The organism is Streptomyces sp. NPDC058758 (assembly GCF_042746075.1).
Classification (GTDB): Bacteria; Actinomycetota; Actinomycetes; order Streptomycetales; family Streptomycetaceae; genus Streptomyces.
Genome location: NZ_JBHYPS010000028.1, coordinates 1 through 110,981 on the forward strand (window position 1 = coordinate 1; position 110,981 = coordinate 110,981).

Annotated in this window: 102 protein-coding genes, 1 tRNA gene and 2 pseudogenes (1 of these 105 running past the window's edge); 50 read left to right on the forward strand and 55 right to left on the reverse strand. The window is 74.2% G+C overall.

What is annotated here, in order from left to right; translation table 11 throughout:
* The coding region (locus tag ACFW6A_RS27205; protein WP_386643566.1) for a homocysteine S-methyltransferase family protein at window positions 1-2,018 on the reverse strand (2,018 nt) is incomplete at its 3' end.
* 256 nt (window positions 2,019-2,274) lie between these two features.
* Here ACFW6A_RS27205 and ACFW6A_RS27210 point away from each other — a divergent pair.
* The 5 genes from ACFW6A_RS27210 to ACFW6A_RS27230 all read left to right on the forward strand — a co-directional run bounded on the left by ACFW6A_RS27210 (window position 2,275) and on the right by ACFW6A_RS27230 (window position 8,490).
* Window positions 2,275-3,039: an IclR family transcriptional regulator gene (locus ACFW6A_RS27210; RefSeq protein ID WP_351852751.1), complete on the forward strand. Its 765-nt coding sequence runs from the start codon at window positions 2,275-2,277 to the stop codon at window positions 3,037-3,039.
* A gap of 278 nt (window positions 3,040-3,317) precedes the next feature.
* A complete protein-coding gene (locus tag ACFW6A_RS27215; protein WP_351852696.1) occupies window positions 3,318-4,076 on the forward strand; it encodes an MIP/aquaporin family protein in 759 nt (252 codons plus the stop codon).
* 59 nt (window positions 4,077-4,135) lie between these two features.
* The gene (gene glpK / locus ACFW6A_RS27220) at window positions 4,136-5,662 is read left to right on the forward strand and encodes a glycerol kinase GlpK (protein WP_351852698.1); all 1,527 of its coding nucleotides are present in this window, start codon (window positions 4,136-4,138) and stop codon (window positions 5,660-5,662) included.
* 16 nt (window positions 5,663-5,678) lie between these two features.
* Complete coding sequence (locus ACFW6A_RS27225; RefSeq protein ID WP_351852700.1) at window positions 5,679-7,286, forward strand: glycerol-3-phosphate dehydrogenase/oxidase; 1,608 nt, start codon at window positions 5,679-5,681, stop codon at window positions 7,284-7,286.
* A 196-nt stretch (window positions 7,287-7,482) separates the two neighbouring features.
* Complete coding sequence (locus ACFW6A_RS27230) at window positions 7,483-8,490, forward strand: PAC2 family protein (protein ID WP_386643569.1); 1,008 nt, start codon at window positions 7,483-7,485, stop codon at window positions 8,488-8,490.
* 76 nt (window positions 8,491-8,566) lie between these two features.
* Here ACFW6A_RS27230 and mshC read toward each other — a convergent pair whose 3' ends face one another.
* The 4 genes from mshC to ACFW6A_RS27250 form a co-directional block, all read right to left on the reverse strand.
* Complete coding sequence (gene mshC, locus ACFW6A_RS27235; RefSeq protein WP_351852706.1) at window positions 8,567-9,796, reverse strand: cysteine--1-D-myo-inosityl 2-amino-2-deoxy-alpha-D-glucopyranoside ligase; 1,230 nt, start codon at window positions 9,794-9,796, stop codon at window positions 8,567-8,569.
* A gap of 158 nt (window positions 9,797-9,954) precedes the next feature.
* A complete protein-coding gene (locus ACFW6A_RS27240) occupies window positions 9,955-10,761 on the reverse strand; it encodes an SCO1664 family protein (RefSeq protein ID WP_351852710.1) in 807 nt (268 codons plus the stop codon).
* On the reverse strand, window positions 10,758-11,348 hold the full coding sequence (locus tag ACFW6A_RS27245) for a DUF3090 domain-containing protein (RefSeq protein WP_351852713.1): 591 nt from the start codon (window positions 11,346-11,348) through the stop codon (window positions 10,758-10,760). The genes ACFW6A_RS27240 and ACFW6A_RS27245 overlap by 4 nt, the downstream gene beginning before the upstream one ends.
* Before the next feature lie 67 nt (window positions 11,349-11,415).
* Complete coding sequence (locus ACFW6A_RS27250; RefSeq protein WP_351852715.1) at window positions 11,416-12,105, reverse strand: histidine phosphatase family protein; 690 nt, start codon at window positions 12,103-12,105, stop codon at window positions 11,416-11,418.
* An 87-nt stretch (window positions 12,106-12,192) separates the two neighbouring features.
* On the opposite strand from ACFW6A_RS27250, the gene ACFW6A_RS27255 reads away from it, so the two are divergent.
* A complete protein-coding gene (locus tag ACFW6A_RS27255) occupies window positions 12,193-13,185 on the forward strand; it encodes a magnesium and cobalt transport protein CorA (protein ID WP_351852753.1) in 993 nt (330 codons plus the stop codon).
* A 22-nt stretch (window positions 13,186-13,207) separates the two neighbouring features.
* Here ACFW6A_RS27255 and ACFW6A_RS27260 read toward each other — a convergent pair whose 3' ends face one another.
* Window positions 13,208-13,993, reverse strand: a complete 786-nt coding sequence (locus ACFW6A_RS27260; RefSeq protein WP_351852718.1) for a ferritin-like domain-containing protein — start codon at window positions 13,991-13,993, stop codon at window positions 13,208-13,210.
* 226 nt (window positions 13,994-14,219) lie between these two features.
* Complete coding sequence (locus ACFW6A_RS27265; RefSeq protein ID WP_351852720.1) at window positions 14,220-15,269, reverse strand: LLM class F420-dependent oxidoreductase; 1,050 nt, start codon at window positions 15,267-15,269, stop codon at window positions 14,220-14,222.
* 153 nt (window positions 15,270-15,422) lie between these two features.
* Between ACFW6A_RS27265 and ACFW6A_RS27270 the strand changes: the two genes are divergently transcribed.
* Both ACFW6A_RS27270 and ACFW6A_RS27275 read left to right on the forward strand, forming a co-directional pair.
* Window positions 15,423-16,400: an aldo/keto reductase gene (locus ACFW6A_RS27270; RefSeq protein WP_351852722.1), complete on the forward strand. Its 978-nt coding sequence runs from the start codon at window positions 15,423-15,425 to the stop codon at window positions 16,398-16,400.
* Window positions 16,397-18,634: a helix-hairpin-helix domain-containing protein gene (locus ACFW6A_RS27275; RefSeq protein WP_386643572.1), complete on the forward strand. Its 2,238-nt coding sequence runs from the start codon at window positions 16,397-16,399 to the stop codon at window positions 18,632-18,634. The genes ACFW6A_RS27270 and ACFW6A_RS27275 overlap by 4 nt, the downstream gene beginning before the upstream one ends.
* Window positions 18,635-18,712: 78 nt before the next feature.
* Here the strand turns inward: ACFW6A_RS27275 and ACFW6A_RS27280 are convergent, their stop codons facing one another.
* Window positions 18,713-19,336, reverse strand: a complete 624-nt coding sequence (locus ACFW6A_RS27280; protein WP_351852727.1) for a hypothetical protein — start codon at window positions 19,334-19,336, stop codon at window positions 18,713-18,715.
* 47 nt (window positions 19,337-19,383) lie between these two features.
* Here ACFW6A_RS27280 and ACFW6A_RS27285 point away from each other — a divergent pair, with 47 nt between their 5' ends.
* A complete protein-coding gene (locus tag ACFW6A_RS27285) occupies window positions 19,384-19,572 on the forward strand; it encodes a DUF5703 family protein (RefSeq protein WP_043223908.1) in 189 nt (62 codons plus the stop codon).
* 58 nt (window positions 19,573-19,630) lie between these two features.
* Here the strand turns inward: ACFW6A_RS27285 and ACFW6A_RS27290 are convergent, their stop codons facing one another.
* The 3 genes from ACFW6A_RS27290 to ACFW6A_RS27300 form a co-directional block, all read right to left on the reverse strand.
* Complete coding sequence (locus ACFW6A_RS27290; protein ID WP_351852730.1) at window positions 19,631-20,473, reverse strand: chaplin; 843 nt, start codon at window positions 20,471-20,473, stop codon at window positions 19,631-19,633.
* Between the two features lie 154 nt (window positions 20,474-20,627).
* Window positions 20,628-20,861, reverse strand: coding sequence for a chaplin ChpH (chpH, locus tag ACFW6A_RS27295; protein WP_015032475.1), 234 nt, complete (start codon window positions 20,859-20,861; stop codon window positions 20,628-20,630).
* Window positions 20,862-21,013: 152 nt separating this feature from the next.
* A complete protein-coding gene (locus tag ACFW6A_RS27300) occupies window positions 21,014-22,339 on the reverse strand; it encodes a M20/M25/M40 family metallo-hydrolase (protein ID WP_351852733.1) in 1,326 nt (441 codons plus the stop codon).
* 242 nt (window positions 22,340-22,581) lie between these two features.
* On the opposite strand from ACFW6A_RS27300, the gene ACFW6A_RS27305 reads away from it, so the two are divergent.
* Together ACFW6A_RS27305 and ACFW6A_RS27310 are read left to right on the forward strand one after the other, a co-directional pair.
* A tRNA-Leu gene (locus tag ACFW6A_RS27305) sits at window positions 22,582-22,669 on the forward strand.
* 66 nt (window positions 22,670-22,735) lie between these two features.
* Window positions 22,736-23,662 carry an RluA family pseudouridine synthase gene (locus tag ACFW6A_RS27310; protein WP_386643577.1) on the forward strand — a complete coding sequence of 309 codons (927 nt, stop codon included), beginning with the start codon at window positions 22,736-22,738 and terminating at the stop codon, window positions 23,660-23,662.
* On the opposite strand, the gene ACFW6A_RS27315 is transcribed toward ACFW6A_RS27310, so the two are convergent.
* The 4 genes from ACFW6A_RS27315 to ACFW6A_RS27330 form a co-directional block, all read right to left on the reverse strand.
* Window positions 23,646-24,275, reverse strand: a complete 630-nt coding sequence (locus ACFW6A_RS27315; protein WP_351852738.1) for an MBL fold metallo-hydrolase — start codon at window positions 24,273-24,275, stop codon at window positions 23,646-23,648. The two genes, ACFW6A_RS27310 and ACFW6A_RS27315, sit on opposite strands and share 17 nt — an antisense overlap.
* Window positions 24,275-25,360 carry an S-(hydroxymethyl)mycothiol dehydrogenase gene (locus ACFW6A_RS27320; protein WP_386643580.1) on the reverse strand — a complete coding sequence of 362 codons (1,086 nt, stop codon included), beginning with the start codon at window positions 25,358-25,360 and terminating at the stop codon, window positions 24,275-24,277. Before ACFW6A_RS27320 ends, ACFW6A_RS27315 begins: the two co-directional genes overlap by 1 nt.
* Before the next feature lie 136 nt (window positions 25,361-25,496).
* A complete protein-coding gene (locus ACFW6A_RS27325; RefSeq protein WP_351852742.1) occupies window positions 25,497-26,954 on the reverse strand; it encodes an amino acid permease in 1,458 nt (485 codons plus the stop codon).
* A 203-nt stretch (window positions 26,955-27,157) separates the two neighbouring features.
* Entirely contained in the window at window positions 27,158-27,859 is a 702-nt protein-coding gene (locus ACFW6A_RS27330; RefSeq protein ID WP_351852744.1) for an FCD domain-containing protein, read from the reverse strand.
* A 181-nt stretch (window positions 27,860-28,040) separates the two neighbouring features.
* Between ACFW6A_RS27330 and ACFW6A_RS27335 the strand changes: the two genes are divergently transcribed.
* Complete coding sequence (locus ACFW6A_RS27335; RefSeq protein ID WP_386484685.1) at window positions 28,041-28,583, forward strand: gluconokinase; 543 nt, start codon at window positions 28,041-28,043, stop codon at window positions 28,581-28,583.
* Between the two features lie 85 nt (window positions 28,584-28,668).
* Window positions 28,669-30,066: a gluconate:H+ symporter gene (locus ACFW6A_RS27340; protein ID WP_351852748.1), complete on the forward strand. Its 1,398-nt coding sequence runs from the start codon at window positions 28,669-28,671 to the stop codon at window positions 30,064-30,066.
* A gap of 116 nt (window positions 30,067-30,182) precedes the next feature.
* On the opposite strand, the gene ACFW6A_RS27345 is transcribed toward ACFW6A_RS27340, so the two are convergent.
* Window positions 30,183-31,838 (reverse strand): FAD-binding dehydrogenase, encoded by a 1,656-nt coding sequence (locus tag ACFW6A_RS27345; protein WP_351841809.1) that lies wholly within the window; start codon window positions 31,836-31,838, stop codon window positions 30,183-30,185.
* A gap of 94 nt (window positions 31,839-31,932) precedes the next feature.
* On the opposite strand from ACFW6A_RS27345, the gene ACFW6A_RS27350 reads away from it, so the two are divergent.
* The 5 genes from ACFW6A_RS27350 (at window position 31,933) to ACFW6A_RS27370 (ending at window position 34,927) form a co-directional block, all read left to right on the forward strand.
* Entirely contained in the window at window positions 31,933-32,565 is a 633-nt protein-coding gene (locus tag ACFW6A_RS27350; protein WP_351841811.1) for a TetR family transcriptional regulator, read from the forward strand.
* Window positions 32,566-32,692: 127 nt separating this feature from the next.
* On the forward strand, window positions 32,693-33,457 hold the full coding sequence (locus tag ACFW6A_RS27355) for a glucose 1-dehydrogenase (RefSeq protein WP_351841813.1): 765 nt from the start codon (window positions 32,693-32,695) through the stop codon (window positions 33,455-33,457).
* A 31-nt stretch (window positions 33,458-33,488) separates the two neighbouring features.
* Window positions 33,489-34,016 carry an NUDIX domain-containing protein gene (locus ACFW6A_RS27360; protein ID WP_351841815.1) on the forward strand — a complete coding sequence of 176 codons (528 nt, stop codon included), beginning with the start codon at window positions 33,489-33,491 and terminating at the stop codon, window positions 34,014-34,016.
* 159 nt (window positions 34,017-34,175) lie between these two features.
* A complete protein-coding gene (locus ACFW6A_RS27365; protein WP_351841817.1) occupies window positions 34,176-34,568 on the forward strand; it encodes a DUF202 domain-containing protein in 393 nt (130 codons plus the stop codon).
* Entirely contained in the window at window positions 34,568-34,927 is a 360-nt protein-coding gene (locus tag ACFW6A_RS27370; protein ID WP_351841819.1) for a DUF202 domain-containing protein, read from the forward strand. The genes ACFW6A_RS27365 and ACFW6A_RS27370 overlap by 1 nt, the downstream gene beginning before the upstream one ends.
* A gap of 63 nt (window positions 34,928-34,990) precedes the next feature.
* Here ACFW6A_RS27370 and ACFW6A_RS27375 read toward each other — a convergent pair whose 3' ends face one another.
* Complete coding sequence (locus ACFW6A_RS27375) at window positions 34,991-35,920, reverse strand: NADP-dependent oxidoreductase (RefSeq protein ID WP_386643585.1); 930 nt, start codon at window positions 35,918-35,920, stop codon at window positions 34,991-34,993.
* A gap of 198 nt (window positions 35,921-36,118) precedes the next feature.
* Here ACFW6A_RS27375 and ACFW6A_RS27380 point away from each other — a divergent pair, with 198 nt between their 5' ends.
* From ACFW6A_RS27380 to ACFW6A_RS27390, 3 genes are all read left to right on the forward strand, one after another.
* On the forward strand, window positions 36,119-37,030 hold the full coding sequence (locus tag ACFW6A_RS27380; protein ID WP_351841823.1) for an MBL fold metallo-hydrolase: 912 nt from the start codon (window positions 36,119-36,121) through the stop codon (window positions 37,028-37,030).
* A 130-nt stretch (window positions 37,031-37,160) separates the two neighbouring features.
* Window positions 37,161-38,186, forward strand: a complete 1,026-nt coding sequence (locus ACFW6A_RS27385; RefSeq protein ID WP_386643588.1) for a phosphotransferase family protein — start codon at window positions 37,161-37,163, stop codon at window positions 38,184-38,186.
* A gap of 6 nt (window positions 38,187-38,192) precedes the next feature.
* Entirely contained in the window at window positions 38,193-39,407 is a 1,215-nt protein-coding gene (locus tag ACFW6A_RS27390) for an acyl-CoA dehydrogenase family protein (protein WP_351841827.1), read from the forward strand.
* A gap of 4 nt (window positions 39,408-39,411) precedes the next feature.
* Here the strand turns inward: ACFW6A_RS27390 and ACFW6A_RS27395 are convergent, their stop codons facing one another.
* Complete coding sequence (locus tag ACFW6A_RS27395; RefSeq protein WP_351841829.1) at window positions 39,412-40,005, reverse strand: TetR/AcrR family transcriptional regulator; 594 nt, start codon at window positions 40,003-40,005, stop codon at window positions 39,412-39,414.
* An 84-nt stretch (window positions 40,006-40,089) separates the two neighbouring features.
* Window positions 40,090-40,866, reverse strand: coding sequence for an SDR family oxidoreductase (locus tag ACFW6A_RS27400; RefSeq protein ID WP_351841831.1), 777 nt, complete (start codon window positions 40,864-40,866; stop codon window positions 40,090-40,092).
* Between the two features lie 174 nt (window positions 40,867-41,040).
* Between ACFW6A_RS27400 and ACFW6A_RS27405 the strand changes: the two genes are divergently transcribed.
* From ACFW6A_RS27405 to ACFW6A_RS27420, 4 genes are all read left to right on the forward strand, one after another.
* Complete coding sequence (locus tag ACFW6A_RS27405; protein WP_351842069.1) at window positions 41,041-42,297, forward strand: DUF1343 domain-containing protein; 1,257 nt, start codon at window positions 41,041-41,043, stop codon at window positions 42,295-42,297.
* 150 nt (window positions 42,298-42,447) lie between these two features.
* Window positions 42,448-43,659, forward strand: coding sequence for a serine-threonine protein kinase (locus ACFW6A_RS27410; RefSeq protein WP_386643655.1), 1,212 nt, complete (start codon window positions 42,448-42,450; stop codon window positions 43,657-43,659).
* A gap of 128 nt (window positions 43,660-43,787) precedes the next feature.
* On the forward strand, window positions 43,788-44,411 hold the full coding sequence (locus tag ACFW6A_RS27415; RefSeq protein WP_351841835.1) for a hypothetical protein: 624 nt from the start codon (window positions 43,788-43,790) through the stop codon (window positions 44,409-44,411).
* Window positions 44,412-44,495: 84 nt separating this feature from the next.
* Window positions 44,496-45,206: a 3-keto-5-aminohexanoate cleavage protein gene (locus ACFW6A_RS27420; RefSeq protein WP_386643592.1), complete on the forward strand. Its 711-nt coding sequence runs from the start codon at window positions 44,496-44,498 to the stop codon at window positions 45,204-45,206.
* 16 nt (window positions 45,207-45,222) lie between these two features.
* On the opposite strand, the gene soxR is transcribed toward ACFW6A_RS27420, so the two are convergent.
* On the reverse strand, window positions 45,223-45,762 hold the full coding sequence (gene soxR / locus ACFW6A_RS27425; RefSeq protein WP_386643595.1) for a redox-sensitive transcriptional activator SoxR: 540 nt from the start codon (window positions 45,760-45,762) through the stop codon (window positions 45,223-45,225).
* A 107-nt stretch (window positions 45,763-45,869) separates the two neighbouring features.
* On the opposite strand from soxR, the gene ACFW6A_RS27430 reads away from it, so the two are divergent.
* Complete coding sequence (locus tag ACFW6A_RS27430) at window positions 45,870-46,331, forward strand: MaoC family dehydratase (protein ID WP_030494453.1); 462 nt, start codon at window positions 45,870-45,872, stop codon at window positions 46,329-46,331.
* On the opposite strand, the gene ACFW6A_RS27435 is transcribed toward ACFW6A_RS27430, so the two are convergent.
* From ACFW6A_RS27435 to ACFW6A_RS27445, 3 genes are all read right to left on the reverse strand, one after another.
* On the reverse strand, window positions 46,322-46,954 hold the full coding sequence (locus ACFW6A_RS27435; protein ID WP_351841841.1) for a TetR/AcrR family transcriptional regulator: 633 nt from the start codon (window positions 46,952-46,954) through the stop codon (window positions 46,322-46,324). The two genes, ACFW6A_RS27430 and ACFW6A_RS27435, sit on opposite strands and share 10 nt — an antisense overlap.
* Window positions 46,955-47,039: 85 nt before the next feature.
* Complete coding sequence (locus ACFW6A_RS27440) at window positions 47,040-47,330, reverse strand: YiaA/YiaB family inner membrane protein (protein WP_043223876.1); 291 nt, start codon at window positions 47,328-47,330, stop codon at window positions 47,040-47,042.
* Window positions 47,331-47,402: 72 nt separating this feature from the next.
* Window positions 47,403-48,554 (reverse strand): acyl-CoA dehydrogenase family protein, encoded by a 1,152-nt coding sequence (locus tag ACFW6A_RS27445; RefSeq protein WP_351841844.1) that lies wholly within the window; start codon window positions 48,552-48,554, stop codon window positions 47,403-47,405.
* 72 nt (window positions 48,555-48,626) lie between these two features.
* On the opposite strand from ACFW6A_RS27445, the gene ACFW6A_RS27450 reads away from it, so the two are divergent.
* The 3 genes from ACFW6A_RS27450 (at window position 48,627) to ACFW6A_RS27460 (ending at window position 51,064) form a co-directional block, all read left to right on the forward strand.
* Entirely contained in the window at window positions 48,627-49,289 is a 663-nt protein-coding gene (locus tag ACFW6A_RS27450) for a TetR/AcrR family transcriptional regulator (protein WP_351841846.1), read from the forward strand.
* A gap of 18 nt (window positions 49,290-49,307) precedes the next feature.
* Window positions 49,308-50,003 carry a helix-turn-helix domain-containing protein gene (locus ACFW6A_RS27455; protein ID WP_351841848.1) on the forward strand — a complete coding sequence of 232 codons (696 nt, stop codon included), beginning with the start codon at window positions 49,308-49,310 and terminating at the stop codon, window positions 50,001-50,003.
* A gap of 113 nt (window positions 50,004-50,116) precedes the next feature.
* Complete coding sequence (locus tag ACFW6A_RS27460) at window positions 50,117-51,064, forward strand: DMT family transporter (RefSeq protein WP_351841850.1); 948 nt, start codon at window positions 50,117-50,119, stop codon at window positions 51,062-51,064.
* Here the strand turns inward: ACFW6A_RS27460 and ACFW6A_RS27465 are convergent.
* Window positions 51,014-51,631, reverse strand: a complete 618-nt coding sequence (locus ACFW6A_RS27465) for a helix-turn-helix domain-containing protein (RefSeq protein WP_351842071.1) — start codon at window positions 51,629-51,631, stop codon at window positions 51,014-51,016. The two genes, ACFW6A_RS27460 and ACFW6A_RS27465, sit on opposite strands and share 51 nt — an antisense overlap.
* Before the next feature lie 291 nt (window positions 51,632-51,922).
* Between ACFW6A_RS27465 and ACFW6A_RS27470 the strand changes: the two genes are divergently transcribed.
* Together ACFW6A_RS27470 and ACFW6A_RS27475 are read left to right on the forward strand one after the other, a co-directional pair.
* Window positions 51,923-52,861, forward strand: a complete 939-nt coding sequence (locus ACFW6A_RS27470; protein WP_386643600.1) for a DMT family transporter — start codon at window positions 51,923-51,925, stop codon at window positions 52,859-52,861.
* Between the two features lie 59 nt (window positions 52,862-52,920).
* Window positions 52,921-53,628, forward strand: a complete 708-nt coding sequence (locus ACFW6A_RS27475; RefSeq protein WP_351841854.1) for a DsbA family protein — start codon at window positions 52,921-52,923, stop codon at window positions 53,626-53,628.
* A 15-nt stretch (window positions 53,629-53,643) separates the two neighbouring features.
* On the opposite strand, the gene ACFW6A_RS27480 is transcribed toward ACFW6A_RS27475, so the two are convergent.
* From ACFW6A_RS27480 to ACFW6A_RS27525, 10 genes are all read right to left on the reverse strand, one after another.
* Window positions 53,644-54,723 (reverse strand): Zn-dependent alcohol dehydrogenase, encoded by a 1,080-nt coding sequence (locus ACFW6A_RS27480; RefSeq protein WP_386643603.1) that lies wholly within the window; start codon window positions 54,721-54,723, stop codon window positions 53,644-53,646.
* A gap of 44 nt (window positions 54,724-54,767) precedes the next feature.
* Window positions 54,768-56,159 (reverse strand): aldehyde dehydrogenase family protein, encoded by a 1,392-nt coding sequence (locus ACFW6A_RS27485; RefSeq protein ID WP_351841858.1) that lies wholly within the window; start codon window positions 56,157-56,159, stop codon window positions 54,768-54,770.
* 245 nt (window positions 56,160-56,404) lie between these two features.
* A complete protein-coding gene (locus tag ACFW6A_RS27490) occupies window positions 56,405-57,187 on the reverse strand; it encodes a class F sortase (protein WP_351841860.1) in 783 nt (260 codons plus the stop codon).
* Window positions 57,174-57,833: a hypothetical protein gene (locus ACFW6A_RS27495; protein ID WP_351841862.1), complete on the reverse strand. Its 660-nt coding sequence runs from the start codon at window positions 57,831-57,833 to the stop codon at window positions 57,174-57,176. The genes ACFW6A_RS27490 and ACFW6A_RS27495 overlap by 14 nt, the downstream gene beginning before the upstream one ends.
* Window positions 57,834-57,950: 117 nt before the next feature.
* On the reverse strand, window positions 57,951-59,393 hold the full coding sequence (locus tag ACFW6A_RS27500) for a CitMHS family transporter (protein ID WP_386643607.1): 1,443 nt from the start codon (window positions 59,391-59,393) through the stop codon (window positions 57,951-57,953).
* Between the two features lie 132 nt (window positions 59,394-59,525).
* A complete protein-coding gene (locus tag ACFW6A_RS27505; protein WP_351841866.1) occupies window positions 59,526-61,742 on the reverse strand; it encodes a molybdopterin oxidoreductase family protein in 2,217 nt (738 codons plus the stop codon).
* Between the two features lie 271 nt (window positions 61,743-62,013).
* Window positions 62,014-62,661 (reverse strand): TetR/AcrR family transcriptional regulator, encoded by a 648-nt coding sequence (locus ACFW6A_RS27510; protein ID WP_351841868.1) that lies wholly within the window; start codon window positions 62,659-62,661, stop codon window positions 62,014-62,016.
* Between the two features lie 19 nt (window positions 62,662-62,680).
* Entirely contained in the window at window positions 62,681-64,000 is a 1,320-nt protein-coding gene (locus tag ACFW6A_RS27515; RefSeq protein ID WP_351841870.1) for a hypothetical protein, read from the reverse strand.
* Entirely contained in the window at window positions 63,997-64,836 is an 840-nt protein-coding gene (locus ACFW6A_RS27520) for a hypothetical protein (protein WP_386479780.1), read from the reverse strand. Before ACFW6A_RS27520 ends, ACFW6A_RS27515 begins: the two co-directional genes overlap by 4 nt.
* Window positions 64,837-64,937: 101 nt before the next feature.
* On the reverse strand, window positions 64,938-67,013 hold the full coding sequence (locus ACFW6A_RS27525) for a right-handed parallel beta-helix repeat-containing protein (protein ID WP_351841874.1): 2,076 nt from the start codon (window positions 67,011-67,013) through the stop codon (window positions 64,938-64,940).
* Between the two features lie 144 nt (window positions 67,014-67,157).
* Here ACFW6A_RS27525 and hmgA point away from each other — a divergent pair, with 144 nt between their 5' ends.
* From hmgA to ACFW6A_RS27540, 3 genes are all read left to right on the forward strand, one after another.
* Window positions 67,158-68,471: a homogentisate 1,2-dioxygenase gene (gene hmgA / locus ACFW6A_RS27530; RefSeq protein ID WP_351841876.1), complete on the forward strand. Its 1,314-nt coding sequence runs from the start codon at window positions 67,158-67,160 to the stop codon at window positions 68,469-68,471.
* A gap of 64 nt (window positions 68,472-68,535) precedes the next feature.
* Window positions 68,536-69,285, forward strand: a complete 750-nt coding sequence (locus ACFW6A_RS27535; RefSeq protein ID WP_043223857.1) for a GntR family transcriptional regulator — start codon at window positions 68,536-68,538, stop codon at window positions 69,283-69,285.
* Window positions 69,286-69,527: 242 nt separating this feature from the next.
* The gene (locus ACFW6A_RS27540) at window positions 69,528-70,763 is read left to right on the forward strand and encodes a type ISP restriction/modification enzyme (RefSeq protein ID WP_351841878.1); all 1,236 of its coding nucleotides are present in this window, start codon (window positions 69,528-69,530) and stop codon (window positions 70,761-70,763) included.
* Here ACFW6A_RS27540 and ACFW6A_RS27545 read toward each other — a convergent pair.
* A complete protein-coding gene (locus tag ACFW6A_RS27545) occupies window positions 70,750-71,496 on the reverse strand; it encodes a TetR/AcrR family transcriptional regulator (protein ID WP_351841880.1) in 747 nt (248 codons plus the stop codon). The two genes, ACFW6A_RS27540 and ACFW6A_RS27545, sit on opposite strands and share 14 nt — an antisense overlap.
* Window positions 71,497-71,557: 61 nt before the next feature.
* On the opposite strand from ACFW6A_RS27545, the gene ACFW6A_RS27550 reads away from it, so the two are divergent.
* The 3 genes from ACFW6A_RS27550 (at window position 71,558) to ACFW6A_RS27560 (ending at window position 74,534) form a co-directional block, all read left to right on the forward strand.
* Window positions 71,558-72,496, forward strand: a complete 939-nt coding sequence (locus tag ACFW6A_RS27550; protein ID WP_351841882.1) for an ATP-binding cassette domain-containing protein — start codon at window positions 71,558-71,560, stop codon at window positions 72,494-72,496.
* Window positions 72,493-73,269: an ABC transporter permease gene (locus ACFW6A_RS27555; RefSeq protein WP_351841884.1), complete on the forward strand. Its 777-nt coding sequence runs from the start codon at window positions 72,493-72,495 to the stop codon at window positions 73,267-73,269. The genes ACFW6A_RS27550 and ACFW6A_RS27555 overlap by 4 nt, the downstream gene beginning before the upstream one ends.
* A 68-nt stretch (window positions 73,270-73,337) precedes the next feature.
* Complete coding sequence (locus ACFW6A_RS27560) at window positions 73,338-74,534, forward strand: CaiB/BaiF CoA-transferase family protein (protein WP_351841886.1); 1,197 nt, start codon at window positions 73,338-73,340, stop codon at window positions 74,532-74,534.
* Between the two features lie 148 nt (window positions 74,535-74,682).
* Here the strand turns inward: ACFW6A_RS27560 and ACFW6A_RS27565 are convergent, their stop codons facing one another.
* Window positions 74,683-74,955, reverse strand: coding sequence for a hypothetical protein (locus tag ACFW6A_RS27565; protein WP_386643618.1), 273 nt, complete (start codon window positions 74,953-74,955; stop codon window positions 74,683-74,685).
* 297 nt (window positions 74,956-75,252) lie between these two features.
* On the opposite strand from ACFW6A_RS27565, the gene ACFW6A_RS27570 reads away from it, so the two are divergent.
* Window positions 75,253-76,278, forward strand: coding sequence for a hypothetical protein (locus ACFW6A_RS27570; protein WP_386643621.1), 1,026 nt, complete (start codon window positions 75,253-75,255; stop codon window positions 76,276-76,278).
* Here the strand turns inward: ACFW6A_RS27570 and ACFW6A_RS27575 are convergent.
* Window positions 76,262-77,068 (reverse strand): SGNH/GDSL hydrolase family protein, encoded by an 807-nt coding sequence (locus tag ACFW6A_RS27575; RefSeq protein WP_351841891.1) that lies wholly within the window; start codon window positions 77,066-77,068, stop codon window positions 76,262-76,264. The genes ACFW6A_RS27570 and ACFW6A_RS27575 overlap by 17 nt on opposite strands.
* Window positions 77,069-77,702: 634 nt before the next feature.
* On the opposite strand from ACFW6A_RS27575, the gene ACFW6A_RS27580 reads away from it, so the two are divergent.
* The 4 genes from ACFW6A_RS27580 to ACFW6A_RS27595 all read left to right on the forward strand — a co-directional run bounded on the left by ACFW6A_RS27580 (window position 77,703) and on the right by ACFW6A_RS27595 (window position 81,647).
* On the forward strand, window positions 77,703-78,539 hold the full coding sequence (locus ACFW6A_RS27580) for a glycosyltransferase family 2 protein (protein WP_351841893.1): 837 nt from the start codon (window positions 77,703-77,705) through the stop codon (window positions 78,537-78,539).
* Complete coding sequence (locus tag ACFW6A_RS27585) at window positions 78,536-79,597, forward strand: glycosyltransferase family 2 protein (RefSeq protein WP_386643624.1); 1,062 nt, start codon at window positions 78,536-78,538, stop codon at window positions 79,595-79,597. Before ACFW6A_RS27580 ends, ACFW6A_RS27585 begins: the two co-directional genes overlap by 4 nt.
* 98 nt (window positions 79,598-79,695) lie before the next feature.
* The gene (locus tag ACFW6A_RS27590; protein ID WP_386643659.1) at window positions 79,696-80,460 is read left to right on the forward strand and encodes a polysaccharide deacetylase family protein; all 765 of its coding nucleotides are present in this window, start codon (window positions 79,696-79,698) and stop codon (window positions 80,458-80,460) included.
* Window positions 80,461-80,534: 74 nt separating this feature from the next.
* Window positions 80,535-81,647, forward strand: coding sequence for a DUF5925 domain-containing protein (locus ACFW6A_RS27595; protein WP_351841897.1), 1,113 nt, complete (start codon window positions 80,535-80,537; stop codon window positions 81,645-81,647).
* Window positions 81,648-81,692: 45 nt separating this feature from the next.
* Here ACFW6A_RS27595 and ACFW6A_RS27600 read toward each other — a convergent pair whose 3' ends face one another.
* Window positions 81,693-82,070 carry a GntR family transcriptional regulator gene (locus ACFW6A_RS27600; RefSeq protein WP_030494480.1) on the reverse strand — a complete coding sequence of 126 codons (378 nt, stop codon included), beginning with the start codon at window positions 82,068-82,070 and terminating at the stop codon, window positions 81,693-81,695.
* Window positions 82,071-82,143: 73 nt separating this feature from the next.
* Here ACFW6A_RS27600 and ACFW6A_RS27605 point away from each other — a divergent pair, with 73 nt between their 5' ends.
* Together ACFW6A_RS27605 and ACFW6A_RS27610 are read left to right on the forward strand one after the other, a co-directional pair.
* Complete coding sequence (locus tag ACFW6A_RS27605) at window positions 82,144-83,064, forward strand: GNAT family N-acetyltransferase (RefSeq protein WP_351841899.1); 921 nt, start codon at window positions 82,144-82,146, stop codon at window positions 83,062-83,064.
* The gene (locus tag ACFW6A_RS27610; protein ID WP_351841901.1) at window positions 83,045-83,527 is read left to right on the forward strand and encodes a DUF402 domain-containing protein; all 483 of its coding nucleotides are present in this window, start codon (window positions 83,045-83,047) and stop codon (window positions 83,525-83,527) included. The genes ACFW6A_RS27605 and ACFW6A_RS27610 overlap by 20 nt, the downstream gene beginning before the upstream one ends.
* Here ACFW6A_RS27610 and ACFW6A_RS27615 read toward each other — a convergent pair.
* The 4 genes from ACFW6A_RS27615 to ACFW6A_RS27630 all read right to left on the reverse strand — a co-directional run bounded on the left by ACFW6A_RS27615 (window position 83,524) and on the right by ACFW6A_RS27630 (window position 87,123).
* A complete protein-coding gene (locus ACFW6A_RS27615; RefSeq protein WP_386643629.1) occupies window positions 83,524-83,973 on the reverse strand; it encodes a DUF6299 family protein in 450 nt (149 codons plus the stop codon). The two genes, ACFW6A_RS27610 and ACFW6A_RS27615, sit on opposite strands and share 4 nt — an antisense overlap.
* A 151-nt stretch (window positions 83,974-84,124) precedes the next feature.
* A complete protein-coding gene (locus tag ACFW6A_RS27620) occupies window positions 84,125-85,633 on the reverse strand; it encodes a tripartite tricarboxylate transporter permease (protein WP_351841905.1) in 1,509 nt (502 codons plus the stop codon).
* Window positions 85,634-85,636: 3 nt separating this feature from the next.
* Entirely contained in the window at window positions 85,637-86,143 is a 507-nt protein-coding gene (locus tag ACFW6A_RS27625; protein WP_386643633.1) for a tripartite tricarboxylate transporter TctB family protein, read from the reverse strand.
* Window positions 86,140-87,123: a tripartite tricarboxylate transporter substrate binding protein gene (locus ACFW6A_RS27630; protein ID WP_351841909.1), complete on the reverse strand. Its 984-nt coding sequence runs from the start codon at window positions 87,121-87,123 to the stop codon at window positions 86,140-86,142. Before ACFW6A_RS27630 ends, ACFW6A_RS27625 begins: the two co-directional genes overlap by 4 nt.
* Window positions 87,124-87,252: 129 nt before the next feature.
* On the opposite strand from ACFW6A_RS27630, the gene ACFW6A_RS27635 reads away from it, so the two are divergent.
* Entirely contained in the window at window positions 87,253-87,921 is a 669-nt protein-coding gene (locus ACFW6A_RS27635; protein WP_351841911.1) for a response regulator, read from the forward strand.
* A 6-nt stretch (window positions 87,922-87,927) separates the two neighbouring features.
* Here ACFW6A_RS27635 and ACFW6A_RS27640 read toward each other — a convergent pair whose 3' ends face one another.
* Together ACFW6A_RS27640 and ACFW6A_RS27645 are read right to left on the reverse strand one after the other, a co-directional pair.
* Window positions 87,928-90,093: a tetratricopeptide repeat protein gene (locus ACFW6A_RS27640; RefSeq protein WP_386643636.1), complete on the reverse strand. Its 2,166-nt coding sequence runs from the start codon at window positions 90,091-90,093 to the stop codon at window positions 87,928-87,930.
* Window positions 90,090-90,500: a hypothetical protein gene (locus ACFW6A_RS27645; RefSeq protein WP_351841915.1), complete on the reverse strand. Its 411-nt coding sequence runs from the start codon at window positions 90,498-90,500 to the stop codon at window positions 90,090-90,092. The genes ACFW6A_RS27640 and ACFW6A_RS27645 overlap by 4 nt, the downstream gene beginning before the upstream one ends.
* A gap of 241 nt (window positions 90,501-90,741) precedes the next feature.
* Between ACFW6A_RS27645 and ACFW6A_RS27650 the strand changes: the two genes are divergently transcribed.
* A complete protein-coding gene (locus tag ACFW6A_RS27650) occupies window positions 90,742-91,761 on the forward strand; it encodes a lytic polysaccharide monooxygenase (protein ID WP_351841917.1) in 1,020 nt (339 codons plus the stop codon).
* Here ACFW6A_RS27650 and ACFW6A_RS27655 read toward each other — a convergent pair.
* Entirely contained in the window at window positions 91,758-92,651 is an 894-nt protein-coding gene (locus ACFW6A_RS27655) for an alpha/beta fold hydrolase (protein ID WP_351841918.1), read from the reverse strand. The two genes, ACFW6A_RS27650 and ACFW6A_RS27655, sit on opposite strands and share 4 nt — an antisense overlap.
* A gap of 351 nt (window positions 92,652-93,002) precedes the next feature.
* On the opposite strand from ACFW6A_RS27655, the gene ACFW6A_RS27660 reads away from it, so the two are divergent.
* Window positions 93,003-94,040 carry a DUF3533 domain-containing protein gene (locus ACFW6A_RS27660; RefSeq protein ID WP_351841919.1) on the forward strand — a complete coding sequence of 346 codons (1,038 nt, stop codon included), beginning with the start codon at window positions 93,003-93,005 and terminating at the stop codon, window positions 94,038-94,040.
* Between the two features lie 62 nt (window positions 94,041-94,102).
* On the opposite strand, the gene adhE is transcribed toward ACFW6A_RS27660, so the two are convergent.
* The 5 genes and pseudogenes from adhE to ACFW6A_RS27685 form a co-directional block, all read right to left on the reverse strand.
* Complete coding sequence (adhE, locus tag ACFW6A_RS27665) at window positions 94,103-96,697, reverse strand: bifunctional acetaldehyde-CoA/alcohol dehydrogenase (RefSeq protein WP_351856764.1); 2,595 nt, start codon at window positions 96,695-96,697, stop codon at window positions 94,103-94,105.
* A gap of 216 nt (window positions 96,698-96,913) precedes the next feature.
* Window positions 96,914-97,768 (reverse strand): S1 family peptidase, encoded by an 855-nt coding sequence (locus ACFW6A_RS27670; RefSeq protein WP_386643640.1) that lies wholly within the window; start codon window positions 97,766-97,768, stop codon window positions 96,914-96,916.
* A gap of 204 nt (window positions 97,769-97,972) precedes the next feature.
* The gene (locus ACFW6A_RS27675) at window positions 97,973-98,803 is read right to left on the reverse strand and encodes a DUF1684 domain-containing protein (RefSeq protein ID WP_351856776.1); all 831 of its coding nucleotides are present in this window, start codon (window positions 98,801-98,803) and stop codon (window positions 97,973-97,975) included.
* Between the two features lie 48 nt (window positions 98,804-98,851).
* Window positions 98,852-100,615: pseudogene (locus tag ACFW6A_RS27680) on the reverse strand (FAD/NAD(P)-binding protein); the annotation flags it as partial.
* Between the two features lie 31 nt (window positions 100,616-100,646).
* A complete protein-coding gene (locus tag ACFW6A_RS27685; RefSeq protein ID WP_386479339.1) occupies window positions 100,647-101,942 on the reverse strand; it encodes a DUF5685 family protein in 1,296 nt (431 codons plus the stop codon).
* A gap of 379 nt (window positions 101,943-102,321) precedes the next feature.
* Here ACFW6A_RS27685 and ACFW6A_RS27690 point away from each other — a divergent pair, with 379 nt between their 5' ends.
* Window positions 102,322-102,756 (forward strand): cell division protein SepF, encoded by a 435-nt coding sequence (locus ACFW6A_RS27690; RefSeq protein ID WP_351856770.1) that lies wholly within the window; start codon window positions 102,322-102,324, stop codon window positions 102,754-102,756.
* Between the two features lie 162 nt (window positions 102,757-102,918).
* On the opposite strand, the gene ACFW6A_RS27695 is transcribed toward ACFW6A_RS27690, so the two are convergent.
* On the reverse strand, window positions 102,919-104,724 hold the full coding sequence (locus ACFW6A_RS27695) for an MFS transporter (RefSeq protein WP_386643643.1): 1,806 nt from the start codon (window positions 104,722-104,724) through the stop codon (window positions 102,919-102,921).
* Window positions 104,725-105,133: 409 nt separating this feature from the next.
* Between ACFW6A_RS27695 and ACFW6A_RS27700 the strand changes: the two genes are divergently transcribed.
* Window positions 105,134-106,033, forward strand: a complete 900-nt coding sequence (locus tag ACFW6A_RS27700; protein ID WP_386643646.1) for a phosphatase PAP2 family protein — start codon at window positions 105,134-105,136, stop codon at window positions 106,031-106,033.
* Window positions 106,034-106,098: 65 nt separating this feature from the next.
* On the opposite strand, the gene ACFW6A_RS27705 is transcribed toward ACFW6A_RS27700, so the two are convergent.
* Window positions 106,099-106,314 (reverse strand): I78 family peptidase inhibitor, encoded by a 216-nt coding sequence (locus tag ACFW6A_RS27705; RefSeq protein ID WP_351857135.1) that lies wholly within the window; start codon window positions 106,312-106,314, stop codon window positions 106,099-106,101.
* A 295-nt stretch (window positions 106,315-106,609) separates the two neighbouring features.
* Between ACFW6A_RS27705 and ctaD the strand changes: the two genes are divergently transcribed.
* Window positions 106,610-108,295 (forward strand): cytochrome c oxidase subunit I, encoded by a 1,686-nt coding sequence (gene ctaD / locus ACFW6A_RS27710; protein WP_386643649.1) that lies wholly within the window; start codon window positions 106,610-106,612, stop codon window positions 108,293-108,295.
* Window positions 108,296-108,350: 55 nt separating this feature from the next.
* Here ctaD and ACFW6A_RS27715 read toward each other — a convergent pair whose 3' ends face one another.
* The 3 genes and pseudogenes from ACFW6A_RS27715 to ACFW6A_RS27725 form a co-directional block, all read right to left on the reverse strand.
* Window positions 108,351-109,634 carry a glycosyltransferase gene (locus ACFW6A_RS27715; RefSeq protein ID WP_386643652.1) on the reverse strand — a complete coding sequence of 428 codons (1,284 nt, stop codon included), beginning with the start codon at window positions 109,632-109,634 and terminating at the stop codon, window positions 108,351-108,353.
* A 64-nt stretch (window positions 109,635-109,698) separates the two neighbouring features.
* Window positions 109,699-110,541 (reverse strand): annotated as a pseudogene (locus ACFW6A_RS27720) (ABC transporter substrate-binding protein); the annotation flags it as partial.
* A gap of 99 nt (window positions 110,542-110,640) precedes the next feature.
* Window positions 110,641-110,981 carry the 3' portion of a transglycosylase family protein gene (locus tag ACFW6A_RS27725; protein ID WP_351857137.1) on the reverse strand. The gene runs 181 nt beyond the window's last position, so 341 of the gene's 522 nt are visible here — the last part of the coding sequence; its start codon lies off the right edge, out of view; the stop codon is at window positions 110,641-110,643.

Here is a 110,981-nt window from a genome sequence, read left to right on the forward strand (position 1 = left end):
TCGAGGTCGGCCTCCAGGCCGTTCTTCTCGCCGTCGATGATCCGCCGCTTGAGGCGCTCCTCCAGCGGCAGCGCGGCCAGCTCCTCGGCCTTGCCCGCCTTGAGGGACTTGGCGGTGGCGCCCTCGAAGAGGGCCATCAGCTTCTGGAGCGGGTCGTAGCCCTCGGCGCGCCGGTCGTAGATCAGGTCGAGCGCGGTGGTGACCTGCTCCTCGTCGAAGCGGGCGATGGGGAGGATCTTCGAGGCGTGGACGATGGCCGAGTCCAGGCCGGCCTTCACGCACTCGTCCAGGAAGACCGAGTTGAGCAGGATGCGGGCGGCCGGGTTGAGGCCGAAGGAGATGTTCGACAGACCGAGCGTGGTCTGGACGTCCGGGTGGCGGCGCTTGAGCTCGCGGATCGCCTCGATGGTGGCGATGCCGTCCTTGCGGGACTCCTCCTGACCGGTGCAGATGGTGAAGGTCAGGGTGTCGATGAGGATGTCGGACTCGCGGATCCCCCAGTTGCCGGTGAGGTCCGCGATGATCCGCTCGGCGATGGCGACCTTGTTCTCGACGGTGCGGGCCTGGCCCTCCTCGTCGATGGTGAGGGCGATGAGCGCGGCGCCGTGCTCCTGGGCGAGGCGGGTGACCCTGGCGAAGCGGGACTCGGGGCCGTCGCCGTCCTCGTAGTTGACCGAGTTGATGACCGCGCGGCCGCCGAGCTTCTCCAGGCCGGCCCGGATCACCTCCACCTCGGTGGAGTCCAGCACGATCGGCAGCGTGGAGGCGGTGGCGAAGCGGCCGGCCAGCTCCTCCATGTCCGCCACGCCGTCCCGGCCCACGTAGTCCACGCACAGGTCCAGCATGTGCGCGCCCTCGCGGATCTGGTCCCGCGCCATCTCCACGCAGTCGTCCCAGCGCCCGTCGAGCATGGCCTCGCGGAACTTCTTCGACCCGTTCGCGTTCGTCCGCTCGCCGATCGCCAGGTACGAGGTGTCCTGCCGGAACGGCACGGTCTGGTAGAGGGAGGCGGCCCCCGGCTCGGGGCGCGGGTCGCGGGGCGCGGGCGTGAGGTCGCGGACGCGCTCGACGACCTGGCGCAGGTGCTCGGGGGTCGTGCCGCAGCAGCCGCCCACGAGGGAGAGGCCGTACTCGCGGACGAAGGTCTCCTGGGCGTCGGCGAGCTCGGCCGGGGTCAGCGGGTAGTGGGCGCCGTCGGAGGTGAGGACGGGCAGGCCCGCGTTGGGCATCACCGACAGCGGGATGCGGGAGTGGCGGGCGAGGTAGCGCAGGTGCTCGCTCATCTCGGCCGGGCCCGTGGCGCAGTTGAGGCCGATCATGTCGATGCCCAGCGGTTCGAGCGCCGTCAGGGCGGCGCCGATCTCGGAGCCCAGCAGCATCGTGCCGGTGGTCTCGACGGTGACCGAGACGATGAGGGGCACGTCGGCGCCGAGGGCGTCGAGGGCCTTGCGGGCGCCGATGACGGACGCCTTGGTCTGGAGGAGGTCCTGGGTGGTCTCGACGATGAGCGCGTCGGCGCCGCCGGTGAGGAGGCCCTCGGCGTTCTGCTGGTAGGCGTCGCGCAGGACGGTGTACGGGGCGTGGCCGAGGGTCGGCAGCTTGGTGCCGGGCCCGATGGAGCCGAGGACCCAGCGCTGGCGGCCGTCGGCGGCGGTGAACTCGTCGGCGACCTCGCGGGCGACGCGGGCGCCGGCCTCGGACAGCTCGAGCACGCGGTGGGCGATGTCGTACTCGCCGAGGGCCGCGTGGTTGGCGCCGAAGGTGTTGGTCTCGACGCAGTCGACGCCGGCGGCGAAGTACTCGCGGTGGACCGAGGCGACGATGTCGGGCCGGGTGAGGCTGAGGATCTCGTTGCAGCCTTCGAGGTTCTGGAAGTCCTCGAGGCTCGGATCCTGGGCCTGGAGCATGGTTCCCATGGCACCGTCGGCGACGACGACGCGACTGGCGAGTGCCTCGCGGAGGGCGGCGGCGCGGCTCCGGCTGTCGGCGGAGACGGAAGGGGTCGGCAACGAGGCCATGAAGGGGCTCCCTGGGCTGCGACGGCTGTCGGCTTTGCACCCTGGGCACAGGGTGCACGGGCTCAGCGTAACCGTGGTTCGGCCGGGGCGGACACGGTGTCCCACGTGGCGGACGGCATCCTGTGTGCGAGGACTCCCGGCGAGGCCCCTTCTTCGAGGACACTGTCAGGTGCGAGGCAAGGTCGGCATCGACCGATAGTGTTCAGCATTGTCGAACAGCGTGATCTGTACGGGACGTGAGGAGAAGGGCCGGGCGATGGCGAAGAACATCCAGTCGCTTGAACGGGCGGCGGCCATGCTGCGACTGCTCGCGGGCGGCGAGCGCCGGCTCGGCCTGTCCGACATCGCCTCCTCGCTGGGGCTGGCCAAGGGCACGGCCCACGGCATCCTGCGCACCCTCCAGGCGGAGGGCTTCGTGGAGCAGGACGGCCCCTCGGGCCGCTACCAGCTGGGCGCCGAGCTGCTGCGGCTGGGCAACAGCTACCTCGACGTGCACGAGCTGCGCGCGCGGGCGCTGGTGTGGACGGACGACCTGGCGCGGTCCAGCGGGGAGAGCGTGCACCTGGGGGTGCTGCACCAGCAGGGCGTGCTGATCGTGCACCACGTCTTCCGGCCGGACGACAGCCGGCAGGTGCTGGAGGTGGGGGCGATGCAGCCGCTGCACTCCACGGCGCTGGGCAAGGTGCTGTCGGCGTACGACCCGGTGGCGCACAGCGAGGTGGTGGAGGTGGAGCGGGAGCCCTTCACCCCGCGCACGGTCACGGGCCTGGCGGACTTCGAGGCGCTGCTCGACACGACCCGGGCGCGCGGCTGGGCGGCGGACGTGGAGGAGACCTGGGAGGGCGTGGCCTCGGTGGCGGCGCCGATCCACGACCGGCGCCGGATGCCGGTGGGCGCGGTGGCGGTGACCGGGGCGGTGGAGCGGCTCTGCCCGTCCGGCGAGCTGCGCCCGGAGCTGGTGGCGGCGGTGCGGGACTGCGCCCGGGCGGTCTCCCGGGACCTGGGGGCGGGCCGCTTCTGAGCCCGCGCCCGCGGGGTCGGCGAGCCGGCCCGCACGGAGAGCGAACCCGTCGGTAACGATCGCGTTATCGGCGGGTTTTTCGTTTCCCAGACCCTTGACGCGCTGTTAACCCCGGGGCAAAACTTCCGTGCATCGGTCGGCATTGCCGAACACCTACCGGCAATACGCGCTAGAGTGTGGCAGTGCCAAGGGCCGTGGACGCCCTCACACGAGGGCGCGGACCACCGGGGCGAACCGGGGTTCGCCCATCCCCTGGACGAAGGACAAAGGAGTCGCGGGTGTCCAGCTCCGACATCTTCCTCGGCGAGACCATCGGTACCGCCGTACTCATTCTTCTCGGCGGCGGCGTCTGCGCCGCCGTGACGCTCAAGAGCTCCAAGGCACGCGGCGCCGGCTGGCTCGCGATCACCTTCGGGTGGGGCTTCGCCGTCATGACGGCCGTCTACATGACCGCTTCCCTCTCCGGGGCGCACCTGAACCCCGCCGTCACGGTCGGCATCGCCGTCAAGGACGGCGCCTGGGGCGACGTGCCGGTCTACTTCGCCGGCCAGCTGCTCGGCGCGATGATCGGCGCCGCCCTGGTCTGGGTCGCCTACTACGGCCAGTTCCGGGCCCACCTCACCGACCCGGAGACGGTCGGCGAGAAGCCGGTCGAGGGCCCCGGCCCCGTGCTCGGCATCTTCTCCACCGGCCCCGAGATCCGGAACACCTGGCAGAACCTCGCCACCGAGGTCATCGGCACCGTCGTGCTCGTCCTCGCCGTGCTCACCCAGGGCCTCAACGACAGCGGCAAGGGCCTCGGCGTCCTCGGCGCCCTGATCACGGCCTTCGTCGTGGTCTCGATCGGCCTCTCGCTCGGCGGCCCGACCGGTTACGCGATCAACCCTGCGCGCGACCTCGGCCCCCGCATCGTGCACGCGCTGCTCCCCCTCCCGAACAAGGGCGGCTCCGACTGGAGCTACGCCTGGATCCCGGTCGCCGGTCCGCTGGTCGGCGGAGCCCTCGCCGCGGGTATCTACAACCTCGCGTTCGCCTGAGCCGTAGAACAGCACCAGAGCCCCGAGCCGTCCTTCCCAGACTTCCCATGGAGCACACCGTGACCGACGCCCACACCGCCGGCCCCTTCATCGCCGCCATCGACCAGGGCACCACCTCCTCCCGCTGCATCGTCTTCGACAAGGACGGCCGGATCGTCTCGGTCGACCAGAAGGAGCACGAGCAGATCTTCCCGAAGCCGGGCTGGGTCGAGCACGACGCCACCGAGATCTGGACCAACGTCCAGGAGGTCGTCGCCGGCGCCATCGTCAAGGCCGGCATCACCGCCGCCGACGTCAAGGCCATCGGCATCACCAACCAGCGCGAGACCACGCTGATGTGGGACAAGCACACCGGCGAGCCCGTGCACAACGCGCTCGTCTGGCAGGACACCCGCACCGACGCCCTCTGCAAGGAGCTCGGCCGCAACGTCGGCCAGGACCGCTTCCGCCGCGAGACCGGCCTCCCGCTCGCCTCCTACTTCTCCGGCCCCAAGGTCCGCTGGCTGCTCGACAACGTCGAGGGCCTGCGCGAGCGCGCCGAGCGCGGCGACATCCTCTTCGGCACCATGGACTCCTGGGTCATCTGGAACCTCACCGGCGGCACCGAGGGCGGCGTCCACGTCACCGACGTCACCAACGCCTCCCGCACCCTCCTGATGAACCTCCACGAGATGGCCTGGGACGAGCGCATCCTCCAGTCCATCGACATCCCGGCCGCCGTCCTCCCCGAGATCCGCTCCTCCGCCGAGGTGTACGGCACGGTCAAGGGCGGCATCCTCGACGGCGTCCCGGTCGCCTCCGCGCTCGGCGACCAGCAGGCCGCCCTGTTCGGCCAGACCTGTTTCGCCGAGGGCGAGGCCAAGTCCACGTACGGCACCGGCACCTTCATGCTGATGAACACCGGCGACAAGATCATCAACTCCTACAGCGGCCTGCTGACCACGGTCGGCTACCAGATCGGCGAGCAGAAGCCGGTCTACGCCCTGGAGGGCTCCATCGCCGTCACCGGCTCGCTCGTCCAGTGGATGCGCGACCAGATGGGCCTGATCAAGTCCGCCGCCGAGATCGAGACCCTGGCCTCCTCCGTCGAGGACAACGGCGGCGCCTACTTCGTGCCCGCCTTCTCCGGCCTCTTCGCCCCGTACTGGCGCTCCGACGCCCGCGGGGTGATCGCCGGCCTCACCCGGTACGTCACCAAGGCGCACATCGCCCGTGCCGTCCTGGAGGCCACCGCCTGGCAGACCCGCGAGATCACCGACGCCATGACCAAGGACTCCGGCGTGGAGCTGACCGCGCTCAAGGTCGACGGCGGCATGACCTCCAACAACCTGCTGATGCAGACCCTCTCGGACTTCCTGGACGCCCCCGTGGTGCGCCCCATGGTCGCCGAGACCACCTGCCTCGGCGCCGCCTACGCCGCCGGCCTGGCCGTCGGCTTCTGGCCGGACACCGAGGCGCTGCGCGCCAACTGGCGCCGTGCCGCGGAGTGGACCCCGCGCATGGACGCCGGCAAGCGCGACAGCGAGTACAAGAACTGGCTCAAGGCCGTGGAGCGCTCCATGGGCTGGCTCGAAGAAGAGAAGTGACGAGGAGTAGACCGAGATGACCACCCCGCAGACCGTTCCCGCCCTCGGAACGCACCCGGCCGCCGGCTCGCTTCCGACCCGTGCCGAGACCAGAGAGCAGCTTGCCAAGGCGACGTACGACCTCCTGGTGATCGGCGGCGGCATCCTGGGCATCTCCACCGCCTGGCACGCCGCGCAGTCCGGTCTGCGGGTGGCCCTGGTGGACGCCGGCGACTTCGCCGGCGCCACCTCCTCGGCCTCCTCCAAGCTCCTCCACGGCGGCCTGCGCTACCTGCAGACCGGCGCCGTGAAGCTCGTCGCCGAGAACCACTTCGAGCGGCGCGCCGTCTCCCGGCAGGTCGCCCCCCACCTGTCCAACCCGCTCACCTTCTACCTGCCCGTCTACAAGGGCGGCCCGCACGGCGCCGCCAAGCTGGGCGCCGGCGTCTTCGCGTACTCCGCCCTCTCCGCCTTCGGCGACGGCGTCGGCCACCTCCTCTCCCCCGCCAAGGCGGCGCAGGACGTGCCCGAGCTGCGCACCGACAACCTCAAGGCCGTCGCCGTCTACGGCGACGACCAGATGAACGACGCCCGCATGGCGCTCATGACGGTCCGCGCGGCCGTCGACGCCGGCGCCGTCGTCCTCAACCACGCCGAGGTCACCGGTCTCCGCTTCACGCGGGGCCGGGTCACCGGGGCCGAGCTCCGCGACCGCGTCTCCGGCGAGGAGTTCGGCGTCACCGCGCGGCTCGTCCTCAACGCCACCGGCCCCTGGGTCGACCACCTGCGCCGGATGGAGGACCCCAACGCGGCCCCCTCCATCCGCCTCTCCAAGGGCGCCCACCTGGTCCTCAAGCGGACCTCCCCGTGGAAGGCCGCGCTGGCCACCCCGATCGACAAGTACCGGATCACCTTCGCCCTCCCCTGGGAGGACATGCTCCTGCTCGGCACCACCGACGAGGAGTACGAGGGCGACCCGGGCGAGGTCGCGGTCACCGAGAAGGACACCGCCCAGATCCTGGACGAGGCCGCCTTCTCCATCCGCGACCAGCAGCTCGACCGCTCCCTCATCACCTACGCCTTCGCCGGCCTGCGGGTGCTGCCGGGCGGTCCCGGCGACACCTCCAAGGCCAAGCGCGAGACGGTCGTGACCGAGGGCCGCGGCGGGATGCTGTCGGTCGCCGGCGGCAAGTGGACCACCTTCCGCCACATCGGCCGCACCATCATGAAGAAGCTGGAGGCGCTTCCCGGCCACCCGCTGGGCGAGGACTACGAGTCGGTCTCCACGCTGCCGAAGCGGCTGCCGCTCCCGGGCATCGCCAACCCGAACGCGGTCGCCCACCGGCTGCTCGTCGACGGCCCGGCCCCCGGTCCGCGGATGGCCGCCGACACCGCCAAGCACCTGGCCACGCACTACGGTTCGCTCTCCTTCGACATCGCCCGCATGGCGAACGAGAACCCCGAACTGGCCCGCCGGATCCACCCGGACGCCCCGGAGATCTGGGCGCAGGTCGCCTACGCCCGCGACCACGAGTGGGCCGAGACGGCCGACGACGTGCTGCGCCGCCGGACCACCCTGACCATCCGCGGTCTCGCCACCGACGAGATCCGCGCCGGGGTGGAGGCGATGCTGCGCGCGAAGTAGGCGCCGCGAGCCGAGGGGCGGTCTTCTCCGGGGAGGGAGGGACCGCCCCTCCCGCGTGTCCGTGTGCGGGGCCCCGATCCTGGGTAGTCGATCAAGGCCGCACGGGTTTTCGGGCGTGCCCGAGGGCTGCGGACGGACGAGCCGGAAGCCGTAAGGTTGGTCCGTACGACACGAACTTCGAAGAAGGAGGCGCTGGGTGATCGAGCTCGAGGGGGTACCCGAGCTGATCGACCCGGTCATGGTGGCCGCGTTCGAGGGCTGGAACGACGCCGGCGACGCCGCCTCCACCGCGGTCGCCCATCTGGACCGGGAGTGGAAGGGCGAGGTCTTCGCGGCGCTCGACGCCGAGGACTACTACGACTTCCAGGTCAACCGTCCGACGGTGTTCCTGGAGAACGGCGTCCGGAAGATCACCTGGCCGACGACCCGGCTCTCCGTGGTCCGGATCGGCGGCGACAAGCCGCGCGACCTGGTCCTGGTCCGGGGCATCGAGCCGTCGATGCGCTGGCGCTCCTTCTGCAACGAGCTGCTGGGCTTCGCGCACGAACTGGGCGTGGAGATGGTGGTGATCCTCGGCGCGCTGCTCGGCGACACCCCGCACACCCGCCCGGTGCCGGTCAGCGGCGTCACCTCCGACCCGGACCTGGCGCGGACGATGGACCTGGAGGAGACCCGCTACGAGGGCCCGACGGGCATCGTCGGCATCCTCCAGGAGGCGTGCACCCACGCGGGCGTGCCGGCGGTGAGCCTGTGGGCGGCGGTGCCGCACTACGTGTCGCAGCCGCCGAACCCGAAGGCGACGCTGGCCCTGCTGAACCGGCTGGAGGACCTGATCGGGCTGCGGATCCCGCTGGGCGAGCTGCCCGAGGACGCCCGCGCCTGGCAGCTGGGGGTGGACCAGCTGGCGGCGGAGGACAGCGAAGTCGCCGAGTACGTGCAGACGCTGGAGGAGGCGCGGGACACCGCGGAGCTGCCGGAGGCCTCGGGCGAGGCGATCGCCCGCGAGTTCGAGCGGTACCTGCGGCGGCGCGACCCCGGCCAGGGGCCGGGACCCGGCGGCCCGGGGGTGGCGACGGAGAGCGGGGACACCTCGTACCTGCGCGATCCGGGCAGCGGCCGGACCCGGCCGCCGAAGCCGGACCCGGAGGCGCGGCCGGAGCCGCCCGAGGAGCCCGGGGAGCCCGGGGCGGCCGACGAGGAGTAGGACGCCCTCAGGACGTGGGGAAGGGGAGGGGTGGCCCGGGCCGCCCCTCCCCTTCCGCGTGTCGTGCGGTCCGCCGCTAGAGGGCGACGCCGAGGAGCGCGTCGACCGTGCGGGAGACGAGACCGGGGGCGGCCTCGTCGGTGCCGCCGTCCGCCTCCTGGCGGGCGGCCCAGCGGTCGACCGCGGCGAGCGCGGCCGGGGCGTCGAGGTCGTCGGCGAGCGCCTCGCGGACCTCCTCGACCAGCGCGTCGGCGGACGGGCCGTCGGGCCGGGAGACCGCGGCGCGCCAGCGGCCGAGGCGCTCGACGGCGTCGGCGAGGACCTGGTCGGTCCACTCCCAGTCGGCGCGGTAGTGGTGGGCGAGGAGGGCGAGCCGGACGGCGGCCGGGTCGACGCCCTCGCGGCGGAGCGCGGAGACGAAGACCAGGTTGCCCTTGGACTTCGACATCTTCTCGCCGTGCAGGGCGACCATGCCGGCGTGCACGTACGCCTTGGCCATGGGGAACTCGCCGGTGAGCGTCTGCGCGTGCGAGGCGCCCATCTCGTGGTGCGGGAAGATCAGGTCGGAGCCGCCGCCCTGCACGTCGAAGCCCATGCCGAGGTGGTCGAGGGCGATGGCGACGCACTCGATGTGCCAACCGGGGCGGCCGGGGCCGAGGCTGCCGCCGTCCCAGCTGGGCTCGCCCTCGCGGGCGGCCATCCACAGCATCGGGTCGAGCGGGTTCTTCTTGCCGGGGCGGTCGGGGTCGCCGCCGCGCTCGGCGGAGAGGTGCCGCATGAGCTCGGTGTCGTAGTGCGAGACCTCGCCGAAGTGCGGGTCGGCCTCGACGGAGAAGTAGACGTCGCCGTCGAGCTCGTAGGCGGCACCGGAGTCCCGGAGCCGTTCGACCAGCGGGATGATGGAGGGTATCGACTCGACCGCGCCGACGTAGTGGCGCGGCGGCAGCATCCGCAGGGCGGTCATGTCCTCGCGGAAGAGGGAGGTCTCGCGCTCGGCGAGTTCGGTCCAGTCGAGGTCGTCGCGGAGGGCGCGCTCCAGGAGCGGGTCGTCCACGTCCGTCACGTTCTGGACGTAGTGCACCTGCCGCTTGGTGTCGAGCCACACGCGCTGCACGAGGTCGAACGCGTTGTAGGTCGCCGCGTGACCCATGTGGGTCGCGTCGTAGGGCGTGATGCCGCAGACGTAGATACGGGCGACGGGGCCGGGGGCGAGGGTCACTCGTCCGCCGGTCGCGGTGTCGTGGATCCGGAGGTCGCGGCCCTTGCCGGGAAGGGCGGGGACCTCGGAAGCGGGCCAGGCATGCATGACCCGAGCGTAACCGGACAGCTGTTTCGGATACGAACCGGATCCGGAATCTTGTCCGATCGTGCGCTCTTGCGGGTGAGCGCGGTGTGTGTATACCCCCCAGGGGTCCGGCGGCCTCCCGGACCGCTCAGGCCGGTATGGCCGAAACCCTGCGGTTCCTAGACCGGCGGCCAGGGGATCGCGGGCCACTGCCCGGACGGCTCCGGGTGGCGCCCGGACGCCAGCAGCGCCGCGACCCGCTCCCGTACGGCGGACACCTCGGCGGCCGTGAGCAGTTCCCCCAGCCGGGTGGCGAGGGGGCCGCCGGGCGCCAGGGCGGGGGCGAGCCCCGCGAGGACCTCGGTGGCCTCGGCGGGCAGCTCCTGGCCCGCCCAGCCCCACAGCAGGGTGCGCAGCTTGTCCTCGACGTGGAAGGAGACTCCGTGGTCGATGCCGTAGAGCCGCCCGCCGGGGGCGGGGAGCAGGTGGCCGCCCTTGCGGTCGCCGTTGTTCATCACCGCGTCCAGGACGGCGAGCCGGCGCAGCGCGGGGGTGTCGGCGTGGACGAGGAGCGCGGTGCGCCCCTCCCCCACCTCGGCGGGGCCGATCGCCTTCCACCCCTCGCCCGGCTCCTCGTCCTCGGTGAGGGCGAGCAGCCGGGCCTCCGGGTCGGCCTCGACCCAGAGCTGGACCATGCCCTCGCCGTACGGGCCGTCCCGCAGCACCGTGGGCGGGACCAGGCCCCAGCCGGTGGCCTCGGAGAGTTCGTACGCGGCGACCTCGCGCTCGGCGAGGGTGCCGTCCGGGAAGTCCCACAGCGGGCGCTCCCCCGCGACCGGCTTGTAGACGCAGGCGGCCTCGCGGCCCTCGTGGGCGACCGTGCAGTAGAGCACCGCGTTGGACGCCTCGCGGACCTGCCCCCGCACGGTCAGCTCACCGCGGGCGAGCAGCTCGGTGTCCGGCGGGAAGTCGGGGCTGCTGCTCATGCTCCGCGGCGGTATCCGTTCTGACGGGGGCAGACGTGCCCCTCCGGGTCCAGCGGCAGGCTGCACAGCGGGCACGGCGGGCGGCCGGCGTTGACCACGTCCAGCGCCCGCTTGGCGAAGGCGCGGGCCTGGGCGCCGCTGAGGCGGACGCGGAGCATCGGCGGGCCGTTCTCCTCGTCCTGGAGCAGCCGCTCCTCGGCCGCGGCGAGGTCCTCCTCGGAGTCGGCGTCCAGTTCGACGAGGGCCTGGGCCTCGACGATCATGCGCTGCTCCTCGCCGTCCCAGGCGAGTGCCATGGTGCCGACCCGGAACTCCTCCTCGACGGGCGTGTCGAGGGGGGCGGTGTCGGCGATGTCGGTGGGGGCCACGGCCGGGACCGGGGCGTTGCCCCCGGTGCGGCGCAGCACCTCGTCGAGGAGTTCGTCCATCCGCTCGGCGAGTGCGGCGACCTGGGTCTTCTCCAGGGCGACGCTGGTGACCCGGCCGGCCGCGGACGCCTGGAGGAAGAACGTCCGGCGGCCAGGCAGCCCGACCGTGCCGGCCACGAAACGCTCCGGTGGGTCGTAGAGGAACACCTGACGGGACACTCTCCCGGCTCCCTTGACTGTCGACTGTCGTACGGCAACGGCGAGTCCACCCTACTGCGCGGGAGGATCACGGTGCGCCCGCGCCGCCCCCCACCTCGGCCGTCCCGCTGGTGTCGGGGGTCTCGCGGGGGGCCAGCGCGGCGAGGTCGCCGGTGTCGCCGAGGCGGACCAGGAAGGGGCGCAGCCGGGTGTAGCGGATCACGGTGAGCGAGCAGGGGTCGACGTGGATGCGCTGGAAGAGGTCGAGGTGGAGGCCGAGGGCGTCGGCGACGAGGGACTTGATGATGTCGCCGTGGGAGCACAGGGCGTAGACGGCGTCCTCGCCGTGCTCGGCGTCGATCCGGGCGTTCCAGTCGCGGACCGCCTCGACGGCCCGCACCTGCATGGCGCGCATGGACTCGCCGCCGGGGAAGGCGGCGGCGGAGGCGTGCGCCTGGACGACCTCCATCAGCGGTTCGTCGTTCAGTTCGCTGAGCTTGCGGCCCGACCAGTCGCCGTAGTCGCACTCGTTGACCCGCTCCTCGACGTGGAGCGGGAGGTCCGGGCGGGCGTCCAGGAGCGGCTGGAGGGTCTCGCGGCAGCGCTGGAGGGGGCTGGAGACGGCGGCGGCGAGCGGGATCCCGGCGAGCCGGGCGGGCAGGGCGGCGGCCTGGGCGGCTCCGCGCTCGTCGAGCGCCACGCCCGGCGTGCGCCCGGCGAGCAGTCCGGAGGTGTTGGCGGTGGAGCGTCCGTGCCGGACGAGGATCAGCGTGGCCATGTCGGCCAGCCTACGGCGCGGGCGCGGGGGTGTGGGACGGTCCGCGGCGGGTAGGCGGGCGTGCGGCACCGGCGACGGGAAGGGAGAATACGGCGCGTGATCGTCGACTCCGCCCTCTATCGCGACGGCCGCAGGACCGACTGCGGCGGCGACCTCTCGCACGCCCTGGCCGAGGCGCGGGCCTCCGGCCACGCCTTCCTCTGGGTGGGGCTCCACGAGCCGTCGGAGGCCGAGTTCGACCACGTGGCCTCGGAGTTCGCGCTGCACCCGCTGGCGGTCGAGGACGCCCTGAAGGCCCACCAGCGGCCCAAGCTGGAGATCTACGACGACTCCCTCTTCGTGGTGCTGAAGCCGGTGGACTACGAGCCGGAGAGCGACCGGGTCTCCTCCGGCGAGCTGATGCTGTTCCTGGGCGACTCCTTCGTGGTGACCGTCCGGCACGGCGAGGGGGCGCCCCTGGCGGCCGTGCGCAAGCGCCTGGAGACGCAGCCGGAGGTGCTGCGGCACGGGCCGACGTCGGTGCTCTACGCGGTGAGCGACGCGGTGGTCGACCACTACCTGGACGTGGCGGGCGAGCTCCAGGTGGACCTGGAGGAGCTGGAGGCCGACGTCTTCGCGCCGGGCGGGACCGGCACGGCGAACACCGCGGAGCGGATCTACACGGCGAAGCGGCAGGTGCTGGAGTTCCGGCGGGCGACGGGCCCCCTGGCGGCGCCGATGGCCCGGCTGACAGCGGGCACGGTGCCGTTCGTGAACACGGAGTCGCAGCCCTTCTTCCGCGACGTCAACGACCACCTGCTGCGCGCCAACGAGCAGGTGGAGGGGCTGGACCGGCTGCTGTCGGACGTCCTGTCGGCGCACCTGGCGCAGATGGGGGTGCGGCAGAACGACGACATGCGGAAGATCTCGGCCTGGGCGGCGATGGCCGCGGTGCCGACGATGGTGGCGGGGATCTACGGCATGAACTTCGACCACATGCCGGAGCTGCACTGGGTGTGGTCGTACCCGGCGGTGATCCTGCTGATGGCGGGCGCCGTGACCGGCCTGCACCGGCTGTTCAAGCGGCGCGGCTGGCTGTGAACCGGCCGCGCCGCGGGTCCGGTCAGAAGGCCGGGGCGGGGACGGCCGGGCCGCCGAGCGCGTCGAGCCGGTCGGGCATCCGCAGGCTGATCATTTTGTGCCAGCCGGCGGCCCGCTCGTAGGCGTACATGCCGCGGATGCCCGCGGCGAGCACCGCGCCCTTGGCCTTCGGCCACTTCAGGATGCGGCCCATGTGGCCCATGACGGCGAGGCTGACGTCCCGGTAGACCTGGATCTCGACGAGCGCCGACTCGCGCAGGGTGGTCTGGATGAGCCGGCCGTGGCCGGCCCGGGCGAGCCGGAGCAGCTCCTCGTGGCAGTAGGCGAGGTGGTTGGCCTCGTCGTTGTCGATCATGTGGATGGCCTTGCCCAGCTCCGGGTGGTCACCGAAGTACGTGACGAGCATGTCCATCTGGTCGGCCGCGCGCTGCTCGGTGACCCGGCTGTGGGCGAGGTAGACGATGACGTCCCGCTCGGTCAGCGGCCGGTCGCCCCGGAGCTTCTCGTGGGCCAGGCCGATGCCGCGCCGTTCGAGGAGCATCGTGTAGTCGGTCTCGGGCGGGACGGGGACGGGTTCGAGGCCGCGCTTGCGCAGCAGCGCGTTGAAGATGCGCCCGTGCTTGTCCTCGTCGGCGCCGTGCCGGGTGATCTTGGGGGCGAGCTCCCGCATGCCGGGGGCGACGAGGGCGGCGATCCGGGCGTTCTCCCAGCCGCCCTGCGTCTCGCCGCTGGCGGCGATCGAGCAGAAGAGCCGGAAGGCCTCGTCGTCGTCGATGATTTCCTGGAACAGGCTCTTGGCCGTGAGCATCGCTGCCACCTCCATGCGGACGTCCGCACTCCGCGCGTCCGGGGAAGACCGAGTCAAATGCCGTCCGGGGCGGCGGGCAACAGGAGGGCTCGGCGGTATCGGCCGAAAGAGTGAGAGGCGGGGCCGTAACCGGGAGGCGCGGTGACGCGTTGAAGAGCATGACGGCCGTGGCGGGGAAGACCCCCGAGCCCCCACCACGGCCGCAGGCCTTCCCCGCCGCTCCCCGCTACGCCAGGCCGGCCCGCTCCAGGGCCTCGACGCCCGCGCGCAGGGCGGCGAGGCGCTCGTCGAGGGTGAAGCCGGCGGGGGCGAGGGTCAGCGTGGTGACGCCGGCCTCCGCGTAGGCGGTCATGCGGTCGGCGATCCGCTCGACGGTGCCGAGCAGGGCGGTCCGGTCGATCAGGGAGTGCGGCACGGCGGCCGCGGCGCCCGTCTTGTCGCCGGCCAGGTACTTGTCCTGGATCTCGGCGGCCTCCTTCTCGTAGCCCATGCGCCGGGCGAGCTGGTTGTAGAAGTTCTGCTTGCGGCTGCCCATGCCGCCCACGTAGAGGGCGGTGTACGGGCGGAAGACGTCGGCGAGCGCGTCGACGTCCTCGCCCAGGGCGAGCGGCAGCGTCGGGCAGACGTCGAAGCCCTCCATGGTCAGACCGGCCTTCTCGCGGCCCGCCCGCAGGGGACGCAGGGCGGTCTCCTCCAGGTGCTCGGCCGAGGGGAAGATCAGCAGGGCGCCGTCGGCGATCTCGCCGGTCTGCTCCAGGTTCTTCGGGCCGATCGCGGCGATGTACAGCGGGATGTGCTCGCGCTGCGGGTGGACGGTCAGCTTGATCGGCTTGCCGGGGCCGCCGGGCAGCGGCAGCGTCCAGTGCTCGCCCTCGTGGGTCAGGCGCTCGCGCGACATCGCCTTGCGGACGATCTCCACGTACTCGCGGGTGCGGGCGAGCGGCTTGTCGAACTTCACGCCGTACCAGCCCTCGGAGACCTGCGGGCCGGAGACGCCGAGGCCGAGGCGGAACCGGCCGCCGGAGAGGGAGTCCAGGGTGGCGGCGGTCATCGCCGTCATGGCGGGCTGCCGGGCCGGGATCTGCATGATCGCCGAGCCGACGTCGATCCGCTCCGTCTTCGCGGCGACCCAGGAGAGCACGGTCGGGGCGTCCGATCCGTACGCCTCCGCCGCCCAGCAGACGTCGTAGCCGAGCCGGTCGGCCTCCTGGGCGACGGCCAGGTTGTCGCCGTCCATGCCGGCGCCCCAGTAGCCGAGGTTGATGCCGAGCCGCATTTCCACGCACCCCTTACCCATCGGTAACGTCTCTCGGCCGGACTCTAGCGCGCCCTCCCCGCCTCCGACAGGAGGCGGACGCCACGCCCGTCGTCCACAGGTTCTGTCCACAGGGTCTCTCCGCGTGGTGCCCTGGCCAGTAATGTCGCGGCCATGGAGCAGAGGCATCTCGGACGTACCGGCCTGCGCGTCTCGCGCATCGGGCTCGGCACGCTCACCTGGGGGCGGGACACCGACGAGCACGACGCCGCGGAGCAGCTGAAGGCGTTCTGGGACGCGGGCGGCACGCTCGTGGACACGGCGGACGTGTACGGCGGCGGCGAGGCGGAGTACCTGCTCGGCCGGCTCATGGAGCGGCTCGTGCCCCGGCGCGACCTGATCCTGTCCACCAAGGCGGGCAGCGTCCCCGACCCGGACCGGCGCACCGACGGCTCCCGCGGCCACCTGCTCGCCGCCCTCGACGCCTCCCTGGCCCGGCTCGGCACCGACCACGTGGACCTGTGGCAGCTGCACGCCTACGACCCCCACACGCCGCTGGAGGAGTCCCTCCAGGCCCTGGACATCGCGGTGCGCAGCGGCCGGGCGCGGTACGCGGGCGTGGCGAACTTCTGCGGCTGGCAGCTCGCCAAGGCGGGCACCTGGCAGCTGTCCGGCGACCGCACCCGGCTCGCCGGGGCGCAGCTGGAGTACTCGCTGCTCCAGCGGGGCGTCGAGCGGGAGGTGCTGCCCGCCGCGATCGACCTCGGCATAGGCCTGCTGCCGTCCTCCCCGCTGGGCCGCGGGGTGCTCACCGGCAAGTACCGGAGCGGCACCCCCGCCGACTCCCGGGGCGCGTCCGAGGCGCTGGCGCCGTTCGTGGAGCCCTACCTCGACGAGGCCGCGAGCCGGATCGTGGAGGCGGTCAGCACCGCCGCCGACGGGCTCGCCACCAGCCCGCTGCACGTGGCGCTCGCCTGGGTCAGGGACCGGCCGGGCGTCGCCGCCCCGATCGTCGGCGCGCGGACGGCGCGCCAGCTCACGGCCGCGCTGTCGGTGGAGGGCCTTAGTCTTCCTGACGAGATCTGCCGGGCTTTGGACGATGTGTCCGCGCCCGTGCACCGCTATCCGGATCACGACTGGAGCACCTTGTGACCGAGCCTTCCGGGGAGACCGCGCCCGAGGCACCCGAGGACGTGGACCAGGCCGACGTGGACCAGGCCGACGTGGACCAGGCCGACGTGGAGCAGGACGCCGAGGACCGGGCCGACGTGGACCGCGAGGACGCGGCGCCGTCCGCCGAGGTCACCGAAGCCGCCGCGTCCGGCGAGGCCGCCGCCTCCGGCGAAGCCGCCGCCTCCGGCGAGGCCGCCGAGCCCTCCGAGTCCGCCGATGCGTCGAAGGAGGCGGCTCCGGAGCAGAGCGAGGCGCAGGCGGAGCTGGCGGCGCAGCGGGAGCTGCGGGCCCGGATCGAGGCGCGGAAGGCCGAGAAGTCCGGGCCGGTGGCGAGCGGGAGCAAGCTGAAGGGCGCCGCGGCCGACCTGCTCGCCGCCGTGCGCGCCGTCGAGGGCGGCTCCGCCTCCGGCGGCGCCTTCTACGCCCCCGCGCCCGAGCCGCCGCGTGCTCCCCGCCCGCCCGAGGCCACCGTCCGGCCGGCCGCCCCCGCGGCGCCGCCCGCGCCCACGGCCGGCGCGCTGGCCGGGGTCCGCGAGGTGCTGGCCCGGGGCGGCGCGCCCGAGGCGCTGGCCGGGCAGGTCGCCGCCGCGCTCGGCGAGCAGGCCGCCGAGGCCCTGGCCGGGGACCCGTGGCAGCTGCTGGCCGTCGCCGGGGTGCGGCCCGAGCAGGCCGACGGCTTCGCGCGGGCGCTGCTCGGCGACGCCTGCGGGCCGGACGACCCGCGCCGGGCCGTCGCCCTGACCGTGTGGCTGCTGGACCGGGCCGCCCTCCGGGGCCACACCGCGCTCACCCTCGACGAGGTGGCCGCCGGACTCGCCCGGCACGGGGTCCCCGACCCGGAGGAGGCCGTCGGGACGGCCGTCTCCGAGGGCGCCGTCCTGCTCTTCCAGGAGGAGGACGCCGAGGACGCCGCGCCGGAGGAGGACGAGGAGGGCGCGGAGCCCGGGGCGGGCGCCGGGAGCGACGAGGGCCCTGCGGAGCCCCCGCTCCTCGGGCTCGACCGGTACGCGCTGGCCGAGGAGAGCCTCGCGGACGGGCTGGCCCGGCTGGCCCGCACCGTCACCGCCGAGGAGTGGGACGGCGATGAACTGGAGCGGGCCGTCGGCGGCCACGGCCTGGTGCTGCACACCGGCGGCGAGGCCGCCCGCGCCGAGCCGCTGGCGCTGGCCGCCGCCGCGCGGGAGCGCGGCCTGCGCGTCCTGGTCACCGTGCACGACGCCGGGCGGGTGGGCGAGGAGGAGCGGGCCGCCGGTACGACGGTGCCGCTCGCCGCGCTGCTCTCCGGGACGGCCGGACCGGGCCGGGACGAGGAGGGCGGGCTCGCCCTGGACCTGCTGGTGGTGCTCGACGCGCCGCAGCTGGACGTGGAGGCGGGCGCGATGCTCGTCGAGGCGCTGCCGGACGGCTGCCGGCTGGTCCTCAGCGGCGACCCGGACGTCCTCGGGTCGGCCGGTCCCGGCGCGGTGTTCGCCGACGCGCTCGCGGCCCGCGTCTGCCCCCGGGTAGCCTCCCGCCGCCCGGACCCGGGCCCGCTGGGCGAGCTGGTCTCCGGCATCGGCATCGGTGAGCTGAACCAGGTCGAGGCCCCCGGCAAGGAGGTCGTGATCGTCCCCGTGCGGGACGCGGGCGAGGCCGTGCACCGCACGGTCCAGCTGGTCGCGGACTCGGTGCCGCGCGCCTTCGGGCTGGCCCCCGAGCAGACCCGGGTGATCACGGTCGGCCACGGCGGCTCGGCCGGGACGCGCGCGCTCAACGCCGCCCTGAAGCAGCGGCTGAACCCCGGCCCCGGCCGGTTCGGCGGCTACGACCCGGGCGACCGGGTGGCGTACGCGCCGGCGCCCGGCCGGACGGTGACGGGCACGGTCCTCGGGGCCGACGCCGAGGGCCTGCGGCTGGGCACCGGGGAGGGCGAGCTCGTCGTCCCTAAGGAGCGGGTGGAGTCGGCGCTGCGGCACGGCTGGGCGCTGACCGCGCACCAGGCGGCCGGCGGCCGGTGGCCCGCGGTGGTCGTGGTGCTGCCGGGCGACGCGGCCCCGGGCCTGAGCCGGCCCTGGGTCTACACGGCCTTCGGCCGGGCGGAGCGCCACCTGTCGGTGGTGCACGGGGTGGACCAGGCGCTGCCCCGGTCGGTCGCCGAGGTTCTCGCCCCGGAGCGCACGACCCGCCTCCGGCCGCTCCTGACCGGCCTCCTCGCCGCCCCCGGCGAGGAGTGACGGCAGGCCCCGGCACGCCGGAGGGCCGGAACACCGCTCCTGGATGTTCCGGCCCTCCGGCGTCCTCCCCGGGGCGCGTCAGCGGTCGGCGGCCACTTCACCGGCCTCCTCGTCGTCGAAGACGGAGCTGATGTCGAAGCGGCAGAGGATCCGCTCCGGGTCCGCCTGCTCGAAGGGCGCGGCCAGCCACTCCCCCGGCTCCGGGAGTTCCTCCGCGGCGGTGACCCAGAGCGTGGAGTCGCCCTCCTCCAGGCCGAACTCCTTGTGCCGGGAGGCGATCTCGTCGGGTTCGTACTCCCCGAAGAGGACGCCGAGGGCGGCGGCGGTGGAGCGGGGGCCGTCCTCGTCGTGGTCCAGGTCGGCGACGCGCCGGGCCTGGGCCGCCAGCCGGCGCGGCTCGGCCACGGCGTAGTCGCGGCGGATCAGCACGCTGAGGGCGTGTGGTTCGTCAGGTCCGGCATAGGGGGGCAGACCCTCGTCGGCCCCGGGGATCTCGAAGGGGGTCACCTCGTCGTAGCGGTCGTAGAGGAGCTCGTCATAGGTCTCGGCGGCGGCGGCGAGGGCGTTGAACGCCTCGTACACCGCCGTGTCGTCGTCCCCCGTGCGGCGTTCGACCGCCGCGAGGTGACGGTCCAGTGCGGTCTTGACCGCCTCGGCGGCGGCACGTACCTCGGCAGCGGTCGGCTGCGCAGCATCAGACATGGGACAGACGCTATCCGTACCAGGCCGGTGCCCGCACAATAGATGCGATGCCGGAATACGAATTTGTCGACGTGTACGTGCCGCGTGGGCTCTCCCGCAAGGAGACCGCGCGGCTTCTGACCGACCATGCCGAGTACGGACACTGGGAGTTGGACCGACTCACCCTGCGTCTGGACGGGAGCCGCAGGGTCCGCCTGAAGCGGCGGATCATCCGTCAGATCCGCGCGACCTGGTGACGGACGCGAAAGGGGCCCCGCACGGCGCGGGGCCCCTTCGCGTTCCGGCCGGTGCGGCTCAGGCGCCGCGGCGCGAGCGGCGGTAGACCAGCGAGCCCGCGAGGAGCATCCCCGCGGCGGCCGGCACGATCACGCCGAGCGGCGCGGACGACCCGGTCTCCGCGAGCTCGTCCGGGGCGGCCGGCGGCGGCGTGAGCTGCGGGCCGGGGTGGTTCGAGCCACCGTCCGAGCTGGGCGGTACACCCGGGGTGCCGGGGGTGCCGGGGGTGCCGGGCGTGCCCGGCGTCCCGGGGGTGCCCGGAGTCCCGGGCGTACCGGGGGTGCCCGGAGTGCCGGGAGTCCCCGGCGTACCAGGGGTGCCCGGCGTGCCCGGAGTCCCGGGGGTCCCAGGCGTGCCGGGAGTACCAGGGGTGCCGGGGGTCCCCGGCGGGGTCTCCTCGCCGTAGCCGCCCGGCTCCTCCTCGCCGTAGCCGCCGTCGGAGGGCTCTCCGTTGGCGCAGTCGTTGCCCGTGGCGGCGTTCCCGAGGCCGATGCCCGTGACGCTGTTGCCGCAGACGTTCACCGGCACGTCGACCGGCACCACCACGGTGTTGCCGGAGGCCACTCCGGGGGAGTCGCTCGCGTGCGCGCCGCCGGCCGCGCCGGGCCGGGACTGTGCCGGGACGTTGGCACAGGAGTTGCCCATCGCCGGGTTGAGCACCCCGACGACGTTCACGGTGTTGCCGCAGGCGTTGACCGGCGCGTGGACCGGGACCTGCACGCTGTTGCCGGAAGCGACTCCGGGTGAGTTCGCGGCCGAGCCGCTCGCACCGGAATCCGCCTGCGCGATGCCGCCGCCGAGCGCGAGGACGCCTCCGGCCGCCGCGACGGTGATGATGCTCTTGCGCGTGACCTGTCGCATAGCTTGCTTACCTGCCTTCTCGGCAATTCGCCTGATCGGCGTGGGATGAGGGCCACCGGGCCCGTGCCCGGGGCGGAATCGCCACCGGCCCCGGAGTGCATGGCACGCACTCCGGGGCCGGACGGCTCACGCCCTCAAGGGGCGGGGCACAACGTCAGGCGTTGACGCAGGTGTTGCCGAAGGCGGGGTTCAGCAGGCCGATCACGGAGACCGTGTTGCCGCAGACGTTCACGGGAACGTGAACCGGGACCTGCACGACGTTGCCCGAGAGGACACCGGGGGAACCGATGGCCGCACCCTGGGCACCCGCGTCGGCGACGGCCATGCCCGCGCCCGCGAGAACGAGACCGCCGGTGGCAGCCGCAGCAGCGACGACCTTCTTGATCATTATTCCTCCTAGTTGACAAGTGCGGCCCCAGCCGCGGACCGCAACACCTGTAACGAGGGGGAAGGGAGGGGGCTACGAGCCCCCGGGGTCATTCACTCTTTCCGGGCACGCCCAAACGCGCTGCCGAATTCCGGGGCCGTGCGCCCCTCCGGTCAGCAGGCGTCGAGGAAGCGGTCCAGGACGCGCACGCCGAACTTCAGGCCGTCGACCGGGACGCGCTCGTCCACGCCGTGGAACATGCCGGCGAAGTCCAGCTCCGGCGGCAGCTGGAGCGGGGCGAAGCCGAAGCAGCGGATGCCGAGGTCGTCGAAGGACTTGGCGTCGGTGCCGCCGGAGAGCATGTACGGCACGGCGCGGGCGATCGGGTCCTCGGCGCGCAGGGCGACCTGCATGGCGTCCACGAGGGCGCCGTCGAAGCTGGTCTCCAGGGCCTTGTCGCCGTGCACGTCCTCGCGCTTCACCCGGGGGCCGAGGATCCGGTCGAGGTCGGCGAGGAACTCCTGCTCGTAGCCGGGCAGGAAGCGGCCGTCGACGTGGGCGGTGGCCTGGCCGGGGATGACGTTCACCTTGTAGCCGGCGCCGAGCATGGTGGGGGCGGCGGAGTTGCGCAGGGTGGCGCCGATCATCTTGGCGATGCCGCCCAGCTTGGCGAGGGTGGCGTCCATGTCCTCGGGGTCGAGCGGGGTGCCGAGCGCGTCGGACAGCTCGTCGAGGAAGCTGCGGACGGTCTTGGTGACGCGGACCGGCCACTGGTGGCGGCCGAGCCGGCCGACGGCCTCGCACAGCTCGGTGATGGCGTTGTCGTCGTTGGTCATGGAGCCGTGGCCCGCGGTGCCCTCGACGGTGAGCCGCATCCAGTGCATGCCCTTCTGGGCGGTCTCGACCAGGTAGAGGCGCAGGTTCTCGTTGACGGTGAAGGAGAAGCCGCCGACCTCGCCGATCGCCTCGGTGACGCCGTCGAAGAGGTCCCGGTGCCGGTCGACCAGGTGGCGGGCGCCGTAGGTGCCGCCGGCCTCCTCGTCGGCGAGGAAGGCGAGGACGACGTCGCGCGGGGGCTTGCGGCCGCTGCGCAGCCGGTCGCGGACGACCGCGAGGGTCATCGCGTCCATGTCCTTCATGTCGACGGCGCCGCGGCCCCAGACGCAGCCGTCGGCGACCTCGCCGGAGAAGGGGTGGTGGGTCCAGTCGGCGGCGTCGGCCGGGACCACGTCCGTGTGGCCGTGGATGAGCAGGGCCGGGCGGGAGGGGTCCTCGCCCTCGATGCGGGCCACGGTGGAGGCCCGCCCCTTGTGGGACTCGATGATCTTCGGTTCGAGGCCGACCTCGGCGAGCTTCTCGGCGACGTACTCGGCGGCGGCGCGCTCGCCGGGGCCGGAGTGGTCGCCGTAGTTGCTGGTGTCGATGCGGATGAGGTCCCGGCAGAGGTCGACGACCTCGTCCTCGCCCGAGACGGTACGGCCGGTGTTCGACTCGCTCACGCTGCTTCCTCCCACGTCGTGCCCCGCGTGCTTCCTTGTGATCGCCCCCATCCTCCCGCGCCCCCGCCCCGGCGGCGCAAGGGCGTCCACCGGCCGACACGCCGCCGTCACATGCCGAGACGGGGTGCCGGGCGGGGCGGAGGGGCCGGGCGGGACGGGCGAGGGGGTGGTGATCGACCACCCCGAATGTTTGCTATGGTTTTCCTCGTCGGAACGGCCCAGGGCCGCGAGACACACACCCTGTCCGGGTGGCGGAATGGCAGACGCGCTAGCTTGAGGTGCTAGTGCCCTTTATCGGGCGTGGGGGTTCAAGTCCCCCCTCGGACACCAGTAGAAGTCCCGGTCGAGTTCTCTCGGCCGGGACTTCGGCGTATGCGGACGAGACGAGGCGGAGCCGTGCGAAGGAAGAGGGTGCCGGCCGCGCCGCTGCCGCAGCGACACGGGATCGACGCCGTGCGGCTCCGGCTGCCGGAGGACCCTGAGGGCGCCTGGCCGACCGTGGGGGCGTATCTGCTCGGGCGGTACGGCGCGGCGGTCGGGGCGGAGCGGATCGGCGCGATGCTGGACGCGGGGCGGTTCGTGGGGGCCGACGGGCGGGCGGCCGCGGCCTCGGAGCCGTACGAGCCGGGGCGGTGGCTGTGGTTCCACCGGGACCTCGCGCCCGAGGAGCGGGTGCCGTTCGAGATCGGGGTGGTGTACCGGGACGAGCGGATCCTGGTGGCGGACAAGCCGCACTTCCTCGCCACGACCCCGCGCGGACGGCACGTGACGCAGACGGCGGTGGCGCGGCTGCGGACGGAGCTGGGGCTGCCGGCGCTCCAGCCGGCGCACCGGCTGGACCGGCTGACGGCGGGCCTGGTGCTGTTCGTGGTGCGGCCGGAGGACCGGGGGGCGTACCAGCTGCTGTTCAAGGAGCGGCGGGTGCGCAAGGAGTACGAGGCGGTGGCGGCGTACGACCCCGGGGTGGCGCTGCCGGTGACGGTGCGGAGCCGGATCGAGAAGGAGCGGGGGGTGCCGGCCGCGCGCGAGGTGGCGGGCGAGCCGAACGCGGTGAGCCGGATCGAGCTGGTGGAGCGGATCGGCGCCCACGGGCGGTACCGGCTGCTGCCGGAGACCGGGAAGACGCACCAGCTGCGGGTGCACATGAACCGGCTGGGGCTGCCGATCGTGGACGACCCGCTGTATCCGGTGGTGCGCGAGGACGGGCCGGAGGACTACCGGCGGCCGCTGCGGCTGCTGGCGGCGGCGCTGGAGTTCGCCGACCCGTTCACGGGCGAGGAGAGGCGGTTCACGAGCCGCCTCTCGCTCAGTGTCCCCGGCTGAGCCACTCCTCCAGGTGCGGGGCCTCCGCGCCGATGGTGGTGGAGTCGCCGTGGCCGGTGCGGACCACCGTCTCCGGCGGGAGGGTCAGGAGCTTCTCCCGGATCGAGCCGATGATCGTGGGGAAGTCCGAGAAGGACCGGCCGGTGGCGCCGGGGCCGCCCTGGAAGAGGGTGTCCCCGGTGAAGACCGTGCCCAGGTCGGGGGCGTACAGGCAGACCGCTCCGGGGGCGTGGCCGGGGGTGTGGAGGACCCTCAGGTCGGTGCCGGCGATGGTGAGGACCTGTCCGTCGGCGAGTTCGCCGTCGGGGGTGTGGTCGGGGTGGGTGAGCTTCCACAGCGGCTGGTCGGCGGGGTGGAGCAGGACGCGGGCGCCGGTGGCGGCGGCGAGCGCGGGTGCGGCGCCGACGTGGTCGTCGTGGGCGTGGGTGCAGACGATGGCGCGCAGGGCGCGGCCGTCGAGGGCCGCGAGGACGGCGTCGGCGTCGTGGGCGGCGTCGATGACGATCGCCTCGGTGTCGTCGCCGACGATCCAGACGTTGTTGTCGACGTCCCAGGTGCCGCCGTCGAGGCTGAAGGTGCCGGAGGTGACCAGGTGGTCGACACGGGCGGTCATCACAGCACCACCACCGAGCGCAGCACGTCGCCCTCGTGCATGCGGGCGAAGGCCTTCTCGACCTCGTCGAGGGCGATGGTCTCGGTGACGAAGGCGCCGAGGTCGATGCGGCCCTGCCGGTGCAGGTCGATGAGCATCGGGAAGTCGCGGGACGGCAGGCAGTCGCCGTACCAGGAGGACTTGAGGGAGCCGCCGCGGCCGAAGACGTCGAGGAGGGGCAGTTCGAGCTTCATCTCGGGGGTGGGGACGCCGACGAGGACGACGGTGCCGGCGAGGTCGCGGGCGTAGAAGGCCTGCCGGTAGGTCTCGGGGCGTCCGACGGCCTCGATGACGACGTCGGCGCCGAAGCCGCCGGTGAGTTCCCGGATCGCCTCGACGGGGTCGGTGGTGCGGGAGTCGACGGTGTCGGTGGCTCCCATCTCCTTGGCCTTGGCCAGTTTCCGCTCGTCGACGTCGACGGCGATGATCTTCGAGGCTCCGGCGAGGCGGGAGCCGACGATCGCGGCGTCGCCGACGCCTCCGCAGCCGATGACGGCGACGGTGTCGCCCCGGGAGACGTTCCCGGTGTTGATCGCGGCGCCGATGCCGGCCATCACGCCGCAGCCGAGGAGGCCGGCGATCTCGGGGGCGACGGCCGGGTCGACCTTGGTGCACTGGCCGGCGGCGACGAGGGTCTTCTCGGCGAAGGCACCGATGCCGAGGGCCGGGGACAGCTCCGTGCCGTCGAGCAGGGTCATCCGCTGCTTCGCGTTGTGGGTGTCGAAGCAGTACCAGGGGCGGCCCCGGCGGCAGGCGCGGCACTGGCCGCAGACGGCCCGCCAGTTGAGGATCACGTAGTCGCCGGGGGCGACGTCGGTGACGCCCTCGCCCACCGACTCGACGGTGCCGGCGGCCTCGTGGCCGAGCAGGAAGGGGAAGTCGTCGTTGATCCCGCCCTGCGTGTAGTGCAGGTCGGTGTGGCAGACGCCGCACGCCTGGATCCGTACGACGGCCTCGCCGGGGCCCGGATCGGGGACGACGATGGTCTCGATCCGCACCGGCTCGTCCCGGCCGGGGGCGATGACCCCCCGCACGTGCTGTGGCATCGCTGACTTCCCTTCGGCCCGGAGGATCTTGTGAACCTCCTGGGTACCACTATCTCCCGATAAAAGGCGAGACCCCCGCAGGCCGAGCCCGCGGGGGTCCGCCGCTCCCGTGGGGGGAGTCGGGGGGTGGAGGGGCTCAGTCGGACCGGGCGGCGGTCCTGCGGACCCGGCCGCGGACCAGGAACCAGCCGCCGACGAGGGCCGCGGCGATCAGCGGGAGGCAGTTGACCGTGGTGCGGCTGATGCCGCCGTCCATCCACATGAGGACGAGGACGGAGGCGAGGAAGACCAGGGTCACGATCTGGGTGTAGGGGGCCCAGGGCAGCCGGTAGGCGGGGCGGGCGAGCACGCCCCGCTCGGCGCGGCGGACGAAGAGCAGCGAGCAGACCATGATCATGGCCCAGGTGCCGATGATGCCGATCGAGGCGAAGTTGAGGACCAGCTCGAAGGCGTCCTCGGGCATCCTGGCGTTGAGGATCACGCCGGCGACGCCGAAGCCGGCGGTGAGCAGGATGCCGCCGTAGGGCACGCCGCCCTTGTTCATGACGCCGGTGAACTTCGGCGCGGAGCCGGCCAGCGACATGGAGCGCAGGATGCGGCCGGTGGAGTACAGGCCGGAGTTGAGGCTGGAGAGGGCGGCGGTGAGGACGACGAGGTTCATCACGCCGGCGGCGCCGGGGACGCCCAGCTTGTCGAAGACGGTGACGAAGGGGCTCTGGTCGCCGGTGTAGGCGGTGTACGGGAGGATCAGCGCGAGCAGGACGACCGAGCCGACGTAGAAGAGGCCGACGCGCCACATGATCGAGTTGATCGCCTTCGGCATGATCTTCTCGGGGTTCTCGGTCTCGCCGGCGGCGACGCCGCAGAGCTCGACGGAGGCGTAGGCGAAGACGACGCCCTGGATGAGCAGGAGCATCGGCATCATGCCGTTGGGGAAGATGCCGCCGTTGTCGGTGATGTTGGCGAGGCCCGGGGTGGAGCCCCCGACGTCGTGCGAGGTCACGACGAGGAAGATGCCGACGAGCATGAAGGCGACGAGCGCGGCGACCTTGACGATCGCGAACCAGAACTCCATCTCGCCGAAGTACTTCACCGAGATGAGGTTGGCGGCGAGGACGACCGCGAGGGCGATCAGGGCGAGGATCCACTGCGGGACGTCGCTGAACATCGACCAGAAGTGGGCGTAGGTGGCCGCGGCGGTGATGTCGGCGACGGCGGTGGTCGACCAGTTGAGGAAGTAGAGCCAGCCGGCCGTGTAGGCGCCCTTCTCGCCCATGAACTCGCGGGCGTAGGAGACGAAGGCGCCGGAGGACGGGCGGTAGAGCACCAGCTCGCCGAGGGCCCGGACCACGAAGAAGGCGAAGACGCCGCAGACCGCGTACGCGAGGAAGAGCGAGGGGCCGGCGCTGGCCATCCGGCCGCCGGCGCCGAGGAAGAGCCCGGTGCCGATCGCGCCGCCGATGGCGATCATGTTGATGTGCCGGGACTTGAGGTCCTTGCGGTATCCGGCGTCGCCGGCGTCGACGTGGGGGGAGGCGGCCGGGTCCGCCGGGGCGGCGGACGGCGGCTCGGCCGCGATGACGCGGTCACTCATGGAGTTGTCGCCTTCGTGAGGGGGTGGGGGCTGTGCGGTCCCGCCGTGCCCGGGGTCCCTTCGTGGGGGTCGCCCCTGCACGGCCAGCCGACATCCTCACGGCAAGACGCGTTCACTGACTGTGAGCGAATTCACTGAACGCCCGTATTTGAGCTAGTTCAGAGGTTACGCAGCGCTGTACGGCGTACGACGGACGGGAGCCGTCACGGGGCCAGCACGTCCAGTTCCCTGAGCGCGCCGACGGCGATCTCGCGGGTCAGCGCCTCGGCGCGGGCGGCGTCGCGCTCGCGGACGGCCTCGGCGACCTGGACGTGGAGGGTGACGGCCGCCGGGTCGGGGTCCTCGAACATCACGTGGTGGTGGGTGCGGCCGGTGAGGACCTCGGCGACGACGTCCCCGAGGCGGGCGAACATCTCGTTCCCGGAGGCGTCGAGGACGATCCGGTGGAAGGCGACGTCGTGGACGAGGTACGCCTCCAGCTGCCGGCCGCGCGAGGTGGCGACCATGCCGAGGGCCTGCTCGGTGAGCTCGCGGCACTGGGCCGGGGTGGCGTGCAGGGCGGCGAGGCCGGCGGCGACGGGTTCGACGGCGGAGCGCAGCACGGTGAGGGAGCGGAGCTGGCGGGGGCGGTCGGCGCCGGCCAGCCGCCAGCGGATGACCTGGGGGTCGTAGACGTTCCAGCTCTCGGTGGGCAGGACCGTCACGCCGACCCGGCGGCGGGACTCCACCAGGTGCATCGACTCCAGGACGCGGACGACCTCGCGGACGACGGTGCGGGAGACGTCGAAGCGCTGGGCGAGCTCGTCGGTGCGCAGGACCGTGCCGGGCGGGTGCTCCCCCGCGGTGATGGCGAGGCCCAGGGTGGCGAGCACGTGCGAGTGGAGCCCCTGGGCCGATGTCGTCATGGGGCTCAGCCTATGCGGGGCCGGGCCGGTGATCACACCGGAGAGCGGGACGGGCGGCCGGCGGGGCACACCCGGGAATTAAAAGTACGACTTTTATGTCACAGACTCTTGAATACGTCGTACTCAATGGGTTTCATGAGCGCGACGGATCGATGTCGAAGAAGACAGCGAGGCACCCCCCATGCGCTCCACCCCCCACTCCGCCGCTCCCCCGGTCGTCGTCGTCATGGGCGTCGCCGGGACCGGCAAGACCACGATCGGCCCGCTGGTCGCCGACGCCCTCGGCCTGCGCTACGCGGAGGGCGACGACTTCCACCCGGCCGCCAACGTGGCCAAGATGTCGGCCGGCGTGCCGCTGGACGACGCCGACCGGGAGCCGTGGCTCGACGCCATCGGCGCCTGGGCGCACGACCGGGCCGGGCTAGGCGGGGTGGTCAGCAGCTCCGCGCTGAAGCGGATCTACCGGGACCGGCTGCGCGCGGCCGCCCCCGGGATCGTCTTCCTCCACCTGACCGGCGACCGGGAGCTCATCGAGGGCCGGATGGCGGCGCGCAAGGGGCACTTCATGCCCACCGCGCTCCTCGACTCCCAGTTCGCCACCCTCCAGCCGCTGGAGGAGGACGAGGCCGGCGTCGCCGTCGACGTGTCGGGCACCCCGGAGGAGATCGCCGCCCGGGCGGTGGCCGCCCTGCGCGCCTTCGCCCGGCCCCTCCCCCTCTTCTGAACCGTCCCCACCCCCCGCTCTTCACTTCCCCTCCCGCACCCTCCGCTCTTCCTGCCCCTCCCCTTCGACCCCCAAGGGACCCACCGTGACCAGTCTCAGCGTCGAGATGCTGGCAGCGGACGCCGCCGAACCGATCACCTCGGCGGGCAACGCACAGCTGGGCATCGCCGTGCTCGCCGGCATCGCCGTCATCGTCCTGCTCATCACCAAGTTCAAACTGCACGCGTTCCTGGCGCTGACCATCGGCTCGCTCGCGCTCGGCGCGTTCGCCGGGGCGCCGCTCGCGGACACCATCAAGTCGTTCAGCACCGGGCTCGGCAACACCGTGGCCGGCGTCGGCGTGCTGATCGCGCTCGGCGCGATCCTCGGCAAGCTGCTCGCCGACTCGGGCGGCGCCGACCAGATCGTCGACACGATCCTGGCGAAGGCGAGCAGGCGCTCCATGCCGTGGGCGATGGTCCTGATCGCCTCGGTGATCGGCCTGCCGCTCTTCTTCGAGGTCGGCATCGTGCTGCTGATCCCGGTGGTCCTGATGGTCGCCAAGCGCGGCAACTACTCCCTGATGCGGATCGGCATCCCGGCCCTCGCCGGCCTGTCCGTGATGCACGGGCTCATCCCGCCGCACCCCGGCCCGCTCGTCGCGATCGACGCCGTCGGCGCCAACCTGGGCGTCACCCTCGCCCTGGGCCTGGTCGTCGCGATCCCGACCGTGATCATCGCGGGTCCGCTCTTCTCCCGGTACGCCGCCCGCTGGGTGGACATCCAGGCGCCCGAGCACATGATCCCGACGCGCCCCTCCGAGGACCTGGAGAAGCGCCCCGGCTTCGGCGTGACCGTCGCCACGGTGCTGCTGCCGGTCGTCCTGATGCTGGTGAAGGCGCTCGTCGACATCGTCGTCGACGACCCGGAGAACGGGGTGCAGAAGGTCACCGACGTCATCGGCTCGCCGCTGATCGCGCTGCTCGCCGCCGTCATAGTGGCCCTGTTCACGCTGGGCCGCGCGGCCGGCTTCTCCAAGGAGCGGCTGTCCTCGACGGTCGAGAAGTCCCTGGCCCCGATCGCGGGCGTGCTGCTGATCGTCGGCGCGGGCGGCGGCTTCAAGCAGACCCTGATCGACATCGGCGTCGGCCAGATGATCCTGGAGTTCTCCGAGAACTGGTCGATCCCGGCCCTGCTCCTGGCCTGGCTGATCGCGGTCGCCATCCGTCTCGCGACGGGCTCCGCCACGGTCGCGACGATCTCGGCCGCCGGCCTGGTGGCCCCGCTGGCCGCGGGCATGTCGACCGGTGAGACGGCGCTGCTGGTGCTGGCGATCGGTGCCGGCTCGCTCTTCTTCAGCCACGTCAACGACGCCGGTTTCTGGCTGGTGAAGGAGTACTTCGGCATGAACGTCGGCCAGACGGTCAAGACCTGGTCGGTGATGGAGACCATCATCTCGGTGGTGGCCCTGGTGTTCGTGCTGCTGCTGTCGCTGCTGGTGTAGCGCGGACGGCGGCGCGAAGGGCCCCGGACCTCCTCGTGGAGGTCCGGGGCCCTTCGCCGTGCCCGGCCCCGCGGCGGGCCGCCCGCGGGGATCGCCCCCGCGCGGGCCGCGCGGGCCTACGCCGTCGCCGCGGCCGCCGCCCGGCCCGCCGCCCGGCCGGAGAAGACGCAGCCGCCGAGGAAGGTGCCTTCGAGGGAACGGTAGCCGTGGACGCCGCCGCCGCCGAAGCCGGCCGCCTCGCCCGCCGCGTACAGCCCGGGGAGGGGTTCGCCGGTGTCGGTGAGGACCCGGGAGGAGAGGTCGGTCTGGAGGCCGCCGAGGGACTTGCGGGTGAGGATGTTGAGGCGGACGGCGATCAGCGGGCCGGCCTTGGGGTCGAGGATGCGGTGCGGGGCGGCGGTGCGGATGAGGCGGTCGCCCAGGTAGCTGCGGGCGCCGCGGATCGCGGTGATCTGGAGGTCCTTGGTGAAGGGGTTGGCGATCTCGCGGTCGCGGGCGGTGATCTCGCGGCGGAGCGCGGCCTCGTCGACGAGGTCCTGGCCGGTGATCCGGTTCATGCCGCGGACCAGGGCGGACAGGTCGTCCTCGACGACGAAGTCGGCGCCCTTGTCCATGAACGCCCGGACGGGGCCGGGAACGTCGGCGCGGGCGCGGCCCAGGACGTCGCGGACGGACCTGCCGGTGAGGTCGGGGTTCTGCTCTGAGCCGGAGAGGGCGAACTCCTTGCCGATGATCCGCTTGTCGAGGACGAACCAGGTGTGGTCGTGGCCGGTCCGCATGATGTGTTCGAGCGTCCCGAGGGTGTCGAAGCCGGGGAAGAGCGGGACCGGGAGCCGCTTGCCGGTGGCGTCGAGCCAGAGGGACGAGGGGCCGGGCAGGATGCGGATGCCGTGCTTCGCCCAGATCGGGTTCCAGTTCTCGATGCCCTCGGTGTAGTGCCACATCCGGTCGCGGTTGACCTGCCGGGCGCCGGCCTTCTCCGCGATGCCGAGCATCAGGCCGTCGACGTGGGCGGGCACGCCGGAGAGCAGCTTCCCGGGCGGGGTGCCGAGGCGGGCGGGCCACTGGGCGCGGACCAGGTCGTGGTTGCCGCCGATGCCGCCGGTGGTGACGATCACGGCCTGGGCGCGCAGCTCGAAGGAGCCCGTCGCGGTCCGGCTGCTGGCGGTGCCGCGCTCGGCGTCGGAGGGCTCCAGGATCTCGCCGGAGACCGTGTCGAGCGTGCCTCCGGTGCGGCCGAGCGCGGTGACGCGGTGGCGGAAGCGGAAGGTGACGAGGCCGCGGGCGACGCCCTCGCGGACGGCGCGCTCGAAGGGGGCGACGAGGCCGGGGCCCGTACCCCAGGTGATGTGGAAGCGGGGGACGGAGTTGCCGTGCCCGGTGGCGTCGTAGCCGCCGCGCTCGGCCCAGCCGACGACGGGGAAGAAGCGGACCCCGCGCGCGTGGAGCCAGGAGCGCTTCTCGCCGGCGGCGAAGTCGACGTACGCCTCCGCCCAGCGGCGGGCCCAGTCGTCCTCGGGCCGGTCGAAGCCCGCGGTGCCCATCCAGTCCTGGAGGGCGAGGGCGTGGCTGTCCCTGATGCGCAGCCGGCGCTGCTCGGGCGAGTCGACGAGGAAGAGCCCGCCGAAGGACCAGTGGGCCTGGCCGCCCAGGGACTGTTCGGGCTCCTGGTCCAGGAGGATCACGGACCGGCCGGCGTCGACCAGCTCGGCGGTGGCGACGAGACCGGCGAGGCCGGCCCCGATCACGATCACATCGGCGTCGTAGGACATGGACCGCATCTTGGATACACGGATGTATCGAGTCAACCGTTCGCGCCCGGAGGACCCCCTCCCGTTTTCTAATGTCGGGCATTAATATGGGGGCATGGCAAGGACGTCGGGACCCGAGACCCGGGACAAACTGATCCGCGCGGCCGAGGAGCTGTTCGCCGCCCAGGGGGTCGACGGCGCACAGCTGCGCGACATCACCCGGCTCGCCGGACAGGCCAACCCGTCCGCCGTGCAGTACCACTTCGGCTCCCGCGCCGGACTCCTCGACGCGGTCATGGCCGGCCGGCTGGACCGGACCGAGCGGGTGCTCGTCGCCCTGGCGTATCCGGCCGACGCCGGCGTACGGGAGCTGCTCACGGCGCTCGTCACGGCCGAGGCGGGCGAGCTGGCCACCGAGCGGGGCAGGCGCTGCCTGCGGATCTCCGCGCAGCTCAGCCACGAGAGCGGCATCCGCTCCCGCACCCCGCACCCCACCCTCGCCGGCACCGCCTACTGGACGCTGATCGAGCGCCTCGCCGACCGCCTGGCCGACGACGGGCTGCCCGAGCCGCTGCTCCTGGAGCGCCTCGACCTCGCCCTCACGGTCGTCGGCGCGGCGCTCGCCGACCGGGCCCGGCAGTACCTCGACGGGACGGAGCCGCTCACCGGCGAGCCGCTCTTCCTCGCCGACCTCGTCGAGACCACCACCGCCCTCCTCCGGGCCGCACCGCCCCGGACGGCGACCTGAACCGTCCCGCGCCCCGCCCCCGGGCCGCTCGGCCCCGCGGGACGCCACGGACCACCCCGCGCCTCCGAGCCGCACAGACCCGGAGGTCCACACCGAACCACCCCGCACCACCCCGAAAGGACCTCCCATGAACGACCTCACCGGAAAGACCGTGCTCATCACCGGCGGCGCCCGCGGCCTGGGCGCCGAGGCGGCCCGCCAGGCCGTCGCCGCCGGGGCGAACGTGGTCGTCACCGACGTCCTCGACGAGGACGGCGCGGCGACCGCCGCGAGCCTCGGCGAGCGCGCCCGCTTCTTCCACCACGACGTCACCTCCGAGGAGGAGTGGGCGGCGGCCGTGGCCTACGCCGTCGCCGAGTTCGGCGGTCTGCACGGCCTGGTGAACAACGCCGGCATCTCCACCGGCGCGCTCCTGGAGACCGAGAGCGTCGAGCACTTCCGCAAGGTCCTCGACATCAACCTCACCGGGGTCTTCATCGGCATGAAGGCCGCGATCCCGGCGATGCGGGAGGCCGGCGGCGGCTCCATCGTCAACATCTCCTCCGCGGCCGGCCTGATGGGCCTCGCCCTCACCGCCGGCTACGGCGCCTCCAAGTGGGGCGTGCGCGGCCTCACCAAGATCGGCGCGGTGGAGCTGGGCACCGCGAAGATCCGCGTCAACTCGGTCCACCCGGGCATGACCTACACCCCGATGACCGCCTCGGTCGGCATCCAGCGCGGCGAGGGCATGTACCCGAACACGCCGATGGGCCGGGTCGGCGAGGCCGACGAGATCGCCGGCGCGGTCGTCTTCCTCCTCTCGGACGCCGCCTCGTACGTGACGGGCGCCGAGCTCGCCGTGGACGGCGGCTGGACCACGGGCCCGACGGTCAAGTACGTCATGGGGCAGTGAGTCCTCCCGGTCCGGCTGGTTGGATGGGCGCATGAGCGCCTCCGAGGAAGTACTGGACGTCGTCGACGAGCAGGACCGGGTGGTCGGGCGGGCCCCGCGCGGTGAGGTGTACGCGCGGGGCCTGATCCATCGCTGCACCTTCGTCCGGGTGCGGGACGCCAAGGGCCGGATCTTCGTCCACCGCAGGACCGCGGAGAAGCTGGTCTTCCCCTCGATGTACGACCTGTTCGTCGGCGGGGTCGTCGGCGCCGGCGAGTCCTACGACGACGCGGCGCTGCGCGAGGCCGAGGAGGAGCTGGGCGTCTCCGGGCTGCCGCGCCCCGCGTTCCTCTTCAAGTTCCTGTACGACTCCGGCGGCGTGGCCGGGAAGTGGTGGTCGTCCGTGTACGAGGTCCGCTGCGAGCTGCCGGTGCGGCCGCAGGCCGAGGAGGTGGCCTGGCACGCCTTCCTGACCGAGGACGAACTCCGCGAGCGGCTGCCCGGCGCGCCCGGGGCCTGGGAGTGGGTGCCGGACGGGCTCGCGGCGTACGAACGGCTGGTGGCGGAGCGGGGACGGTAGGCGCGGGGCCCTTCGGCGGGGGGCGGTGGGCGCGGCGTCCTTCGGCGGGGGCGGTGGGCGCGGGGCCGTTCGGCAGGAGCGGTGGGCGCGGCGTCCTTCGGCGGGCGGCGGGGGAAGCCCTGGGGCCGGGCGGTGGGGGCGGGCCGTTAGGGTGCCGGGGTGAGCCGATTCGTACAGAGCCTGCGGCTGTGGTTCGCGCCGCAGCGGATCCGGGACGAGGGCGAGACCCCCGACTACCGCTTCTCCCTCGCCAACGAGCGGACCTTCCTCGCCTGGATCCGGACGGCACTCGCGCTCATCGGCGGCGGTTTCGCCGTCGACCAGTTCCTGCCGGACCTGCGCTGGGCGGTCCGGGTCGGGCTGGCGCTCGCGCTGCTCGCCGCCGGCGTGCTGTGCGCGCTGCGCGCGGTGAACCACTGGATCCGCTGCGAGCGGGCCATGCGCCGCGGCGAGGACCTCCCCGTCTCCCGCTTCCCGGCGGTGCTGAGCCTCACCGTGGCCGTGGTCGCGGTCGCGATGGTGGTGCTCGTGGTCTTCGGCCGGGCCGGGTAGTGGGCGGGGCGGCCGCCGGGGGCGAGGCCCGCGGGGAGGGCGCGGCGCCCGGGGACGAGGCCCGTGATCCGGGGCTCCAGCCCGAGCGGACGCGGCTCGCCTGGCGCCGGACGACGCTGTCGTGGACGGTCGTGGCGGTCCTCGGGATCAAGCTGGCCCTCGTGGACGGCACCACCGCCGCCGGGCTGACCGGACTGGCCCTCTCCGCGCTGCTGTGGATCGGCTTCCTGGCCGTCGCCCACCGGCGGATCCGCGCCCTGGACGCCGCCCGGCCGCGGGTCCTCTCGGCACGGGCCGCGCTGCTGGCCACCGGGTGCACGGTGGCGCTGGCGGTGTGCGGGGCGGCGCTGATCTGGTGAGGGCCGGGGGCGGCCCCGGGCCCGGGTCCGGTGCCGCGCCCGGGGCCGGTGCCTCTTCGGGGACTACGGGACGGTGACGACGACCTTGCCCTGGAGGCCGCCCTCCGCGTGGGCGCGCTGCGCGTCGGCGGCCCGCTCCAGCGGGAAGGTCTTCGCCACCCGGACGTCCAGGACCCCCTCGTCGACGAGGTCGGCGAGGGCGGCCAGGTCGGCGGCGTCCGGGCGGACCCAGTAGTAGCGGCCGCCGAGCGCCAGGACCTCGGCGTCGGCGATGGAGGCGATCCGGCCGCCGGTCGCCAGCAGCCCGGCCGCGCGCGGGAGGAAGGGCCCGCCGAGGGTGTCCAGGACCGCGTCCACGCCCTGCGGGGCGAGCTCCCGGACCTGGGCGGTGAAGGTCCGCTCGTCGAAGAGGACCGGTTCGCCGCCGAGTTCCGCGACGCGCTCCCGGCCCGACTCGCGGACGGCGCCCAGGACCCGGCAGCCGAGGTGCCGGGCGATCTGCACGGCCATCGAGCCGACTCCGCCGGCCGCGGCGAGCACCAGGACCGTCTCCCCCTCCCGTACCGAGAGCGCGGTGCGCAGGGACTGGTAGGCGGTGAGCCCCGCCAGGGGCAGCGCGGCGGCCTCCTCGAAGGAGTGGCTCCGGGGCTTGCGGGCGAGGGTGCGGAGGGGAGCGGCGACGTACTCGGCGAAGGTGCCGTGCGCGAGGAAGTCCTCCCGGACGTACCCCATGACCTCGTCGCCCTCCGCCCACTCGGTGACGGAGACGCCGGGGCGGACGACGACGCCGGAGACGTCCCAGCCGGGGACGACGGGGAAGACGGCGTCGATCATGCCGTCGAGGTGGCCGGCCTGGGCCTTCCAGTCGACCGGGTTGACCGCCGCGGCCCGCACCCTGACCAGGACCTCGTCGGGCCCCACCTTCGGGTCGGGCAGCTCGCCGTACTCCAGGACCTCGGGGCCGCCGTAACGGCGGTAGCTGATCGCCTTCATGGTTCCGACCCTCGGCGGGGTCCGGTCCCGCCGCAAGCCGGACGGGGCGGGCGGGGGCGTCCCCCGGCGGCGGACGGGCGGGGCACGGCGAGGGGCGGGGTGTCCGGTCCTCGGGAACGCGCCCCCGGACGGGCCCGCCGATGGCAGGCTTCCCCCTGATCCACCGATCCTGCCGATCCGTCCTCCCGGGGGAGCCCTGTGCCTGCCACCGACCCGTACGTGGTCACGCTCGCGCCGCACGTCCACGCCTACGTCCAGCCCGACGGCGGCTGGTGTCTGAACAACGCCGGCTTCCTCGGCGACCCGGGCGAGTCGCTGCTCGTCGACACCACCGCCACCGAGCGGCGCGCCCTGCTGCTGCGGGAGGCGGTGCTCGCCGCGGGGCTGCCGCTGCCGCGCACCGTCGTGAACACCCATCACCACGGCGACCACACCTACGGCAACGGGGTGTTCCGGCCGGAGGCCCGGATCGTCGGGCACGAGAACTGCCGGTCCGAGCAGCTCGACGCCGGTCACCAGCTGCACCTGCTGTGGCCGCGGACCGACTTCGGGCGGGTCGAGATCACGCCGCCCGACGTCACCTACCGCGACCGGATGACGGTGTACGCGGGCGGGATCGAGGTGCGGCTGCTGCACCCGGGTCCCGCGCACACCACCGGCGACACGATCGCGCACCTGCCGGAGCAGGGCGTGGTCTTCACCGGGGACCTGGTCTTCCAGGGCGGGACGCCGTTCCTGCCGATGGGCTCGCTGGCCGGCTCGCTGCGCGCGCTCGACCTGCTGCGGTCGCTGGACGCGGAGCGGGTGGTGCCGGGGCACGGGCCGGTGACGGACCCGAGCGCCTACGACGCCACCGAGCGCTATCTGCGGTGGGTGGCGGAGCTGGCCGCCGAGGGGCACGCGAAGGGGGAGCCGCCGCTGGAGACGGCCCGCCGGGCGGACCCGGGCGAGTTCGGCGCGTGGCGGGAGAGCGAACGGCTGGTGGCGAACCTGCACCGGGCCCACGCCGAACTGGAGGGGCTCCCGGAGGGGCACCCGCTCGACCCGGTGGCGGTCTTCGGGGACATGGCGGCGATGAACGGCGGGGTGCCGGTGGCCTGTCACGCGTGACGGCGCGGACGTGGTGAGGGACCCGGGCGGAGCCCGGGTCCCTCAGACGTTTCGGGGAGCCCTCTGGACGACATACCGACTGGTCGGTCATCATGAACGCCGACCGACCGACCCACCGGAGGTACGCCCGATGAGCCACGCCGCCCCACCGCCCGGCCTCGACCCCGAGCGCCTGCGCCACCACCTGGACCGCGAGCGGCCGGGCCTGGTCGCCGGGCCCCTGAGGGCCCGGCTGATCGAGGGCGGCCGCTCCAACCTCACGTACGTCGTCACCGACGGCACCGGCCGCTGGGTGGTGCGCCGCCCGCCGCTCGGCCACGTCCTGGCCACCGCGCACGACATGAAGCGCGAGCACCGGGTCATCAGCGCCCTCGCCGGGACCGCGGTGCCGGTGCCGGGCACCGTGCTGCTGTGCGAGGACGAGGAGGTGCTCGGCGCGCCCTTCTACGTCATGGAGTTCGTGGAGGGGACCCCGTACCGCTCCGCCTCCCAGCTCGCCCCGCTGGGTCCCGAGCGCACCCGCGCCGCCGTCCTCGGGCTCGTCGACACCCTGGTCGACCTGCACGCGGTGGATCCCGAGGCCGTCGGGCTCGGCGACTTCGGCCGGCCGGAGGGCTTCCTCGACCGGCAGCTGCGCCGCTGGGGCAAGCAGCTCGCCGCCTCCCGGGGCCGCGACCTGCCCGGCATCGAGGAGCTGCACGCCGCCCTCGGCCGGGCGCTGCCCGACTCCCCCGCGCCGACCGTGGTGCACGGCGACTACCGGCTCGACAACGCCCTCGTCGGCGCGGACGACCGGATCAGCGCCGTCCTCGACTGGGAGATGTCCACCCTCGGCGACCCGCTGACCGACCTGGGCCTGCTCGTCATGTACAGCACCCCGCTCGACCTGCCCGGCTCGCCGATCTCGACGACCGCGACCGCCGCCGGCCACCCCACCGCCGCCGAGCTGGTCGAGCGGTACGCCGCCCGCTCCGGCCGGGACGTCTCCGCCTTCTCCTGGTACACGGCCTTCGCCTGGTTCAAGCTCGCCGTGATCCTGGAGGGCATCCACTACCGCTACACCCTCGGGCAGACCGTCGGCGCCGGTTTCGACCGGATCGGCGACCTCGTCCCCGTCTTCATCGAGCACGGCCTGACCACCCTTCAGGAGGGCTGAACCGCCATGGACTTCTCCTACGACGCCCGCACCGAGGAGCTGCGCGCCCGGCTGCTCGCCTTCATGGACGAGCACGTGTACCCCGCCGAGGCCGTGGCCGAGGAGCAGCGCGCCGCGCTCGCCTCCCCGTGGGACGAGCCGCCGGTGGTGGCGGAGCTGAAGGCCGAGGCCAAGCGGCAGGGCCTGTGGAACCTGTTCCTGCCGGACGCGGAGTACGGGGCCGGGCTGACGAACCTCCAGTACGCCCCGCTCGCCGAGATCACCGGCCGCAGCCCGCAGCTCGCGCCGACCGCCCTCAACTGCGCGGCGCCGGACACCGGGAACATGGAGCTGCTCGCCCAGTTCGGCGACGAGGCACAGAAGAAGCAGTGGCTGGAGCCGCTGCTCGCGGGCGAGATCCGGTCCGCCTTCGCGATGACCGAGCCCGAGGTGGCCTCCTCCGACGCGACCAACATCGAGACCCGGATCCGGCGGGACGGGGACTCGTACGTGATCGACGGCCGCAAGTGGTACATCTCCGGGGCGATGAACCCCGACTGCAAGGTCTTCATCGTGATGGGCAAGACCGACCCCGACGGCGCCGACCCGCGCCGCCAGCAGTCGATGGTCCTCGTGCCGCGCGACGCGCCGGGCGTCGAGGTGCGCCGGGCGATGCGGGTGTACGGCTACGAGGACCACTACCACGGCGGCCACGCCGAGGTGGTCTTCGAGAACGTGCGGGTCCCGGCCGCGAACCTGATCGGCGAGGAGGGCGGCGGCTTCGCCATCGCCCAGGCCCGGCTCGGCCCCGGCCGCATCCACCACTGCATGCGGCTGATCGGCATGGCCGAGCGGGCCGTGGAGCTGACCTGCCGGCGGGCCGTCTCCCGCACCGCCTTCGGCAAGGCCCTCGCCCAGCAGGGCGTGGTGCAGAACTGGATCGCGGACGCGCGGGTGACCATCGAGCAGCTGCGGCTGCTCGTCCTCAAGACGGCCTGGCTGATGGACACGGTCGGCAACAAGGGGGCCCACACCGAGATCCAGGCCATCAAGATCGCCACCCCGCGCGCGGTGGTGGACATCGTCGACAGGGCGGTGCAGGCGCACGGCGCCGGCGGCGTCTCGCAGGACTTCCCGCTCGCCGAGCTGTGGGCGGCGGCGCGGACCCTGCGGCTCGCGGACGGCCCCGACGAGGTGCACCAGCGGTCGCTGGCCCGCCGGGAGCTGAAGCGCTACCTCTGACGGCTCAGGGACGCAGGGCCCGCAGCAGGAGGTCGGCCAGGTGGTCGGCGACCTGCTGCGGGGCGAGCGGGCCGTCCGGGCGGTACCACGTGGACAGGTGGTGCACGGAGCCGAAGTGGTAGTCCACGACGAGGTCGGCGGGCGTGGCGGAGGAGAAGACGCCCGCCCGCTGGCCTTCCTCCACGAGGGCGCGGAAGCGCTCGTGGTAGCGCCGGCGCTCGGCGCGGACCTGCTTGTTCTTCTCCGGGCTCAGGTGGTGCATGGAGCGGAAGAAGATCGAGGCGTCGTCGAGGTTCTCGATGGTGGTGACCACGACGTCGGCGGCGGCGGAGCGCAGCCGCTCGTCGACGGGCGCGTCGGAGTCCGCGAAGTCGTCGAGCCGCTCCTGCTGGAGGCGGAGCACGCGCGCGTACACCTCCTGGAGGAGGTCCTCCTTGGAGCCGAAGTAGTGGTAGAGCGCGCCCTTGGTGACGCCCGCCGCCTCGACGATCTCCTGGACCGAGGTGCGGTCGTAGCCCCGCTCGGCGAAGAGCCGGGTGGCGGCGGCGAGGAGCCTCTGGGGGACGGGAGCGCCGTCCCCGTCCGTCGTCCTGGCCATGCTCCGCCGCCTTCCGGTCCGCCGCCCCGTCCCTGGTGGCCGGGGCCTGTCGTCGGTAGATCTTCCCATCCGTCGCCGGGTGCGCTACCGCGCGCCCGCCTCCCAGTGCCGCTGGAGCTTGTTCATGCCGCCGATCCAGCGCTCGGGGTCGTCCGCGCGGTGGCGGTAGAAATCGGCGACCTCCGGGTGCGGGAGGACCAGGAAGCGGTCCTCGGCGATGGCGTCGAGGAGGGCGTCGGCGACGGCGTCGGGCTCGATCGCGGTGGGGACGAGGACGAGGTCGCCCGCCGAACCGGTGGCGTCGAGCATGTCGGTGCGGACTCCCTGCGGGCAGATGGAGTGCACCTTGAGGCCGCGGTGGCGGTAGGTGAGGGAGAGCCACTCGGCGAAGGCCTGGGCGCCGTGCTTGGAGACGCTGTACGGGGCCGCGCCGATCATGGTGAGCAGGCCGGCGGCGGAGACGGTGGAGACGAAGCGGCCGCTGCCGCGCTCCAGCCAGTCGGGGAGCAGGGCGCGGGCCGCGCGGACGTGGGCCATGACGTTGACGTCCCAGGCGGCGGCCCAGACGGCCTCGTCGGCGAAGGCGTCGCCCGCGGAGGCGAGTCCGGCGTTGGCGCACCAGACGTCGACGGTGCCGCCGAGGACCTCGCGGGCCTCCTCGACGATCGCGGAGGCGTCGCCGGGGACGGCGAGGGCGCCGATCTCGTCGGCGACGGCCTTGGTGCGGGCCGGGTCGAGGTCGTTGACGACGACGCGGGCGCCCTCGGCGGCGAAGCGCCGGGCGAGGGCGGCGCCGATGCCGCCGCCCGCTCCGGTGACGACGACGGCGGCGCCCCGGACCTCGTGCGTGCCCGCGTTCATGGTCCCCTCCAGAGGGTTCGGCTCTTCGGCTCACGGTGCCGTGACACCGGCAGACTAACCGGTCGGTATGGACGGTGGAAGAGCCCGGAAGGTTCCGCCGCCCGCTTCCGCACGCCTCGTTCCCCCGGGGCGTCAGGAGCGCTAGCCTGCGTGCCCATGTCACGCATGAGGCGGCTGGAGCCGTCACGCCGGGAACTGCTGGCGGCCGGAGGGGCCCTGACCGCCGGAGGGGCGCTGGCCGGGGCGGCCTCCCCCGCCGCGGCCGCCCCCGGGCGGGCGCACGCGCGCGTACGGACCGGTTTCGAGCGGCTGGCGGCCGACGGGTACGCCCTGCTGGCCGGCGAGCGGGTCGGCGTGGTCACCAACCCGACCGGCATCACCCCGGACGCCCGGCACCTGGTGGACGTGATGCACGCCGACGAACGGGTGGACCTGGTGGCCGTGCTCGGCCCCGAGCACGGCTTCCGGGGCACCGCGCAGGCGGGCGGTTCGGAGGGCCGGTACGACGACCCGGCGACCGGACTGCCGGTCTACGACACGTACCTGAAGAGCGGGCAGCCGCTGGCGGACGTCTTCACCGCGTCCGGCGTCGACACCGTCGTCTTCGACATCCAGGACGCGGGCGCCCGCTTCTACACCTACATCTGGACGCTCTACGACTGCATGGTGGCGGCGGAGCTGGCCGGGAAGCGCTTCGTGGTCCTGGACCGGCCGAACCCGGTGAGCGGCCGGGCGGCGCTCGGCCCCGTCCTGGACCGGGCCTTCGCCACCTTCGTCGGCCGCGAGCCGATCGCGCAGGCGCACGGCATGACGGTGGCCGAGCTGGCGCTCCTCTTCAACGCCGAGTTCCTGGCCCGGCCGGTGGAGCTGGAGACGGTGCGGATGACCGGCTGGCGGCGCGCGGACTTCTTCGACGCCACCGGACTGCCGTGGGTGCCGCCGAGCCCGAACATGCCGACCCCGGAAACCGCGCTCGTCTACTCCGGCACCTGCCTCTTCGAGGGCACCAACCTCTCCGAGGGCCGGGGCACCACCCGCCCCTTCGAACTGCTCGGCGCGGAGGGCGTCGACCGCCGCTGGGCGGAGGCGGCGAACGCCCTCGGCCTGCCCGGGGTCCGCTTCCGCGAGGCGTACTTCGCCCCGACCTTCTCCAAGTTCCAGGGCCGCACGGTCGGCGGCGTCCAGCTCCACGTCGACGACCGCGAGGCCTTCGACCCGGTACGGACCGGGATCGGCCTCCTGGTCACCGCCCGCCGCTCCTGGTCCGGCTTCGCCTGGCGGCCGGACCACTGGATCGACAAGCTGACCGGCTCCACCCGCGTCCGCACCCTGATCGACGCGGGCGCGGACACCGACGAGGTCGTCGGCGCGTGGGAACCGGACCTGGCGGCCTTCCGCGCGGTGCGGCGGGAGCACCTGCTGTACCGGTGACGGGCCCGCCCCGGGGAGCGGGCGACCGCGGCGGCCGGACCGCCCGGCGAGGTCTGAGCCCGGCCGGATCCGGGCATGCTGCCCGGGGGTTGCGGGTCACGGGCCCCTGGGCGCTTCCTCGACGCGGAGGGCGGGCGGGTCGTGAGCGGGATGAGTGTGGATCCGTACCGGGAGATCGTCCTCGACAAGGACGGGGACGGTCCGGCGGGACAGGCGGCCGAGCTGGTCGCGCTGGCGCGGCGGGGCGTGACGGACCTGGTGGTGTTCGCGCACGGGTGGAACAACTCCCCGTCCGGCGCGACCCTGCTGTACGCGGACTTCTTCGCACCGTTCCCGGGCCTGCTGGCGCCGGGCGTGGAGGCGGGGTACGCGGGGGTGGTCTGGCCCTCGATGATGTTCGCGGACGAGCCGGTGCCGGACTTCCGGGCGCTGGTGACGACGCTGCCGGAGAAGGAGCGGACGATCGTCCGGCTCACCGAGCTGCTGGCCCTCGCGCCGCCCGAGGAGGCGGCGTTCGCGGAGTTCGGGGCGCTGCTGCGGGAGCTGGCGGACGGCGGCGGCGAGGGGTTCGCCCCCGCGGCCGGAGGGCTGCCGGAGTTCCTGGTGGCGGACCCCCTGGAGACCTGCGCCCTGTTCACCGCGGCCCTGGAGGGGGCCGCGCCCGGGGCGGCGTTCGGGGAAGGCTTCGGGGACGGCCTCGGGCGGCTGTGGAAGGGCGGCCGGGAGGCCCTGCGGCAGGCCGCGTACCACGTGATGAAGCGGCGGGCCGGGCACGTGGGCGAGCGGGGGCTCGGGCCGCTGCTCGCGGAGGTGGCGCGGGCCGCGCCGGGGCTGCGGGTGCACCTGGTGGGGCACGGCATGGGCGCCCGGCTCGTGGCGTACGCGCTGCGCGGGCTGCCGGGGGCGCTGCGGCCGGTCCGTTCGATGACGCTGCTCCAGGGGGCCTTCTCGCACTACGCGTTCGCGGCCCGGCTGCCGCACGACCCGGGCCGGCCGGGGGCGCTGGGGGACATGCAGCTGCGGGTGCGGGGGCCGGTGGTGGCCTGTCACTCGCGGCACGACGCCGCCCTCGGGGTCATGTACCCGCTGGCCTCCCGGGTGGCCGGGGACTCGGCCTCCCTGCTGGAGCCCCCGGGGTGGTCGGCGGCCCGCGACCCCCGGTGGGGGGCGATCGGGTGGGACGGCGTCCAGGGCGTGCCCGGGGCGGCGCGGCGGACGCTGGCGACGGTGCTGCGGGACGGGGTTCCGGCCTCGGGCTGCGTGAGCGTGGACGTGGCGGACGCGGTCCGCTCGCACGGCGACGTGCGGCGGCCCGAGCTGGCCCGGGTGGTGGTCTCGGCGGCCCGGATCGGGCGGCGCTGACCCCCGCCGGGGTGGCGAGTTCCCGCCAGGAAGGTGGCCGTTCCGTGTCCGGGCGGAACGCGGCGGCACCTTCGTTCGTCCCTCTGGTACCGCGGATGCGCGAACGACCAGCACGGAGGTGGCGGGCGATGGCCGGTTTCCGGAGTCTCGCGAGACAGGTGCGCGATCAGCGCTGCGACACGGCGCTGCGCAGGTACGCGCTGCGCAAGTGCCTGGAGCGTTTCGCTCCTTACGGGCACCGGGCGACCTGGGACCACCTGTGCCGCCGGCACGGGTTCGGCCCGGACGACCGGGAGCTCGATCCGGCGCGGCTGGTGGCCGCCCTGGAGGAGCTGGAGGAGGCGCGGGCGGTCTGGCTCGCGTACGAGGAGGAGTTCGCCGCCCGGCGACGGCGGGAGAAGCACGACGGGCTGCGCGCGCTGGGGGCGCTCGACGACTGGCACCGGGACGTGCGGGGCGGCAACGGCGTGGTGCGGTGCGGCGATCCGGCCGTCCATCCGACGGACCCGCTGCCCCGGGTGGTGCGGCGGCTGGTGACGGCGCTGGAGCACCGCCCCGGCGAGGCCTGCCCGGGGTGCGCGGGCCCGCGGATCGCGTGGACCGGCGGCGCCGGGGACGGGGACGGGACCGGGGGCTGGTACGGCCCGGTGTGCGCGGACTGCGGGGTCGAGGTGCCTCGGGCGGCCCTCACCCCGGGGGCCCTGGCCCGCGCCCGGGAGGCGGGCGCCCGCTCGCTGGCCCCGGCGGCGTGACCCGGCCCGGAGCGCGGGCGCGCCGCGGGCCGCCGGCCGGGACAAGAACTCCGCGCGGCCGTCGCGCCGCCGGGGCGGTGTGACGTGACCGGAGCGGGACGGGTGCTCCAGGCGGCGCTGAACGGCGCCCGGGGGGCCCGGGAGTCGGCGGTGGTGCCGCGTGATCCGGCGGGGCTCGCCGGGGCCGCGGTGGACGCGGTGGCGGCGGGCGCGCACGAGGTGCGGATCCGGCCCCGGACGCCCTGCGGCGCGGCTTCGCTGTCGCCCCGGGTGGTGGGGCCCGCGCTGACGGCGGTGCGGGGCGCCGTCCGCGTCCCGGTGGCGGTGCCGGTGGACGCGTGGGCCGAGCCCGATCCGGAGCGGCGGGTCGCGCGGATCCGGTCCTGGGAGGTCCTTCCGGACCTGGCGTGGGTGGCCTGGCACGAGCCGGGCGCCGAGGAGACGGCGGCGGCCCTGCTGGCGCGCGGGGTGGCCGTGGAGGCGGGGCTGCGGGCCGGCACGACGGGCCCCGGCCTCTTCGCCCGCTCCCCGGTGGCGGCCCGGGTGCGGCGGATCGCGGCGGAGGCGCCGGACGGGCGGGCCGGGCCGTGGGCCCTGGCCCTGGCGGCCGCGCACGGCGCGGTTCCCGTCCTGCTCCACGGGACCGGCGCGGCGGCCTGGCCGGTGCTGCGGCTGGCCGGGCGGCTCGGACTGGACGGCCGGATCGGGCTGGAGGACACGCTGTCGCTGCCGGACGGCGCCCGCGCCCGCTCCACGGCGGAGCAGGTGCGGGCCGCGCTGTCGGGCCGCGGTTAGGGGCCTTCGGTCCTGGTCAGGGGCCTTCGGTCCTGGTCGCGGTCGCGGTCTTGGTCGCGCTGTCGGCTCCGGTCCCGCTCTCGGCTCCGGTCCCGGTCTCGCGGCGCAGGGGCAGCAGCCGGGAGCCGGCCATCCGCTCGCCGAAGACGTCGTCGGGGTTGGAGAGGACGCAGGTCTCCAGGGAGAGGCAGCCGCAGCCGATGCAGTCCGTCAGGTGGTCGCGGAGCCGGCCGAGCTGCGTGATGCGGTCGTCGAGCTCGGCCCGCCAGGTGGCGGAGAGCCGGGACCAGTCCTCGCGGGTCGGGGTGCGCTCCTCGGGGAGTTCGGAGAGGGCGTCGCGGATGGTGGCGAGGGGGATGCCGACGCGCTGGGCGGCGCGGATGAAGGCGACCCTGCGCAGCGCGTCGCGCCCGTAACGGCGCTGGTTGCCGGGGGTGCGGCGGCTGCCGATGAGCCCCTTGGCCTCGTAGAAGTGGAGGGCGGAGACGGCGGCGCCGCTGCGGGCGGCGAGCTGGCCGACGGTGAGCTCGTGGATCTTCTCGGGAATCTGCGGCACCCCTCGAACCCTACTGGTCCGTTGACACCGCGACCCCCACCCCACATGCTGAGCAAGCGCTTAGACACAAACCGTTTGGTATGTCGCACCGAGAAGGGACCAGGGACATGGCCGAGCCGAGGATCTTCACCTCCGCCGAGGAGCTGCGCGCGGGGGTCGGCGAGCAGCTGGGGCACAGCGACTGGCTGGAGGTCGACCAGAAGCGGATCGACCTCTTCGCCGAGGCCACCGGCGACCACCAGTGGATCCACGTGGATCCCGAGCGCGCCGCCTCGGGCCCCTTCGGCTCGACGATCGCGCACGGCTATCTGACCCTCTCCCTGCTGCCGCTGTTCGTGCCGCAGGTGCTGCGGGTCGAGGGCATGAAGATGGGCCTCAACTACGGCACGGAGAAGGTGCGCTTCCCCGCCCCGGTGCCGGTCGGCTCGCGGCTGCGCGCCACGGCGGTGCTGACGAAGGTCGAGGAGGCGGGCGGCGGCGTGCAGGTCACCGCCAAGGTGACCGTGGAGCGCGAGGGCGGCGACAAGCCGGTGTGCGTCGCCGAGTCGGTCTCGCGCTACTACTTCTGAGCCCGGTACCCCACCATGCGGAGCACGAGGTCGGCGTAGAGCGCGCCGACCTCGTCGGGCGTCCGGCGGCCCTCCGGGTTGAACCAGCGGGCGACGTCGATGCAGAGTGAGAGCACGGCGACGGTGGTGCCGGCCACGTCCGCCTGGTCGAACTCGCCGGCCGCCACGCCCTCCTCGATGATCCGGCGCACGCTCGCGTCGGTCTCCCGGCGCAGCTCCACGATCTCGGCGCGGTGCTCGGGGCCGAGGGCGTCCAGCTCGTACTGCACGACCCGGGCCGTGGTGTGGTGCTCCGCGTGCCAGCGGACGAAGGAGCGCACGGCGTCGGCGAGCCGCTCGGCGGCGGCGCCGTCGCGGGTCTCGGCGGCCCGGAGGATCTCCAGGGCCTTGTCGTGGCCGATGCGGCTGATCCGGTGGAGCAGCTCTTCCTTGGTCTTGTAGTGGATGTAGAGCGCCGCCGGACTCATGCCGGCGCGGCCGGCGATGTCCCGGGTGGTCGTGGCGTGGTAGCCGCGTTCGGCGAAGGCCTCGACGGCCGCGACCAGCAGCCTCCGGGCGGCCTCGGGCGTGACCTCGCCCCAGGGCACGTCCTCGCCGCCGGGCGTCTGCTCCGCCGCGCTCATCCCACACTCCTCTTCGGACCGGTCAGGACGAACACCATACAACGAAGCTGAGCAAGCGCTTAGAGCCGCCGGGGGCCGAGACCGCTCACAGCTTCTGCTGGAAGGGGTCGTGCTCGGCGAGGAGCTTCTCCAGACGGGCCTGGTCCACCCGGCTGACGATCCGGTCCGACTCCTGCCGGTCGCGGACCACCTTGGCGAGGGTGAAGGCGGAGGTGGTGAGGTAGAGCACGGAGACCGCGAGGAAGGCGCGCACCCAGGCGCTCGCCTCCAGCTGGTAGATCCCGATGCCGACGGCGGCGATGGCGACCGCGAAGGAGATGACGGCCTGCGCGTGGTACGCGTTCGTGTTCTGCTGCTTGACCTGTGACTCGCTCATGGGGACAGCATCGGGCGGATGTGGCACCCGCCACATCCGCCCGGATACTCAGGCCCGACTGGGCCGCGGCACTCAGAAGGCGGAGACCCCGGTGAGCGCCCGGCCGATGATGAGCTTCTGGATCTGGCTGGTGCCCTCGTAGAGGGTCATCACGCGCGCGTCGCGCAGCAGCTTGCCGACGGGGTACTCGTCGATGTAGCCGTAGCCGCCGAAGACCTGGAGGGCGTTGTTGGCGCAGCGGACGGCGGCCTCGGAGGCGTACAGCTTGGCCTTGGAGGCGGCGGTGGCGAAGTCCTCGCCCCGGTCGATCAGATCGGCGACCCGCCAGGTCAGCAGCCGGGCCGCGTCCACGTCGACGGCGATGTCGCTGAGGAGTTCCTGCACCAGCTGGTACGAGGCGATGGGCTTGCCGAACTGCTCGCGCTCCCCCGCGTAGCGCACGGCGGCGTCGAGGGCGGCCTGGGCGATGCCGACGCAGCCGGCGGCCACCGACATCCGGCCCTTGGCCAGGGCGGACATGGCGACGGCGAAGCCCTTCCCCTCGGGGCCGAGCATCGCGGAGGCCGGGACGCGCACCCCCTCCAGGGCGAGTTCGGCGGTGGCCTGGCCGCGCAGGCCGAGCTTGCCGTGGACGGCGCGGCGGGTGAGGCCGGGGGCGTCGGCGGGGACCAGGAAGGCGGAGACGCCCTTGTGGCCGGGGGCGTCGTTCGTCCGCGCGAAGAGCAGGACGACGTCGGCCCAGGTGCCGTTGGTGATGAACATCTTGGCGCCGTCGATGACGTAGTCGCCGCCGTCGCGCACGGCCCGGGTGCTCAGGTTCCCCGCGTCGGAGCCGGTGCCGGGCTCGGTGAGGCCGAAGCAGCCGAGGGCCTCGCCGGAGGCGAGCCGGGGCAGCCAGGCCCGCTTCTGCTCCTCGGTGCCCCAGGAGGCGATGGTCTTGGCCACCAGACCGAGGGAGACGGAGACGATGCCGCGCACGGAGGAGTCGCCGCGCCCCAGCTCCTCGGTGACCAGGCAGTACGCGAGGTGGTCGCCGCCCGAACCGCCGTACTCCTCGGGGATCGTGAGCCCGAGGAAGCCCACGGCGCCGAGCTTCTTCACGATGCCCCGGTCCACCTCCTCGGCGCGGTCCCACGCGACCACGTGCGGGGCGACCTCGCGGGCGACGAAGTCCTCGGCGAGTCGCCGTACGTCCCGCTGCTCCTCGCTCAGCGCCAGATCCACGGTGCCACCCTCTTTCACCCGTCACTTTAATTACCACTGCTAGTTTTATCGGTGCGGCCTACTATGTGCGCCATGGCCCGACCGCGCAAGCCCCTGCTCAGCCGAGACCGCATCGTCGAGACGGCGGGCGCGCTCGTGGACGCGGAGGGCCTGGCCGCCCTCTCGACCCGGCGGCTCGCGGCCGAACTCGGGGTGAGCGGGCCCTCGCTCTACAACCACTTCCGCACCAAGGACGAGATCCTGGACGCGGTCGCCGACGCCGTCAGCGCCAAGATCGACCTGTCGATGTTCGAACCGGACGACCCCCGCGACTGGCGCACCGCGCTGTACGACTGGGCGCTCTCCTACCGGGCCGCCCTCGCCGACCACCCGCAGATCGTCCCCGTGCTCGCCCAGGGCCCCGGCCGCCGCCCGGCGGGCCTCAAGGTCGCCGACGCGGTCTTCGGCGCGATGGTCCGGGCCGGCTGGCCCCCCGCCCAGGCCACCCACATCGGAGCCCTGATGCGGTACTTCATCACCGGCTCCGCCCTCGGGTCCTTCGCGCGCGGCTTCGTCGACGACGAGACGGCGTACGACCCCGCCGACTACCCCCACCTCGGTCAGGCGCACCGCCTCGCGGAGCACCGCGAGAAGGTCGACGAGGGCGCCTTCGCCACCGGCCTGCGGGCCCTGCTCGACGGTCTGGGGGCGCGGTACGAGAAGGACGCGCACGTTTCGGGCGGCGCCGAAGCGTGAGCGGGGGATGCTGGACCCATGGGAGCCAGTGAACTCGCCGCCTTCGCGGCGCTCTTCGCGGAGGAGAGCCGGGCCGCGATGGTGCTCGCGCTGCTCGACGGACGGGCCTGGACGGCCGGGGAGCTGGCCCGGCACGCGCGCGTGGCGCCGTCCACCGCCACCGAACACCTGGGGAAGCTGGTCGCGGGCGGCGTCCTCACCGAGGAGCGGCAGGGCCGGCACCGGTACGTGCGGCTGGCCGGCCCCGGGATCGCGCACCTCGTGGAGGAGCTGGCCGCCCGCGCCGGGCCGGGCGCGGACGAGGCGCCCCGGTCGCTGGCCGCCGTGAACGCCGGGCGGGCGATGGCCAGGGGCCGCACCTGCTACGACCACCTCGCGGGCCGGCTCGGGATCGCCGTCACGGACGCGCTGACCGCGCGCGGGCTGCTGCGCCAGGACACCGGCTTCGCGCTCACGGACCGGGGCCTGGCGTGGTTCGCGGAGCTCGGCGTCCCCCTCGTGCGGAAGGGGCGTCGGCCGCTCGCGCGCGGCTGCCTGGACTGGACCGAGCGCCGCCCGCACCTCGCCGGGGTCGCGGGTGCGGCGCTCTGCGCGCACGCGCTGGACAGCGGCTGGTGCGTACGGATCGGATCCGAGCGGGCGGTGAAGGTCACCCCGGCGGGAGAGCGGGCACTGCACCGGGAACTCGGGATCGAGGCGGACGCGGTGAGGTGAGGCCCGGCGGGGCGGGGGCGTGGAGCCGCGCGGAGGCCGGGCAGGACGGCGGCGGGGCGGGCGGCCGCGATATTGCGGTGTGGGCCGAAGGGTGGGCGGCCTACCGTCGGTCCATGCCGAAATCCGTCTCCTCCGCCCGGCTCGCGCTCGCCGCCGCCGGGGTCACCGTCGTCCTGTGGGCGTCCGCCTTCGTCTCCATCCGCAGCGCCGGGTCCGCGTACTCCCCCGGCGCGCTCGCCCTCGGGCGGCTGCTCGCCGGGGCCCTGGTCCTCGGGGCCGTCCTCCTGATCCGGCGCGAGGGGCTGCCGCCCCGGGCCGCCTGGCCGGGGATCCTCGTCTCCGGGCTGCTCTGGTTCGGGGTGTACATGGTGGTGCTGAACTGGGGCGAGCAGGAGGTCGACGCCGGTACGGCCGCGATGCTCGTCAACATCGGGCCCCTGCTGATCGCCCTGCTCGGCGCCCGCTTCCTGGGCGAGAGGCTGCCGCCGCGCCTGCTGGCCGGCATGGCGGTGTCCTTCGCGGGGGCGGTGGCCGTCGGCCTGTCGATGTCCGGGGAGGACGGCCACGCCTCGGTGCTGGGCGTGGCCCTCTGCCTGATGGCGGCGGTGGCGTACGCGGGCGGGGTGGTGGCGCAGAAGCCCGCGCTGGCGCACGCGAGCGCGCTCCAGGTGACGACCTTCGGCTGCGCGATCGGCGCCGCCGCCTGCCTCCCCTTCGCCGGACAGCTGGTCGCGGAGGCGGCGCGGGCCCCGCTGTCGGCGACCGCGAACATGGTCTACCTCGGGGTGTTCCCGACCGCGCTCGCCTTCACGACCTGGGCGTACGCGCTGGCGCGGACGACCGCCGGGCGGATGGGCGCGACCACGTACGCCGTGCCCGCCCTGGTGGTGCTGATGGCCTGGGCACTGCTCGGCGAGCTGCCCGGGGCGCTCACGCTGGTGGGCGGCGCGCTGTGCCTGGCGGGGGTGGCCGTGTCCCGGTCCCGGCCGAGGGCGGCGGCGCGTCCGGCGTCAGGGGCGGACGCCGGTCTGGAGGAGGCCGCGGGCGAACGCCGCCAGTGAGGTGCCGATCCGCTCGACGGGGAGCCCGAGCTCGCGTCGCTGGAAGGCGAACAGCTCGGGCGCGAGCGGGGCGAGCGCGGTGTCGACGAGGGCGTCGGGGTCCTCGGCGCCGTGGGCGACGAGCAGGGTCCTGACGTGGACCCGCCAGAAGCCGTACGCGCCGGTGCGGAAGCGCTCGGGGCCGGTCTCGGCACCGAGCGCCAGCGGCAGGTGCTTCTCCAGGAGGTCGAGCATCGCGAGGTAGAACGCGGCGAGCCGCTCCCCCGCGGGCGCTCCGGGGCCCAGCGGCGGGGGGCCGTAGACGAGCTGGCCCTGGAGCAGGCGCTCGTGCTCGTCGAGCAGCGCGACCGCGACCGAGGACGGGTCGGGGAAGCTCCGGTAGAGGGTGGCGCGGCCCACGCCGGCGGCCTTGGCGATGCGGTCCATGGTGACCGTCCGGGGGTCCCCTTCGGCGAAGAGCCGTTCGGCCGCGGCGAGGATCTGGGCGCGGTTGCGCTCGGCGTCGGCGCGGCGGCGCGGAACGGCGGCCGGGCGGCCGGCCGGGACCAGGAGGTCGCCCCCGGCCAGGGGGTCGCCGTCCGGCCCGAGCGCCTCGGCCAGGACGCGCTCGGCGGGGGAACCCTGCGCGCCGGAGGGGCGGTTCGCCGGGGGGCGGGCCGCCTCGTTCGTGGTCCGCGGCGGCTCCGCCCCGGGACCGTGCCGCTCGTGATCGCTCATGTGCCGAGCCTACTTCCCTTTCACCCAAACGGACACCTTGTCCGCTTGCGCGCCACCGTGGCACTCTAAGTGGACACGACGTCCGTTTGCGGCGTCGGTTGCCGTGTCCTGCCCGGACGTTCCGCGAGGGAGACCGCTCTCATGCACACCGCACTGCTCGCCACCGCCCTGCTCGTCGGCTGCCTCCTCGCCGTCCAGGCGTCGGCCAACCTCCAGCTCACCTCCGCCGTCGGCACCCCCTACGGCGCCTCGACGCTCCAGCTCGGCGTCGCCACCGCCCTGCTGACCGCCCTCGCGCTCGCCGCCGGGACCCTCGGCGCGCTCGGGAGACTCCCGGACGTGCCGCCCTGGCAGCTCCTCGGCGGACTCGCCAGTCCGCTCTACATCACGAGCGGCATCCTGCTGTTCCCCCGGCTCGGCGCCCTGGCCGGCGTCGGACTCTTCGTCACCGGCCAGATGTTCGCCTCGCTCGCCCTCGACCTCTTCGGGCTGTTCGGTCTGGAGCGGCAGGGGCTCGGCCCCGGAATCGTGCTCGGCGCCACCGCCGTCCTCGCCGGCATCGTCGTGATCATCCGCGGCGGGCGCGGCGCGGCCCCCACGGGCGCCCCCGGCCTCTCGCCGACCGCCCGCACGGGCTGGCTCGCCCTCGGGATCGTCGCGGGCGGGGTGCTGCCGGTGCAGGGCGCCGTCAACGCCCGTCTGCGGGAGCGGCTCGACGCCCCGCTCGCCGTCGCCGTCCTCAGCTTCGCCGTGGCGACCCTCACCATCGCCGTCGTCCTGCTGGTGCTCCGGGCCACCCGGCGCACCCCGGCCCCGCGCGTCGCCCCGCTGAGGAAGATGCCGTGGTGGGGCTGGCTGGGCGGGGCCTGCGCCGCCGCGTACGTCACCGGCACCTTCCTGCTCATACCCGCCATCGGCGCGGCCGTGACCATCGCGCTGACGGTGACGGGTCAGCAGCTGACCTCGGCGCTCATCGACCACCGGGGGCTGTTCCGGCTGCCCCGGCGCCCGCTCACCCGGCCGCGCGCCCTCGGCCTCGCCCTGCTGCTCGCCGGCTCGCTCGCCATCCAGTTGTCCTGAACGCCCCTCCGCGACCGCACGCCTCTCGAAACCCCGACATCCCCGGGAAGGGACACGCCATGATCGTCACCACGACCGCGCCCGCCACCGTCGACACCCCTCCGCCCGGTGTCGTCGTCGTCTACTCCGACCTCTGGTGCTCCTTCGCCCACCTCGCCGTGCACCGGCTGCACGCCACCCGGGCCAGGCTCGGCCTGGAGGACCGGGTCTCCTTCGACCTGCGCGCCTTCCCGCTGGAGTTGCTCAACGACGCGCCGAGCCCGCGCCCCGGCACGGACAGCGAGGTGGCCCGGATGGCATCACTGGAGCCGGACGCGGGCTGGCAGCTGTGGCAGGCCAAGGACTGGCTCTACCCGTCCACGACGCTGCCCGCGCTGGAAGCGGTGCTCGCCGCCAAGGAGCAGTCCCTGCGCGCCTCGGAACTCCTCGACCTCGGGCTGCGCCGGGCCTTCTGGGCCGAGTCGCGGTGCGTGAGCAACCGCCGGGTGATCCTGGACGTGGCGAAGGAGACCGGCGCGGTCGACGTCCCGGCCCTGGAGGAGGCCCTGGACGACGGCCGGGCCCGGCGCGCCCTCGCCGAGCAGACGGCCCTCTCCCGGACGGACGCGATCCGGTGCAGCCCGCACCTGTTCCTGCCGGACGGCACCGATGTGGCCAACCCGGGCGTGGAGGTGGGCTGGGAGGGCGCCTACGGCGTCGGCTGGCCGGTGGTGCACGGCGACGACCCGCGGGTGTACGAGTCCCTCCTGCTGCTGGCCGCCGCCTGAGCCGTCGCCGCCGGGTCAGAAGAGGACGAGGGCGCGGCCGCCCTTGCCCGCGAGCATGGCGTCGAAGGCATCGGGGATGCCGTCCAGGGTGATCCGCTCGGTGACGAGCGCGCCCAGGTCGAAGCGGCCCTCCCGGATGTGCCCGGCGATGACGGGCAGGTCGGCGGCCGGGTTCGAGTTGCCGTAGACGCAGCCGGCGAGGGTGCGGCCCCAGTGGAAGATCTCCAGCGCGTTGAAGGAGACCTGCTGGTCCTTGCCCCCGATGCCGACGACGGTGGTGCGGCCGCCGCGCCGGGTGGACTCCCAGGCGGTCCGGATGGTGACGGCGCGGCCCACGCACTCGACGGCCACGTCGACGCCGTGCCCGCCGGTCAGCTTCCGGATCTCCCGGGCGGTGGTCTCCGAGGCCACGACGTACTCGGTGGCCCCGGCGGCCCTGGCCAGCTCCTCCTTCTCGGGGGAGACGTCCACGGCGACGATCGTGGACGCCCCGGCGATCCGGGCGGCCTGGAGGGTGGCGAGGCCGACGCCGCCGACGCCGAAGACGGCGACGGTCTCGCCCCGGCGGACCCGGGCGGCGTGGTGCACGGCGCCCCAGCCGGTGAGCACGGCGCAGCCGAGCAGGGCGGCGTCGGTGAGCGGTACGCCCTCCGGGACGGGCAGGACGCAGTTCGCGGCGACGACCGTCTCCTCGGCGAAGGCGGCCACGTTGAGGCCCGGATGCAGCTCTCGCCCGTCGGCGGCGCGGGCGTGCACGTTCGCCGCGCCGTTCAGGGCGTTGACGCAGAGCCAGACCTCGCCGAGCGAGCAGGGGTGGCAGGAGCCGCAGGACGGAGCCCAGTTGAGGACCACGCCGTCGCCGGGGGCGACGTGGGCGACGTCCTCGCCGACGGCCACGACGGTGCCGGCGCCCTCGTGGCCGAGGACGGCCGGGACGGGGACGCGCATGGTGCCGTTGGACAGGGACAGGTCGGAGTGGCAGACACCGGCCGCGGCGAGCCGGATCCGGACCTGGCCGGGGCCGGGCTCGGGCAGCTCGATGCCGGTGATCTCCAGCGGGGCACCGACGGCGGGCAGGACGGCGGCACGGATCACGGGACTCCCTTTCTGCGGGGTCGGGGCGGGGCGCGGGCCGGGGCTCAGAACTGGAGGGACTTGGTCTGGAGGTACTCGGCCAGGCCGTGCTCGCCGAGCTCGCGGCCGACGCCGGAGCGCTTCCAGCCGCCGAAGGGGGCGAGCGGGTTGAACCGGCCGCCGTTGATGTCGACCTGGCCGGTCTCCATGCGGCGGGCGAAGGCGACGGCCTCGGCCTCCTCGCCCCAGACGGCGCCGCCGAGGCCGTACTCGGTGCCGTTGGCGATCGCGAGGGCCTCCTCCTCGTCCTCGTACCGGAGGATCGAGAGGACCGGGCCGAAGATCTCCTCCTGGGCGATGGTCATCTCCGGGGTGACGTCGGCGAAGACGGTCGGGGAGACGTAGTAGCCGGTCTCCAGCGGAGCCTCGGGGCCGCCGGTGACGAGCCGGGCGCCCTCCTCGACGCCCTTCGCGATGTAGCCGCGGACGCGGTCGCGCTGACGGGCGCTGACCAGCGGGCCGAGGCGCTCGCCGGGGGTGTACTTCGCGGCGGCCTCGGCGGCGAGGGCGACGGCCTCCTCGTACCGGTCGGCGTGGACCAGCATCCGGGTCCACGCGCTGCACGTCTGGCCGGAGTTGGACATGACGTTGCCGACGCCGACGGCGACGGCCTTGGCGAGGTCGGCGCCGGGCAGGATGACGTTGGCGGACTTGCCGCCGAGTTCGAGGGCGACCCGCTTGACCGCGGCGCCGGCGAGGGCGCCGATCCGGCTGCCCACGGCGGTGGAGCCGGTGAAGGAGACGAGGTCGACGCCGGGGTGCTCGGCGAGGGCCTGCCCCGCGACCGCGCCGAGGCCGGTGACCAGGTTGAAGACGCCCGCCGGGAGGCCCGCCTCGTGGACGGCCTCGGCGAAGAGCTGGGCGGTGAGCGGGGTGTCCTCGGCGGGCTTGAGGACGGTGGTGCAGCCGGCGGCGAGGGCCGGCGCGACCTTGGCGACGATCTGGTGGAGCGGGTAGTTCCAGGGCGTGATGGCGGCGACGACGCCGACCGGCTCCGCGTAGACGGTGGAGTTGCCGACCTTCTCCACGAAGGGGTGGGTGGCGGCGAGTTCGGCGTACGAGCCGGCCACGGCGACCGGCAGCCCGGCGTGCACCGCCGCGGCGAGCTTCGGCGGGGCGCCGAGTTCGGCGGTGACGGTGGCGGCGATCTCCTCGGCACGGGCGGCGAGGGCGTCGCGCAGGGCGGCGATCCGGGCGGCCCGCTCGGCGGGCGGGGTGGCGGACCAGCCGGGCAGCGCGGCGCGGGCGGCACGCACGGCGGCGTCGACGTCCTCGGCGGTGCCGGCGGGGACCCGCGCGATGACCTGCTCGGTGGCGGGATCGACGACGGGGAGGGTGTCGGAGGAGGCCGCGGGGCGCCACTCCCCACCGATGTACATCGCGTCGTGGGCCTTCATCCGCTTCCCCATTCCCTCTGCACTCGACCGTTCGCCTGCGGCGGGCCGATCCGTCGGCCCCGCCGCCCCAAACTAGCGCCGTTAGTTTTAGGGCGCCAGAGTCCGCCGGAGTGGGGCGGATCTCATCGCGCGGGGCTGCCGGAGGAGAGGCCGGGGGCGCGCAGGCCGAACGGCCCCGCGCCGGGGCCGCGCGGCCCGCTGGGGGCGACGGTACCCGACGCGGGGCCGGTGACGGCTCCCGTGCTTCAGATCGTCCGGTCGACACTGGTGAGGTGGGCGAAGACGACGATGTTCGCGTCGTAGCCGGACCCCCGGTCGTAGCTTCCGCCGCAGGTCAGCAGGCGGAGTTCGGGCCGGCCGGTGGAGCCGTACACCTCCTTGTCGGGGAAGGCGGACTTCCGGTACGTGCGCACCTTGTCCACGGTGAAGACGGCGACCCGCCCGTCGGCGCGGGCCACGCGGACGGTGTTGCCGGGGCCGAGCGAGCCGAGGTCGAGGAAGACGGCCGGCCCGGTGAGGGTGTCCCGGTGACCGACCATCACGGCCGTGCCGCGCTCGCCGGGCGCCGGACCGCGCGCGTACCAGCCGGCCTTCTCCGGGTCGTCGACCGGTGGCACGCCCAGCTGCCCCTTCCGGTCGAGCGCGAGGTCCAGGACGGGCGCCTCGATGGTGATCGCGGGCACGGCGAGGAGGGTGGGGCGCGAGCGGGAGAGCGGGGCGGGGGCCGGCGCCGGTTTCGCGGGGCGGGCGGCGGACGCCGGGGCGGGGGTGCGGGCCTCGCCGCCGGCACGGCTCCGGGAGCCGTCCTCCGGCCCGGCGCCGCGCTCGCCGCCGTCGACCGCAGGGGCGCCCGCGCCCGCGGGCGCGGGCTTGGCGTCGGCCCCGGCGACGGGCCGCGGGGCGGCGGGATCGTCGTCCCCGCTCCACCACACGCCTCCGGTCACCAGGACCGCGGCCAGTGCCACGGTCCTGGCGAGCCGGAAGAGCCGCCGCTGCCGGCGCGTGAGGCCGGCCTTACGCCGCGCCATTGCTGCGGCGGCGCGAGCGGCGGATCAGCACCACGCCGGTGAGGCCCGCGAGGCCGGCGGCGGCAGCCGCGCCCACGCCGAAGGCCGAGGAGTCCTGCTCGGCCGCGAGCTGTGCGGCACCGCCGCCGCCGGCGCCGACCGGGCCGTGCGGGGGCTTGTGGTGGCCGTGACCGCCGTTGCCGTTGCCTCCGTTGCCGTTCGGCGGGTTGGTGAAGTGGTCGCAGTCGACCTTGAAGACCTTGCTCTTCTTGGCGCCCATCTGGCCCGTCCAGGTCCACTCGACCTTGTACATGCCGTCGGGGAGCTCGATGTCCGGGGTGTAGCCGTTGCCGGCGGAGTCGACCACGATCGCCCCGCTCTTGACCGTGCCGCCCTTGGGAGGCTGGGGCGCGATCGTCCAGTTGAGCCCCTGCAGCCCGTCGAAGCCGAGGGCCGCGATGTAGAACGTGCAGACCCGGGGCTCGTTGCGCTGGTCGGTCTCCGGGGTCCGCGGCGGCTCGTCGGCGCGACCGGCGTGGTGGATCTTGACGTCACCGTTGTCGCCGGGGGCGGCGTACGCGGCCGGCGCGCCCGCCAGGGCCAGGCTGCCGAGAACGGCGGTGACGGCGGCGGCGCCGGCGAGGGGACGGAAGGCAAGGGCAGTCATGCGGGTTCCTCCGGAAAGAGCGGGGTCGGTCATCTTTGGAGATAATCCGACTATCCGTCACCAATCCGGTACGGAGAGTATTTGCGCGCCGCGCCGCGCCCAAGTCCCCCGTCCGGCTCAGACGATCCCGAAGAGGACCGCCGCCGCGAGCACGACCAGCGAGGTGAGGGCCGCCCACTTCACGGTGAAGCGGGTGTGGTCACCGAACTCCACCTTCGCCATGCCGACCAGCACGTACACCGCCGGGACGAGCGGGCTCGACATGTGCAGGGCCTGGCCGACGAGGGAGGCGCGGGCGATCTCCAGCGGGGAGACGCCGTGCGCGGCACCGGCCTCGGCGAGGACGGGCAGGACGCCGAAGTAGAAGCCGTCGTTCGACATGAAGTAGGTGAGCGGCAGGCTCAGCAGACCGGTCACCAACGCCATGTGCGGGCCCATCGCGTCCGGGATCGCGCCGACCAGCCAGTCGGCCATGTGCTTGACCATGCCCGTGCCGGTGAGGACACCGGTGAAGACGGCGGCGGCGAAGACCATGCCGGAGACGTTGAGGACGTTGTCCGCGTGGGCGGCCAGGCGCTCCTTCTGCTCGGCGGGACGCGGGTAGTTCACGGTGAGGGCGAGCGCGGCGCCGATGAGGAAGAGGACCGGGATCGGCAGCAGTTCGAGGATCATCGCGGCGAGCAGGCCGACGGTGAGGGCGGCGTTGAACCAGTACAGCCGGGGCCGGAGGGTGGCCCGGTGCGGGTCGAGGCCCTGGAAGCCGGGCGCTCCGGCGTCCCCTGCCGCCGCACCGGCGCCCTCCCCGGCCGGGGCGTCGCCGGACGCGCCGGCGGCGCCGCCCGTTCGCCGCGCCGCGCGGTCCTCGCCCTCGCCCTTTCCGCCGCCCGAACCCACGAGGACGGACTCGTCGGCGGTCTCGTGCGCGAGGGCCTGGTCGAGGGTGAGGTAGCCGATCCGCTTCCGCTCGCGGCGGCCGAGGACGTAGGCGAGGGCGATCACGAAGAGCAGGCCGACGGCGAGGGCCGGGATCATCGGGACGAAGATGTCGCCGGCGTCGAGCTTGAGCGCGGTCGCGGCGCGGGCGGTGGGGCCGCCCCAGGGCAGGGTGTTCATCACGCCGTTGGCCGTGGCCGCCACGCCGGTGAGGACGACGAGGCTCATGCCGAGCCGCTTGTAGAGCGGGTACATCGCCGAGACGGTGATCATGAAGGTGGTGGAGCCGTCGCCGTCGAGGGAGACGGTCGCGGCGAGCACCGCCGTACCGACGACCACCCGGACCGGGTCGGCCTTGCAGAAGCGCAGGATGGCCCGGACGATCGGGTCGAAGAGGCCGACGTCGATCATGACGCCGAAGTAGACGATCGCGAACATCAGCATCGCCGCGGTCGGGGCCAGCTTGCCCACGCCGTCGATGACGTAGTCGCCGAGCTGCGCGCCCTGCCCAACCGCGACGCAGAACAGGGCGGGGATCAGGACGAGCGCCGCGATCGGCGACATCTTCTTCATCATGATCAGGACCAGGAAGGTCGCGATCATGGCGAAGCCGAGGACGGTCAGCATGGAGGCACCTCACGTTCACCGTTGAACAGCCGCCGAGCGGCGGTCCGGATGACCGTAGGTGCCCCCGTCTGGCCTCAACAAGGGGTCGACCCGTGAGCAATACGAGCAAAACCCCAGGTCACGGCGGTGGCCTCAGTCCAGCGGGGTCACCTCGACCCGGAAGCCGTTGAGGACGGCGGTGCCGGAGAGCGGGTCGAGCAGGGAGCCGTCGAGGAGCTGGTTGACGTTGACGCCGGGCCGGGCGGCGGCCACGGTCAGCCGGGTGCCGGGGCGGTCGTGGCCCCAGCCGTGCGGCAGGCTGACGACGCCGGGCCGCACCGCGCCGGTGACCTCGACCTCGGCCGTCAGCTCGCCGCCCGCGCCCTTGATCCTGGCGGGGGCGCCGTCGGCGAGCCGCAGCCGGGCGGCGTCGTCCGGGTGCACCTGGAGGGTGCAGCGGTTCGAACCCCCGTTGAGGGCGGGGGTGTTGTGCAGCCAGCTGTTGTTGGACCGCAGGTGGCGGCGGCCGACCAGCCGGAGGGCGCCGGGCTCCGGTGCGGCGGCGAGGGCGGCGCGCAGCCGGGGCAGGTCGGCGGCGATCGGGGCCGGCAGGAGTTCGATCCGGCCGCTGCGGGTCTTCAGCACCTCGTCCAGGCGGGGCTTGAGCGGGCCGAGGTCGATGCCGTGCGGCCGGGCCTTCAGCTCGTCGAGCGTGAGCCCGTACGGACCGAGGCGCAGCATCAGGTCGAGCCGCCGCTCGGCCCCGCTCTCCCCGGTGAGCGCGGCGGCGAACTCCTTGGGGTCGGCGCCGTACGCGGGCGAGTGCGGCTGGACGACGGCCTTGGCGAGGGCCGCGTCGACGGCGAGGTCGTCGACGGCGGAGGGCGGCGCCCCGTGCATGCCGGAGGCGGCGAGGACGAGCCGGGCGTGGATCTCGCACTCGTCCATCCGGCCGGGCTCCAGGGGGACGGCGGCCGGGGTGTAGCGGACCTGGTCACGGACGGCGAACCCGTTGAGGGCGAAGTCGAAGTGGGCGCTCTGGGAGGGCGGCGGAGGCGGCAGCAGGACGTCGGCGTGGCGGGTGGTCTCGTTGAGGTAGGGGTCGACGCAGACCATCAGGTCGAGGGTGCCGAGGGCTGCGTCGAGCCGGAGCCCGTCCGGGGCGGAGAGGACGGGGTTGGCGGCGATGGTGATCAGGGCCCGGATACGGCCCTTTCCCGGGGTGTCCGTCTCCGGCGTGTCGATCTCCTCGGCGAGGGCGGCGAGCGGGAACTCCCCCTTGACCTCGGGGTGTCCGGAGACGCGGCTGTGCCGGCGGCCGAGGAGGAAGCCGCGGCCGGGCCCGGCGGGGCGGGGCGCGGGGGCGGTGGCGGAGCGGGGGAAGAGGACCCCGCCGGGCCGGTCGAGGTTGCCGGTGAGGACGTTGAGGACGTCGACGAGCCAGTTGGCGAGGGTGCCGTGGGCCACGGTGGAGCTGCCCATCCGCCCGTAGACGGCGGCGGCGGGCGCGGCGGCGAGCTCCCGGGCGACGGCGCGGATCGTGCCGGGGTCCAGCTCGCAGGCGGGGGCGACGGCCTCGGGGGTGAACTCCCGTACGGCGTCCCGCACCTGGTCGACGCCCTCGGTCCGGTCGGCGAGCGGGCCGGGGTCGGCGAGGTCCTCGGCGAAGAGGGTGTGGACCAGGGCGGCGAGGAGGAGGGCGTCGGTCCCGGGCCGGGGGGCGAGGTGGCGGTCGGCGAGGCGGGCGGTGCGGGTGCGGCGGGGGTCGACGACGGTGAGGGTGCCGCCGCGGCGGCGCAGCGCGGCGAGGCGTCCGGGGAAGTCGGGGGCGGTGCACAGGCTTCCGTTGGAGTCCAGCGGGTTGGCCCCGACGACCAGGAGGTGGTCGGTGCGGTCCAGGTCGGGCACGGGGATGGCGAAGGGGTCGCCGAAGAGGAGGCCGGCGGCGACGTGCTTGGGCATCTGGTCGAGCGTGGAGGCGGTGAAGAGCCTGCTCGTGCCCGTGGCGCGGAGGAGGAGCGGCGGGTAGAGCGCCCCGGCCATCGTGTGCACGTTGGGGTTGCCGAGGACGATACCCAGGGAGTCGGGGCCGTACTCCTCGATCAGCGGCCGGATTCTCGCGGCGATCGTGTCGAAGGCCTCTTCCCAGCTCGCCTCCCGCAGCCTGCCGTTCTCGCGGACGAGCGGGGCCCGCAGCCGGTCCGGGTCGCCGTCGATCTGGGGGAAGGCGGCGCCCTTCGGGCAGACGAAGCCCCTGCTGAAGACGTCGTCGCGGTCCCCGCGGGCGCCGGTGACCCGGCTGCCGTCGAGGGTCAGGACGAGTCCGCAGGTCGCTTCGCAGAGCGGGCAGATGCGCGGGGCGGTGGACATGGCGACTCCCGTGGGCGGTGGCGGGACGGCGGCTCGCGGCGAGCATACCGACCGGTAGGCACGGCGGGGAGGGGAACGGCGGAGCGGGATGCGGCGAGGCTCGCGCCCCCGCCGGAGGGGAGCCCGCTCACGGCCGGGGCGGAACGCCTGCTCGCGGTCGGGCGTCGGCCTGTTCGCGGCCGGGCGGCGGCCTGTTCGCGCTTGGGCGGGGCGCCCGCGCGTGGCGTCGGCTCGCGGTCGGGCGGGGCGGGCGCCCGGGAGCCGTTCGCGGTCAGGAGGCGAGCGAGGGGGCGAGGTAGGCGTGGAGCAGCAGGCGGGTCTCGGCGATGAGCGCCGGGTCGCCCTCGGGGGCGGCGCGGAAGGCGAGGCGGACCAGGGTGTCGGCGGTCTCGACGCCGACGAGCACCTTGCGCCGCAGGGTCTCGTCGGCGGTGCGGCCGAGGTGGGTGGCGAGGAGGCCGCAGATCCGCTCGGCGACCAGGCCGTTGGGGTCCTCGGCGATGCCTCCCCCGTCCTCCTCGGGCCCGGGGACGCCGAAGTCGACGAGGGCGAAGCCGGGGACGCTCCGCTTCATCGCGAGGAACTCGTCGAGGACGCCGTCGATCGCGGAGTGCGCGTCGAGGACGGGCGTCCGCTCGAAACGGGCGGAGATCCGCTCGGCGTACCGGTCGAGGTTGCGGTGGGCGAGGGCGGCGACCATGGCCCGCTTGTTGCCGAAGAAGCGGTAGACCGAGCCGATCGGGACGCCGGCGCGGACGGCGACGGCCCGGGTGCTCAGCTGCTCGTAGCCGGTCTCGTCGAGGAGGCCCGCGCAGGCGTCGAGGATGCGGGCGAGCCGCTCGGCGCTGCGCTGCTGGACGGGCGTGCGGCGGAGTGCGGGGGGCGCGTCGTGCGGGCTGGTCTGGGGCACGGGGTCCATGATGCCGCTCCGATCCTGTTCAGGCGATGAGCAGTCCGATGCCGCCGAGGGTGTACGCGATCATCAGCGCGAAGAGCGGGAGTTGGCCGGCGACGGCGCGGGCGGGCGGGAAGAGGCGGACGGACCGGTCGTGGGCGGCGACGACGCCGAGGACGTGACCGGTGACGATCGCGGCGACCTGGAGGAGGGCGAGGCCCGCGGGGCCCAGGGGCGGAGCGGGTGAGGGGGCGTTGTCAGTGCCCGCTGCCATCATGACGGTGCGTGGCCCTTCGGTCGCGAGGAGTGAGAAGTAGTGGGCGGTGAGGTAGCCGAGCGCGATGGGCAGCAGCGAGTGGGCGAAGGAGGTGAGGGGGGTGGTGAGTTCGCGGTTCAGCAGCCGGAGGGTGCCGGCGCAGAGTCCGTAGCAGGCGGCGGCGAGGGCGACGGCGGCGAGGAGGCCGAGGGTCGCGGTGGCGGTGGGGCCGAGGGAGGAGGTCTGGAGGACGGTGATCCAGCGGGGGTTGTCGGAGAGGCCGTCGTAGGCGGTGGTGCCGAGGAGGACGCAGACGGTGGCGACGAGTCCGGGGGTCTCGGGGGTGGAGTCGAGGCCATGGAGGGGGGAGCGGAGGACGAGCCGGCCGTCGGCGCGGCGGCCGAGCGGGGAGAGCCGGGCGAGGAGGGAGGAGTAGGCCTCGAAGGGGTCGGCGTGGGCGAGCCAGTCGGCGCCGTGGCGGGCGGCGCCGAGGAGCTGGACGGCGAGGTGGACGGCGAGGGCGGTGAGGAGGACGGGGCGGGAGGTGTTGTCGGGGGCGACGAGTTCGAGCCAGGCGAAGAGGAGGAGTCCGGCGGCGGCGGGGCGGATGCCGACGGCGGCGGGGACGGGCCTCGGCGCGCGGGGCGGCCGTAGGGAGAGGAGGGCGCGCAGGGGGTTGAGGAGGCGCCAGACGGGGCCGAGGAGGAGGGAGGCGGGGACGAGACCGACCCAGAGGAGGACGTAGAGGGCGCCGGGGGCGGGGTTGCGGTCGGGGTCGTCGGGGCCGAGGAGGAGGTGGGCGAGGAAGAACAGGGCGAGCGCGGCGCCGAGGAGGCGGAGGGCGGTGCGGGTGGCGGGGGCGTCGGCGAGGCGCTGGAGGGCGGCGGGCAGGGGGCGGCCGGCCCGGTCGCCGCGGAAGCGGGAGGCGGACCAGAGGAGGGCGAGGCCCAGGAAGGAGACGAGCAGGGCGGTGAAGGCGCCGGCGTACGCGTAGAAGGGAGAGAGCGGCAGGTCGTGCTGGGAGCCGACGCCGTGGGCGAGCGGCCGGAGCGGGGACGGTGACGGGTACAGGGGCAGGGGCGGGGTCGGAGGCGGACCGGCCGTCATCGGACGACCAGCTGGGTGAGCACGAGTCCGGACTCGTGGGTCTCCACCTCGAAGAGGCCGGTGCGGTCGGCGGTCAGGCCGAGGGTGGCCGGGGTGCCGGGAGTGAGGGCCGCCTCGCGGTCGTAGCCGTGGACGTGCACGGTGTCGGCGCGGTCGGAGGTGACCCGGAGGGTGATCCGTTCGCCCTTCCTCAGCTCGACGCGGGAGGGGGCCGGGGTGACGGTCGAGCCGGTGACGCGGATGTCGAGGGTGCGACCGGCGGGGATGGGGTCGGAGGCGGGTGGGGACGCGGGCGGAGGGGACGGGGGTGTGGAAGGGGAGGTGGGGGCCGGGGTGGAGGTGGAGGAGGGGACGAGGGGGAGGGTGGTCTGGACGGGGGTGCCGGCGACGGACCAGGCCGTGTGGTCGTCGGCGTAGAGGCGGACGGTGAGGGTGCGGGCGCCGGGCGGGACGTGGAACCAGGGTCCGTACGCGCGGGCGGTCTCGCGGCCGTCGACGAGGAGGCGGGCGTGGCCGCGGCCGGCGAGGGCGGCGCCGCCGGTGGACTCCGGGGTGAAGCGGAACCTCTCCACGGTGAGGTGGACGTTCCAGCCGCCCTCGGTGTCCGGGCTCGCCTCCGCGCGGACGGTGGGCGCGTCGGCGGCCGGGAGGTCGCGGAGGCGGTGGCCGGAGTCGTCGCGGGCGGCGAGCAGGGTACCGCCGGCGCCGGTGGCCTGCTCGTGGCCGGTGCCGGGCTTGTGGTGGGTGGTGGGCCGGCCGCCGCAGCCTGCGGCAAGGAGGAGGACGGCCGCGAGGGCGGCCGCCGCGAGCGGGGCCGTACGGCGACGGCGGGACAGGGCCGTGCGGCTGGGCGCGGCCGTGCGGCGGTGGGGCCCGGCCGTGCGGCTGGGCACGGGACGGCTCGTGCGGTCGGGCGCGGGGCTGGGCTCGGGGCGGCTCATGCGGTGGCCGCCTCGGGGTGGTCCTCCGACGGGCGGCCGGGGGCGTTCGCGGGGGCGGCGGGTGCCGGTGCCGGGCGGGTGCCGGCGGCGATGACGGCCCAGAGGACCCAGACGACGCCGAGGAGGAGACGGGGCCAGGCGGGGCCGAGGGGGATGCCGGGGATCATCAGGACCGCCTTGTCGAAGGCGTCGAGGAGGGTGAGGAGGCCGAGGGTCACCGTGGTCCAGGCGAAGACCGGGCGGGTGGGGCGCAGGAGGAGGCCGGTGGCGGTCCACCAGGCTCCGGTGAGGAGGAGGGCGAGGGCGGGGACGTGGGTCGGGGCGAGGGCGAGGGTGGAGCCGGCGACGTCGAGGGCGAGGCCGGCGAGGCCGGTGACGAGGGCCGCGGCGGCGAGGCGGCGGCCGCGCAGCCGGCGCCACCACAGGACGGTGCCGACGAGGGCGAGGAGGAGGGAGGCCGCGAGGGCGATCTGGACCTCGACGCGCTCCAGGCCCCGGGCGCCGTACCAGTCGCAGCCGGCGGGCAGGCGGCGGGCCTGGACGCTGTAGTCGGCGCAGACGAGGAGCTGGGCGAGTTTGACGGGTTCGCCGACGAGCCGGGCGGTGGCTCCGGAGACCTCGCCGCGGGCGGTGCCGCAGACGGGCAGGGCGCGGGGGCTGGAGGCTCCGGTGTCGTCCTGCCAGCAGTTCGCGCGGCCCTGGCCGTCCCACCAGACGTCGGTGCGGTTGGGGCGGGGGTTGCCGGCCTTGTCGGTGCCGAGGCGGTTGTTCGCGTAGCGGTTGTGGTGGGAGGTGTCGGTCTGCTTGGCCCAGGCGGACTCGCCGCGGATGAAGGCGGGGACGGCGTTGAGGTAGAAGCCGGTCCGTTCGTGGCCGTAGATCCAGTTGTCCTCGTAGAGGTTCCAGTTGCCGCCGGCGGTGATGATGCCGGTGCCGGGCGGCATGGAGATCTGGGGGCAGACGACGCCGTTCTCGTAGCCGCGCTCGACGGGCGGCTTCGCGCAGGTGCCGTCGGCGACGTACGGGTAGTAGTCCTCGTTGTTGTCGTGGATCAGGTTGCGCTCGAAGCGGGCGTGGTTCTGCGGGAGCCCAGGGTGGCCGGGGAAGGCGGAGTCCATGGAGGCGCCGCCCATGTTGTGGTCGAACTCGTTGTCGTGGACCCAGACGGAGTCCCCGGCGGTACCGGAGTAGCCGACCATGTTGTGGTGGCTGCGGCAGCCGGTGATCTCGATGGAGTAGCGGGGGACGTCGTAGCCGCGGCCGTCGTTGATGTTCGAGGCCGAGCCGGGGTAGATGCCGGAGTCGCCGTTGCCGTAGGACTCGCAGTTCTTGTAGAGGCCGTGGTCGGAGGCGAAGGTGAGGAAGCCGTACTCGTCGTTCCAGCGGGTCAGGACGTCGTCGATGACGAAGCCGTCGGCGGCGAGGACGTACAGCGAGTTGAAGGTGGTGCGCTGGGCGGTGAAGTTGCGGAAGTAGATCCCGTCGGACTTGTCGGCGCGGATCGCGTTGAGCTTGGCGTACTTGGCGTCGACGACGACGTCGAGGCGGGAGGCGCCGGTGCCCTCGATCTGGAGGTCCTTCTTGCCGAGGATCGCGACGAGGTTCTGGTTGTGCGGGCACCGGGCCTGCTGCTCGTAGCTGAGGATCTGGTAGCCGAAGGAGGACTTCGGGGCCTCCAGGGAGGCGCAGGCGCCGGTGGGGGCCGGGAGCGAGGGCTCCTCCTCGTACAGGCCGGGGAGGATCGCGATGTTCATGCCGGGCCGGTCGACGGCGTCGACGGCCTGCTGGAGGTGGCGGTAGCCGGAGCGGGCGCAGCGGGCGAACAGTTCCTCGTTGCGGGCCTTGAGGCCGGCGGGGAAGGCGGCGATCCGGCGCCGGAAGTCGGCCCGGTCCGTCTTGCAGACGAGGAGGTCGGGCTCGCCCGTACGGTGCCGCGGCACGCTGCCGGAGCCGTCGGGGAAGGTGACGGGCCGCTCCTCGTGCGCCTGGGCGCCGGGGGCGGTGAGCAGGGCCGCGGCGAGTACCGCGAGCACGACCGAGAGCACGGAGACGAACCTTCGGGTCCACGACATGGCCGCGAGAGTAGAGCATTGTTCATCTTTTTGACCCCGCCGTGCGGGACCGGATCGCGGGGACCGGTCCGTCCGCCCCGTTGACGGGAGCGGCGAGGAATCCTACGGTCATCCATAGGATTTCTTTCAGGACAGGAGCGGGCGATGACGACCGAGCAGGCCAGGAAGACGGCCGAGGCGATCGGCTACAGCACCGGGTTCGGCAACGAGCACGGTTCGGAGGCGCTCCCCGGCGCCCTGCCGGAGGGCCGCAACTCGCCGCAGCGCGCCCCGCTCGGGCTCTACGCCGAGCAGCTCAGCGGCAGTGCGTTCACCGAGCCGCGGGCGCACAACCGCCGCTCGTGGCTCTACCGGATCCGCCCCTCGGCGGCCCACCCGCCGTTCGTCCGGACCGACAACGGCGCCGTGCGCACCGCGCCCTTCACCGAGACCGTCGCCGACCCCAACCGGCTGCGCTGGAACCCGCTGCCGGACCCGGCTCCGGGCACCGACTGGCTGGCCGGCCTGTGGACCCTCGGCGGCAACGGCGACGCGACCCAGCGCACCGGCATGGCCGTGCACCTCTACCACGCCAACGCCTCCATGGAGCGGGTCTTCGGCGACTCCGACGGCGAGCTGCTGATCGTCCCCGAGCGCGGCGGCCTCCTCCTGCGCACCGAGCTGGGCCTGCTGGCCGCCCGCCCCGGCGAGGTGGCGCTGATCCCGCGCGGGGTCCGCTTCCGCGTCGAGCTGCTCGACGACACCGCCCGGGGCTACGTGTGCGAGAACTACGGCGCCCCCTTCCAGCTCCCCGACCTCGGCCCGATCGGCGCCAACGGCCTCGCCAACGCCCGGGACTTCCGCGCCCCGCTCGCCGCCTACGAGGACGTCGAGGGCCCGGTCGAGGTGGTCAACAAGTTCTGCGGCAACCTCTGGACGGCGACGTACGGCCACTCCCCGCTCGACGTCGTCGCCTGGCACGGCAACCACACCCCGTACGTCTACGACCTGCGCCGCTTCAACGTCATCGGGACGATCTCCTACGACCACCCCGACCCGTCGATCTTCACCGTCCTCACCTCGCCGTCCGACACCCCCGGCCTGGCCGGCGTCGACTTCGTGGTCTTCGCCCCGCGCTGGCTGGTCGGCGAGGACACCTTCCGGCCGCCGTACTTCCACCGGAACGTGATGAGCGAGTACATGGGCCTGATCGAGGGCGCGTACGACGCCAAGGCCGAGGGCTTCGTCCCCGGCGGCGGCTCGCTGCACAACATGATGTCCGCGCACGGTCCCGACCGGGAGACCTTCGACAGGGCCAGCGCGGCCGAGCTGAAGCCGCAGAAGATCGACGACGGCCTGGCCTTCATGTTCGAGACCCGCTGGCCGGTGACGGCGACCGCGCAGGCCGCCGGCGCCGACCACCTCCAGCGGGGCTACGACGACGTGTGGCAGGGTCTGGAGCGCCACTTCCGGCCGTAGGACACCGCCCGCCGGCCGTAGAGTCCGCTCAGCCGTCCCACCGCGCCGCCGTACGGAGAACGCCGTGACCGCCTTCGCCCCCGACTCGCTGGTCCTCAACCGCAAGCTCCCGCTGTGGTACCAGGTCTCGCAGTCCCTGCGCGCCTCCATACTGGGCCGCACGCCCGACGCCTCGCTGCGGCTGCCCACCGAGGAGCAGCTCGCCGCGCACTACGGCGTCAGCGTGCTGACCATGCGCCAGGCGCTCAAGGAGCTGGAGGAGGAGGGGCTGATCAGCCGGCACCGGCGGCGCGGCACCTTCATCGAGCCGGGCGCCCGGCGGTCCACCCCGCGCCGGCTGCTCGGCTCGATCGACGCGATCGTGGCCCAGCAGTCCGGCGAGCGGACCACCGTCCTCGGCCACGGCCCGGAACCGGTGCCCGGCGAGCTGGCCGAGTACTTCCCGGACGTGGCCGAGGTCGCGACCTACCGCCGGCTGCGCTCCGACGGGGAGAGCGACGAGCCCACGAACTGGGCGGAGAACGCGGTCCGGCCCGAGTTCGCCGCCGCGATCGACCCGGCGGACCTGGAGCGGTGGCCGATGACGAAGGTGCTGCGGGACGTCGTCGGGGTGCGGATCAGCCGGATCACCGACACGGTCGAGGCCCGGCTCGCCGACCCGGAGACGGCCGAACTCCTCAGGGTCCCGCTGCTCTCCCCGATCCTCCACTACACCGGCGTCACCTACGCCGAGGACGGCCGGGTCGTCGACGTCGCCCGCATCCGCTACCGCGGCGACCGCTTCTCCTTCACGGTGACGGTCGAGGCGCACTGACGCCGGGCGGGGCGCCGTCCCTGCCGGGGCCGGGCAGGGACGGCGAGCGGGCCGTTCTCGCGGCCGGAGTGGACTCCGAGCGGGAACCCGAGGCGTACCGCCGCCTGTTCGAGGGGCTGGTGCCGCGCGAGCCGGTGGCTCCGCCGCCGTCCCGCCGGTGGCGCCGTGTCCGCCGACCGGGCCGCCCGCCGCCGGGTGCGCACGGACGGCGCTCGTGTGCCTGCGCGGGGTGACGGATTAGCATGCGGGGCGTGACAGAGGCTTCCCGGCCGCAGGCCCCTCCACCGGACGACGACGTGCCCCTGCTCGACGAGTTGATGCCGTGGTCGGTGGCGCCGCTGCGGTTCGGCCGGGCGTGGGTCGTCGCGCCGGACCTCCGGACGCTGCGCGGGCGGTGGGACCGGCTGGTCGCGGCGGAGGGCGGGGAGCGGGAGGCGCTGTTCCGGCCGAGCCGGGCGCGGACGACGGGGACGGCGGTGGCGGCGCTGCCCGGGCAACGGACCGGGACCGGGCGGTTCGCCCACGAGGCCGGGCCCTGCCCCGAGGCCGTGCGGGTGCTGACCGGGCCCTTCGACGAGCAGTGGCTGCTGCCCGACCACCGGCTGCTCGACACCGCCCGGCCCGAGCTGTGGCGGGTGGCGGGCGGGCCGCAGGTCTTCGCCGTGGAGCAGGGGTACGTGCCGGGGGCGGCCGGGCCTCCGCTGCTGGTGACCGGCGCGCTGCCCGAGGGGCGTTCCCCCGCGGGCCGGCCGGGCCGGATCCGGCCGCTCTTCCGGCGGCCCGGCGGCCGGGAACCGAACCTCGCGCCGGGGCTGCTCGGCTTCCTCCGGGAGCACTGCGGGCGCGGGCGGCCGGTCGATCCGGGCCAGTGGCTCGCCTGGGCCGCCGCGGCCGCGGTCCCCTCCCCCGCCGGCTGCCGGGTGCCGCTGCCGGCCGGGCCGGAGGCGTGGGAGGCGGGCGTGGCGCTCGGCCGGGAGCTGGTGGACGTCCAGCTGCGGGGCGCGCTGACCGGGGCCCGGCCGCGGCTGCCGGGCGGGCGGCGGCCCTATGTGCGGGCGGCGTTCCCGGCGCGCCCGGACTCGCTCACGTACGACCCCGGGGGCGAGGTGCTGAGCGTCGGCGGGGGCCTGGTCTCGCCGGTCCCCGAGGCGGCCTGGGAGTACCGGGTCGGCGGGGTGCGGGTACTGGAGCAGTGGTTCGCCCGCCGGACCGCACCGGCCGAGCCGGGCTCGCTGGAGGCGATCGGCCCGGCGGCCTGGCCGCAGGAGTGGACCTCCGAACTCCTCGGCCTGGTCACGGTGCTGGCCCTGCTCGGCGCGCGCGAGCCGGACCGCGCCCCCTTCACCGCCGGCGGCGGTCCGGGGCGGTCGGCGCTGCGCGCGGCCGGGGTGCTGCCGGTGCCGGACGGGGCGCGTCGTCCCGCCTCGGTGCTCGACCACCGGGAGGAGGGCCCGGGGGGCCAGTTCACTCTGGTGTGACGGGCTCTGCGGCCGGTCCCGCGGCGGCGGCGAAGGAGTCGAGCAGCCGCGCGAGGGTGAGCGCGAAGATCTCCTCCGGGTCGGCGGGGGCGGCGGACTCGGCGAGCAGCGCGGCGAGGTGGGGGTACCGTCCGCTCGCCACCTGGCCCATGAGGTAGGCGCCGCGCACGGCCTGCTCCTCCGCCTCTGACCAGGGCAGTCCGCGGGCGCGTTCGGCGATGGCCTGCTCGTTGCGGACGGTGGCCATGACCGTGCCGTTGATCATGGCGATGAGCTGCATCTTGAGCCCGGCGGGCAGGTCGAGCGGGGTGAGGCAGCCGAGGCTCCACTCCAGGTAGCGCAGGGCGTTCGGGCTGAAGCCGTAGGCGGTGGTCATGACCCGGGAGAGCCACGGGTGCCGGTACATGATCGCGCGGGTCTGGTACGCGAGGTCGGTCATGTCGGCCCGCCAGTCGCCGCTGGGGCGGTCGGGGAAGACGTACTCGGCGCTCGCGGCGTCGACCATCAGCTCGTACAGGTCCTCCTTGCGGGGGACGTAGTTGTAGAGCGACATGGTGCCGCAGCCGAGTTCGGCGGCGACGCGGCGCATGGAGACCGCGTCGATGCCGTCGGCGTCCGCGAGGCGGACGGCGGCGTCGACCACGTCCTGCCTGCTGAAGGCCGGCCGGGGGCCACGGCCCGCGCGCTCGGGGCGCGCCCAGATCACTTCGGGTTCGGCCGCTCGGCCCGCCATCTCATCACCTCGCTCCCCATCGTAGTTACGTACACCGTACGTAGTGCGGTACGGTGCCGCCATGGAAACTACGTACGCTGTACTGAGTGAGGGTCTGGAGAAGCGGTACGGCGAGGTCCACGCCCTGCGCGGACTCGACCTCGCGGTCCCCGAGGGGACCGTCTGCGGCCTCCTCGGCCCCAACGGCGCCGGGAAGACCACCGCCGTCCGGATCCTCACCACCCTCCTCGCGCCCGACGCCGGCAGCGCCCGGATCGCCGGCCACGACCTGGTCCGCGACCCGGCCGCCGTACGCCGCCGGATCGCCGTCACGGGCCAGTACGCCTCCGTCGACGGCGACCTCACCGGCGCCGAGAACCTCCGCCTCTTCGCCCGGCTGCTCCGCCTCCCGCGCGCCCGGGCCGACGAGCTCCTGGAGGAATTCGGCCTCGCCGGGGCCGCGGACCGGCTCGCCCGCACCTACTCCGGCGGGATGCTCCGCCGCCTCGACCTCGCCGCGGGACTGCTCGCCCGGCCTTCGGTCCTCTTCCTCGACGAGCCGACCACCGGCCTCGACCCGCGCAGCCGGAACACGATCTGGGACGCCGTGCGCGGGCTCGCGGACCGGGGCACCACCGTGGTGCTCACCACCCAGTACCTGGAGGAGGCCGACCGGCTCGCCGACGACATCGTGCTCGTCGAGGACGGCCGGGCCGCCCACCGCGGCACCCCCGCCCAACTGAAGGCGCTCGTCGGCAGCCGCGCCGAGGTCGTCCTCGCCGGAACCGGGCCCCTGGAGCCCGCCGCGGCGGTCCTGGACCGGCTGACCGGCTCGGCGCCGGTCCTGGACGCCGAGCGCCGCACGGTCGGCGCGGTCACCACCGATCCCGCCCTCACCCTGCCCCGGCTGGTCCGCGAGATCGACGCCGCCGGGATCCGCATCGTCGACGCCTCGCTGCGTCCGCCCACCCTCGACGAGGTGTTCCTGCGCCTCACCGGACGGAAGGAGACCGCCGCGTGAACGCCCTCGCCCTCGAAGGCACCGCCCTGGTCGGCCGCAACCTGCGGCGGATCCGGCACGCCCCCGCGATCACCGTCATGACCCAAACGATGCCGATCGTCTTCCTGCTCTTCTTCGGGTACGTCCTCGGCGGCGCGCTCGCCGTGCCCGGCGCCGAGTACCGCTCCTTCCTGGTACCGGGCCTGCTCGTCGCCACCGCCGCCGGCGGGCTGATGACCGGCATGTTCCAGGCCGCCCAGGACACCCACCGGGGCGTCATGGACCGCTTCCTCACCCTTCCGGTGAGCCGCGCCGCCGTGCCGCTCGGGCAGGCCGTCGCCGATCTCCTCGTCTGCGCGGTCGGCACCGTCCCGATGGTGCTGGTGGGGCTCGCCATGGGCTGGCGGATCGAGGGCACCGCGCTGGAGGCCCTGGGCGCCTTCGGCCTGCTGCTGCTCTTCCGCTCCGCCGCCACCTGGGCGGGGATCCTGCTCGGCCGGGTGTCCGAGAGCGAGGAGGCGGCGGGCCAGCTCGGCAGCGCCACCTTCATGCTGCCGCTGCTCTCGAACGCGTACCTCCCCACCGACGGCATGCCGGGCTGGCTGCGGACGCTCGCGGAGTGGAACCCGATCTCCGCCGTCGCCACCGCCGTCCGGGCGCTCTTCGGCAACGCGCCCGTGCCCACCGGCGCCGCCTGGCCGGTGGCCCACCCGGTGGCGGGCTCGCTGCTCTGGTCCCTCGGACTCCTCGCGGTCGTCGTCCCGCTCGCCGTCCACCGGTACGCGCGCCGCTGACCCGCCCCGCGGCGGAGTGATCCAGGCCCTGATGACAGCGGCCGCACCGGCGCGGTAGGCAGACGGGCATGAGCACTCAGCCACTCCCCCTGGACGGGATCACCGTCGTCTCCGTCGAGCAGGCCGTCGCCGCGCCCTTCGCCACCCGCCAGCTCGCCGACCTCGGCGCCCGGGTCGTCAAGATCGAGCGGCCCGACGGCGGCGACTTCGCCCGCGGCTACGACACGGCGGCCCGGGGGCTGGCCTCGCACTTCGTCTGGTGCAACCGCGGCAAGGAGTCGGTCGCCCTCGACCTCAAGGACCCGCGCGGACTCGCGCTGGCGCGGCGGCTGGTGGCGGGCGCCGACGTCTTCGTGCAGAACCTGGCGCACGGCGCCGCGGCCCGGCTCGGCCTCGACGCGGCCACGCTCTGCGCCGCGCACCCCCGGCTGGTCGCCGTGGACGTCTCCGGCTACGGCCCGGACGGCCCGTACGCCCACCGGAGGGCGTACGACATGCTCGTCCAGTGCGAGACCGGCCTCGTCTCGGTCACCGGCACCCCCGAGGAGCCCGTCAAGTCCGGCATCCCGGCCGCCGACATCGCGGCCGGGATGTACGCGTACGCGGGCGTCCTCGCCGCCCTCGTCCGGCGCGGCACGACGGGCCGGGGCGGGCCCGTGGAGGTGTCGCTGTTCGACGCGCTCGCGGAGTGGATGGGCCACCCCCTGCACCACGGGGCGCACGGGGGCACGGCCCCGGCGCGCACGGGGCTCGCGCATGCGGTGATCGCGCCCTACGACGCCTATCCGACGGCCGACGGCGGCCTGGTGCTGCTCTCGGTGCAGAACGACCGGGAGTGGCGGCGGCTCGCCGAGCGGGTCCTGGAGCGGCCGGAACTCGCCGACGACCCGGACTTCGCGACCAACCCGGCACGGGTGGCGCGCCGGGCGGCGACCGACGCGGCGGTCGGCACGGCCCTCGCCGCGCTGCCGGCGGCCGAGGCGGTGGCCCGGCTGGACGCGGCGGGGATCGCCTGCGCGCGGCTCAACTCGGTGGCGGAGCTGGTGCGGCACCCGCAGCTGGCTGCGCGGGACCGCTGGCGCCCGGTGGACTCCCCCGCGGGCCCGCTCCCGTCGCTGCTCCCGCCGGTCGTCTTCCCGGACGGCCCGGAGGCGCCGATGGGGCGGATCCCGGCGCTGGGCGAGTCCACCGACGGCGTCCTCGCGGAGCTGGGCGTGCCGGCGGCGGAGGTGGAGGAGCTGCGGGCGGCCGGCGTGATCGCCTGAGCGGGGCCCCGGGGGCGGGTACGACGAAGCGCCGGACTGGCGGGGACGCGTCCGGCGCTCTCGGCGTGCGGGTGGGGACGGGCGGCGCACCGGGGCGGCCGGGTCGCGTCGGGGACGCGGCTCCGCTGCCCTGGCGCGCGGCGGGGCGCTAGTGGCGCGAGCCGAAGAGGGTGCGGCGCAGACGGCGGAGCGGGGCGAAGAGCGAGACGCGCGCACGGTCGCCGTGCGGGCTCTGGACCGGCGCCTCGTGCCGACGCGTCGTCAGTTCCCGCATGAGCAGCGTCGCCTCCGCCGCCTCGCGCTGGGGCACGGCGGGACCGCCGAGCACCGCGAGATGGCGGTCGAGGCGCGAACTGGTCGCGCTGCTCCCGCAGGTGATGGCAGGCACACGCGGCCTGCTGCGCATCGTTATCTGTTCCATGTCACTCCCCACCCGTACGAGGGCACCCGGCCCGGGCAGGTTAACCCTATCGCCCCACGGTGACACGCGTGTATCCCGCCGACGGGATTCACAGCACTCGTACGGGGGTTGACGGTCACTCTGCGAATACGGCCGATTCCAGGGCGACTTGGACAGGGTTCGAACACCTGCCGAACCGTCATGAACCATCCTGCACCCCGGCCCCCGACCTGCGGCCCCGGAGACCGGTGTGATCTGCGCCACCGGACTCCGTACGGGCGGGTCGCCACCCGCCCGTGCCGCGGCTACCGTGGCTGCATGACGCTGATCGCGGGCCGTTACCGGCTGCTCGACGCCCTCGCGGAGGGCGCGGCGGGGATCGTCTGGCGCGCCCGGGACGAGGCGCTCGGCCGCGAGGTGGCCGTCAAGGAGGTGCACGCCCCGCCGGGCACGCCCGAGACGGAGGAGCGGCCGCTGTACGCGCGGGTCGAGCGCGAGGCGCGGGCCGCGGCGGCGATCACCGGCCCCGGGGTGGCCGAGGTGTACGACGTGGTCGTGGAGCACGGCCGGCCGTGGATCGTGATGGAGCTGGTCCGCGGGCTGACGCTGGCGGAGACCCTGGAGGCGGGCGGGCCGCTGCCCGACCGGGAGGCGGCGCGGGTCGCGCTCGGCGTGCTGGCGGCACTGCGGGCGGCCCGGGAGGCCGGCGTCCCCTACCGCGATCCCGGTCCCGACCGGGTGCTGCTGGCGAACGACGGGCGGGTGGTGGTGACCGGGGTGGCCACCGGGACCTCGGCGCGGGGCGAGGCGCCGGACGCGCCGCCGCCGGGCCCGGAGGAGGACCTGCGGGCGCTGGGCGCGCTGCTCGGCGGGATGGTCGCCGATCCGCGGACCGGGCCGCTGGCGCCGGTGGTGGAGGGCCTGGCCGACCGGGACGCGGGCGTGCGCGCCGGGGCCGTACGGGAACTGGAGGAGGCGGCCGGAGCCGGGGAGCGGCCCCGGGGGGACGTCACGGCCGGCGGGGCGGCGGAGCGCGCGCCGGGGCGCCCGGAGGCCCGGGAGGACGATCGGGAGCACGGCGGCCCCGGTGGCGTGCGCGGGGCGCGTACGGAGGAGCGCGCGGGCGCGGAGGGCCGGCGGGGGCCCCGGCGGGGCGCGGTGATCGCGGCCGGCGTCGCCGGGCTGCTGGTGATCGCGGGTGCGCTGGTCTGGCAGGCCGTCAGGGACGAGGGTCCGGGCGCCGGTCCGGGCGGGGGCGGGGCGTCGAGCACCGCTCCGGCCGTTCCCGGCGCCACGGGTACGGGTGCGGAGGTGGGGGGACCCGCCGCTACGCCGCGCTCCTGAAGCTCGGGAGGTAGCCGCCCGACTGACCGGCGGCCGTCGGGTGGTAGGACTCGCCGATGTTGAGCCAGTTGACGCTGTGCAGCCAGGCCGAACCGGAGCAGATCTCGTGGCCGGTGAAGGCGGGGACGACGCTGGCGAAGGCGAAGCCGTGATCGGCCGCGCGCTTGGCGACGGCGGCGTTGAGGTGGTCGGAGGCGCCGTTGATGGCCGCCCGCTCGGTCTCGCTGAGGCCGGCGATGCAGCTGCCGCTCAGCTGGTAGAAGCGCGGGTAGCCGAGGACGACGACGCGGGCGGCCGGGGCCTTGGCGCGAATCGCGTCGTACACGGCGTCGAGCCGGGCCGGGAGGGTGGAGTCGACGTACGCCTTCGCCTGGTTCACCCGGTTGACGCAGGTGGACTCCGACTGGAGCACACAGGTCGTCATGACGTCGGCGAAGCCCGCGTCGTTGCCGCCGATGGTGATCGAGACGAGGTCGGTGGCGGAGGAGAGCGGGCCGAGCTGCTTGCCGGTGACGTCGGTGGTGACGGCGCCGGAGCAGGCCGTGAAGGCGAAGGACGAGGGCGCGTTGGCGTTGGCCCAGAGGCGCGGGTAGGCCTTGGTGGAGCGCTTGCAGTCGCCGCTGGCGCTGTCGTAGCTGCCGGCGCCGACGCCGGAGGAGTAGGAGTCGCCGAGGGCGACGTAGTCGAGGGCGGCGGACTCGGCGGCCTGGGCGGCCCCCGCCCCGGTCAGGGCGAGGACGGAACCGAGCAGGAGCGAGGACGCGAAGGCCGCGAATCGCGACAGTTTCATGGAACCTCCCTGTAGCAGGATCTCTGCGCTACCAGGAAGTAGCATCGGATCCGCCCGCGCGGAAGTGTTCATGTCAAAACTGACCCTGGAGAGTGAGTGAACATCCCTCAGGAGCCATGCGTTTTCGGCCACCTGAGGAACCGGAAGCTCCCCTCCCGGATTCCGGTCGAACGTGATCACGACTCGGTCGCCCGGCTCCGCACAGGAGCGCGACCGGGCCCCACCCCTCCCACCCCGGAAACGGATTGATCGAATCCGATCACCGGGAGAGCGCTTACGAGCGGCTTTCGCTCGCCAAAGTGACAGAAACCGGGTCGCTCCAGCGGGACTTGCCATACAGTCCCATTCATCAATACCGTCGTACATCTCACCCGCATCGGCCCATCGGCAAGCGACTCAGGGGAAGGCGCCGGCATCGCGATGGGTCCCGGAGCGGGGCGCGGTAGGGGGGTGCCGTGCTCGGCGTGTCCATGTGCGCCGGGTCGCGGGTACCGCGCGGCCAGTCATGCCAACTCGCCGGTCTCGCAAGGAGATCGCTTCCGCGCGGGGATGGCGAGAACCCCCCTTTCGAACCGGACATTCGATCGGGCCGCCCAGGGGTGGGCCGCCCACCGGACGAGAGGGAGACCGACCGATGAGCTCGTTCCTGCGCCCGGCCACCACGGGCCGTGAATTCACCGAGCCGAGTCGAATAGACGCCCGATACCGGGCCATCACGAACCATCTGGCGATCACTCCCCCGGTGAGTGTCGTCATTCCCGCGATGAATGAAGCGGAAAATCTTCCGTACGTGTTCAAGACACTGCCGGAATGGATTCACGAAGTCGTCCTCGTCGACGGAAATTCGACGGACAACACCATCGAGGTGGCCCGGGAACTCCGGCCCGACGTCAAGGTCGTCAAGCAGGTCGGCAAGGGCAAGGGCGACGCCCTGATCAGCGGCTTCGCCGCCTGCACCGGCGACATCATCGTGATGGTCGACGCCGACGGCTCCGCCGACGGACAGGAGATCGTCTCCTACGTCTCCGCCCTGGTCGGGGGCGCGGACTTCGCCAAGGGCTCGCGCTTCGCGAACGGCGGCGGCACCGACGACATGACCGGCATCCGCCGGCTCGGCAACTGGGTGCTCTGCTCGCTCGTCAACCGCAAGTTCGGCGCCCGCTACACCGATCTCTGCTACGGATACAACGCCTTCTGGAAGCACTGCCTCGACAAGATCGCCCTCGACTGCACCGGTTTCGAGATCGAGACCCTCATCAACATCCGGGTCGTCAAGGCCGGCCTGAAGGTGCAGGAGGTCCCGAGCCACGAGTACCTGCGGATCCACGGCGTCAGCAACCTCAACGCGGTGCGCGACGGCATCCGGGTCCTGAAGGTGATCCTCCGGGAGAAGCGCGTCCCGAAGGCCGCCCGGGCGCTCCGCCGCCCCGCCGCCTTCTCGGTCAACGTCCCCCGGGGAGAGGTCTCTTGAGCGACCGTCCGGCCCCGCCCCGCTTCTCGGTGGTGATCTGCGTCTACACGGAGGAGCGGTGGGGGGACATCCTCGCCGCCGTCGAATCCGTCCGGAAGCAGTCGCTGCCGCCGCTGGAGACCCTGCTCGTCGTCGACCACAACGAGCGGCTCCTCCACCGGCTCACCGAGGAGTTCGCGGACGCACGCGACCGCGCGGAGGTCCGGGTCCTCGCCAACGCGGGCCCCCGCGGCCTCTCCTCCGGCCGCAACACCGGCATCGCCGCCGCCCGCGGCGCCTTCGTCGCCTTCCTCGACGACGACGCGGTGGCCGAGCACGACTGGCTCCACCACTTCGCGGCCGGGTACGAGGACCCCGAGGTCGTCGCCGTCGGCGGACGCACGCTGCCCGTCTGGGCCTCCGGCCGCCGGCCCGCGTGGTTCCCCGAGGAGTTCGACTGGGTCGTCGGCTGCACGTACCGGGGGCTCCCCCCGGGCCGGGTGCGGGTCCGCAACGTCCTCGGCGGCAACGCCTCCTTCCGGCGCACCGCCTTCGACGCCGCCGGCGGCTTCGCCACCGGCATCGGCCGGGACGGCGACCGGCGCCCGCTCGGCTGCGAGGAGACCGAGCTGTGCATCCGGCTGGCCGGCGCGGTGCCGGGCGCGGTGCTCCTCATCGACGACCGGGCGGTCATCCACCACAAGGTGCCCGCCGCCCGCGAGCGCTTCGCCTACTTCCGCACCCGGGTCTACGCGGAGGGCCTGTCGAAGGCCCTCGTCGCCCAGAGCGTCGGGGCCGGCAAGGGCCTGGAGTCCGAGCGGCGCTACACCAGCCGGGTGCTGCCCGCCGGAGTGCTGCGCGGGGTGCGGGACGCCCTGCTCGGCCGCGCGGGCGGCGCGGGCCGGGCCGGGTCCATCGTCACGGGCGTGGCGCTCGCCGCCGGCGGCTACGCGCTCGGCACCCTCCGCGCCCGCCGCGGCGGCTCCCCCACCTTCTCGTGGGGCCCGATCGCGCCGGAGACCGCGCCCCCGCCGGAGGTCCGGGAGCCGGCGGCCAGCACCGAGGGGGCGGCCGCGTGAACGGCACCCCCGCCGGGGCCCCCGGGCGCCGGAGAACGGACCGCGGCGGGTCCGGGGCCGCCGGGCCCGGGACCGCCCCCGCCCCGGTGCCGATCCTCATGTACCACGCGGTCGCCCCCGATCCGGCGCCCGCGACGCTCGGGCTCTCCGTGACGCCCGAAGCCTTCGCCGCGCAGATGGACGCGGTGGCCGGACGGGGCTTCACCCCGGTCACCACCGCCGCGCTCGCGGCCGCCTGGCGGGACGGGGCGGCTCTGCCGCCGCGGCCGGTGCTCGTCACCTTCGACGACGGCTACGAGGGCGTGCACCGGTACGCCCTGCCGGTGCTCGCCCGGCACTCCTTCCCGAGCACCGTCTTCGTCACCAGCGGCTGGCTGCCCGGCCGGCACGCCACCGGAGGCGCCCTCGACACCATGCTCTCCTGGGAGCAGGTGCGCGAACTGGCCGCCGCGGGCACCGAGATCGGCGGGCACAGCCACAGCCATCCCCAGCTGGACCAGCTCGACGCGCGGCGGCTGCGGTTCGAGGCGCTGCGCTGCCGGGAGCTGGTCGCCGAGGAGACCGGCACCGCGCCGGACTCCTTCGCCTACCCGTACGGCTACTCCAGCCGCCGGGTGCGCACCACCGTCCGGGAGGCCGGCTTCGCCCAGGCGCTCGCGGTCGGCAACGCGCTCGCCCGCCGCCGCCAGGGACCGTACGCGCTGGAACGGGTGACCGTGCGCCGCTCCACCACCACCGAGGAGTTCGTCCGCCTCGTCGAGGGCCGGGCCGTCGGACGGAACTTCGCCGCCGACCGGGCGCTGACGAAGGGGTACGCCCTCGTCCGCAGGGCGCGCGGCGCGCTGCGCGGGCACTGGATCTGAGGGCGGCGGCGGGCGGCGCGTCCCGCCCGGCAAAACCCGGTGCGCCGCCCGGGCGGTTGGCGGATCATGGCGGCATGCCAGACACCCCCGCCGTACCGTCCGGGCCGCGCCGGTCGCTGCCGGTCGCGGTCAGCCTCGACGACAGCGACTCGCCGGGCGACGTCATGGACGCGCTCTTCCTCGACCGGTTCACCACCGGGGACCAGCCGCACGCGCACGGCCTCACCCTGGACCGGGCCAAGCCCGACGCGACGCTGCTGCCGCCGGGTGCCCGGGTGCTGTGGGGGTCGAAGGAGGAGGACCGCAGCTCCGTCCTCGCCGAGGGCGAGGGCTGGACGATCCTCTCCTCCCGCTGGAAGCACCGCGCCGACGTCACCGTGACCGCGACCGACCCCGAGCTGGCCGCGCGGATCCTCGCCGAGGCCACGGACGGCGCCAAGGACGAGCCGGAACCGGAGCCCGAGGACGTCACCATGGGCTTCTGGTACCTCGCCCCGCAGCGCGGGCCGCGCCGGATGACCCGCCGGATCAGCGCGGACACCTGGGACGAGGCCCGGCCGAACTACACGGCGCCGGTGGCCGGCGCGATGGACCGGCTGATGAAGCTGACCCCCGAGGACGTCACCGGCCGGCTCCTGCTGCTGCACGGCCCGCCCGGCACCGGCAAGACCTCCGCGCTGCGCACCCTCGCCAGGTCCTGGCAGGACTGGTGCCAGGTCGACTGCGTGCTCGACCCCGAGCGGCTCTTCAACGACATCGGCTACCTGATGGACATCGCCATCGGCGAGGACGGCGACGGCACGGAGAAGGAGCGGTGGCGGCTGCTGCTCCTGGAGGACTGCGACGAGCTGATCCGGGGCGGGGCCAAGGAGGCCACCGGCCAGGCGCTGTCCCGGCTGCTGAACCTCACCGACGGCCTGCTCGGGCAGGGCCGGAACGTGCTGGTGGGGCTCACCACCAACGAGGACCTGGAGCGGCTGCACCCGGCGATCGTGCGCCCGGGCCGCTGCCTGGCGCGGATCGAGGTCGGGCCGCTCACCCGGGCCGAGTCGGCGGCGTGGCTGGGGCGGGACGAGGGCGTGCCGGCCGAGGGCGCCACGCTGGCGGAGCTGTTCGCGCTGCGGCGCGGGACCTCCCCCACCGAACTCCCGGAGCAGCGCGCCCCCGCCCCCGGTCTCTACCTGTGAGCGGGGACCGGGCCCGCCGGGGGCCTTCCCGGCGGGCCCGGTCCGTCACTCGGAGTCGTACGCGGCCCTCAGCGCGTCCCGCACGGCGGCCTCGGCCTCGTCCCGGGTGAGGCCCAGGCGGTAGGCCTCCTCCGCGTACTGCGCGGCGGCGGAGGCGGCCCGGCGGCTGGCGGCGTCGCCCGCCGCCGCGACGAAGGTGCCGTGCCGGCCCCGGGTCTCGATGACCCCGTCGGACTCCAGGGCCTTGTACGCCTTGGCGACCGTGTTCGCGGCGAGCCCCAGCTGCTCCGCGAGTCCCCGGACCGTCGGCAGCTTGTAGCCGACCGGGAGTCTGCCCGACCGGGCCCGCTCCGAGATCTGGGCGCGCAGCTGTTCGTAGGGGGCGGTGGTGGACTGGTGGTCCACGGCGAGTGTCAGTGTCACCCGCCCGATTCTGCCCCCACCCCACCGGAAAATGGGAGGCGGCGGTGCGGCCCCGGCCGTAGCGTGCGGCCCCATGACTGTCATCGTCCGTGACGTACGGCCCGAGGACGCCGAGGGTTTCGCCCGCGTCCGGCGGGCCGCCCTCCCCTACATGCTGGCCACCGCGGAGCAGCTGGCCTTCGACTGGGCGCACGCCCATCCCGACTCCCACGCCCGGCCGCTGGTGGCGGTGACCGAGGACGGCGAGGTCATCGGGACCGCGCAGGTCTCGGTCGCCCACGACTCCCCGGAGCCCGGTGTCGGTCGCCTCAACGTGTACGTGGACCCGGCCCGTCAGGGGCTCGGCGCGGGCACGCTGCTGGTGCGCACGGCCGAGGAGCACCTGTCCGAGCGGGGGGCGACGACCCTCTACAGCTGGGTCCTGGACGAGCCGGCGAACCGGGTCTACGCGGAGCGGCGGGGCTACGCGCCGAGCCGTTCGGCGCACTTCCTGCGGCTGGACCTGACGGCGGGGCTGCCGCCGCTCCAGGCACCGCCCGCCGGGGTCGAGCTGGTGCCGGCCGAGGAGTTCGCCGCGGACCCGCGGCCGGTCTTCGAGCTGGACGCGGCGACCACCGCCGACGAACCGGGTGACGTGGCGGCCGAGTTGGACGACTATCCGCACTGGCTGGAGACCACCTGGAACCACCCGCTGCACGACCGGGCGCTGACGACGGTGGCCGTGGTGGACGGGGTGCCGGCCGCGTTCAGCGCCGCGCAGACCGACGGGCTCGGGCGGTACTCGTCGGGAATGACGGGGACGGCCCCGGCCTTCCGCGGGCGCGGCCTGGCCAAGCTCGCGAAGAACGCGTCGCTGCACCGGGCGCGGGCGGCGGGCTGCACGGAGGCTTTCACCGGGAACGACGCGGGGAACGGGCCGATGCTGGCGATCAACGAGTGGTTCGGGTACGCGATCGGCGCGACGGAGGTGCGGTATGTCAGGGCGCTCGGTTGAGGTGGCGCTGTGGAAGGCGGGGCGGCTGAAGATCCGCTACCCCGCCGAGGTGGTGGCGGAGTCGGCGACCCGGCTGTCGGTGCGGGCGCCGTGGGCGGCGCCGGGGGTGCGGGACTTCGGTTTCGTCCGCTTCGAGCCGGGTGACGTCTTCGTGGAGCACTACTGGAACGACCGCTGGTACACCGTCAAGGAGGTGTGGTCGGCGGACGGCGGGCTCAAGGGCTGGTACTGCGACATCACCCGGCCGGCCGAGTTCGGGGCGGCCGGGGTGACGGTCGAGGACCTGGACCTGGACCTGTGGGTGTCGGCGGACGGCAGCGAGGTGCTCCGGCTCGACGAGGACGAGTTCGCGGCGAGCGGCCTGGGCCTCTCCGACCCGGAGGCCGCCGAGCGGGCCGTGGCCGCCCTCGACGAGCTGGAACGACTGGGCCGCCGGGGCCTCGTGGCGTTGCTCGACGGCTAGTTCAGGGTCACGGGGGCGGTTTCGGTGGCGCGGAAGCCGGGGGCGGGGAGGCCGAGGTCGCCCTCGGGGACGAGCTGCATCAGGGTGGCCTCGACGCGGGCCTCGCCGGGCTGGTAGGCGGGGTCCTTCACCACGGCGGTGTTGGTCCAGGTGCGGACGAGGCCGTCGCAGACGGCCCGGGTGCCGCCGATGCCGGCGGAACGGTCCTGCTGACGGAGAGTGGAGCTGACGAAGACCGGGCCCGCGCTGTCGTCGAGGCAGCGGTAGGTGCCGGAGAGGGTGACGGTGGCGTCGGCGCCGAGGAGACCGGCCGGGTCGACCGTGAGGAAGTCCGCGAGCCGTCCGGCCGGGTCGGCCGTGGGGCCGTCGGCCCCTCCCGCGTGGGCGAGAGGGGCGGTGGTCGCGGCGAGGAGCGCGGTGGCGGCGAGGGCGAGTCGGACGCGCATGGCAGGGGTCCCTTCAGGGGGTGGGGGGAGTTGTCGCCCGCCAGGGATACCGGATCCGGCCGCCCGTTGTCCGAAACTCACTCCTTCATCGGCGCGTTGGCCGGGCGGCGGCCCGATCGTCGTACCGTCGTACGCTCCGCCCGGCCCTCGCTCAGGCCCCGGTACGGCTCCGCTCCGCCGTCTTCCGTCCCACCGCCTTCCGCAGCAGCGGCCACAGCAGGAGCAGCAGCACGACCGCGTACACGGTCACCGAGAACGGGGTGTTCACCAGGCCGGTGACGGAGCCGTCACTGAGCTGGAGGGCGCGGCGGAGCTGCTGCTCGGCGGCCGGGCCGAGGATCACGCCGATGACCGCGGGCAGCACCGGCAGGCCGTACCGGCGCATGCCGAGGCCGAGCAGGCCGACCACCAGGAGGACCACCAGGTCCAGGGCCTCGCCGCCGACCGCGTACGCGCCGACGGCGGCGAAGAACAGGATGCCGGCGTAGAGGTACGGGCGCGGGATCCGCAGCAGCTTCGCCCAGACGGGCGCGAGCGGCAGGTTGAGCGCGAGCAGCAGGACCATGCCGACGAAGAGCGAGGCGATCAGGCCCCACACCAGCTCCGGCTCCCGCTCGAACAGCAGCGGGCCGGGCTGGATGCCGTACTGCTGGAAGGCGGCGAGCATCACCGCGGCGACGGCGGTCGTCGGCAGGCCGAGCGTCAGCATGGAGACGAGGGTGCCGGCGGCCGAGGCCGAGGCGGCCGACTCGGGTCCGGCCACGCCCTCGATGGCGCCCTTGCCGAACTGGTCCCGGTGCTTGGAGAGCCGCTTCTCCGTCACGTACGACAGGAAGGTCGGGATCTCGGCGCCGCCGGCCGGGATCGCGCCGAACGGGAAGCCCAGGAACGGGCCGCGCAGCCACGGCTTCCAGGTGCGCCGCAGGTCCTCGCGGCCCAGCCACGGACGCCCGACGGGCACCGGCCGGCCGGCGGTGCGGCGCAGGTGGGCGGCGACCCACAGGGCCTCGCCGATGGCGAAGAGGCCGACCGCGACGATGACGACGTCGATGCCGTCGGCGAGCTGGAGCGAACCGAAGGTGAGCCGCTGCTGGCCGGTGAGCTGGTCGAGGCCGACCAGGCCGAGGGTGAGGCCGATGAGCAGCGAGGCGACGCCGCGGATCCGGGAGGAACCGAGGACCGAGGTCACCGCGATGAAGGCGAGGACCATCAGCGCGAAGTAGTCGGGGGCGCCGATGTCCACCGCGAGGGCCGCGACGGTGGGGGCGAGGACGACCAGCAGCATCGTGCCGATCATGCCGCCGGCGAAGTGGCCGATGGCGGCGGCGGCGAGCGCCTGCGCGCCCCGCCCGGCCCTGGCCATCGGATGGCCCTCCATGGCGGCGACCACGGCCGCGCTCTCGCCGGGGGTGTTGAGCAGGATCGAGGTGGTGGAGCCGCCGAACATGGCGCCGTAGTAGATGCCCGCGAACATGATGAACGCGCCGGTCGGTTCGAGGCCGTACGTCACCGGGAGCAGCAGGGCGACGGCCATCGCGGGGCCGATGCCGGGCAGCACGCCGATCGCGGTGCCGAGGAGCACGCCGACGGCGGCCCACAGCAGGTTGACCGGGGTGAGGGCGGTCCCGAAGCCCTCCATCAGGGAGTTCAGGGATTCCATGGGTCAGAGCACTCCCATCAGCGGGCCGCCGGGCAGCGGAACGCCCAGCAGGCGGTCGAAGACGCCGTAGGTGAGGAGGGAGAGGACGGCCGCGATCAGCGGGTCGCGGGCGGGGTGGCGGCTGCCGAGGGCGTAGGCCGCGCCCCAGAAGAGCAGGGCGCCGGCGACCGGGAAGCCCAGCGGGCCGATGAGGACGGCGAAGCCGAGGAAGACGCCGACGAGGAGGAGGACGGTGCGCCAGTCGGCGGGGGCCGCGAGGTCGATGTCCTCGCCGCCCTCGGCCTCGCCCCGGCCGCCGTGGAGCACGTCGAGGGCGAGGAGGACGGCGACGACCAGGAGGCCGCAGCCGACGAGGAGGGGGACGGTGGCGGGGCCGACGGGGCCGCGCGCGGAGACGTCGACGTCGAGGGTGAGGGCGTCGGTGAGGACGAGGACGCCGAGCAGGAACAGCAGGGCGCAGACGCCCAGTTCGGAACGGGAGCCGGGCCGCTCTCCGGGGTTCGTGGTCACAGTCCCAGCTCCTTCAGCACCGTGTCGACGCGGGCGTTCTGTTCGGTGAGGAAGGCGCCGAACTCCTCGCCGGGCAGGAAGGCGTCGGTCCAGCCGTGGGTCTTCAGGGACTCGCGCCACTGCGGCGAGCCGTGCAGCTCGGTGACGAGGGTGACGAGCCGGTCCCGCTCGGCGTCGGTGAGGCCGGGCGGGGCCACGATGCCGCGCCAGTTGGTGAACTCGGTGTCGAGCCCGGCCTCGCGGAGGGTGGGGGCGTCGAGGCCGGGGACGCGCTCGGCGCCGGTGACGGCGAGGAGGCGCAGCTCGCCGGCCTCGATCTGGTCGAGGTACTCGCCGACGCCGGAGACGCCGAAGGCGACCTTGGAGCCGAGGATGGAGGCGAGGAGTTCGCCGCCCCCGTCGAAGGGGACGTAGTTGACGTCCTTCGGCGGGATGCCGGCGGCCCGGGCCATCAGCATCGGCGCGAGGTGGTCGGGGCCGCCGGGCGAGGAGCCGCCGCCGACGGGCAGCTTCCCGGGGTCCTCCTTCCAGGCCGCGAGCAGCTCCTGGATCGTCCGGTACGGGGAGTCCTTGGAGACGACGACGATGTCCTGCTCCTCGGTGAGCCGGGCGATCGGGGTGGTGTCGGCGAGGGTCCTGGGGGTCTTGTTGGTGTGGACGGCTCCGACGACGCCGAGCCCCATCGACATGGCGACGCGGCCGTCGCCGCGCTCGCCGACGAGCCGGGTGAGGCCGACGGTGCCGCCCGCGCCGGGCAGGTTGAAGACCTCGATGTCGCCGGTGAGACCGGCCTCCTCGGCGTTCTTCGCCGCGGTGCGGGCGGTGATGTCGTAGCCGCCGCCGGGAGTGTTGGGGACCATGATGCGCAGGCCGGGGATGTCGGTGCCGGTGTCGGGCCCGCTGCCGGGGGTGAGCAGCGGCGGTCCCACGAGCACCAGCAGCGCCGCCCCGAGCAGGGCGAAGGGGGTGCGAAGACGCAACGGGGCAGCCTCTCGGTGGATGAGCGGTGGTGGGGGGTGCCCACATGTTGCCCGCGCGTGAGGAAGCTGTCGCCCTTCCGCAACCAACGGACGTTGTGGTCCTTGCGGTCGCGACCTACCGTGTCCGGCGTGACGAAGGTGCTGGTGGTCGACGACGACTTCATGGTGGCCAAGCTGCACAGCCGCTACGTGTCGGCCGTGCCGGGCTTCTCCGTCGTCGGTGTCGCGCACACCGGCGCGGAGGCGCTGCGCGCCGCGCACCGGCTCCGCCCCGACCTGGTCCTCCTGGACGTCTTCCTGCCGGACATGGACGGCATCGGGGTGCTGCGCGAGCTGCGCGGGGCGGGCCTCGCGGTGGACGCGCTCTTCATCACGGCGGCGCGGGACGCGGGTGTGGTCCGGGCGGCGCTGCGGGCCGGTGCCCTGCACTACCTGATCAAGCCCTTCCACCAGGCGGCCCTGCACGAGCAGCTGCGCCACGCCGCGTCCCTGCGCAGCCGCCTCGACGGCCTGGACGAGGCGCGCCAGGAGGACGTGGACCAGATCTTCGGCGCCCGCCCGCCAGGCTCCCGCGAACTCCCCAAGGGCCTGGCCCCCCACACCGCCGACCTCGTCGAGGGCATCCTCCGCGCCCACCCCGAGGGCCTCTCGGCCACGGAGTGCGCCGAAGCCGGAGCCCTCTCCCGCGTCAGCGCCCGCCGCTACCTCGAACACTTCGCGGCGACGGGCCGCGCCGAGGTGACGCTGCGGTACGGGGGGACGGGACGGCCGGAGCGGCGGTACCGGCCGGCGGGGTGAAGGGGGTTAGGGGGTGCGCGCGGCGTTCCGGTACTGCTGGAGGAGTGCCTCGGCGCTCACCGTCCAGGGGTGGGCAGGACCCAGTAGGCGGATCCGACCCTCCACCACCGTCTCCAGCTGCTCGACCGCTTCCTCGTATCGCTCCAGAGCGGCGAGCACGGTGCCGAGCAGCTCGCGCGCGCTGAGTACCGCGGGATGGCCCGGAACGACGCGCTCGTGCCCGGCCACGGCCTCACGGGCGTGAGGCAGCGCCTCCGTCCACCTGCCCGCGGTGGAGAGCGCGAGCGCGTAGTTCTGCTCGGTCCCGAATCTCATGAGGTGGTCGTCCCCCATGATTCTGCGCCAGTCCTCGATGACGGTGGGACCTGTCGCAATGATCTCGTCCCTCTCGGGCAGGGCGGCCACGTAGGGGTTGCCGGGGTGGCCGACCGCTCCCAGGAGGTACGTGCGAGCGAGGAGCGTGAGCGGGTGGGTTCGTCCGAGGATGGTCTCCCGGCCTTGAGCCCCTCGCACCTTCAAGCTCCACGACTCCTCGAACCGGCCGAGGTTGCTGAGCGAGAACGAGAGGTGCAGGCCTGCGTTCAGGGTGTCGAGAGCGTCGGGTCCGAGGGTGCGCTCACACGCGTCGAGCACCTCCCGGTACACGCTTTCGGACTCCTCGAACCGCCCGAGCCGGAGAAGGGCTCGCCCCACTCGCATGCGCATCCTGAGAACGGACACGTTGTCGGCCGACAGGGCGGAGGTGAGGACGTCGAGGGCTTCCCGTGCCAGGGTGAGCGCGGAGCCGTAGTCCCCCGACCGGTGCGTGGCGATGACGAGCCGGAGGGCGCAGTCGGCGGCATCCTCGACGGCGGCCGCGCCGACCTCCCAGCCGACCAGTCGCCGCAGGAACGCGATGACGTGCGGAGCGAGCAGGATCACCGCGGGATCCTGCTCCCCCCGCTCCGGCACCTCCGGCAGAACGGCCTTGAGGAGGCGGACGGCGGTGGCGGCGAGCCGCTCGCGCTGGTCCTCGGGGGTCGCCCGGGCCACGCTGTCGAGGACGATGCCGTGGACCCGCAGGCAGCGCACCCGGCCCGGGACGAGTTCGGCCAGCGAGTGGTCGAGGAGGCCCCGGAGGGCGGATTCGACGCGGGTCGGGTGCAGTTCCGCGCCGAGGCCGGCGCCGGCGAGGAGCGCGAGCGGGAGGGGGTCGCCGGCCCAGCAGGCCAGCAGGCGCAGCAGGGCGGTGGCCTCGGGGAGGCCCTGGGCGGCGAGGGCGTCCAGGGACAGTTGCCAGGTGCGGCTGAGCAACTGGCGTGATTCCGCACCGGTTTCGGCACCCTGGTCGAGGAGTTCGATGGGGTGGTGGCCGGCCGCGCCGTCGAGTCCGCGCCGGTAGGCGGCGAGGTCCCACGGGTCGAGGATCTGGTGGGCGAGGAACCCGCCGGCGAGGGTGAGCGCCAGGGGGAGCCGCCCGAGGCGGTCGGCGACCTCCGCCGCCTCCTCCGCGCTTCCCGCGTGGGGAGCGAGGTCCTGGAGGACGAGCGCGGCGTCCTGGCGCGGGAGGACGCCGAACTGGAGGAGTTCGGCCCCCGGCCACCAGTGGGCCGCCGCCTGGCGGGTGGTGACGACGACGGTGCCGGCGGGGCTGGTGCGCAGCCATCCCCCGTCGCGGAGGACGGCGGGGGTGTCGGCGTTGTCCAGGACGAGCAGCCAGGGCTGGTCGGAGGCGTCGAGGTGGTGCCAGACGAGGTCGGCGGCGGGGCGCAGCCCGCTGCGCGCGCCGGTGAGTTCGGCGTCGGTGGCGCCCCGGTCGGCGGCGACGGCGAGCATGCCGGCCCGCAGGGAGGCCGGATCGGAGGCGTTGACCCAGAAGCCGATCCGGCCCGCGCGGTCGACGGCGTGGCGGAAGAGGGTGTGGGCGACGGCGGTCTTGCCGCAGCCGCCCATGCCGTGGAGGACGTGGACGCTGTTGCCGGCGCCGGGCTCGACGGCGGCCCGCAGGCGGTCCATCTCGCCGACGCGGTCGCGGAGCACGACGGGGGGACGCCCGACGGCCGGGTGGCGGACCGAGTCGGGGCCTTCCGCCCATGCGGGGGCGTGGTGGTGGTGCTCGACGATGTGCTGGTCGCCCGTGGCCTGGTACACCCGCCCGTATCCGTCGGCCCGGCCCTCGTTGGCGCCGGTCATGAGCGGCCGATGTGCTGGTCGCGGCCCGCCTGGTAGACCCGGGCGTGTCCGGAGGCGGTGGCGTGCTGGGTCACCGCGGGGGCGTCGGGGGTGACGGGGCGGAGGTCGTCGAGGAGTGCGCGGAGCACCGCGGCCTCCTCGGGGTGGGCGACGAGGAGCCGGCGGATGCGGCCCTGCCATTCCGCGCCCAGTTCGCCGTCGGTGTCCGGGTCCCCGGCGGCCCGTGCGGCCAGCAGGTCCGTGCGGGTGGCCTCCAGTTCGGCGGAGATCGCCTCGGCCCGCTGCGGCTCGGCCCGGCGCCACAGCGAGGTGATGCCGTCGCTGACGCGCTGCCAGGCCTCGGTCGTCAGCAACGTGACCAAGGTCGTCCCCGCCGTGCCCGCGAGCACCGCCAACTCCGCGTCCATGAAGCGTTCCTCCCCGTCGATTCCGCTCGCCGGCCAGGCTATCCGGGCGGCCCCGGACTCCACAGCGGATTCACGCCCCTCGCGGCCGGCGGCGCCGGGGCTGTCTGAGCCGGTTCTTAGCGGTGCCTTAAAGCGGTCCTAAGGATCGTGGTCCGCCGGTCCGTGCGGGCCTTTTCGCGGTTCCGGAGGGCTAGCTTGCTGGTCAACCCCCCGCTCGCCCTCGTGAAGGAGTCGTTCCCCCATGACCTCACGCCGTATGCTCACGGCCTCCGCCGCCGTTCTGGTCCTGTCCGGTCTCTCGGCCGGGCCCGCCTTCGCGCACGGGTCGATGACCGATCCGGTGAGCCGGGTCGCGGCCTGTTACGCGGAGGGGCCCGAGTCGCCGTCGTCGGAGGCGTGCAGGGCGGCGGTGGCGGCGAGCGGGGCGCAGGCGTTCTACGACTGGAACGCGGTGAACATCGCGAACGCGGCGGGGCAGCACCGGCGGCTGATCCCGGACGGGAAGCTGTGCAGCGCGGGGAACGAGAAGTACCGGGGGCTCGACCTCGCGCGGGCGGACTGGCCGGCGTCGAAGCTGACGGCCGGGAAGCACACCTTCCGGTACAAGGGGACGGCGCCGCACAAGGGGTCGTTCGCGCTGTACGTGACGAAGGACGGGTACGACCCGACCCGGCCGCTGACGTGGTCGGACCTGGAGGCGGAGCCGTTCGTGACGGTGACCGACCCGGGGATGCAGGGCGGCGACTACGTCTTCGAGGGGACGGTGCCGGAGAAGTCGGGCCGTCACCTGATCTACTCGATCTGGCAGCGGTCCGACTCCCCCGAGGCGTTCTACACCTGCTCCGACGTGGTGTTCGGGGCGGAGCAGCAGGGTGGCGGCGGTACGGCTCCGACGGCGCCGGCCACCGCGTCGGGCGCCCCCTCGGGCGCTCCGTCGGAGGCCCCCTCCGCCACCGGGGCGCCGTCCGCTCCCGCGCCGGCCGCCTCCGCGCCCTCCGAGGAGCAGATCGAGGCGGGCCGGGAGCGGTCCACGGTCGAGCACGGCGGTCACGGGGACGCCGACGCGTCGACGGGTCCGGACGCGGGGGCGTCGCCGTCGGTGGCCGCGTCCCACGCCCCGGCGGCCGCCGGGGAGGCGGTGGAGCTGGCCGAGACCGGCGGCGACGCCGTCACGCCGTACCTCGCGCTGGGAGGTGCCGGGGTGCTGGCGGCCGGCGCGGCCGTGCTGTTCGCGGCCGGCCGGCGGACCCGGCGCGGCTAGCCGACCGCGGACAGGCAGGTGGTCGGGGTGGCGTGGGCCGGGTCGAGGGCGTTGGCGACCTCGTGGAAGGCGACCCGGTCCACCGTGCCGATGGCCACGTGCTCGGAGAGGTCGAGGGCGCACTTGTCCTGGATGAGGACGTTGGTGACGTCCGGTCCCGAGAGGAACTGCGTGCGGTACGGGGTGACCACCTCGTCGTACCGGGTGGCGATGACGTGGTAGCGGACGCCGGGCACGGTGTCGCCGCCCTCGTTGAGCTTCGTGAGGAAGGCCGAGCCGGCGATCTGGTCGGCGAGGCCCGGGGTGGACTCCTTGAGCAGGTCCTCGGCGCCGGGGAAGTGCGGCAGCAGCTTGGTGAGGCCGAGCAGGGTGGTGCCGTGGTTGTCGGGGGCGATGCCGACGAGCGCGTTCACCTTCTCGGCCCCGCCGAGGAACTTGAGGTACCAGCGGGGCATCATGCCGCCCTGGGAGTGTCCGACGAGGTCGGCCTCGGGGGCGCCGGTGGCGGCGAGGACCCGGTCGACGAAGGCGTCGAGCTGCCCGGCGGACTGCTCGATGGGGCCGAGGCCGTGGAAGAAGGGCACGTTCGGCAGCCGGCCGTAGTCGAGCGAGTAGACGCAGTAGCCGCGGTTCACCAGGTAGGGGGCGAGGGCAAGCCAGTTGTCGACGGAGTTCCCGAAGGTTCCGTGGACGAGGACGACCGGGCGCGGGTGGGCGGCGGAGGGCTTGCAGGTCCAGTCGTTCCAGCCCCGGCTCGGGGCGGCGGCCTGGGCGGTGGCGGTGGGGGCGAGGACGGCGGCGACGGCCAGGAGCAGGACGGTCAGCGCTCTGGCGAGGCGCTTGCCGAGGGTCCGGGGACCCTGGGGGCTCTGGGGGTTCCGGGGCAGCATCGGGCGATCTCCTTGCGGCTCAAGGGGATGGTGGGGGTGCTGTGCCCTGCGGTCCGGACCACAAGTGGGGATGCTCTCCGGCCAAGTTACGCACGGGTGTTACCGACTGGGAAGTTACGCGTCGGTAAAAACTGGTGTGTCGTCAGCACCCCGCCGTACGCAGGGCGTTCGGCCCCGCCCCACGGCCCGGCCGACGGACTGGTCGACGGGCCGGACGGCGAGAGCCCGGGCTTCGGCGGTCCGGTGCGCCGGGTGCGCCGGACGCGCCGGACTCGCCCGGCGGGCCTCCCCGTCAGCCGTTCGGCCCCTCCCCACCTGCGGGAACGCCGTCTCCGCCGGAACCTGGGGGACATGAGTCTCGTCGACGAACTGAAAAGCGCCGTCACCCCCCGAGCCGCCCTGCTCGTCGTCGGGGTCTTCGCCCTCCAGCTCCTCTTCATCACCTCGTACGTCGGGGCCCTGCACAACCCGAAGCCGACGGACGTGCCCTTCGGCGTGGTCGCGCCCCAGCAGGTCTCCGCCGGTCTGCTGAAGCAGCTGGAGGCGCTGCCCGGCGATCCGCTCGACCCGCGGACGGTCGCCGGCGCGGACGAGGCCCGGGACAAGATCATGAACCGGGAGATCGACGGGGCCCTGATCGTGAACCCGGCGAGCCGCACCGACACCCTGCTCGTCGCCTCCGGCGGCGGCACCGTGCTCTCCTCCGCCCTGGAGAAGATCTTCACACAGGTGGAGGAGGCCCAGCGGCGGGAGCTGCGGACGGTCGACGTGGCCCCCGCCTCGCCGCAGGACTTCGACGGGCTGTCGGCCTTCTACCTGGTGGTCGGCTGGTGCGTCGGCGGCTACATCTGCGCCGCGATCCTCGCCATCAGCGCCGGCTCGCGGCCGGCCAACCGGGAGCGGGCGATCATCCGGCTCGGTGTCCTCGCGCTCTACTCCGTCCTCGGCGGTCTCGGCGGCGCGGTGATCGTCGGCCCGATCCTGAACGCCCTGCCCGGCTCGGTCGCCGCCCTGTGGGGGCTGGGCACCCTGGTCGTCTTCGCGGTCGGCGCGGCGACCCTCGCGCTCCAGTCGGTCTTCGGGATCGTCGGCATCGGCCTGGCGATCCTGCTCGTCGTGGTGCTGGGCAACCCCAGCGCGGGCGGCGCCTTCCCCGCGCCGATGCTGCCGCCGTTCTGGAAGGCGATCGGCCCGGCCCTGCCGCCGGGCGCCGGCACCTGGGCGGCGCGCTCGATCGCGTACTTCAAGGGCAACGACATGACCGCGTCGATGCTGGTGCTCTCCGCCTGGGCGGTGGTCGGCAGCGCGGTGACGCTGGTGCTGTCCTCGATGAGGCGCAAGCCGGAGGGCGAGCCGATCGCCGCGGAGCTGGACGAGGTCAAGGGCTGACCGCCCGGCGCACGCGCGAGGAGGCCCCCGCCGCGGCGGGGGCCTCCTCGCGCGTCCGGGGGCTACTTCCCGTAGTACGCCCGGGTCATCAGCTCCTTCATCTCGTCGATCATCGGCATCCGCGGGTTGGCCGGGGCGCACTGGTCGGCGTAGGCGTTCATCGCCTGCCGCGGCAGGGCCTCCATGAAGGCCGCCTCGTCGACGCCCTCGTCCCGGAAGCCGGCCGGGATGCCGCACCGCTCGCGCAGCTCCTCGACGGCCCGGGCGTAGGACTCCACGCCCTCCTCGGGCGTCGCGGCCGGCAGGCCGAGCGTCCGGGCGATCTCCTGGTAGCGCTCGGGGGCGCGGTAGACCTCGGCCTTGGGCCACGGGACGGCCTTGTGGGTGACGGTGCCGTTGTGTCGGATCACGTGCGGCAGGAGCAGCGCGTTGGTGCGGCCGTGGGCGACGTGGAAGGTGTTGCCGAGGGTGTGGGCCATGGCGTGGACCAGGCCGAGGAAGGCGTTGGCGAAGGCCATGCCGGCGATGGTGGAGGCGTTGTGCATCTTCTCGCGGGCCTCGGGCGCCTTCGCGCCCTCCTTCACGCAGGTCTCCAGGTTCTCGAAGATCAGCCGGATGGCCTGGAGGCACTGCCCGTCGGTGAAGTCGTTGGCGTAGGCCGAGACGTACGCCTCGGTGGCGTGGGTCAGGGCGTCGAAGCCGGAGTCGGCGGTGACGGTCGGCGGGAGGTGCAGCGGGAGGACCGGGTCGACGATGGCGACGTCCGGGGTGAGGGCGTAGTCGGCGAGGGGGTACTTCTGCGCGGCCTCCGGGTCGGAGATGACGGCGAAGGGGGTGACCTCGCTGCCGGTGCCCGAGGTGGTCGGGACGGCGACCAGCCTGGCCTTCTCGCCGAGCTTCGGGAAGCGGTAGGCCCGCTTGCGGATGTCGAAGAACTTCTCCTTGGTGTCCGCGAACTCGACCTCGGGCCGCTCGTACATCAGCCACATGATCTTCGCCGCGTCCATCGGGGAGCCGCCGCCGAGGGCGACGATGGTGTCCGGCCGGAAGTCGCGCATGGCGGCGGCGCCGGCCCGGACGGTGGCGAGTTCGGGGTTGGGCTCGACGTCGTCGACGACCTGGATCGCGACGGGCTCGGCGCGCCCGTCGAGGATGTCGGTGACCTTCCGGACGAAGCCGAGCTCGCGCATGGTCCGGTCGGTGACGATGGTGACCCGGTGGACGTCCTCCATCTCGCCGAGGTAGCGGATCGCGTTGCGCTCGAAGTAGATCTTCGGCGGGATCTTGTACCACTGCATGCTGGTGTTGCGCCGTCCGATCCGCTTGATGTTGATCAGGTTCACCGCGGTGACGTTGTTCGAGACGGAGTTGTGCCCGTAGGAGCCGCAGCCGAGGGTGAGCGAGGGGAGGAAGGCGTTGTAGACGTCGCCGATGCCGCCGAAGGTGGAGGGGGCGTTGACGATGACGCGGACGGCCTTGACCCGCTTGCCGAACTCCTCGGCGAGCGCCTCGTCCTCGGTGTGGATGGCGGCGCTGTGTCCGAGGCCGTGGAACTCGACCATGGCGGCGGCCAGTTCCAGGCCCTGCTCGGTGGAGCCGGCCTTGAGGGCGGCGAGGACGGGGGAGAGCTTCTCGCGGGTGAGGGGTTCGTTCTCGCCGACCTCGGCGCACTCGGCGAGCAGGATCGAGGTGCCCTCGGGGACCTGGAAGCCGGCCTGTTCGGCGATCCACACCGGGGACTTGCCGACGACGGCCGCGTTGAGCCTGGCCCCGCCGCAGTTGCTGCCGTAGGCGGTGGTGCCGAAGAGGTACTCCTCCAGCTTGGTCTTCTCGGCGGCGGTGACGACGTGGGCGCCGAGCCGCTCGAACTCGGCGATGCCCTCCTCGTACACCTCGGCGTCGAGGATGACGGCCTGCTCGGAGGCGCAGATCATGCCGTGGTCGAAGGCCTTGGAGAGGACGATGTCGTGGATCGCCCGCTGGAGCCTGGCGTCCTTGGCGACGTAGGCGGGGACGTTTCCGGCGCCGACTCCGAGGGCGGGCTTGCCGCAGGAGTAGGCGGCCTCGACCATCGCGTTGCCGCCGGTGGCGAGGATGGTGGAGACGCCGTCGTGGCGCATGAGGAGGCCGGTGGCCTCCATCGAGGGCTCCTCGATCCACTGGACGCAGTCGGCGGGGGCTCCGGCGGCGACGGCGGCGTCGCGGACGATCCGGGCGGCTTCGGCGGAGCAGTGCTGGGCCGAGGGGTGGAAGGCGAAGACGATCGGGTTGCGGGTCTTGAGCGCGATCAGCGCCTTGAAGACGGTCGTCGAGGTGGGGTTGGTGACGGGGGTCATCGCGCAGACGACGCCGACGGGCTCGGCGATCTCGGTGATGCCGTTCAGTTCGTCGCGGGAGACGACCCCGGCGGTCTTGAGCCCGGCCATCGAGTTCGTGACGTGCTCGCAGGCGAAGAGGTTCTTGACGGCCTTGTCCTCGAAGAGCCCGCGGCCGGTCTCCTCGACGGCGAGCCGGGCCAGTTCGCCGTGGGCGGCCAGTGCGGCGAGGGACGCCTTCCTGACGATGTGGTCGACCCGCTCCTGGTCGAGGGCCTCGAACCCGGCGAGCGCCCCGAGCGCCCGTCCGACGAGCCCTTCCACGATCTCCTTGGCCTCCATGACGGGCCCTCCTTCACCGGTCCCTTGTTTCTTCGACGTCTCCATTCGACACCCGGTGACCTGCGAGAAGGGGCGCGGAAAGACCCTTGGGACGGGGCCGGAAGTCCTTTTGTGAACAGATTCACAAGATCTTGGACGGGGAGGCCCCCGGCCGTCGGAACCCCTGCCCCGGCCGGGGGCCTCCCGCGCGGATCAGCGGATCAGCGGATCAGCGGATCAGTAGAGGCTGACCCCGTACTTGGCCAGGGCCTCCGGCACCGGCTGGTAGAAGGTGGTGCCGCCGGTGGAGCAGTTGCCGCTGCCGCCGGAGGTGAGGCCGAGCGCCTTGGTGCCGTCGTACAGCGCGCCGCCGGAGTCGCCGGGCTCGGCGCAGACGTTCGTCTGGATCATGCCCTTGACCGTGCCGCCGCCGGAGTAGCGGACGGTGGCGTTGAGGCCGGTGACGGTGCCGCTGCGGGTGCCGGTGGTGGAACCGGACCGCTTGACGGACTCGCCGACGTAGGCGTCGGCGGCGGTGAAGCCGCCGGTGTGGGCGAGCGAGGCGTTGTCGTAGCGGACCAGGGCGTAGTCGTTGCCCGGGAAGCTGGAGCCGACGGTGGCGCCGATCAGGGTGGACTGGGCGGAGTTGGCGTACCAGGTGTTCACCACGTTGCCGCAGTGCCCGGCGGTGAGGAAGTAGTACGTGCTGCCGCTGCGGACATTGAAGCCGAGCGAACAGCGGTAGCCGTTGCCGTAGATGGCGTCACCCGCCCCGAGCAGGGGCTTGAAGACCCCGGAGTCGCGCTGGACGCGCAGGGCGCCGGCGTCGGCGCCGGCCGCCGCGCGGATCTTCGCGAGCCCCGCTTCGGAGACGGTCGAGTCTGCGGTGACGACGACCCGGTCGGCGGCCTCGTCCACGTACCAGGCGATGCCGCCGACCCCCGCGGCGTCGACCGCGGACTCGGCGCGGGCCAGCTGGGCGGCCGCGGCCGGACCGGGGGCGGGGGCGGCCTGGGCGCCGGGGAGTCCGAGGGCGGTGACGGCCGCGAGTCCGGCGGCGACGGCGAGCAGACGGGTGCGCTTGATCCTCACTGTGCTCCTCACATCCTTCTGGGAAAAGCGGAGGGGGCCCGGGGGGTGAGAGGCCCGTGAGGCGGGGTAGGGTGACGTGTCCCTGACATCCACCGTGAGCGATGGTGCCTCCTCCCGGCGTGACGCACAAGACCGCCGCACGCGCGGGCGCCCCGGCCGCACCGGTCCGGGGCACCCGTCGTCCGGATTCCGGAGGGCCGCCGGTCAGTCGGTCAGCACCCGCCGCTCCCCCGCCTCCACGGCGAGGTCCAGCGTGTTCCCGGGCGGCGGGAACGGGCAGATGAAGTGGTCGGCGAAGGCGCACGGCGGAAGCAGCGCGCGGTTGAGGTCCACCGTCACCGCGCCGTCCTCCGCCGGCGCCTCCGGACGCAGGAAGCGGAACCGGAAGGTGGACTCCCCACTGGTGGCGTCGGCGAAGACCGCCCAGAGCGTGCCGTCCTCCTCCACCGCGACCCGGAGCGCGTGCACCCGCCCGTCGAGCTCGAAGACGACCTCGCCGAAGAGCCCGAGCCCGCGCTCCCTGCCGTCCGCGTTCTCCACACGGACGCTGCGCGGCTCCTCGTACGGCCGGTAGACCCCCGGCACCGCCCAGCGCGGGTCGTACGGCGTGGCCTCGATGCCCCGGAAGGCCCGCCGCGCCGGGGCGCCGGGGTCGAAGTCCCGTACCGCCCACAGCCCTTCGCGGCGCAGCACCATGAGCCGGCGGTCCGCCGCCCCGACCCGGGACTCGTGGACCGGCGCGTGGTCGGCGGTGAGCCGGACGGTGCCGGCGAAGGGCTCGCCGTCGACGGTGAGTCCGTCCCCGGCGTCCGCCGTCAGGACCACCTCGTCGCCGTCCTCCCGCCACTCCCCCGGCAGGCCCGGCAGCCGGCCGTCGGGGAAGTCCGCGAGCCAGTGGGTGCCGGTGAGGGAGAGCGGGCCGTACGGGGAGGCCACCGCCGCCTCCCGCCGCTCGTGCCAGTTCCGCCAGTCCGCCGCGCGGGGGTCCGTGCCGTCGGTGGCGCCGGGGACGCGGCTGTCGTGCGTGTCGCTCATGGTGTTCCACCCTTCCACACCGGCGCCGGAAGCCCCGGGTGCGACGCCGTCCCGCAGGAGGGCGAGGGCGGCGAGGGCCGCGGCGTCGTTCTGCGCGAAGGCGGGGCCGCCGCTCCGGGGCCGGGTGAAGCCGCCGCCCACCCCCGCGGTGGTGTACGGGCCGAGGGCGATCCGGCGCGGGTGCGGGCGGCCGTCGCGCTGGAGGATCCGCCCGTCGGCGGGGTCGACGGCGAGCAGCCCGCCGGGGGTGGCCTCGGCGCCGTCCTCGTACAGCCCGCGCAGCAGCGGGCTGGCGGTGCGCAGGACGGTGGCGGGGTCGAGCCGGGCCTCGACGAGGGCCCGGGCGGTGGCCGCCCCGGGCACGGCGGGCGAGGAGGCCCGGAAGACGCCGTGCCGCTCGTCGGCCACGACGGTGAGGCGGGGGCCGAGGAAGCGGACCACGCCGGCCTCGGAGAGGGCGAGCAGCCGGCGCAGCCGGGAGCCGGGCGGGCCGGAGGCGAGGTGGCTGTAGAAGCCGTGCCACCAGGCGCCGGTGTCGACCCGGCGGGCGAGCCGGCCGAGCTGGCGGTAGACGGAGTCGAGGGCGGCGACGACGGCCGCGTCGGGGCTGTGGGCGGGGTCGTGACGGCGCGTCAGGCCGGCGGTGACGCGGGCGCGCAGCACGTCCTGGAGCGCGTCGGCGCTCGGGGCGCGCAGGCCGTCGAGCGGGTGGTCGAGGGCCTCGGCGTCGAAGCGGTCGGCGGGATCGGGGACGGCGGCGGCGACGAGCGCGGCGAGGGCGGGGCCGCCCGGCGGCACCGCGGTCCAGTCCGCCTCGAAGGCGGCCCAGGGGCGGGCGGTGCGCTCCGGGTGGGCGGCGAAGAGCCGGTGGTAGTGGGCCCAGCCGAGCTCCCGGGCGACGTGCGGCCACACGTCGCGCCGGAAGTCGAGCGGCCCGTCCCCGGCGAGCAGGGCGTCGACCCGGTCGGGGCCGAAGAAGCGGGGCAGCGGGGGCCGTTCGCCGTCGAGGACGTAGCCCGTCTTGGCGTGGTACGGGACGCCCCTGCGGGAGCCGGCGTACAGCACCGGTTCCCGGCCGGAGGGCACGTACACGGGAGCCTCCTCGGGGCCCTCGTACCGGCCGCCGCGCCCCTCGGTGAGCAGCACCATCAGGTCGACGAAGGCGAGGCCGAGGCCCCGGACGAGGACGGGGCGGCCGGCCGGCAGGGCGGCGAGGTCGCGTTCGGCGGTGTGGCCCGGCGGCAGGTGGAGGAGGCCGTGGCGGGCGGCGAAGGCGGCCAGTTCCCGCTGTTCCGCGTCGGGTTCGGCGTCGAGGTGGCCGAGGGCGAGGACGACGAGGTCGGCGGGGAGGGGGTCGGCGCGGCCGGCCAGCAGGACGCGCTGCCGGCCCCGGAGCGGCCCCTCGACGCGCAGGGCGGTGGTGCGGTGCTCGTGGAGGGCGACGCCGGCGGGCAGCGCGTCCCGGACCCGTTCGTAGGCCCAGCGCAGGTAGGCGCCCTGCTCGGGGCGGGTGGCGAAGCGGCGGCCGTCGGTCCCGGCCCAGGCCGCGAGCGTGGGCCCGGGGCGCACCGGTCCCGCGAGGGGGACGGTGTCGTCGGTGAAGAGGGTCACGTCCCCGGCACGGGAGTTGGTCCAGAGCAGCGGGGACCGGTCGGTGCGCCAGATCCGGCCGGGCCCCGGCGGGTGCGGGTCGACCAGGTGGACGTCGAGCGGCCGGCCGCCGTACCGCCCGGGCAGGGCGGCGGCGAGCCGTTCCAGGAAGCCGGTGCCGCGCGGCCCGGCGCCGACGATCACCAGGGAGGCGGCGCTCATCGGACGGCCCCCTCCCCCGCTGCGGCGCCGGTCAGCAGCCGCAGTCGCAGCCGCAGTCGCAGCCGTCGCAGCAGCCGCCGTCCTCGCCTCCGCACGAGCAGCAGTTGGAGCAGCAGTCGCAGCCCTCGCAGCAGTCGCCGCAGTCGCACTGCTGGCAGAGGCCGTCCTTGCGCTCGCGGCTCCACGGGTCCTCGTAGGTGCCGCAGCACATCTGGCAGGTGCAGGCGAGTCCGGCCCAGACCGCGCAACCGGCGATCAGGCCGCGGCGGTTGCGGTGCGGCGGTCCCGGCGGGAAGCCGCCGCCACCGCCGCCGCCCGGGCCGGGGTTCCAGGGGCCGCCCGGGCCCGCCGGTCCGCCGGGGCCCGGGGCGTAGGGGTTGCCGGGCACGGGTCCGTTCGGCGCGTACGGGTTGCCGGGCACCGGGCCGTGGGCGTGCGCGGGGGCGCCGCCGCCGGCGCCGTGGGAGCAGGTGGTGGTGCCGAAGGCGCGGTCGACCGAGACGCGCAGCTCGTGGGCGAGGAGCTGGTGGACGAGCTTGCCGTCGGTGAACTCGGCGTCCCGCAGCGCCAGCCGGATGCCGTGCAGGGCGTCGTCGGCGAGCCGGCGGGCCTCCTCGCGGGAGGTGCCGGTGGCGGTGAGCGGGTTCCAGGCGCCGCTCTCCGCGTCGGCGCCCTGGTCCTCGACGGCGTCGAGGAGGTGGGCGAGCCGGCCGAAGAGCCGGCCCGCCTCGGCGAGCGGTTCGGCGTTGCCCGGCCGGCCGGCGAGGAGCGCGGTGTGCGCGAAGGCGGCGGCGGTGGCGGTCTCGGTGGGCTCGGTGACGACGAGGAGCGGAGTGCCGGGCCCGGCCAGGGCCTCGATCCCGGTCTGGCGGTCCACGGCGTCGACCAGGACGGCGGTGTCGAAGCCGACCGCGTGGCCCGCGCGGGCACCGGCCCTGTCCCAGGAGCGGGCGACCCGGCGGGCCGCCGCGGCGACCGGCCGGCGGGCCATCAGGCCGTCCCGGTCGGCGACGTGGTCGCGCACCTTGGCCGAGGCGAGGACGAGGGAGACCGCGGCGGCGAGCCGGGCGCCCTCGCCGCGCGCGACGGGCGCGGTGCGCATGGCGCGCAGCGGGCAGGGCCCCGCGGTGCGGCGGCCGGAGTCGGTGACGCCGGTCTGAGCCTCCGTCAGGACCGAGACGATGAGCCCGTCGTAGTTGGTGACGACCCGGGCGAACTGGCCGTGGTCGGCGCGCAGGGCCAGACACAGACCGCAGAGGTGGGCCATCCACTGGGTCTTGAGGTGGTCGGTGAGCCGGTGCGTGCAGGGTCTGACGATCCCGAACATTTCCATCCCCCGTGGTGCGGTGCGAGTGCGTGCCGCACGCGGAGCGCGCGGCGGGCCGCGCGGGGTTTCCAGGGGTGTTCCCGAGGAAGCGCCGGACGGCCTCGCGGCATCGTAGCGAGGGGGGCGTTCACCCGTACGCGCCCGGCGTCACCCTTCCGGACCGACTTTCATATTTTCAGCAACATGGCCCTTCGCCACGCCCCGCATACCCCAAGTTTCCTGACGTATCGCCAGAAAACGGGCCTCACGTTCTGCACCAGTACCGTCACGAATCCTCTGCGCGGCGCCTATCCACTTGGCGCGCGATCCGCATCATGGACGACGATAGGGATATGCGGAACCACAAGTGACCGCAGTGACCGCGTGAAAGGAGGCGTCCATGGGATCGGTGCGCAAGGCGAGCGCCTGGCTGGGACTCGTCGAGGACAACGACGAGCGTTACTACGACGACGAGTACGCCGACGGTGCCGAGAGCGGCGACGCCTGGGTGACGGACCCCCGGGTCCGGGTCGCCACCGACACCGCCGAGGAGCGGGGCCGCCGGATCGCCACCGTCTCGCCGGACGGCTTCCGGGACGCCCGGGGCATCGGGGAGCTCTTCCGGGCCGGGGTGCCGGTGATCGTGAACCTCACCGCCATGGAGTCGAACGACGCCAAGCGGGTCGTCGATTTCGCCGCCGGTCTCGCCTTCGGACTGCGCGGCTCGATCGAGCGCGTCGCGACCCGGGTCTTCCTGCTCACCCCCGCCGACACGGAGATCGTCAGCGGCGAGTCCGGCCGTCGCCGGCAGGACGGCTTCTTCAACCAGAGCTGACGCTCGCCACCTCCGCGGGCGGGCCCGCGCGCACCGCGGCACACCGCACCATCCCGGACCACCGACCGCTCCCGCACGACGCCTCCGGCCCGGACCCGCCCAGGGTCCGGGCCGGCCGTCGTCCCGGCGGATCCGGGCGGCGCGGCCCCGGCGGGCCCCGTCTCAGCGGGTCCGGGTGGCCGCGCCGCTCATCGTCCCCGCCGGGCCGCCGCCCGGCAGCGGCCGGAGAGGGTCCTGGGGCGCGGCGGTCCGCGCCGCGTCGGCCGGGGAGGCGACCGGCTGCCCGGGCACCACGGCCGGCCCGGCGGCCCCGTCCCGTACCGGAGCGGCCGCCGGCTCCGGAGCCGGCGCGGGAGCCGCGCTTCCGGCCTTCACCGCCGCCTCCGCCGCCCTCGCCTCGGCCGCCTCCTCCACCGCCGCCTCGACGTCCACCGGGCACTCCATCACCCGGGGCAGCCGCACGGCCATCGCGGCACCGGCGAGGAGCAGGCCCGCGCTGACGAAGAGCGTGAGGTGCAGCCCGTGGACGAAGGCGTGCCGGGCGGCCGTGTGCAGGGCCTCGCCGGCCGCGCCGCCGAGGCGTCCGGCCACCTGGTAGGCCTCGCCCAGCGAGTTCGCCGCGGCGTCGCTCGCCTCCGCGGGCACCCCCGGCACGTTCGCGAGGCCGGGGGCGTACGCCGCGTTCATGACGCTGCCGAGCAGGGCGATGCCCATGCCCGCGCCGAGCTGGTAGGAGGTCTCGCCGATCGCCGCCGCCCCGCCCGCGCTGCGCGGCGGCGCCTCGCTGAGCATCGACTCGTACGCCGAGAAGAGGGTCGTCTGGAGGCCGAAGCCGAGCAGGACGAAGCCCGCGGTGAGCAGCAGCGGCCGGTCGTGCTGGCCCATGAGCGTGAGCAGCAGCACCGCCGCCGCGGTGAGCAGGAAGCCCCAGCCGACCATCCGCCGGGGCCCGATCCGGCGCAGGGTGTACGAGCCGGTGGCGCCGGCCGCCATGGCGGCGAAGGTGAGCGGGAGGAGCCGCAGCCCGGTCTCCAGGGGGCTGAGTCCGAGCACCAGCTGGAGGTACTGGACGGCGATGAGCTCCAGGCCGACCAGGGCCAGCATGGCGAGGACGATGCAGCCGACGGAGGTGGTGAAGGCGGCCCGGGAGAAGAGCCGCATGTCGATCAGCGGGTGCGGCCTGCGCCGCTGGCGCCGGACGAAGAGGACCAGGAGCAGCGCCCCCGCGAGCAGGGGCCCGGCGGTGAGCGGGGAGAGCAGCGGTTCGCCCGCTCCGGCCCGCTTCACGCCGAGGACGCAGCCGAGGACGCCGGCCGCGGCCATCAGGGCGCCGAGGACGTCCCAGGGTCCTTCGGCGCTCCCCCGGGACTCGGGCAGGAGCCGGCGGGCGAGCGGCAGGATCAGCGCCATCAGCGGGATGTTGATGAGGAAGACGGAGCCCCACCAGTAGTGCTCGACGAGGAAGCCGCCGAGCACGGGCCCGGTGGCGGCGCCGATCGCGGCGACCGCCGTCCAGACGCCGATGGCGGTGGCGCGCTCGCGCCGGTCGGGGAAGACCGTGCGGATGATGGAGAGGGTCGCCGGCATGATCATGGCGCCGCCGACGCCGAGCAGCGCGCGGGCCGCGACGAGGACCCAGGGCTCGGTGGCGAGGGCGGCGACGGCCGAGGCGAGGCCGAAGATCCCGTACCCGAGGAGCAGCACCCGGCGCCGGCCGACCCGGTCGCCGAGGGTGCCGAAGAGGATCAGCAGCGAGGCGCAGACCAGGGGGTAGGCGTCGACGATCCAGAGCAGCTCGGTGGCGCCGGGGCGCAGGTTCTCGGTGAGCGAGGGGACGGCGACGTGGAGGATGGTCGCGTCGAGGGCGACCAGGAGGAGGCTGACGCAGAGGACGACGAGGACGGCCCAGCGGTTGGCGTCGCCACCGGCGGCGTTCCGTCCCGATCGGGCCGTGATCGTCCGCGACATGTACGTACCTCCAAGTGACGCTCTCGCTCTCGGCAGGCGCCGCCGACCTGGGCCGATGGGCCCGCGGCGGCGCGGCGAGGAGGGGCGAGTGAGCCGTCAGCGTACGCGAGGACGGGCCCCGTGAGGGTGGCGCACCTCTCACCCCGGCGAGGCTCCCGGTGTGGCGTACGCCACTCCACCCGCCCCGCGCGTCGCATGGAATTCCGCACGGACGGCTGTTTGAAGTAATTCCGTGCCATACAAACAGGCTTCCGGAATGACCCCCGGCGGCAATAGGGCTGAAGGTCATCGGATTTTCCGACGAGGTCCCGGAATGGCCGGGACGCCGAGCCCCGCTCCACATCACATCGTCATCACGAAGGGAGCGGATCGACCGGGTCGTCTCCTCACCCCCTGTAACGTCGATTGGGTGCGTACCGACATCTTTGCCCGGCTGGACCGGGAGCCGGTCCCGCCGAAGATAGAGGTCCCGCGGATGACCCGGACGCGTCTCGCCCTCTTCGGCGGGACGTCGGCGTTCTACCTCATCGTCGTGGTGGCGGTGCTGCTGTCCACCTGGCTGGTGACCCTCGACTGGAAGATCATGCTCTTCCGTCCCTACCAGCAGTGGCCGGAGCTGCACGCCTTCCTGGACTACTACGTCGTCCTCGGCCAGCGCGGCCCGACGGCGGTGATGGTCGCGGCCTGGCTGGGCTGGCGCTCCTGGCGCCAGCACACCCTGCGGCCGCTCCTCTCCCTCGGCGCGGCCCTGCTGCTCCTCAACGTCACCGTCGGCGCGGTGAAGCTCGGACTCGGCCGGCTCGGCCCCCACTACGCGACGCAGGTCGGCTCGGCCGAGCTGTTCGCGGGCGGCGACATATTCCCCTCCGGTCACACCGCGAACGCGGTGGTGACCTGGGGCATCCTGGCCTACCTCGCCACCACCCCGCGGGCCCGCCGCTACCTGTCGGCGCTCTCCGCCGTGGTCGCCCTCGGCGTCGGCCTCACGACGGTCTACCTCGGGACGCACTGGCTGAGCGACGTGCTGCTCGGCTGGGCCGCCGGCCTGCTGATCCTCCTCGCGCTGCCCTGGTGCGAGCCGGTCATCGCCGTGGTGGAGGCGTGGGTCCTGGCCCAGCGGGACCGGATCAGGGAGCGGCTGCGGGCCCGGCGCCGGCTGGTGCCGTCGCTGCCGGTGGCCTCCGGCGGGCCGCGCCTCTTCCCGGCCCCGGCGGACCGGGAGGAGCCCGCGCGGGAGCCCGTGGGGGCGGCGGCGAGCCACCCCCGGGCAGCCCGGAGCAGACCGTCGTCGGACCGGCTCACCGCCTGACCCGGCGACCGCGTGCGCACGCGAGGGGCCCCGGCCGCACCGGCCGGGGCCCCTCGCGTGCCGGGTCAGCCGATCCAGCAGCGGGTGACGGTGTCGTCCTCGACCTCGAAGTTGAGGCGCCCGGCCAGGTACTCCATGGTGACGATCGCGCCGGGCGGGAGGGCCCGGACGACGCGCCAGCCGCGGGTCCGGGCGAGCCGGGCGGCGCCGTCGGCGTCGAGACCCACATAGGACTCGGGCGCGTCTCGGGGCGGTTCGGGGCTGCGCGAGAAGGGTGCCATGGGGTTCACGTTAGTCCCCTCGCGGTCACGCTTGCGTCACAACTTCTCGACGGCCGGGCCACCGGCCGTGTCCTGAACGGAACGCCTGTTTCCGGCCGCTTCTCCGGTAATTCGAAAAGGCGGCCGGAGGTTCGCACGAACCGTTCGGGCGAATTCACCGGGCGGCCTCCCTTCCCGCCGAGGGAGCCCAACCAGCGAAATGTGCGCGGACCCGCGCGCGGCTCCCTCACCCTTCCCTTACACAATGCTTACGCTGACCGGACGCCGGAGAACGGAACACGGGGCGGAGGCACCGATGAGCACCGAGGCGGCGACCACCACGGCGGAATCGGGCGGGCGGGAGCGGCACGGCCGGATCCTGGTCGACTGGCTCACCACCACCGACCACAAGAAGATCGGGCACCTCTACCTGGCGACCTCGTTCGCCTTCTTCCTCCTCGCCGGCCTGCTGGCGATGGCGATGCGGGCGGAGCTGGCCCGCCCCGGGCTCCAGTTCCTCTCCAACGAGCAGTTCAACCAGGCCTTCACCCAGCACGGCACGGTCATGCTGCTGCTCTTCGCGACCCCGACCTTCGCCGGCTTCGCCAACGAGCTGGTGCCGCTCCAGATCGGCGCGCCCGACGTCGCCTTCCCGCGCCTCAACATGTTCTCGTACTGGCTCTTCCTCCTCGGCGGGCTGATGGCGGTCGGCTCCTTCCTCACCCCGAGCGGACCGCCCGACTTCGGCTGGACCGCCTACGCCCCGCTGAACGGCGCCGAGCGCTCCCCGGGGATCGGCGCCGACCTGTGGATCATGGGTCTCGCGCTCTCCGGCTTCGGCACGATCCTCACCTCGGTGAACTTCCTCGCCACCATCATCGGGATGCGGGCGCCGGGCATGACCATGTTCCGGATGCCGGTCTTCACCTGGAACGTCCTGTTCACCGCGGTCCTGGTGCTCGTCGCCTTCCCCGTCCTCGCGGCGGCGCTGCTCGCCCTGGAGGCGGACCGGCGGTTCGGCGCGCTGGTCTTCGCCCCCGGCAACGGCGGGGCGCTGCTCTGGCAGCACCTCTTCTGGTTCTTCGGCCACCCCGAGGTCTACATCATCGCCCTGCCGTTCTTCGGCATCGTCAGCGAGATCATCCCGGTCTTCGCCCGGAAGCCGATCTTCGGGTACCTGAGCCTGATCGCCGCCACCATGACGATCACCGGCCTGTCCGTGGTCGTCTGGGCGCACCACATGTTCGCGACCGGGGCGGTTCTGCTGCCGTTCTTCTCCTTCCTCTCCTTCCTGATCGCGGTGCCGACCGGGGTGAAGTTCTTCAACTGGACGGGGACCATGCTGCGGGGCTCGCTCTCCTTCGAGACCCCGATGCTGTGGGCGACCGGCTTCCTGGTGTCCTTCCTCTTCGGCGGACTGACCGGGGTGATCCTGGCCTCGCCGCCGATGGACTTCCACGTCACCGACTCGTACTTCGTCGTCGCCCACTTCCACTACACGGTCTTCGGCACGGTGGTCTTCGCGACCTTCGCCGGCTTCCACTTCTGGTGGCCCAAGTTCACCGGCCGGATGCTCGACGAACGGCTCGGGAAGATCCACTTCTGGACCCTCTTCACCGGCTTCCACCTCACCTTCCTCGTCCAGCACTGGCTGGGCGCGGAGGGGATGCCCCGGCGGTACGCCGACTACCTCGCCGCGGACGGCTTCACCGCCCTCAACACCGTGTCGACGATCGGGGCCTTCCTCCTGGGGACCTCGACCCTGCCGTTCCTCTACAACGTGTGGCGCACCTGGCGGTACGCGCCGCAGGTCACGACCGACGACCCGTGGGGCTTCGGGCGCTCCCTGGAGTGGGCCACCTCCTGCCCGCCGCCCCGGCACAACTTCACGGCCGTGCCCCGGATCCGCTCCGAGTCCCCCGCCTTCGACCTGCACCACCCGGAGTTCGCGGCCTACGACCGGGCGCGGATCCCGAACCCGCCGCCCGGGCGCGGCGCCTGAGCACGCGCCCCGGGCGGCGGGCCGCCGGCGGGGCCCGGGCGGAGCGACCGCGGCGTCAGCGCAGGCCGAGGCGGCGCAGGGCACGGCCCGCCGCGGCCTTGGCGGCGTACCCGGCGTCGATCGCCCGGCCCGTGCGGGCATGACGGACGGCGGCGGCCGGCGCGTGGGCGCGGCGGGGGCGGCGGCCGTCGAGCAGCCCGGTCCACAGCTCCTCGTGGCGCGCGGCGATCCGCGCCGGGTCGAAGCGCTCGGCGGCCGCGCGGGCCGCCCGGCCCGCCCTCGCCCGCAGCTCCTCGTCGGCCATCAGCTCGCGCAGCGCCCGGGCGACCGCGCCGGCGTCGCCGACGGGGACGAGCCGCCCGTCCACGCCGTCCTCGACGATCTCGCGCGGCCCGTGCGGGCAGTCCGCGGCGACCACCGGCAGCCCGCACCGCATCGCCTCCACGATCGCCATGCCGAAGGCCTCCCGCTCGGAGGTCACCGCCGCGATGGAGCCCTTCGCCCACTCCGGCTCCATGGGGTGGACCTGGCCCATCAGCCGGACCCGCCCGGCGAGCCCGCGGGCCTCGATCTGCCGGGTCAGCGGCCCGCGCAGGTCCTGCGCGGCGTCCCCGCTGCCGTAGATCCGCAGGCTCCACTCCGGGTGCTCGCCGGCCAGTTCGGCGAAGGCGTCGACGAGGACGTCGAACCGCTTGACCCGGGTGAGCCGGCCCGCCGCGACGACGACCCGCGCCGCGGGGTCGGCGGGCGGTCCGGCGGGGGCGGGCACGCCGTTGGGCACGGACTCGATCCGGACGGAGCCCGGCAGCCCGAGCCGCCGGTAGGCACGCGCGTCGGCCTCGGTGACGGTGGTGACGAGGTCGAGGAGCGCGTACTCGTGGGCGATGTCCCGGCGCAGCCGGCGGCTGTGCCCGTCGAGGACGAGGTGTTCCTGGGCGACGAGGAGGGGCCCGGGCCCGGCCTGCCGGGCCAGGTGCACGTTGAGCCCCGGCCGGGTGCCGACGACGACGTCCGCCCGCACCCCGCGCAGGTGGTCCCCGATCCGCGCGTCGGTCAGCGCGCTGTACTGCCTCCACCGTCCGTCGCCGCGGGGGAAGACCCGGGCGGGGAGGCGGGCGTCGGGGTGGTCTCCGTCGTAGTCCTGCGAGTCCTCCCGCAGGTCGACGAGGTGACGGAGGGTCACCTCGGACGGGAGGCCGAGGCGGGGGCGGTCGCGGTGGCGGAAGACCGAGACGATCTCCACCTCGTGGCGTTCCGCGAGCCGTTCGGCGAGCGTGAACGTGGTCCGGATCGTGCCGCCGTAGTGATAGCCGTTGTGGAGCAGGAAGGAGATGCGCATCTGCCGGTTCCCCCCGGTCAGTTGGTCGGTCGGGGCGACTGTACTGCTCCGGCCGCGCCCACCCTCACGGCCGGTAACCGAGCTGGGGGACGGTCGCGCAGTTCCGCGTCATCTCGCCCTGGCTCACCCAGCCGCGCCCGTCCCGCCAGCGGGCCACGGAGAGGCAGGTCTCGCGCTCGGCGGGCGGCCGCGCCAGGTGCTCGAAGCGGACCGGCAGCAGCAACCCCCGCGCGGTGTAAGGCTCCTGGCGGTTCAGGTACGCCTCGACGCACGTCCGGGTGAGTCCGCCCCGGTCGGGGCGGGCGAGGCAGGAGCGGGCCGCGTCGGTGAACCACATGGCGGCCGCCCATCCCTCCAGCTGCCACTGGGACGTCTCCCGGTCCCCCATGGCGGCCCGGAAGGCCCGGACCGCCGGGTGCCCGGTGTCCTCGAAGTTGCGGCTCGACCCGGTCACCCAGAGGGAGCCGCGGCAGCCCGGCGCGCGGGCGTAGGAGCGGGCGACGGAGGACGACCAGTTCTGCACGTTCGTCACCTTGGCGTCGACGCGGACGCCGAGCGCCTCCATCGCCTCGCACAGCCGGGCGTTGCCGTGGGCGTCCAGCGCGTCGAACACGAGGTCGACCCGGCGCTCGCGCAGGTCGGCGGCGACGGCCCGGAAGTCGGGCAGCGCGAAGGCGACCCGCTCGGTCACCACCCGGTAGCCCTCCGCGCGCAGCCCCCGGACGACGAGCCGGGCGTACGCGGCCGAGGCCGGCTGGTCGTACGCGACGACGGCGGCGGTCCGCGCGCCCCGCTCGCGCGCGAACCACCGGTACACCTCGGTCCCGCCGTACAGCACGCCGTCCCAGCCGGGCGCGGCGCCGGTGCGCGGGGCGGAGCTGCCGTAGAGGGAGTAGAGGTGCGGGTGCCGGACGGGCTCCCGCCCGGGTCCCTGGTGCACGAACTGCGGCGCGGCTCGCGCGTGTTCAGCGGGGAGGCGGCGGAGCGGCGTTTCTAGCCCGTCGGCTCAGAGGGGCGCGATCCGCAGCATCATGCCGACGTACAGGCGGTTGGGGTCGGGACCGATGACGCTCTTGTTGGCCGCGTAGAGGCGCTGCCAGCCGCCCTTGACGGCGAAGCGGCGGGCGATGCCTCCGAGGGTGTCGCCGGGCTGCACGGTGTGGACGCGGCCGCTGAGCCCGTACCGCTTGGAGCAGACGGGCCAGGCGCCCCAGCCCTGGACGCGCAGGACGTCCTCGGCGACGGTGATCTGCTGCTGCCGGGTGGCCAGGTCGGCGCGGCGGGCGTACTTGAGGCCGCCGAACTCGATCCAGGTCGGCTGCCAGAACTGGAGCCCGCCGTAGAAGC

Excerpts from the sequence above, each read along its gene's own strand:
- adhE (WP_351856764.1), bottom strand. The coding sequence starts at position 96,697 with ATGGAGGCCAAGGAGATCGTGGAAGGGCTCGTCGGACGGGCGCTCGGG.
- ACFW6A_RS27350 (WP_351841811.1), top strand. The coding sequence starts at position 31,933 with ATGGCAAGGACGTCGGGACCCGAGACCCGGGACAAACTGATCCGCGCG.
- ACFW6A_RS27435 (WP_351841841.1), bottom strand. The coding sequence starts at position 46,954 with ATGAGCGCGGCGGAGCAGACGCCCGGCGGCGAGGACGTGCCCTGGGGC.
- mshC (WP_351852706.1), bottom strand. The coding sequence starts at position 9,796 with ATGCATGCCTGGCCCGCTTCCGAGGTCCCCGCCCTTCCCGGCAAGGGC.
- ACFW6A_RS27540 (WP_351841878.1), top strand. The coding sequence starts at position 69,528 with ATGCGGGGCGTGACAGAGGCTTCCCGGCCGCAGGCCCCTCCACCGGAC.
- ACFW6A_RS27655 (WP_351841918.1), bottom strand. The coding sequence starts at position 92,651 with ATGCTGCCCCGGAACCCCCAGAGCCCCCAGGGTCCCCGGACCCTCGGC.
- ACFW6A_RS27345 (WP_351841809.1), bottom strand. The coding sequence starts at position 31,838 with ATGTCCTACGACGCCGATGTGATCGTGATCGGGGCCGGCCTCGCCGGT.
- hmgA (WP_351841876.1), top strand. The coding sequence starts at position 67,158 with ATGACGACCGAGCAGGCCAGGAAGACGGCCGAGGCGATCGGCTACAGC.
- ACFW6A_RS27610 (WP_351841901.1), top strand. The coding sequence starts at position 83,045 with ATGTCAGGGCGCTCGGTTGAGGTGGCGCTGTGGAAGGCGGGGCGGCTG.
- ACFW6A_RS27490 (WP_351841860.1), bottom strand. The coding sequence starts at position 57,187 with ATGGCGCGGCGTAAGGCCGGCCTCACGCGCCGGCAGCGGCGGCTCTTC.
- ACFW6A_RS27440 (WP_043223876.1), bottom strand. The coding sequence starts at position 47,330 with ATGAGCGAGTCACAGGTCAAGCAGCAGAACACGAACGCGTACCACGCG.
- ACFW6A_RS27270 (WP_351852722.1), top strand. The coding sequence starts at position 15,423 with ATGGAGCAGAGGCATCTCGGACGTACCGGCCTGCGCGTCTCGCGCATC.
- ACFW6A_RS27280 (WP_351852727.1), bottom strand. The coding sequence starts at position 19,336 with ATGTCTGATGCTGCGCAGCCGACCGCTGCCGAGGTACGTGCCGCCGCC.
- ACFW6A_RS27240 (WP_351852710.1), bottom strand. The coding sequence starts at position 10,761 with ATGAGCAGCAGCCCCGACTTCCCGCCGGACACCGAGCTGCTCGCCCGC.
- ACFW6A_RS27545 (WP_351841880.1), bottom strand. The coding sequence starts at position 71,496 with ATGGCGGGCCGAGCGGCCGAACCCGAAGTGATCTGGGCGCGCCCCGAG.
- ACFW6A_RS27225 (WP_351852700.1), top strand. The coding sequence starts at position 5,679 with ATGACCACCCCGCAGACCGTTCCCGCCCTCGGAACGCACCCGGCCGCC.
- ACFW6A_RS27570 (WP_386643621.1), top strand. The coding sequence starts at position 75,253 with ATGACGCTGATCGCGGGCCGTTACCGGCTGCTCGACGCCCTCGCGGAG.
- ACFW6A_RS27695 (WP_386643643.1), bottom strand. The coding sequence starts at position 104,724 with ATGTCGCGGACGATCACGGCCCGATCGGGACGGAACGCCGCCGGTGGC.
- ACFW6A_RS27470 (WP_386643600.1), top strand. The coding sequence starts at position 51,923 with ATGCACACCGCACTGCTCGCCACCGCCCTGCTCGTCGGCTGCCTCCTC.
- ACFW6A_RS27620 (WP_351841905.1), bottom strand. The coding sequence starts at position 85,633 with ATGGAATCCCTGAACTCCCTGATGGAGGGCTTCGGGACCGCCCTCACC.
- ACFW6A_RS27460 (WP_351841850.1), top strand. The coding sequence starts at position 50,117 with ATGCCGAAATCCGTCTCCTCCGCCCGGCTCGCGCTCGCCGCCGCCGGG.
- ACFW6A_RS27640 (WP_386643636.1), bottom strand. The coding sequence starts at position 90,093 with ATGACCGGCGCCAACGAGGGCCGGGCCGACGGATACGGGCGGGTGTAC.
- ACFW6A_RS27415 (WP_351841835.1), top strand. The coding sequence starts at position 43,788 with ATGGCCGGTTTCCGGAGTCTCGCGAGACAGGTGCGCGATCAGCGCTGC.
- ACFW6A_RS27575 (WP_351841891.1), bottom strand. The coding sequence starts at position 77,068 with ATGAAACTGTCGCGATTCGCGGCCTTCGCGTCCTCGCTCCTGCTCGGT.
- ACFW6A_RS27430 (WP_030494453.1), top strand. The coding sequence starts at position 45,870 with ATGGCCGAGCCGAGGATCTTCACCTCCGCCGAGGAGCTGCGCGCGGGG.
- ACFW6A_RS27385 (WP_386643588.1), top strand. The coding sequence starts at position 37,161 with ATGAGCCACGCCGCCCCACCGCCCGGCCTCGACCCCGAGCGCCTGCGC.
- ACFW6A_RS27690 (WP_351856770.1), top strand. The coding sequence starts at position 102,322 with ATGGGATCGGTGCGCAAGGCGAGCGCCTGGCTGGGACTCGTCGAGGAC.
- ACFW6A_RS27285 (WP_043223908.1), top strand. The coding sequence starts at position 19,384 with ATGCCGGAATACGAATTTGTCGACGTGTACGTGCCGCGTGGGCTCTCC.
- ACFW6A_RS27550 (WP_351841882.1), top strand. The coding sequence starts at position 71,558 with ATGGAAACTACGTACGCTGTACTGAGTGAGGGTCTGGAGAAGCGGTAC.
- ACFW6A_RS27290 (WP_351852730.1), bottom strand. The coding sequence starts at position 20,473 with ATGCGACAGGTCACGCGCAAGAGCATCATCACCGTCGCGGCGGCCGGA.
- ACFW6A_RS27590 (WP_386643659.1), top strand. The coding sequence starts at position 79,696 with ATGTACCACGCGGTCGCCCCCGATCCGGCGCCCGCGACGCTCGGGCTC.
- ACFW6A_RS27510 (WP_351841868.1), bottom strand. The coding sequence starts at position 62,661 with ATGGACCCCGTGCCCCAGACCAGCCCGCACGACGCGCCCCCCGCACTC.
- ACFW6A_RS27325 (WP_351852742.1), bottom strand. The coding sequence starts at position 26,954 with ATGAGTGACCGCGTCATCGCGGCCGAGCCGCCGTCCGCCGCCCCGGCG.
- ACFW6A_RS27645 (WP_351841915.1), bottom strand. The coding sequence starts at position 90,500 with ATGGACGCGGAGTTGGCGGTGCTCGCGGGCACGGCGGGGACGACCTTG.
- ACFW6A_RS27685 (WP_386479339.1), bottom strand. The coding sequence starts at position 101,942 with ATGTTCGGGATCGTCAGACCCTGCACGCACCGGCTCACCGACCACCTC.
- ACFW6A_RS27715 (WP_386643652.1), bottom strand. The coding sequence starts at position 109,634 with ATGCGCATCTCCTTCCTGCTCCACAACGGCTATCACTACGGCGGCACG.
- ctaD (WP_386643649.1), top strand. The coding sequence starts at position 106,610 with ATGAGCACCGAGGCGGCGACCACCACGGCGGAATCGGGCGGGCGGGAG.
- ACFW6A_RS27560 (WP_351841886.1), top strand. The coding sequence starts at position 73,338 with ATGAGCACTCAGCCACTCCCCCTGGACGGGATCACCGTCGTCTCCGTC.
- ACFW6A_RS27335 (WP_386484685.1), top strand. The coding sequence starts at position 28,041 with ATGCGCTCCACCCCCCACTCCGCCGCTCCCCCGGTCGTCGTCGTCATG.
- ACFW6A_RS27400 (WP_351841831.1), bottom strand. The coding sequence starts at position 40,866 with ATGAACGCGGGCACGCACGAGGTCCGGGGCGCCGCCGTCGTCGTCACC.
- ACFW6A_RS27660 (WP_351841919.1), top strand. The coding sequence starts at position 93,003 with ATGAGTCTCGTCGACGAACTGAAAAGCGCCGTCACCCCCCGAGCCGCC.
- ACFW6A_RS27615 (WP_386643629.1), bottom strand. The coding sequence starts at position 83,973 with ATGCGCGTCCGACTCGCCCTCGCCGCCACCGCGCTCCTCGCCGCGACC.
- ACFW6A_RS27505 (WP_351841866.1), bottom strand. The coding sequence starts at position 61,742 with ATGTCCACCGCCCCGCGCATCTGCCCGCTCTGCGAAGCGACCTGCGGA.
- ACFW6A_RS27360 (WP_351841815.1), top strand. The coding sequence starts at position 33,489 with ATGAGCGCCTCCGAGGAAGTACTGGACGTCGTCGACGAGCAGGACCGG.
- ACFW6A_RS27565 (WP_386643618.1), bottom strand. The coding sequence starts at position 74,955 with ATGGAACAGATAACGATGCGCAGCAGGCCGCGTGTGCCTGCCATCACC.
- ACFW6A_RS27450 (WP_351841846.1), top strand. The coding sequence starts at position 48,627 with ATGGCCCGACCGCGCAAGCCCCTGCTCAGCCGAGACCGCATCGTCGAG.
- ACFW6A_RS27315 (WP_351852738.1), bottom strand. The coding sequence starts at position 24,275 with ATGACCGCCCGTGTCGACCACCTGGTCACCTCCGGCACCTTCAGCCTC.
- ACFW6A_RS27265 (WP_351852720.1), bottom strand. The coding sequence starts at position 15,269 with ATGCGGCTCGGCATCAACCTCGGCTACTGGGGCGCCGGCATGGACGGC.
- ACFW6A_RS27475 (WP_351841854.1), top strand. The coding sequence starts at position 52,921 with ATGATCGTCACCACGACCGCGCCCGCCACCGTCGACACCCCTCCGCCC.
- ACFW6A_RS27410 (WP_386643655.1), top strand. The coding sequence starts at position 42,448 with ATGAGTGTGGATCCGTACCGGGAGATCGTCCTCGACAAGGACGGGGAC.
- ACFW6A_RS27705 (WP_351857135.1), bottom strand. The coding sequence starts at position 106,314 with ATGGCACCCTTCTCGCGCAGCCCCGAACCGCCCCGAGACGCGCCCGAG.
- ACFW6A_RS27580 (WP_351841893.1), top strand. The coding sequence starts at position 77,703 with ATGAGCTCGTTCCTGCGCCCGGCCACCACGGGCCGTGAATTCACCGAG.
- ACFW6A_RS27250 (WP_351852715.1), bottom strand. The coding sequence starts at position 12,105 with ATGGCCACGCTGATCCTCGTCCGGCACGGACGCTCCACCGCCAACACC.
- ACFW6A_RS27595 (WP_351841897.1), top strand. The coding sequence starts at position 80,535 with ATGCCAGACACCCCCGCCGTACCGTCCGGGCCGCGCCGGTCGCTGCCG.
- ACFW6A_RS27210 (WP_351852751.1), top strand. The coding sequence starts at position 2,275 with ATGGCGAAGAACATCCAGTCGCTTGAACGGGCGGCGGCCATGCTGCGA.
- ACFW6A_RS27455 (WP_351841848.1), top strand. The coding sequence starts at position 49,308 with ATGGGAGCCAGTGAACTCGCCGCCTTCGCGGCGCTCTTCGCGGAGGAG.
- ACFW6A_RS27495 (WP_351841862.1), bottom strand. The coding sequence starts at position 57,833 with ATGACTGCCCTTGCCTTCCGTCCCCTCGCCGGCGCCGCCGCCGTCACC.
- ACFW6A_RS27500 (WP_386643607.1), bottom strand. The coding sequence starts at position 59,393 with ATGCTGACCGTCCTCGGCTTCGCCATGATCGCGACCTTCCTGGTCCTG.
- ACFW6A_RS27390 (WP_351841827.1), top strand. The coding sequence starts at position 38,193 with ATGGACTTCTCCTACGACGCCCGCACCGAGGAGCTGCGCGCCCGGCTG.
- ACFW6A_RS27605 (WP_351841899.1), top strand. The coding sequence starts at position 82,144 with ATGACTGTCATCGTCCGTGACGTACGGCCCGAGGACGCCGAGGGTTTC.
- chpH (WP_015032475.1), bottom strand. The coding sequence starts at position 20,861 with ATGATCAAGAAGGTCGTCGCTGCTGCGGCTGCCACCGGCGGTCTCGTT.
- ACFW6A_RS27260 (WP_351852718.1), bottom strand. The coding sequence starts at position 13,993 with ATGCTCACGGCCAAGAGCCTGTTCCAGGAAATCATCGACGACGACGAG.
- ACFW6A_RS27330 (WP_351852744.1), bottom strand. The coding sequence starts at position 27,859 with ATGACGACATCGGCCCAGGGGCTCCACTCGCACGTGCTCGCCACCCTG.
- ACFW6A_RS27650 (WP_351841917.1), top strand. The coding sequence starts at position 90,742 with ATGACCTCACGCCGTATGCTCACGGCCTCCGCCGCCGTTCTGGTCCTG.
- ACFW6A_RS27525 (WP_351841874.1), bottom strand. The coding sequence starts at position 67,013 with ATGTCGTGGACCCGAAGGTTCGTCTCCGTGCTCTCGGTCGTGCTCGCG.
- ACFW6A_RS27485 (WP_351841858.1), bottom strand. The coding sequence starts at position 56,159 with ATGAAGGCCCACGACGCGATGTACATCGGTGGGGAGTGGCGCCCCGCG.
- ACFW6A_RS27395 (WP_351841829.1), bottom strand. The coding sequence starts at position 40,005 with ATGGCCAGGACGACGGACGGGGACGGCGCTCCCGTCCCCCAGAGGCTC.
- ACFW6A_RS27375 (WP_386643585.1), bottom strand. The coding sequence starts at position 35,920 with ATGAAGGCGATCAGCTACCGCCGTTACGGCGGCCCCGAGGTCCTGGAG.
- ACFW6A_RS27515 (WP_351841870.1), bottom strand. The coding sequence starts at position 64,000 with ATGACGGCCGGTCCGCCTCCGACCCCGCCCCTGCCCCTGTACCCGTCA.
- ACFW6A_RS27675 (WP_351856776.1), bottom strand. The coding sequence starts at position 98,803 with ATGAGCGACACGCACGACAGCCGCGTCCCCGGCGCCACCGACGGCACG.
- ACFW6A_RS27355 (WP_351841813.1), top strand. The coding sequence starts at position 32,693 with ATGAACGACCTCACCGGAAAGACCGTGCTCATCACCGGCGGCGCCCGC.
- ACFW6A_RS27320 (WP_386643580.1), bottom strand. The coding sequence starts at position 25,360 with ATGCCACAGCACGTGCGGGGGGTCATCGCCCCCGGCCGGGACGAGCCG.